Raw genomic sequence first — 115,343 nt, 5'->3', positions numbered from 1 at the left:
TCGCGGCCTTCAACTGGTCCGGCGATGGGTCGACCGTGACCGGCGCCCCCGACAGCGAGAGGTCCTCGAACGGGAGCGGCGCTCCGGCTGCAGGCGTGTCGACGAGCTCCGCGAGAGCGGACCCGAAGTCCGACGGAGCGACCGCCGTGAGTTCTGTGTCTCGACGTTCCAAGGACTGCGTAAACTCGTCGACCGCACTCATATTCAGCCACAAGGAGACCACACGTATAAATTTTGTATGTCGTCGTCCGATAGATCGCTCGACTGACCGGATGTCCTGCCGCGGTGCCGTGCCGCAGGTTCGATCGTACGAACGGACGAGCTCGTGCCGAAGCGGGCGGGTCGACGGGGCTGGTACGGGCCGTTCGACCCGCGACGACTCCGACGGGGCCCGGTACAGTCCGGACGGCGCGGAAGCACCCGCCGGATCGGGCCGCCGGGCGGCATGTCTGGGGTGTCGCAACCCGGTCGACAGGCGGTTGTCGACTGCTGACAGTGGATCCGCAGGGGTTCGGTGGCGGTTGGTTCTCGTACTGTACTCGGCCGTCCCAATGCAGGTTGGGACAGGCTAACGTGTGTTATCGACACACATAAAATTTTCCGGTGCGGTGAAAACGGTCCACGGTCGAGTGCGGAACGCCGACTGACAGTCCAACGCGGCAGTCCGGGAGTCACGTCGCGCTCGGTGGGACCGTGATCCGGCCCGGCGGCCGCCCCACCGCCACGCGAACGGCCGCAGAAATTATCTGGGTTCGCTCGAGTGGTACAGACGGGATGTACGAGGTACTCCTGTCGATCGACCAGGAAGAGCAGCGAGCGCAGCGCCAGGCCGAGGCGATCCGGGACCTGCCGGTCTCGCCGGACGACGTCCGGATCACCGTGCTGTACGTGTTCGACGAGCTGGAGACGGACGTGGGCGGGACGGTCCCGATGAGTCGCTTCGAGGACCCGCCGGAGACCGAGGCGACCGTCGCGGAAACGCTCGACGGATACGAGGTCGAGACGGTCTTCAGGGAGGGCGACCCGGCGACGGAAGTCGTCGAGCACGCGACGGGGTCCGAGACGGACCTCGTCGTCGTGGCGTCGCGCAATCGGTCGCCCGCCGGGAAGGCTATCTTCGGCAGCAAAACCCAGTCGGTTCTGCTCGATGCGGACGTGCCGGTTCTGGTCGTCTGACGGTCGCCGGCGACCGTAGGGTCGGCGGCGACCGTAGACGGCTTCGGAGATTCTACGGGCGCTCGAGGATACTGTCGGAGTACAGGTGTGGTGGGCGGTGGGACCCCGGAACGGTCAGACGAACAGCCTCGGGAGCCACATCACCGCTTTCGGGAACAGGACGATGACGAGCAGACTCAGGAACAGCGGGACGTAGAACGGCCCCATCGCCCTGACGATCCGCTCGACGCTCACGTCCGTGATCCGTTCGAGCACGAACAGGATAACCCCGAAGGGGGGCGTGAGCAGTCCGATCATCAGGGTCAGGACCATAACGATCCCGAAGTAGACGGGGTCGATCTGGACGGCCTCGATGACGGGCATCAGGACCGGCACGAACACGGTCAGCGCGGCGATCGTCTCGAGCATGGTCCCGATGACGAGCAGCAGGCCTACCAGCAGTAGCGTCACCACGAGCGGGTCGGTGCTGATCCCGAGGACCGTCGTCACCAGTGCCTGCGGGATCCCCGCGATAACGAGCAGGTAGCCGTAGAAGTTGGCGATCCCGACGATGAGGATCAGCGCCGCCGTGTCGACGAACGTGGACCTGAAGATGTAGTAGGTTCGTTCGAGCGTCAGCCCCTCGTACCAGAAGAGGCCGATCGCCAGCGCGTAGACCGACGCAACGACGGCGGACTCCGTCGGGGTGAACACGCCGACCATGATCCCGCCGATGATGATCACGGGCGTCAGCAGTGCGGGGAACGACTCGCGGAACGTCGCGGCGATACGCGAGAGGCTCCGCGGCTGTCCACCGGGGTAGCTTCGACGGTGGGCCATCACCGTGACGATGAGCATCAGGCTGATCCCGATGATGATCCCGGGAACGATGCCCGCGATGAACAGCTGGCCGATCGAGACCCCGGCAAGGATCCCGTAGAGGATCAGCGGGAGACTCGGGGGGATGATCGGGCCGATGATCGACGACGAGCCGGTGATCGCGACGCTGAAACCGTCGTCGTACCCCTCGGATTTCATCGCTTTGTACTCGATGGTCCCGAGGCCCGCAGCGTCGGCGACGGCGACGCCGGTCATCCCGGAGAAGATCATGCTCGCGACGATGTTGACGTGGCCGGTCGCGGCCCGCACGTCACCGACCAGCGCCCGCGCGAAGTCGAACAGCGGTTCCGTCGCCCCGCCCTCGTTCATCAGTCGTCCCGCGAGCATGAAGAAGGGGATCGCCAGCAGCACGAAGCTGTTCATCCCCTGGAAGATCCGCGAGCCGGCGATCGTGTAGTTGATGTCCATCCCGATCGGGAGGAGCATGATCGTCAGCGACGCCAGTCCGATGGCGTACGCGACGGGGACTCCCAGCAGGAAGTACGCGAACAGCGCGAGCACGAACGCCGCGATGAGCACCGCGTCAACCATCGGATCCACCTCCGATGCCGAACTGTCCCACTAGTCGCCGCAGTTCGTACAGTGTCATCACGGCGAACCCGACGACGAGCGCGGCGTACACGACCTCGAGCGTGATCACCGGGACGGCCCCCGGGGTGACGCCGACGTTGTCTAGCATCGTGAGGTACGCTCCGTTGGTCGCGAACAGCAGGAACCCGACCGAGAGCACACCGATCAGGACTCTGATAACCGTCTCGGCCCGCCCGGCGAACTGGTTGAGCAGCAGCTCCACGCGGATGTGGTCGTCGTCGCGAGCCGCGATGATCGACCCGACCATCGTCATGTAGACGAGCACGAATTGCGCGGCCTCGCCGGTCCAGGCCACGTTCCAGCCGAGGTACGGGGCCGTGACGAACCTGATGATCACCTGTGCCAGCGCCAGACCCAACAGGAGCACGAACAGCCCGACCCCGATCCGGTCGGTGTACCTGGCGAGCCGCGACGAGGGACGCTCAGAGACGAACGTCATCGACTCGCTTGGGTCGTCGGCGCTCTCCGGTTCAGGTGTGTCGTCCATCGTTTCTCTCGCTCGGTTTACGCGGCATCCTGGATGTCTTCCCACGAGGCAGCGTACTGGTTCTCGAAGAGGTCTCGCACCGCCGGCATACCGGCTTCTCGGAACGCCGCCGCGTCCGTGTCCCGGACGATCGTCATCCCCTGTTCGCCGAGTTCCTCGATAAGCGCCTCCTCCTCGGAGATGGCCGTCTCGCTGGCCCAGGTGGTCGCCTCGTCGCCGATCGTCTCGATCAGCTCCCGGTCGGTCTCGTCGAGTTCGGACATGAAGCTGTCGTTCATGTAGAACCCGCCGGTCTGGACCATGTGGGACGTGAGGCTGTAGTGGCTCTGGACCTCGTAGAGGCTGAAGCTACTGACCTGCTGGGCCGGCCCCTCCGAGGCGTCGGCGACGCCCTGCTGGAGGGCCGAGTACAGCTCGTCGAGGGCGACCGGGGTGGGGTTGACACCGATCTCCTCCCAGATCGCGACCCAGTCGTCGAGCTGGGGCAACCGGAGCTTCATCCCCTGAACGTCCTCGGGCGTCCTGACCGGTTTGTTGGCCGTGTAGTGGCGGATCCCGCGGTAGATGATCCCGAGGTTGCGCTGGTTGCCCTCCTCGCGGATGGCGTCCAGCGCCGGCTGGAACGCGTCGCTCTCCCAGACGCTCTGGAAGTGCTCCCAGTCCTCCATGATGAACGGCGTGTCGACGAAGTAGTAATCGGGCGCGTACATGGAGACTGGGACGCCCCCGCCGATCTGGGCCTCGATCGACCCGCTCTGGACCGCCTGGATGACCGCCTCCTCCGACCCCAGCGCGCCGCCGGGGATGACTTCGACGGTGATCCGGCCGCCCGACTCGTCCTCGATCCGCTCTTTGAACCGTTCGGCGCAGCGAACCAGAATGTGACCCGGTTCGTACGTACTCCCGATTGTGATGTTGAAATTGTCTCCGACGCTCGCCGCGTCCGTTTCGCCGGTGACCGTCCCCGTAGTGCCACCGCCGCTGTCGCCGCCGCTGTCGTCGGTGTTGTCGCCACCGCCGCCGTCGCCGCCGAGACACCCTGATAAGCCGGTGATCCCCGCAGCTCCGAGCGCCGAGATGACGGACCGTCGCGTCGTCGAACGGCTGGTTTCGATGCTGTAACTGTCACTCGCAGATTCACCATTCCGCGTCATACATTCACCCACCCGAACCTACAGGCATAAATAATTATGGTTCCATAGATATCATGAACGGTCGCTCAGAGTAACTCGTCGCCACACCGGGTCGGTGTGGACCGGCTCGTATCGACTGCGTGACGGAAATCATCACGAACGATGATCGCCTTCCGTTCAACAGTGTTAGACAGGTAGCGTGCCGCCCCGCTCCACCATGGAGCGCGGTCGACCACTGCGGACGACCAGTCTCCGCGGGCGAACTCTTCACGATAACGGTGCATCGACGAGGTCGGCACCGGTCTAGATGGGTCCGGCTGCCGGAACCTGCCGATCTGGGGAGGGAGGATCCGGCCGGTGAGCCGTGCTGGGAACCAGCGAAAGTCTATTCATCGCTCCGTGAGTGTTTCCGATATGGCGACCGAGCCCACCGGCGCGGAAGAAAACCGGATCCACGCGGTCGACACGGCCGCGGAGATATTCGAAGCATTGCGCGGTTCCGGATGGACCGGGGTCACAGAACTCGCGCGGACGCTCGATCTCCCGAAAAGCACCGTGCACGTCTACCTCGCGACGCTGCACGACAACGGACTCCTGGCGAAACGTGACGGAAAGTACCGGCTCGGCCTTCGGTTCCTGGAACTGGGTGGCGAACTGCGACACGGTATCGACATCTTCCGTGCCTCCCGGAGCAAAGTTGACAACCTCTCGGACAAGACCGGAGAGGTCGCCAACATCGGCGTCGAAGAAGACGGCAAGCGCGTGTTGCTCTACTCCTCGAAACCGCCGGAGGGGCTGTTCGACAACGCGCCGACGGGGCAGTTCAGGAAAATGCACCTCACCGCGCTCGGAAAGGCGCTTCTCGCACAGTTCTCCGACGAACGGATCCACGAAATCGTCGACCGGGAGGGGCTCCCGGCGGCGACCGAGCAGACCATCACCGACCGGGAGGAACTGATGAGCGAGGTCGAGCGCATTCGCGACCAGGGATACTCCATCGAGGACGAGGAACACCACCAGAGCATCAAGGCCATCGGGGTCCCCGTCCACGGGATCGACGACCCCCCAGTCTCGGCGGCCGTCTCCATCTCCGGACCCAAGAGCCGCATCGGGACGGGCGAACCGATGATGGAACTCGTCCGCGACGTCCAGAGCACGGTCGAGGCCATCGAGCTCGAATACGAGTACTACTGACACGTCCAATCATATTGTACAGCTTGCGAACTCGGTCGACCGATCGCCGCTTCCCCTTCCCGAGATCCCCCATCGTACACTGCGGGTTACCGCTCTCGTCGCCGTCTCTCACCGCGCAACTTCACCCCCGGACGGGTAGTGAGTACACCTTCCCGAACGTGTTAGACACTCCCCGGCCGGTCATCGTCCCTCTCGTTCAAGATAGTTAGACGTATCAGCCCCGCAAATTGAGAGGTCGCCTCTCAGGAATCGACCAGTGGGTGCGTGATCGTCAGCCCTGACGGCAGCCGGCCCTTCGCTTCGATGCTGCGACGGGCACTGTTGGTCGACAGCATCCAATTACATTGGTATGAGTGTAATTTCAGATCCGCTCCGCAGACAGTTGGCTCCACCCATCGACGAGCGGTCGCCGCAACATGATTACAGTAGTAATGATGTCAGGGCCCAGTCCCGGGGAAGCCGTTTCCGAACAACCACTCCAGGGGTTCGTAATTACTGAATGCTAGTTTTATACGTTTCGATCGAGTATTTTGGCCTAAGACCAGTCAAAATTCCGGTTTAGGGGATATTAGACTGATCGAGGTTTGGGATCCAAGTTGATACTATCTGAACAAATGTTATTTCATAATGAACGGGCTGTCGAGTGCATTTCGCTGATCCGGAATTTCCGGGCCTCGTATCGGATCCGCCCCCGGTTGAATAACACGTATGTTCGTTCTTCCTGAACGTCTGTTTTGGAGAAAATTGAGTCGAAAATACCCGGCGCGGCCGGGACGCGGTCCAACGACAGAGGAGTGGGAGCGGTCTACGTGTTGAGGTAGACCGTCTTGATCTCGGTGAAGAAGTCGAGACCGGCGTCGCCCTGCTCGCGGTAGGTGTTGGTCGAGGAGTCCTTCTTGCCGCCGAAGGGCACGTGGAGTTCGAGGCCGGTCGTCTTCTCGTTGACCTTCGCGACACCGGCTTCGGTGCGCTCGACGAACTCGTGGGCCTCGTTCAGGTCGTCGGTGACGACCGACGAGGAGAGACCGTACTGGCTGTCGTTGGCGGCCTCGATAGCGTCGTCGAAGTCGTCGACCTCGGTGACGGCGAGGACCGGGCCGAAGACCTCCTCCTGGAAGATGCGCATATCGCGCTCGACGTCGGTGAAGACGGCGGGGCTCACGTAGTAGCCGTCGTCGTACTCGTCGCCTTCGAGGCGCTCGCCGCCGGTCTCGTGGGTCGCGCCCTCGTTGGCGGCCACGTCGACGTACTCGAGCGTCGACTCCAGCTCGCTCTGGGTGACGTGCGGACCCATGCCGGGGTCCTCGATGCCGGGGCCGATGTCGATGGACTCGGCGTACTCGACGATGCCCTCGACGAACTCGTCGTAGACGTCCGTGTGGACGATGGCGCGGGAACAGGCGGTACAGGCCTGACCGGTCACGCCGAACGCGCCGGCGCCGACGATGTCGACCGCCTCGTCGACGTCCGCGCTGTCGGTGATGATGGCCGGGTTCTTGCCGCCCATCTCGGCCTGCGCGCGGGCCATGTTGTCGGTGGCCGCGTCGTAGACGTGGTGGCCGACCTCGGAGCTACCGGTGAACGAGACGGCGTCGATGCCGTCGTTCGAGGTCAGCTCGGCGCCCACGTCGCTGCCGGAGCCGGGGACGAAGTTGATGACGCCGTCCGGGAGACCGGCCTCCTCGAGGGCCTGCACGATGCTGCCGGCCGGGCCGGGCGCGGCCGACGCCGGCTTGAGGACGACCGCGTTGCCGGTCGCCAGCGCCGGGGCGATCTTCCAGGCCGGGATGGCGATCGGGTAGTTCCACGGCGTGACGAGGCCGGCGACGCCGAGCGGCTCGCGCTTCGTGTAGACCGAGGTTCGGCCGCTGCTGGCGCCCTTCCGGCTGCCATCGTTGTCGAAGGCTTTCTCCGCGTAGTAGTAGAAGATGTCGATGGCTCGCTGGACCTCGGGGCTGGCCTCGGAGAGGGTTTTGCCCTCCTCGCGGGTGAGCTGCTCGACAAGGTCCTCCTTCTGGTCGTCCAGAATCTTCGCGGTCTCGCGGAGGATCGTCCCGCGGTCCGGGGCGGGCATCGCCTCCCAGTCGCCCTGGGCCTCGTTGGCGGCGTCGATGGCCTTCTGGGCGTCCTCGGTACCGCCCTTCGCGTACTCTGCGACCGTCTCCGTCGTGTCGGCCGGGTTGTCGACCGCGAAGGTGTCCCCGCTCTCGGCCGGGACCCACTCGCCGTCGATGTACAGGTTTGTTGTCTCTGTCATGCACCTAAACGGTCGGATGGCGGCCACTTACGAGTTTCCATACGGGACACGCCATGCCCGTATCTCGATCGCCGGGACCCGATCGGGCCGGCCGACGCGGCTCCGAGCGGATGTGGGAAACTTTAAGCGAGTTACGTATGGACCTATACTCGTCATGGTCGACTTCGACAAGATCAGCGATCCGAACGCTGAATATACGATGCGGGACCTCTCGGCGGAGACGATGGGTGTCTCCAAGGAGCGCGGCGGCACACGCGACGCCGAGATCACGGACGTACAGACGACGATGGTCGACGGGAACTACCCGTGGATCCTCGTGCGCGTCTACACCGACGCGGGCCCGGTCGGCAACGGCGAGTGTTACTGGGGCGGCGGCGACACCGCCATCATCGAGCGGATGAAGCCGTTCCTCATCGGCGAGAACCCGCTGGACATCGACCGACTCTACGAGCACCTCATCCAGAAGATGTCCGGCGAGGGATCGATCTCCGGGAAGGTCATCTCGGCCATCTCCGGCATCGAGATCGCCCTCCACGACGTGGCGGGCAAGCTCACCGACCTGCCGGCCTACCAGCTGCTCGGCGGCAAGTACCGCGACGAGGCCCGCATCTACTGCGACCTCCACACCGAGGACGAGGCCGACCCCCAGGCCTGCGCCGAGGAGGCCGACCGCGTCGTCTCCGAGCTAGGCTACGACGCAATCAAGTTCGACCTCGACGTGCCCTCCGGCCACGAACGGGACCGCGCCAACCGCCACCTCCGCGGCCCGGAGATCGAGCACAAGGCCGAGATCGTCGAAGCGACCACCGAGGCCGTCGGCGACCGCGCCGACGTGGCCTTCGACTGCCACTGGTCGTACGCCACCGGCAGCGCCAAGCGCCTGGCCAAGCGCCTCGAGGAGTACGACGTGTGGTGGCTCGAGGACGTCGTCCCGCCGGAGAACCACGACGCCCAGCGCGAGGTCACGCAGTCGACCGCCACGCCGACCGCGACCGGCGAGAACGTCTACCGCACCCACGGCAACCGCGACCTCATCGAGAACGAGGCCATCGACATCATCGCCCCCGACATCCCGCGCGTCGGCGGCATGCGCGAGGGCCGCAAGATCGCCGCCATGGCCGACATGTACTACATCCCCGTCGCCATGCACAACGTCTCCTCGCCCATCGGCACGATGGCCTCCGCGCAGCTCGCGGCCGCCATCCCGAACTCCCTCGCCGTCGAGTACCACTCCTACGAGCTCGGCTGGTGGGAGGACCTGGTCGAAGAGAACGACCTCATCGAGGACGGCTACATGGAGATCCCCGAGGAGCCCGGCCTCGGCCTGACCCTCGATCTGGACACCATCGAGGAGAACATGGTCGAAGGCGAGACGCTGTTCGACGAGGCGTAGCCGAAGTCAAGCCCGAAAATCTTCGATTTTCGGTGTTCGACCCCGCGTAGCGGGGTCGAGCTCGCCGGAGCTTGCGCCGGCGGTGTTCGATCCGGCTCCGTAAGCCGGTCCGGACTCGCCGACCGACGCTCGGCGTCCGTCGAACGCCCCGGACTCACTTCGTTTCGCCCGCTGTTCGGACTTCCCGGGAGTCCCGTCGCCGAACGCGTTTCTCCTTCTGGAACGACGACATCGCGGTCTGAGCACGTTTTCCGAGACCGAACCGTGGTTCTTGGAATACAGAACGGAGTTCAGCCGAACAGAACAGGTAAGTACGGGGACGCGAACCGTGAGGTATGGACGAACCGAAACACCCGGTCACGACGGTCGACCGGACGCTGCAGATCGTCGAGATCATCCAGGAGCTCGACGGGGCCGGCGTCTCGGAGATCGCCAAGCGGGTCGACGTGGGCAAGAGCGCGGTCCACAACCACCTCAACACGCTCGCCAACCGCGAGTACGTCGTCACGGAGGGCGACGAGTACCACATCGGCCTCGCCTTCCTCGGGCTGGGCGCCTACGCGCGCAAGCGCAACGAGATCTACGACGCCGCCCACGCAGAGGTCGACAAGCTCGCCGACGAGACGGGCGAACTCGTCAACCTCCTCGTCGAGAAGGGTGGCCAGGGCATCTACCTCTACCAGGCCCGGGGCGACAACGCCGTCGAACTCGACACCTACGAGGGGAAACGCGTCAACCTCCACTGCACCGGCCTCGGCAAGGCCATCCTCGGCTTCCGCCCCGAGGAGGAGGTCGAGGCGATCGTCGACGACCACGGCATGCCCGCCGAGACCGAACACACCATCACCGACCCCGACGCCTTCTTCGAGGAACTCGCCGAGATCCGCGAGCAGGGCTACGCCATCGACGAGGAGGAACGGCTCAACGGCCTCCGGTGTGTCGCCGCGCCCATCACCGACGACGACGACCGCGCCATCGCCGCCGTCAGCGTCTCCTGCCCCGTCCACCGCGTCGACGACGAGCGCTTCTACGAGGAGCTCCGCCAGGCCGTCCTCGGCGCCGCGAACGTCGTGGAACTGGAGCACAACTACTCCTAACCACCTTTTTCGCGGAGGGGTGGGCAAACCGCGCCCACCCCTCCGCCAAAAACGTGGGCGAAAAAGGCCGAACTCGCGCTCCGCGCGAGTTCGGTGAACCGGCGCCGAAGGCGCCGGATGCTGGAGCCGCAACACGCGACGCCGGATTGGGGCCGAAGCTCCGAGAATGCTCGTGATATAGCGAACGACGGGAAATAGTGAGAGAACGTCCCGCGCCGCAGGCGCGCGGTTCTCCGTCAGAGTCAAGCTCTGACGAGCCTCGCGTCGTTGCCCCTCCGCGAGACACCGGACGCGAGCGAACGCAGTGAGCGAGTCGTCCGGCCTTTTTCCCCACGTTTTTGCGGCGGAGGATCCCCGCAGCGGCCCTACGGGCCGCGAGGAGCTCTCCGCCGGAAAAAGTGGGTGCGAAAGTGGACAGAAAAGTGGGATAAAAGCCGGTTTTTACATCATGCCGCCCATGCCGCCGCCCATACCGCCCATGCCGCCGCCGGGGGCGCCGCCCGGACCGCCTTCGTCCTCGTCCTCGCCGCCGACCGAGAGGTCGCCGGCGGAGATCACGTCGTCGATGCGGAGGATCATCGTCGCGGCGTCGACGGCGGAGTTGACGGCCGTCGTCTTGACGCGCAGCGGCTCGACGACGCCGTCGTCGAACATCTCGACGAGTTCGCCGGTGTCGGCGTCGATGCCGACGTTCACGTCGCCCGCGTCGTGGCGGGCGGTCATGTCGACCAGCGCGTCGATGGCGTCGTGACCGGCGTTCTCGGCGAGGGTGCGCGGGCCGTCCTCGAAGGCCTCGGCGAACGCCTCGACGGCGAGCTGCTCGCGGCCCTCGACGGAGTCGGCCTCCTCGCGGAGCGCGAGCGACGCCTCGATCTCCGGGGCGCCGCCGCCCGGGAGAACGTAGCCGTCTTCGAGGGCGGCCGAGACGACGCCGACGCTGTCGACGACGGCGCGCTCGACCTCGTCGAGGACGTGCTCGGTACCGCCGCGGAGGAGGATCGTCCCCACGTCGGCGTCCGGCAGGTCACTGAAGACGATGGTCGACTCGTGGTCGGCCTGTCGGCGGACGGTGCGGTCGCGGATGACCCGCTCGGAGACGCGGCCGGCGTGGCCGAGGTGGTCGGCCGTCAGCAGCTCCAGGTCGCCGACGCGCTCGGCGCCGGTGGCGGCCGCGACGCGCTTGCGCTTGTCGTCGTCGACCCGGCGGAAGGCGGTGATGCCGTTCTCGACGAGCAGCTCGGCGGCGTACTCGTCGATGCCGCCGTCGGCGAGCACCACGTCGGCCCCCGCTTCGACGATCTTGTCGACCTTGTCGGCGAGCTCAGACTGTTCGAGTTCGACGAACCCCTGGAGGTCGTCCATGTCGCCGACCGACGCCTCGGCGCCGATCTCCGTCTCGGAGACCTCGATGTCGCCCTCGTAGACGAGGACATCGGCGTCGGAGAGCTCACTGCTCATGTTCTGGTGGACCGGCTCGATGTCGAAGAGGACGCCCTCGACGAACTCGGAGTCCTCGATGGAGGCGCCGTAGAACTGGCGCACGTCGACGGCGTTCTGGTCGACGGTGCCGTCCTCGCGGACGGCCGCGCGGACGGCGGAGACGACCATCGACGAGAGGAGGTCCTTGGCGGTCTCGGCGCCCTTGCCGGTCATCGCGGTGCCGGCGACCTGTTCGAGCACCTCGGTGTCGTCGGGGTCGACCTCGGTCGCGATGTCCTCGAACACCTCGGTGACCGCCTCGGCGGCGTGGCGGTAGCCCGAGACGATGGAGGTGGGGTGGATGTCCTGTTCGAGGAGTTCCTCGGCGTTCGAGAGGAGCGCGCCGGCGAGGACGACTGCGGAGGTGGTGCCGTCGCCGACCTCCTCCTCCTGTGTGGTCGCCACGTCGACGACCATGTCGGCGGCGGGATGGTCGACGTCCATCTCCTCCAGCAGCGTCACGCCGTCGTTCGTGACGACGACGTTGCCGCCCTGGTCGACGAGCATCTTGTCCATCCCTCGCGGGCCGAGGGTCGTCCGGATCGTCTCCGCGACTGCGCGCCCCGCTTCGAGATTCATCGACCGGGCGTCCTCGCCCGACGTGCGCTGGCTCTCGTCGGAGAGGACCACCATCGGTCCGTCGGCCATCTGTTGTGCCATGTGTGCTCACAACCGCGTCTGGCGGAAATAAGATTTGCTTTCCGGGCGAGCGCAGAAGCTATATGGGAGGGCGCGACCGGAACGAAACGCGTCCGCGGCCGGCTCAGTCGCCGAAGCTCGCCGACTCCTGGGCGTCGTACTCGTCCTCGTCGGCGTCGACCAGTTCCGCGCTGTTCCAGTACTCGTGGGTCTCCAGCGCCCGGAAGCAGGCGGCGTCGCTCTCGCCGGCGGTGTCGAACAGCTCGGGCTCCTCCTGCGTGCAGACCTCGCGGGCCTCCGGGCAGCGCGTGTGGAACTTGCAGCCCGAGGGCGGGTCCTCGGGGTCCGGCACGTCGACCTTGCGGACCGGCGGGTCCTCCTGGATGCGCTGTTTCGCTAGGTCCGGGTCGACGGTCGGCGTCGACCACTTCAGGACCTTCGTGTACGGGTGCGTTGGGTTCTGGAGGATCTCCTCGGGCGGCCCGATCTCGACGATCTCCCCGAGGTACATGATGGCGATGCGGCCGCCCGCGCGCTTGGCGAGGTAGCGGGCGTTCGCCAGGTCGTGACTGATGAAGATATAGGACGTGTCGAAGGTGTCCTGCAGGTCGAGGATCAGGTCCATCATCCCGACACGGAGGCTCACGTCCAGCGCCGAGATGGCCTCGTCGGCGAGGATCACGTCCGGGTTCATCAGCAGCGCCCGCCCCAGAGCGACCCGCTGTTTCTCCCCGCCGGACAGCTGGTGGGGGTAGCGCTCGGCGTAGTCCTCCGGCGGCATCATGTCCACGTACTCCAGGAAGCGATAGATCGTGTCCTCCCGCTCCTTGGGCCCCAGCTCGGTCCGGTACTTCTTGAGCGGGTCCGAGAGGATCGCCTTGACCCGCCGCGAGGAGTTCAGGGCGTTCGCGGGGTCCTGGTGGATGATCTGCATCGCGCGGCGGATCTCGGTGAACTCGATGTCCGCGTCACGCGGGTTGGACTTGGCGTCCCAGATGTCCTGGCCGCGGTAGGAGACCGTCCCGCTGGTGGGCTGTTCGAGGCCGATCGCGGTCTTGCCGAGCGTGGTCTTGCCACAGCCCGACTCGCCGACCAGCACGACGATGTCGTTGTCGTAGAGGTCGAAACTGACGCCGTCGACCGCGCGGACCTTCTTGTCGGTCAGCGCCCGCTTGACGATCCCGCCGGGCGTGTAGTGGACGTTCACGTCCTCGACCGACAGGATCGGTTCGTCGCTCGATTCCTCGTCGACGGCCGCGTCGTCGGCCGTCACGTCGTCGGCCGTGGGTTCGTCTGTGCTCATCTGTCGTCCTCCGTGGTCCCGTGGTCGAGGTTGTAGGACAGCTCGTTGCGGGCCTGGTCCGAATAGAAACACGCCGCCTCGTGGTCCTCGTCGACCGTCACGAGGTCGGGGTCCTCGATCTCACAGCGGTCGTCGGCGATCGGACACCGCGGGTGGAACGAACACCCCGTCGGGATGTTCACCGGGTCCGGGCGCGCGCCCTCGATGGGCTCCATCGCGTCGATGTCCGACTCGATGCTCGGAACCGAGCGCAACAGCGCCCGGGTGTAGGGGTGGGCCGCGTCCTTCAGCAGCGAACGCGTGTCGCCCACCTCGATGAACTCGAAGGAGTACATCACGCCGATGCGGTCCGACAGGCCCGCGACCAGCGGCAGGTCGTGCGTGATGAAGACGATGGTCAGCTCGAACTCGTCGCGCAGCTCCCGGAGCATCGAGATGATCGACCGCTGCATCAAAAGATCCAGCGCCGCGGTCGGCTCGTCCATCACGAGCACCTCCGGTTCGAGCACCAGCGCGAGCGCGATGAGCGCGCGCTGTTTCATCCCGCCCGACAGCTCGTGGGGGTAGGAGTTCATCACGCGGTCGGGGTCCAGGTGCAGCGCCTCGAACAGATCCCGGACGTGGTCCATCCGCTCGTCGAGGACGGCGTTGTGGGCCTGGATGGTCTCGTGGAAGTGGCCCTTGATCTTCATCGTGGGATTGAACGAGTTCATCGCCCCCTGGAAGACCATCGAGACCTCCTCCCAGCGGAAGTTCTTCAGCTCGCCCTCGCTCATCCCGAGCACGTCGATCGAGTCGTCGCCGACGGCGTCGTAGGAGCCGATCTGGTCGGCGCTCGGGGTGTCAGTACCCTCGTCCTCACGGGGGTAGTAGGTCACGTCGCCCGAGAGGTGGCCGGGGTCCTCGACGGCGTCCATCAGCGCGGCGGCGAACATCGACTTGCCCGAGCCGGACTCGCCGACGACGGCGAGGATCTCCTCGCGGCGGATGTCCAGGCTCACGTCGTTGAGCACCCAGGCCTGCCCCCGGGACATCCCGAACTGCACGCGGGCGTCCTCGACGCTCATGACGATGTCCTCGTCGGGTTCGTCGGTCTCCGTCGTCTCCTCCTCGCTCGATTGGTCCGGTTGTCCGATTGCCATGTCAGTTCACCTCCGGTCGTCGGGTCGGTTCGCGAGCGGGCATCACAGGTCACCCGCCCCGTCCTGTTCGTCCTCCGGGACAGTCTCGGAGTGGCGCGCCAGCAGGCGCGGGTTGAACACCCGGTCGAGCCCCTGCGAGAAGAGGATCAGCGAGAAGCTCACGCCCGAGATGGCCAGCAGCGGGAACAGCATCCAGTGGCCCGCGCGGCCCGGCGCCGAGATCGCGTTGCCCTGCTCGTAGGCCAGCTGCATCATCACGCCCCAGTTGAACGAGCTAAAGGGGAGCACGCCGATGAAGTACAGCGCGACCGACTGGAAGATGACCGCGACCGCGGCGCCCGCCGCGGAGACGAGCACGAACGGCGCGACCTTCGGGACGAGCTCCTGGCCGACGATCGTCGGCGTCGAGAGCCCGATCGACCGGGCCGCCTCGACGAAGTCCTCCTCGCGCAAGGACAGCACCTGCGAGCGCAACATCCTGGCCAGTCCCGGCCACTGGTCGATGGCGATGATGGTCCCGACGATGAAGGGGTCCTCCGGCGAGAAGATCGCCGCGAGGACGATGATCAGCGGCAGGCCCGGCAGCGTGATGAACACGTCGGCGATCGTCATCAGGACCGTGTCGATGACGCCGCCCTTGTAGCCCGCGATCATCCCGACGAGCACCGCGACGCCGACCGAGAAGACGATCCCGGCCAGCGCCATCTTCATCATCGCCGGCGTCGAGTGGACGAGCGTCTTGAAGACGCCGCGCCCGAGGTTGTCGGTGCCCAGCGGCATCGACCAGTCGACGAACGGCTGGAGGTAGTACGGCCCCTCGTTGATCTGTGGCGGCGGCACCAGCCAGACGCCGACAGTGCCCATCAGCAGGTAAAACAGGACGCCGACGCCGCCGATGCGAGTTCGCCAGTCCGACCACGCGACGCGGAACGGCGTCGCGATGTAGAAGTCGAACGCGCGGCGGGCGCGCTCGGCCGGCGGCGTCCGGCGCCGTTCGACCTCCTCGTCGCTCCCGAAGATGCTTTCCTGCGTGACGCCTCCGTCGCTCTGTGGGTTTTTCTCGGACATCGTTAGAAGCTCTCCCTCGACGCGCCGGTCCCGGCCCGCGGGTCGATGAGCCCGTAGGTGAGGTCGGCGATCAGGATCGCCGTCACGGTGATGCCCGAGAAGAACACGAACGCGGCCATCACGAGCGGGTAGTCCTGGTTGACCGCCGCCTCGAGCATGAACCAGCCGACGCCGTGGTACTGGAAGATCTGTTCCGTGATGACGTTCGAGCTGAACATCCCCGCGATGCCGAGCATGAACCCGGTGTAGATCGGGAGGATGGAGTTGCGGGTCAGGTACCGCGTCAGGATGCGGTTCGTGCCGAGGCCGCGCAGCCGCGCCGACCGGAGATAGTCACCGCCGATGACGCGGACGGTCAGCGCCCGCATCCCGATGGCCCCGCCGGCGAAGCCGACGATGAAGTTCGAGAGGATGGGCAACGCGGCGTGTCTGGCGATCCCCACCATGTACTCGATGTTGAAGCCGGGCGTCGCCGCCGGCGGCGCGCGACCGCCGGTCGGGAACAGGCCCCACTGGAACGCCAGTACCGACAGCATCACGATCGCGGCCACGTAGTAGGGGATCGACCGCATCACGAGCACGAACACCGTCAGCCCGGAGTCGATCTTGGTCCCCTCGTGCCAGGCCATGAACACGCCCACCGCGATGGTGGCGGTAAAGCCCAGCAGGAGGCCGTAGACGCTCAGGAAGATCGACCACGGCATCCCGCGGAACAGGATGTCGAAGACGGGGTCCTGGAACAGGATCGACTCCCCGAAGTCCTGGTAGAGGATGATGTCCCGGATCCACTCGTAGAAGGCGATCGGGATCGGCGTGTCGGGGTTGATCCCCGTCAGTTGTTCGGCCATGTCGGCGACCTCCTGCGTGTCGACCGGCTGGCCGCGCTGTTGCATCTGCTGGACCCGGTCGGCGATGATCGCCTGGACCGGCCCACCCGGTACGAGTCGGTACAGCGCGAACGTGATGAACATCCCCACGAGGAACGTCACGATCGCTTGCCCGAATCGCCGTATGTAATAGTTCATAGTGTGTGTTGGTGTATCACAACTTCTTAATTCTTCCGTCAGAGCGCGGTGACGACGCTGTACGCGATGTACAGCACGTACCCACCCGTCGGGACGGCGGCGACCTTGTACGCCTCGCTCGTCGTCAGGTCGCGCACGTCCTTGATCGCGTAGGCGCCGATGTATCCGGTCCACAGCGCGAAGACGATCCCGACGGCGGTCGCGGCGAGTACGACCGTCTCACCGCTGGCCTGCGACCAGACGAACGACGACACCTCGTCGGCGATGCTCGTCGTGATCGTGATGTCGTCCTCGGTGACCTCCAGTGTCGTCGAGGCGTAGGCCATCGCCGCGGTGTGGATGATGTTCCCGATCAGGACCGGGAACAGGGCCCACGCCGTCCGCTTCATCGTCACGTAGGTCGTCCCGATCGTCGTGTACAGCCAGGCGACGTAGTACATGCCGATCCCGAACCAGATCCACAGCAGGAACGCCCCCAGCAGCGGTTCGATGACCCGTTGCTGGAGCTGGAACCGGACCTGCTGGTTGATGACGACCGACTGGAACCCCTCGAACTGGAAGATCAACTCCTGGAGCATCAGGTAGTTGCCCACGAGACCGACCAGACCGGTGACCAGCACCAGCGCGAACTCCGATTTGACCCGCCGGGTCCCGATGTACTCGTCGTAGAATCGCTCCGGGTCCGTCAGCAGCGCCCTGTACAGACCCAGCGTCCTGCTGATGTACGAGCCCGGGTTTCGAACGGCGTTTGAAACACCCATGATGTGTCCTCCTGTTGTGTCGTTACGCCGGCGCCTCGATGGTCGGGACGGGGATCTCTTCGAGCACGTCGTCGACGATCTCCGACTTGTCCACGTCGTTGACCTGCGACTCGGCGGTCAGGCCCAGGCGGTGGGCGATGACCGGCTGGGAGACCGTCTTGACGTCGTCGGGCGTGACGTAGTTGCGCCCCTCGATGACGGCCTGGGCGCGTGCGGTCTCGTAGAGTCGCTGGGTCCCGCGCGGGCTCATGCCCGTCTCGACGCGGTGGTCGTCGCGGGTGGCCCGCGAGACGGCCGCGATGTACTCCAGCATGTCCTCGGTAACCGTCACGGTGTCCGGGACCGCCTGCAGGTCCATGACCGACTGGTGGTCGAGCACCTGGCCGACCGACGGGGTCGTCGACGTGCGGTCGTTCCGGCGCCGGAGCAGCTCGACTTCCCCGTCCACGTCGGGGTAGCCGATGGAACTCTTGACGTTGAAGCGGTCGATCTGCGCCTCGGGCAGCGGGAAGGTCCCCTCCTGCTCGACGGGGTTCTGCGTCGCGATGACGAAGAACGGCTCGGGCAGCTGGCGGGTGTCACCTTCCGTGGTGACCTGGCCCTCGCCCATCGCCTCCAGCAGCGCCGCCTGGGTCTTCGGCGGCGCGCGGTTGATCTCGTCCGCGAGGACGATGTTGGCGAAGATGGGACCCTTGTTGAACTCGAACTCGCCCTCCTGCTCGTTGTAGATGTAGGTCCCGGTCACGTCGTTGGGGAGCAGGTCCGGTGTGAACTGGATACGGGAGAAGGAGAGCCCGAGCGCCGTCGCGAAGCTGTTCGCGGTCAGCGTCTTGCCCGTCCCCGGTACGTCCTCCAGCAGGACGTGGCCCTTCGAGAGCAGTCCCACGAGCACCGTCTCGAGGAACTCCTCCTCGATGATGACCGACGACTGGATCTCGTCGACCACTGCGTCCAACTGGTCACTGGCCTCCTGTATGGAAAGGTCGCTCTGTGCCATGGTAAGATAGCCCGTGCTATACCTCTTAACCCTGACGGTGTAAGACGGTTTTCCGTGATGGAATACTGACTGACACGCCAGTCAGCGAGCGGATATCGACGGGTCCGTGCCGGGCCACAGCGGGATCCGAGAACGGTGGTCGAACGGGTCAGCACCGCGTCGGGCGCGGCGGGAAAACCGGGCCGCCACACGGAAGCGACCGGCGGCTACTGCCGGATCGACCAGATGAAAAACAGGGCCGACAGCAGCAGCAGCGTCAGCGCCGGCACGGTCAGCGAGCCCCACGGCACGATGTAGAGGCCGTAGGAGAGGCCGGCGGCCACGACGCCCACGAAGACGGTCGCGGCGACGTGGACGGCCTCGCCGCGCTGAGTGTCGGTCTGGTCGCTCATCTGTCGACCGACGCTGAAGGCGTTCGACCCGAGGTCGAACGAGATGATCGTCGCCAGCGCCGCGAACAGCAGGAACTCCGGCACGTCGCCGAAGAAGCCGGCGACGACGACGCCGATGAAGACGATCCCCGTCCCGGCGGCCGTCAGCCGCTCGGATTCGAAGACGAACAGGCCGGCGGCGACGCCGGCGAGCCCGAACAGTCCGACCGGTGCCGACAGCGGCGCGACCAGCGCCGTCGTCACGACCGCCAGCAGCGCCGCGGCGACCGCGATGATACCACTGAACCGTGCGGGCGAGTGCGTGACCTCGACCGCGCTGAACTCCTCGTCCTGTGTGTCGTAGCTCATTATGCCCACCTCGTCTGTGCTTTCTCGACCTCGAGCGAGAGCCGCTCGTCGGGGTCCCAGTCCATGACGCGGATCCCCCGTTCGCGGAGGTACCGGACCCGCGCGGTCCGTTCGATGCGCGTGAGCCGCTGGCCGACCGTCTCGTCGACGGTCACGTCGGGACTGATGACGGTGACCAGGTGGCCCTCGGAGTCGAGCCGCCGTGCGACCTCGGCCGCGTAGTCGTCCGCAAGCGGCGAGAACAGGAACACCTGCGACGTGCTCGGCAGCCGCCGGCGCACGTGGGTCATCGGGTCGATGTACTGGCTCTCGTGGTCCTGGCGCTCCGGCGGCCGGGGCGACAGCGCCGGGTGCTGGGCGAACAGGACGCGGGCGTTCTCCAGGTGTTCGCTGCCGGCGCCGGGCGCGTACCAGCACGGCACCGTGTCGAAGGCGGCGATGCCCACGAGGTTCCCCTGGTCGTACAGCGCGCCGAACATGTCGCTGGCCGCGTGGACCGAGTGGTCCACCGCGTGGGGTTCGTCGGGGCCCGCCGAGATGTACGCGCTCTGGCGGGTGTCGAACAGGATGGTGACCGTCGCGGCCTTCTCCTGGCGGAAGTCGATCGTCGCCAGCTCGCCCGTGCTTGCGACCTGCTTCCAGTTGATGCGGTTCATCGGGTCGCCGGGGCGGTAGTCGCGGACGGAGTGGAACTCCAGGCCGGCGCCGCCCTGCTTTGTGTCGACGTCGCCGGCGTACTGCGTGGTCTGGGCGCGCACCGGCACGTCGTTGGTGACCCGCAGCGGCGGGGTGACCCGCATCCCCGCGTCGGGCGTGACCAGCGACGTGCGCTCGACGCCGCCGCTGAAGTCCCGCGCGACCACGAGCAGCGGCCACTGGTACTCGCCGCGCTCGACGCGGACGGTGTACTCCAGCTGGGCCTGCGCGCCCGACTGCAGGGCCGTGTGCAGGCGCGGGACGCCGTCGGTGACGACGAACGAGTCGGGGACGACGTCGACCATCCGCAGGTCGGGCAGCATCGACCCGCTCTCGTTGCGCACCGTCAGCGTCACCTCGACGAGGTCGCCCGGCTCGGCGTCGTCGACGTCGAACTCCCGCTCGACGACCAGCCCCTCCGTCCGGGGTACGGCCGAGACGCGCGCGTAGATGGTGTAGGCGATGCCGACCGTCCCGGCGAGCATCAGCCCGGGGGTGAACGTGACGACGCCGGCGCCGACCGCGACCAGCGCGAACGCCGTCACGCCCAGCCAGCGGTTCGTGTGCTGCAGGCTCACGTCGTCGAACGGCTCGCTCGTGTCGAACGACGGCACCGAGGAGTTCGACTCGTTCCAGTTGGACTCGACTGCGTCGTCGTCGTCCTCACCGCCCGACCGCCCGAGCAGGCGGTCGAAGAACGAGCGGTCGTCGGTCTCTTCGACGTCGACGTCGTGGCTCACGTCCACGTCGCCGACCTCGATGAGCTCCTCGACGGTGACGCGGAAGCGGTTCTCGAAGGCGGCCACGTCGTCGGTGCCCGACAGCAGCGACTCCGACAGGCCGGCCTCCTCGGCGGCCGTCCGCTCGCTCTGGAAGAACTCGGCGGCCGTCTCGTTGTCCGTCCACTCGCCGGCCTCGAGGATGCGGCGGGCCTCCTCGACCGAGCAGTCCTCGCGGTTGCGGATCACGGCGACCGCGAGGTTCTCCAGGCGCTCCTCGAGGTGGTCGCGGTTCTCGCTGACCCCCTGGCGCAGGTGGGTCATCTCGTAGAGCATCCGGTCGACGTCCTCGCCGGGCATCGGGTTGCCGGCGGGCCGCTCGGGGTTCGGCGTGACCGTCTCCTCGACCTCGCCGCGGAGGCGCCGGCGGACGATGCCCAGTCCGGTCACCACGGCGATGATCCCGACCAGGAAGACTCCCTGCGTCGCCGAGGGGAGCGCCCCCGCGAGGCTCGGGACGGCGATCATCGCGGCGGCCGCCGCGAACAGGACCGCCCCGATGGCGATCAGGACGCGGTTGAGGAGCGTCTCAATATCCATCGTCACCCTCCGCGCCGACCGACGAGTCGGTCGTCCCGCCGTACTCCTGCTCGATGTTGCGGAACACGTCGATGGCCAGGTCCTCGCGGCTCTCGGCGTCGCGCTTGCCGTAGCGGACCTCCTCGAACAGCCGCGTCAGTTCCTGGACGTCGTCCTCGCCCAGCCCCACGTCGACGGCGGCCTCGGCGAACTCGCCGGGCGTCGCGCTGTCGGGGTTGGGCACGTCGAGCATGCTGGTCATCTCCCACCACGCGCGGTAGACCTCGTTGTCCACGTCGGCGTTGTGCTCTTCGAGTCGGTCCGCTGCGCGGCCGGCCGCCTGGGCGAGGTCCATCACGTCGGTACCCTCGCCCTCGTCGACCGCCTCTTCCTCCATGGTGGTGATCCCCTGGTCGCTCGACGCGCGGAACAGGACCGCGGCCGTCGCGACGAGCACGACCCCGAACACGCCGAGGACGGCCGCGGGCGGCACGTCCATCGACGCGACCGGCGACGAGGAGGCGTTGGTGCCGGCGTTGACCGTCCTGTCACCCAGGCCGGGGCCGCCGACGGTCGCGCAGTCGGTCCCGAGGAAGTACGCCAGGAGCACGGGCGGCGCGAGCGCGTACAGCCCGAGGAACGCGGCGCCGAACGAGTAGCGCCGCTTGATCAGGAAGACGAGCATCGCGGCGGCGCCGAAGTACACCAGTCCGCCGTACCAGGTCGTCAGCGGCTCGACACAGGTGGTGTACTGGACCACGTCACCGTCGGCACCACCCCCGCTGCGGTTGAGCCCGTCACCCCCGCCCGGGCCCTCTCCGCTGCTACCACCCTGGTTTCGTCCTTGCTCGTTCGGATCCTGTGCCGGGTCCTCCCCGGCACCGGTCGCCGCCCCGGTGTCGACGGTCGCCGTGATCGTCGCGGCGCCCACGGCGACGGCGGCCATCGCCACGAGCCCGATCACGACGAACCGCAGGGCTTCCTGTGACACATAATCATCCATACTACGACTTGTACGATCGACCCTATATGTCTTTTCCGCTTGCCGGAGGCCGGCGGGTCGCGATCCGCTGGATACAGCGAACCTGCCACCGCCTGGCCGGCGAGGGAGAGAACCCTTCGCACCCGGGGCTTCCGGGCCTCCGTGGGATCGAAACCGACCGGGCGGGATCTCTCACGGGCGACCGCCCCGGAGGTGGCGCAGATGGTTCGATCGCCGCGGAGGCGCAACAGACGACCCGACCGTCCCGGAGGCACCGCAGGCGCCGGCCCCTCCGAGGTTCGCCCCCGGAGGTCTTAAGGCGGGTCGTCCATAACCTCGCGGCGATGGAACCTGGTTCCGAAGGGCGGGCGGGCGACGGGCCGGCCGGCGGGCTGACCCGGCGGGCGTACCTCGCCGCGCTCGGCGCGGGGGCGGCCGGGTCGCTGGCCGGCTGCACCGAGCCGAACGAGATCGTCGACTCGCCGCGGGTGTTCGGCTTCCAGTTCCCCTACGTCCCCGAGACCGTCCACGTCGGCCCGTGGTCGACCTCGGACCCCGCGGCCTTCTACTCGATCCTCTTCGAGGCGGAGTCGTACACCACGCCCGGCGGCGACCGCCGGCTCGGCGACGTGGTCGAGTCGGTGGATATCGACGGCGACACCGCGACGGTCACGTACGCCGACGGCTACACCTGGTGGTCGGGCGACCCCGTCACCGCCCGCGACGCCTGGGTCGAGGAGCGCATCGGGTCGTTCGTCGGCGGCGACGGCGGCTACGACGTCGACCTCCGCGACGAGCGGACCCTCCGCTACCGCTTCGAGCGGCCGCTGGACCGCCCCCTCGCGCTCGCGGCGGCCACCGGCGGCGCCGTCCGGACCCGGGCCGACCGCTACGAGCCGTGGCTCGACCGGCTCCGCGAGGCCGGGACCGACGAGCGCCGCGCGGAGGTCGTCGCGGAACTCCGCACGGACAGCCCCGGACTGGAGACGGTCGCCGACGAGGGGCTGGGCTGTGGCCCCTACGAACTGGTCGAGGTGTCGATCAACCGGCTGATGCTGGAGCGCTACGACGACCACCCCCGCGCCGACGAGGTCGCGGTCCCGCGGCTGTGGTTCCCCGTCGTCCAGTCGATGTCCGTCGAGAACCTGATCGACAAGGGGTGGCTCGACGGCGGCAACGGGCTGCTCGCCGACCAGCGGGGCTCCCCGCCGGCGAACCTCGAACAGCTCGCGCGGTACCCGACCGACTCCGGGACGAAGCTCGTGCTCGACTGGCGTGACCCGCACCTGGGACGCCGGTCCGTCCGGCGGGCCGTCCTCTCGGTCGTCCCCGTCGACCAGATCGTCGACGTGGCCGACTGGGGCGACCCGATCGAACTGCAGACCGGGCTCTCCGCGCCCGCCGCGCGCCGGTGGCTCCCCGACGAGGTCCGCGAGCGACTCCACCGCTACCCCGTCGAGGCCGACGAGGCGACCGCCGCCGAGTACATGCGCGCGGGCGGCTACAGCCGCGACCGGAACGGCGACTGGCGCGGGCCCGACGGCGAGCGCCCCGCGATCCGGATCGCGACGCCGGTGTGGTCCGACTACGTGTCGGCGACCGAGGTCGTCGCGTCGAGCCTCTCGCGGTTCGGCTTCGACGTGGAAACCGACCGGCTCACCAACAGCAACGTCTACAGCGCCGTCTCGAACCACACCCACGACATCGTCGTCTGGAGCTTCGACGGCGACCCCTACAGCGTCTACGACGTGACCGGCGACGGCGCGACCGCGATCGGCTACGGCGTCGACGACCCCGACGCCGAGGCGGGCAGTCGGGGCAAACCCGTCGAGGCGTCCGTCCCGCGGACGCCGGGCGCCGTCGACGCCCCCGACGGCGAGCGCCGGACGGTCAACCTCGTCGACGCCTGGCGGACGATCGAGGCCCCGAACGACCGCGAGACGACCGTCGATGCGATCGCGACGTTCGCGACGTGGTGGAACGACGCACTCCCGGACATCTACCTGGGCAACACCGTCGACGGCCTCTGGGGCAACACCCGCGACTTCGAGTGGCCCGCCTACGACGACGACCGCGAGTACGGGACCGCCGGCCCCGGCGACCAGCCGGTGTTCCACATGCTGAAACACGGTGCGATCCGGCCGGCCACCGAGGACTGACGCCGCAACGGGCGGGAGCGGTCCGCGAGTGCTGACGGGACGGAGCGAGGGCTGGTGACAAGTTCTCACGCGGGACGGCGACGGACGAAGAGAAACGTCGGCCCGGACGACCGGGTGGTCAGGTGTCGATACGGGGAGTCAGCCGCTCACTCCGGCGGCTCGAACTCCGTGTCGGTGCTGGCCTGGGTGATGCCGCCGAGCACGAGCACGTCCTCGATACCGAACGACCGCTCGTAGTCGAACGCGCGGGCCGACGGGTCCGGCCAGTCGAAGTCGCGCACGTCGCCGTACGAGCCCATCAGGTACTGGTGGAAGACGAAGTGCGGGACGTAGAAGTTGTAGTACTTCGCGCAGGTGCGGTAGAGCTCCTGCTGGGCCTCCTCGGAGTTGCCCGGCTGACGGATCGCGTTGACCGTCTCGACGAGGTTGACCTCCGTGGCGTCGTCCAGGTCGGGCGACTTGCCGGCCTCGTCGGGGGCCTCGAAGGCGCCCGGCTCGTTGGGCACGTCCTGCACGATCGGCTTGCCCTGGGTGTCGACCTCGTCCTCGGGGTCGGCACTGTAGGGGTTGCCGGTCGGACTGCCGGCCACCAGCGCCTCGTCCCACCACGCGCCGCGGTCGTGGTAGTACTGGAAGACGTACGGGTCGCCGTGCCAGAACATCGTGGAGTCGTAGTTGAGCCCGTTGTTCGGGTCGATGGTGTTCGACCACGTGTTCCACCCCATCGTGGTGAAGTTCACGCCGAAGCCCCAGTTGGCGAGGTTGGCGCGGATGGTCTGGGCGCCCTGCACGTTGGCGGGGCTGCCCGACCGCGACGAGAGGTCGATCGACGCTTGGTTGCCGTTGGGGTCGACCCACTGGCCGCCCTGCTTGCTGTAGCCCGCCCGCCGCATGTACTCGTTGGCCTTCTCGACGTTCGAGGAGCGCGAGTAGTGGTGCAGCTGGTCGAGGAAGTCCTCGGAGAACGTGCTCTCGGACTGGGCGTCCAGCAGGAACGTGTCGTGCTGGGTCACCTGCGAGGCGTCCTCGCCCCAGCCGTTGGCCGAGACGGCGTTCCAGTCGATGGCCTCGACGAGCGCGCGGCGCACCCAGAGGTTCTGGAGGTGCGGGTTCTGCCAGTTGAGCTTCCAGACGTCGCCGCCCGTGGCGCGCAGCCACCGGGTGAACTCCTGGATGTGGTCCGGCAGCGACTCGCGGGTGGTCGCCCCGCTGTCGGTGACGGCGCCGGAGTCGACGTCGAGCACGCCCTCGTTGACGAGCGTCTGGCGCCGGGAGCCTTCGGCCCAGTAGAGCCCGAGCTTCTCGACGTTGGTGTTCTCGGCGTTGGGGTGGTCGGGGTTGAGCCGGAGGATCATCCGCTCGGACCCCACGTCGTCCATCGACTCCAGGCGGTACGGACCCGTACCGGCGAGCATCTCGTCGGTGCCGCCCTCCATGGCCATGCGGTCGAGGCTGATCCGGTCGCTGACGAGCTCGTCGGTGATCGAGCTGACCTCGTCCGAGTTGCCCGCGTCCCGGTAGCGTTCGAGGTACGGCTCCGTGAAGTCGGGGTGGATCGGCGGGTTGCCGTCGACGGGACCGGCCTGCGAGCGGAGCACGACCCGCGCGGTCGGGTTGGGGTCCTGCTCGGGGACCGACCCCTTGTTCTCCCACAGGTGGAGCGTCCACTGGTCTTCGGCACGCTGGTTGAAGGTGGTGCCCTCGGTGAACTTGTTGCCGTCCTGGAACCAGCCGACGTGGTTGTGTTTCTCGCGGGCGACCGCGTCGTGGGGGTCGCCGTTCCAGTAGGCCGACCGGTCGTCGTGGTGGTCGTACCAGTCGTACGGCGGCTCGATCTCCCTGCCCGAGATCCACGTCATGATCTCGATCTCCTCGTGGTCGGGCTTGTGCGGGGTCGGCACCGTCGTTCCGGAGTACGACAGGTTCGTCGTGTGGACGTTCCGCAGCCCGTGGAGGTCTGACATCCACAGGTCGCCGATGGTGTTGTCCTGGGGCGTCCACGGGTTCCAGTTGAACACGTCCGGCGTGTTCGCCACCGCGTAGTTGACCTGCCGCGTCACCGGTTCCGCGTCGGTCGCGGTCGCGCTGTCGGTCTCACCGCCGTCGCCGCCGTCGCCGCCGTCCCCGCTGGGCGTCGGCGTCGGCGTGTCCTCCGAACCGGGTGTGGCGGTGGACCCGCCGTCGCTCCCACAGCCGGCCACACCAGCGGCTCCCATTCCAGCCAGTATCTGCGCGTACCGGCGTCGCGATAACTCCTTGTCACGGATGCTGTCAGGCTTCCGCATACCTCTACCTTCTGCCAGCTCTATATAAAACTTCCTGATTATTTCATACCGAGCGGGAACTGATCTTGTTCGACAGGCCGAGCGGGCCGCTCCCGCAAGCGCAACCTTCAAATAGGTGTGTGAAACACTCTATCGCAATGAGACAGGAAATCGATCGTGCCCGTCAGGAGGCGGACGGCGTCCGGGCGTACGCGCTGGCGCTGTACTACTTCATGGTCGGGAACATCTCGCTGATGGTCATCCTCATGGGCGTGGGCTGTATCGTCCTGGGCGCGACCTTCGTCAACGGGACCCCCGCTATCGTCATCGGCGGCGAGGCCGGCCCGATCTCGCTGATGAACGGGATTCCCGAGCAGTACCAGACGTTCGGCCAGGTCGAGGGGATCGTCCTCGCTCACAAGGTCTTCGCCGCGATGCTGGGTATCTTCGGGACCACCCTCATCCTCCTCGGCGCGACCGCGTACGGCTTCCTGCTGGCGAACAAGCTGTACGCCCGCGCCACGTCGTCGGCCTGAGGACCCCGGAACGTCTCGCCGCCGGTCGCATCACCCTCGAAACTTCTCGCTGTCGGCCACCTTCCGAGCTACGGGACCCAAACGACTGCGTACTGCGGGCCGGCCGCGCCCCGTCGGCCGACGACTCACATCGCCCGCTGGCGACAGAACCAGAGCGCGCCGCCGCTGAGGAGGGCGAACGCCCCGCTCCCGACGACGTTCAACACCGCCACGACGAACAGCGACGAGTCCGTGTCGGTGACGACCAGGTACGGGAGCTGGAGGAGCAGGAACACGACGGCGATCGTGAACACGCCGAGGACCTTCCTGTTCTGTTCGCACAGGGCCTCGGCGGCCGCCTCCCTGCCCGTCTGCTCGTCGCCCTGCTCGCTCACAACCGGACCCCTCCGTCGACGACCGACGCCCGAACCATGCTCCCCGGTTGTCGGGCGGTCCCGAAAAGGGTTGCCACAGCGGCGAGGGCGCCGCCCGTCCGCGTTCACCCGCCACCGGGACCCGGCACGGCGATATCACCCGTGAGAACCCATCCCGTGGGCCCGGACGGCGTAGACGAATACAGCGACCTTTGTGTATCACAACGCGCGTGCGCGCGGGGCGGGCGAGTCGTCGGTCGCCGTGCACATCTGTCACATTCGATAATGGCGGTGTCGGCGGGCGAGCGATGGCGTGTTGAACGCGACGGGGACAGAAGCGGCGCGGAGCGAGACGGCGACCGGGTCGACCGGTCAGGCCTGGTCGAGGCTCGTCTCGGTGAAGTAGCGGCGGCCCGTTCGCGGGACCTGTTTCGTGTCGGTCACCGACAGGCGGGCGGTCTCGGCGATCTCCTCGGCGGAGTGGCCGACCCGCAGCTCGTAGTCGCCGGCCTCGACCGCGAGGTTCGCGTTGCGGTCGTGGTAGGCCAGCTGGCTCGCGGCCAGCTCGAAGGTGACCCGGGTCGACTCGCCGGCGTCGAGCTCGACGCGCTCGAAGCCGACGAGCTCCTGGACCGGCCGCGCCAGGTCGGGGTTCTCGGCGGAGACGTACAGCTGGACCACGTCGCTGCCGGCGCGGTCGGCCGTGTTCTGGACGGTGACGCTCGCGGTGAAGGTTCCGGAGGGATCCACGTCCACGTCGGACAGGTCGAGGTCGGAGAACTCGAACTCGGCGTAGCTGAGCCCGTGGCCGAACGGGTAGACCGGCTGCGCGTCGTCGTAGACGTAGTCCTCGGAGTAGGTGTTGGGCTTGCGGCTGTAGTGGACCGGGAGCTGCCCGACGGACTTGGGCAGCGAGACGGGGAGGTGGCCCCCCGAGTCGTGGCCCTCGAAGACCACGTCGACGATGGCGTTACCGGCCTCCTCGCCGGGGAGCCACGCCTGGACGACCGCGTCGGCGCCCGCGTCGATCTCCGGGATCGCGTGGGGCTTGCCGCTGACGAGGACGACCACCACGGGGGTGTCGGTCTCCTCGACCTGCGCGACGAGCTGCTCCTGGACGCCGGGCAGGCCCAGGTCGGTCACGTCACAGCCCTCGCCGCTGGTCGGCACCATCGGCTGCTCGGCCTTGACGCCGTCGGCGTCGGAGAAGTCGACGGCCGAGCGCGCGCCGACGAACGCCAGCGCCACGTCGGCGCCCTCGGCGGCCTCGACGGCGCGGCCGATCTTGTCGGTCTGGTTGCCCGTCGCGGTACAGCCCTGGGCATACGACACGTCGGCGTCGACGCGGTTCTCGATGGCCGCCAGGGGCGTGTCGGCCTCGAACTCGTACTCCTCCTCGGGGTAGTGGGCGGCGTAGGCGTAGTCGCCGAGCATCCCCTTCTTGTCGTCGGCCTTCGGCCCGACCACGGCGACGGAGTCGGCGTCGTCCAGCGGCAGCAGGTCCGACTCGTTCTTCAGGACGACCAGCGAGTCGCGGGCGGCCTCGCGGGCCAGCCCGGCCGCGGCCTCGTCCTCGTAGGGGTCGGTCGCGGCGTCGACGTCGACGGTCGGGTCCTCGAACAGCCCCTTCTCGAACTTCGCACGGAGCACGCGGCGGACCGACTCGTCGAGCGTCTCCTCGGCGAGGTCGCCGTCGCGGACGGCCTCGGCGAGGTACTCGTAGCAGTCCGTGTTGGGCAGCTCCACGTCGATGCCGGCCTCGACGGCCGAGACGGCGGCCTCCTGCTGGGTGGCCGCGACGCCGTGTTCCTCCTTGAGGAAGTCGACGCTGAAGTAGTCGGAGACGACGTGGCCGTCGAAGCCCCACTCGCCCCGGAGCACGTCCGTCAGCAGCCACTCGTCTTTCGCGCAGGGGACGCCGTCGATGTCGTGGTAGGCGTTCATCACGGCCTCGGCGTCGCCCTCCTGGACGGCCGCCTCGAACGGGAACATGTGGACCTCCCGCAGGGTGCGCTCGCTCACGTCGACCGACGAGCGGTTCTTCCCGCCGGCGCCGACGCCGTGGCCGACGAAGTGCTTGAGGGTTGCGGAGATGCCGTCGGCCGGCGAGTCGCCCTGCAGCCCGGAGACGTAGGCGGTCGCCATCTCGGCGACGAGGTACGGGTCCTCGCCGAAGGTCTCCTCGACGCGGCCCCAGCGCAGATCCCGCGCCACGTCCAGCACCGGCGAGAGCGCGTGGGCGGTGCCGATGGCCTCGAGCTGGTCGCCGATGGTGTCGGTGACCGCCTGCATGAGCTCGGGGTCCCAGGTACTCGCCATCCCGATCCCCTGCGGGAAGGTGGTGCCCTCGGGGCCCATGTAGCCGCTGAGACACTCCTCGTGGGGGATCGCGGGGACGCCGAGCCGGGTCTCCTCGGCGAGGTACTCCTGGATCTCGTTGGTGACGGCGGCGGCCTGTTCGGGCGGGAGGCTCCCCTCGCCGCCGACCCGGGTGAGGTGGCCGATCCCCTCGTCGAGCAGTTCCTCGGCGACCTCGCGGTTGAGCTGGCCGTCCTCGACGAGCTCCTGGCCCTCGTCGACCTCGCCGGCGTTGTCGGCGACGCCCCGGCTCGGGCTGACCGACCCGAGCTGGGCGGCCTTCTCCTCGACCGTCATTCGTGAGAGCAGATCCTCGATACGCCGCGATGTCGGTACCGTCGGGTCGCGATAGGCTGCGTCGGAGTCGGCTGTCATTACGGCTATTCGGTCGGGGACGCGGATATTAATGGTTCCGACGACAGTCTCAGGGACGGTAATCGGCCGAGAACCCGCGGTCCGGAGACCGCGGCGAACCACCAGGGCTGTGCAGGAACCGTGAAGCGGCGGCGATCGATCGAGTGCGACGAAACGGGGACGGTGAAGCGAGGACGGTGGAGCGTGGGACGAACCCCGCGGAGGAGGGCGAACTACGTCTGACAGTGTCGGGCGGTGAGCGGGCGGGTCAGCTGTCGTCCTCGTCGTCGCCGGCGAGGTATTTCGCGACGCTGGCGAGCCCGCCGAGGGTCGCGACCGTCGAGACGATGCCCATCCCCGGGCCGTCGCCGGCGGTCGTCCCCTCCGGTTCGGGCGTCGACGGGTCCGTGGCGGTGGGCGTGGCCGTCCGGGACGGCGTCGCCGTCGGGGTTTCCGTCGGCGTGTCGGTCGGTGTCGCCGTCGGCGTATCGGTCGGCGTCGCGGTCGACGTGTCGGTGGGTGTCGCCGTCGGCGTGTCGGTCGGCGTCGCCGTCGGCGTCGCAGTGGGCGTCTCCGTCGGGGTGGCAGTCGGCGTCGCCGTCGGCGTCGCCGTCTCCGTCGGCGTCGCAGTGGGCGTCGGTGTGTCGGCCGGTTCGACGACCACGTCGACGGTGTCCTGGACGGTGTTGCCCTTCGAGTCGGTGACCGCCAGGCGGAAGTCCAGCGCCCGGGTCTCCTCGACCTCCGGCGCGGTGAACGACGCGCTCGCCGTCTCCTTCCCGGTGAGCGACACCGCCGGGTCGGCCGTCGTCGACTCGTACATCTGGAACCACTCGTAGGAGAGGTCTTTGCCGCTCGACCCGCCGCCGTTCAGCGTGACCTCCTCGCCGGGCCGGACGCGCTGCTCGGACCCGGCGTCGGCGGTCGGGCCACTGTAGTCGCCGTCGTCGCTCTCCCCGTCGCTCTCCTCGGCGTAGTCGCCGTCGAGGGAGACCTCGAGGGTCGTCCCGCCGTCCGAGAGCGTGGTCGTCGCCGACACCGACGCGTCCTCGTAGCTCACGTCGACGGCGTACTCGCCCTTGAAGCCCTGCAGCGAGTAGGCGCCGGAGGCGTCGGTGGTGCCGGACTCCTCGGTCCACCACTGGTCGAAGACGAGCTCGCGGTAGCGGTCGAGGGCGGGCTTCTCCTCCCAGCCGGCCGCGTAGAACGGCGCGTCGTCGCGCCAGTGGAGCGTGTCGATCAGGCCCCAGACGACGAACTGTTCGACGGACGGGTGGCTGAAGACCGTCTTCAGGAACTGGTAGAAGAACTCGGCCTTCTCCGATTCCGGCCAGTTCTCGTCGGACATGTCGAACTCCGTGATGCGGATCGGGACGTCGTACTCGGCGTAGCTGTCGAGCGCGGCCATCGTCTGGGACGGCAGCAGCGAGGAGCTCTCGCTGAAGTGGCTCTGCAGCCCGACGAAGTCCAGCCCCGCTTCGGTGCCCTGTACCGTCTCGATCTGGGTCATGTACCGGTCCCGGCGTCCGCTGTAGGGGCCTTCGATGGTGTTGTAGTCGTTGATGCCCAGCGGCTGGCCCTCCGGGCCGGCCGCCTGGGCGGTCTGGAACCACTCGTCGAGGATCGGCGCCTCCTCCGGGGTGACGTCGGCCCCGTGGATCGACCGGACGAAGCCGGGCTCGGGGATGAGCTCGTTGACGACTTCCCACTCGTCGACGCGGTCGCCGTAGTAGCTGATGATGTCCTCGACGTGGGCGATGGTCTCCTGGCGGACGTAGTCGGAGTCGGCCTCGCTGGGCGTGGCCGCGTCCGCGTCGCTGTCCCAGGCCATCGCCTCGACCACGTCGTCGGGGACGGCGGCCGAGTCGACGCTGGCCCACAGCGCGACGTGCCCGCGGATGTACCAGTCCTGGGCCTCCATCCACTCGACGGCCGCGTCGGCCGTGTCCTGGCCGCCCTCCCAGAAGTCCCACTTGTGGTAGTTCTCGAGGACGCCCGTGTTGAACAGCTCCTTGCGGTTCTCGCGGTAGGGGTCGCCCTCCTCCGTGCTCTCGATCTGGGGGGCGTTGGTCATGACCCCGAAGTTGAACTCGTGTTCGAGCATCGAGACCGACACGTCGGCCCCCTCCACGGGGTCGCCGTCCTCGTCGACGACGTCGACCTGCATCTCGGCGGTGCGGTGGTCCTGGATGCGCTGGTCGGCCGCGTCCTCCCAGCCGGGGTCGGCCGAGCGCTCCCACTCGGGCAGCGCCTCGACGGAGTTGTTCCCCTCGAAGTTGAACAGGGCGAGACCGCCGATGTCGACCGTCTGGGCCTGTGCGCCGACCCAGATCTCCGTCCACCAGTTGCCGGCGTCGTAGCTGCTGTCGAACGCGACCGGGAAGAAGTACCGCTGCCACTCGCCGGTGACCGGCGGCCGCGGGTTCGTGACGTAGTTGCCGAAGGTGCTGTTCTCGCTGACCTTGAACGTCACCTGCGCGTTCTCCTCGTCCGGCGTGCGGAAGTACGCGACACCGAGCAACACGTCGCCGCTGGAGACGCCCTCGTCGTTGACGAAGCCTTTGAAGTTGACGCTGTAGGCGTTGGTGCCCGCCTCCGAGACGTCGATCCGCGTCGCCTCCGAGAACGGCTGGTCGTCGCCGACCTCCAGCGCGGAGCGTTCGCCCTTGTCCGCTTCGCTCCCGGCGAGCTCGAAGGTGTCGAAGGTATCGGCCTCGTTGTTCGCGTAGACGAACCGGCCGGGGTCGAGGTTGCGCTCCTCGAGGTAGTCGATCAACCCGGAGTAGTACGGGTCGTCGGTCTGGGGCCACTCCTCGGGGCCGTCGCCCCCGGTGTCGATCTGGCTCGCTGCGCCGGCGGGAAGGTCGTCGACCGCCACGTCCGTGTCGGAGTAATCGAGCAGTGCGAGGCCACCGACGTCGACGGTCTGTTCGTTGTACGCCAGCCAGAACTCCGTCCACCAGTTGCCGGCGTCGGCGCCGGCACCGTACTGGATGGGGAAGTAGAACCGCTCCCACTCCGAGCCGATCGACGGATCGGTGAGTTCCGCCCAGTTGTTGTACCCCGAGCTGGCGTTTTCCTGTGCGGAGTAGGTGACCTGCGCGTCGCCGTCGGGAGCGCGCAGGTACGCCACGCCGAGGAACACGTCGCCCTGTTCGACGGCCATCCCGCTCACGTCGCCCCGGAGGTTCGCGTTGTAGCCGTTGCTCTGCGTGCCGTTGATCGACACGCGTGACGCCTGCGAGAAGGGGACCGAATCGTCGCTCACGTCCAGGCTCTCGGTGGTCCCGTAGTCCCCGACACCGAACTGGTAGGTGTCCCAGGTGCCGGCCTCGGTGTTGTCGTAGACGAACCCGGGCTCGGGGAGGTCAAGCCCCGCCAGGTCGCTGGTCAGCGTCCGGTAGTACGGACCGACGGTGCTCGCGACGCCCGAGGGGAGGTTCCCCACGTCGGCGTTCCCGTTGAAGTCCAGCAGCGCGAACCCGCCCACGTCGACGGTCTGCTGTTTGAACCCGAGCTGGAGCTGGACGTAGCGGTTCTGGTCGCCCGAGGAGTCCGACTGGAACTGGATCGGGAAGTAGTGGCGCTCCCACTCGCTCGCGACCGTCGGCGACTGGTGGTCGGTCGTCCGGTTGGCGTACGAGGAGTCGTCGACCGCCTGGAAGGACACCTCCGGGCTGTCCGAGGACGACCGCAGGTACAACACCCCGAGCATCACGTCGCCGGAGGATATCGACTCGGAGATGTTCGCCTTGAACTGGACGCTGAAGTCCTCCGACGGCTCCGAGGTGATGTCGAACCGCGTCGCCTCCGAGAAGGGGACCGAGTCGCCGCTCACGTCCAGGGAGTCCGCCGACCCGGACGGGTTCCGGGCGAACACGTTCGACGACGAGCGGACGCCGGCCTCGGTCGTGCCGATCCGGAACTCCGGTTCGGGCAGTCCCATGCCGGTCACGTCGCTCCGCAGCGTCGAGTAGTACGACCCCAGCGAGGGGCTGGTGACGCCCGACGGCAACTCCCCGAAGTCCGCGTTGGTCCCGAAGTCCAGCAGCGCGAACCCGCCGAAATCGACCGTCTGTGACCCGGTCGGACTGAACCGCAACTGGAAGTACGTCTCACCTGCGGCGGCGTCACTGTCGATCTCGACCGGGAAGTAGTGTCGCTCCCACTCGCTCCCGACCGTCGGCGACGTGTTCCCGGCCGTGCCACCGGAGACGTAGAGTCCCACTTCCGGCGACTCCGAAGACGACCGGAGGTAGCCGACGGCGAGCATCACGTCACCCGCCGAGACCGACTCGTCGATGTCCGCCCTGAACTGCGCCGAATAGGGGTTCGACGGGTCGGACCCGACGTCGAACCGCCTCGCCACCGAGAACGGCACGTCGTCGTCGCTCACGTCCAGTGACTCGGCCGATCCCGCGGAGTTCACGGCGAATACCCGCTCCTTGCTCCACGTCCCCGACTCCGTGTTGTCGAGGACGAAGTCGGCTGCGGGCAGTCCGCGCCCGTCCCGCAGGTCGGTGACGAGCGACGAGTAGTACGCGTCGCCGCCCGAACCCCACGAATCCGGCGTGTCCGCCCGGCCTTCGTCCGCTGTCACGCTGGCGATGCCACCCGCGGCGCCGGCCGCCCCGATCGACTGCAGGAACGGTCGGCGCCCCACCCGCAGACGGTCGTCCCCACGACCGTCACTGTCAGAGTCTCGCATTTGCGACCGGAAGTCATCTATTTATGACCCATAAATATTTCCAAAACATACTGATAATTGGGGATAGTTCCGGGCCCGTTGTCAGGATTCGCGGAGACGGTTGCCGGTTCCACGCGATCCCGGCGGTTCGACCGGTCGCCGGACCCCGCTGGGAGAGCCCGAGCGACGGGCCGAACCCGCTGTGTGCCGCTCGGGCGCGGTCGACGCGGTCGCCCGGGAATGGAACAGCGGTGGTCGGACGAACCCCGGCGCCTACGCGTCGGGCGAGAGTTCGACGGTGGTCCCGCCGCCGGAGAGGGTCACCGTCTCGGTGAGTTCCTCACCGTCGACGGTCGCCGTGACCTGGTACTCGCCGTGGAACCCCGTCGTTGAGAAGGTCCCCTCGTCGTCGGTGTCGCCGGCCGTTTCGGTCCACCACTCGTCGAAGACGAGCGACCGGTACTCTTCGAGCGGGGGTTTCTCGGCCCAGCTCGCGGTGAAGAAGGGGGCGTCGCCCTGCCAGTGGTTGGCGTCGTTGATCCCCCAGACGAGGAACTCCTCGACGTCCGGGTGGCTGAAGACGGTCTTGAGGAACCGCCGGAAGAACCTCCCCTTGTCCGACTCGTTCCAGGCGTCGTCGGCCATGTCGAACTCCGTGACCCGCAGGGACACGTCGTACTGGGCGTAGCGGTCCAGGGTGTCCATGATCTCCCGCGAGCTGATCGTCTCGTCCTGGTCGAAGTGACACTCCATGCCGACGGCGTCCAGCCCGGCCTCCGACTCCGCGAGGAACTGGATCTGGCGCTCGTAGCGGGCTCGCTCGGCCTCGTAGGAGCCGGCGAGGACGTTGAAGTCGTTGATCGCCAGGGGCATCCCCTCGGGGGCGGCCTCGCGAGCGGCCGCGAACCACTCCGCAAGGATCGGCGCCTCGACGGGGTCGAGGTCTTCGAGCGAGGCGTCCTCGGTCGCCGCGACGCCGTTGATCGCCTGAACGAACCCGGGCGAGTGCATGAGCTCGTTGACGACCTCCCACTCGAGGATGTCCTCGCCGTAGTACTCGACGATGTCCTCGACGTGCGAGAGCGTCTGTTCGCGGACGTAGTCGGGGTCGAGTTCGGCCTCGGTGACGCCGCCCTCCTCCCAGGTCCGGCCCATCGCCTCGACCACGTCCGGCGGGACCGAGAACGACGACACGTCGGCGTAGAGACAGACGTGCCCGCGCACGTCGAGGCCCTCGCCGAGCAGCCACTGGGTCACGCCGTCGGAGATGTGCTTCTCCTCCTCCCAGAAGCGCCACTTGTGGTGGTTGGTCAGCGTCGCCACGTTGAACAGCTCCGAGACGTGCTCGCGGTAGGGGTCGCCCCGGCTGGTCTCCTCGAGGAGGTACGCCCCGTCGACCCCGGCGCCGAAGCCGAACTCGTGTTCCTGCATGGCCACGTCGACGGACGCCGCCTCGACCGGCTCGCCGTCGGCGTCGGTCACCTCGACGGTCAGTTCGCTCGTCCGGTGTTCGGCGATGCGCTCGTCGGCCGCGGCCTCCCAGTCGCTGTCGTCGGGAGTCGGCTGGCTGGCCGGCCCGCTGGGGAGGTTGCCGACGGAGATGTTCTGGTCGAAGTCGATCAGCGCGACGCCGCCGACGTCGACGGTCTGCGGGCCGAACCCGAGGAACAGCTCCGTCCACCAGGTGCCGGCCTCGGCGTCGTAGTCGAACTGGATCGGGACGTAGTAGCGGACCCACTCGCCGACGGGTTCGGCCTGCTGGACCCCCCGGACCATGTTCGTGCTCGGGTTGGCCTCGTCCTTCGCGACGAACTGGGCGGTCGGGTCGGACTCGCTGTCCTCGGGGCCGCGCAGGTGGAACACGGCGAGAAGCACGTCGCCCTCCGAGACGGCGCGGTCCTCGACGGTCCCCTTCAGCGTCACGTTCCAGGGGTTCTCCGTCGACTCCTCGACGGTCACCCGGCGGGCCGACGAGAACGGCTGGTCGTCGCCGACCGACAGCGGCTCCGCCGTCCCGACGCTCGACTGCACCGAGAACGCCGACATCGCCTCCGCCTCGGTGGTGCCGTAGCAGAACGCGCCGCCCGGCAGCCCCTGACTCGCGAGCGTCGACGCGAGCTGTCCGTAGTAGGGGTCCCGCACCGTCGGCCACCCCGGCGGCACGTCCGCCGGCGTCCCGTCCGGGTGCGGCGTGGCCGTCGGCGTCGGCTCCGGCGTCTCCGTGTCCGTCGGCGTCGAGCTACCGCCCGTGAACGACTGACATCCCGCCACACCCGCCGCCGCGAGCGTCCCCAGCAGCGACCGCCGCGCGATCGACCCGTCGTCACCGTCCGCTCCGTCGTCAGGCCCGTCGTTGGTTTCTGGCATGTATCTGGCTCATACGAGACCGATTCCTGTTGAAAAACGTTTGTTTTCGGACCAGGTATTGCGAAAAGTTACCAACGATCACGACAGATTGTGACGGATGCAAACGTACCTCACGAATCGGGCGGTCGGAGAGGCGAATGGGTCCTGTCGCGGACTGCAGATGGGGGAGGGTGTGGAATATGGGCGGGTCACGTCGCGGAATCGGACGGCGCGAGGGTTGATTGTCGGTCCCGTCGTGCCGCTACGCGTCGGTCGAGAGTTCGACGGTGGTCCCGCCGTCGGAGAGGGTCGCCGTCTCGGTGACTGCCTCACCGTCGACCGTGGCGGTGATTTCGTACTCGCCGTGGAACCCCGTCGTCGAGAAGGTCCCCTCGTCGTCGGTGGCCCCCGAGGCCTCGGTCCACCACTCGTCGAAGACGAGGTCCCGGTACTCGGCGAGCGGGGGCTTTTCCTCCCAGCCCTCGGCGAAGAAGGGGGCGTCGTCCCGCCAGTGGTTGGGGCTGTAGATACCCCAGACGAGGAAGTCGTCGACCGCCGGGTGGCTGAACGCGACCTTGAGGACCTGCCGGAAGAAGACCGCCTTGTCCGCCTCCGCCCAGTTCTCGTCGGCCATATCGAACTCCGTGATCCGCAGGCGCACGCCCGTCTCGGCGTAGCGGTCCAGCGCCGATTTCACCTCCCCTGGCGACAGCGACGACGCCTCGTTGAAGTGGCTCTGCAACCCTGCGAACTCCAGTCCCGCCTCGGAGTCGACGAGGAACTCGATCTGCCGTTCGTAGGCGTCGCGCGTCGATTCGTAGGGGCCGGCCAGCGTGTTGTAGTCGTTGACGCCGAGCGGCATCCCCTCGGGGGCGGCGTCCCGGGCGGTCGCGTACCACTCCGCGAGGATCGGGGCTTCGACCGGGTCCACGTCCTCGAGGGAGGCGTCGTCGGTCGCCGGGACCCCGTTGACCGCCTCGATCAACCCCGGCTTGTGGACGATCTCGTTCGCGACCTCCCACTCGGTGATCCGGTCGCCGTAGTACTCGATGATCGCCTCGACGTGCTCCAGCGTTCGCTCGCGGACGTGCTCGGGGTCGAGTTCTGGGTCGGTGACGCCGTTGGCCTCCCACTCGACCCCCATCGCCCGCACCACGTCGGGCGGGACGGACCACGCGGACACGTCGGACCACAGGCAGACGTGCCCGCGCAGGTCCAGCCCCTGCTCGAGGACCCAGTCGGTCGCGGCGTCGGACAGCTCCCTGTTTTCCTCCCAGAAGCGCCACTTGTGGTGGTTGCCCAGCACCGCGAGGTTGAACAGGTCGGCGACGTGCTCGCGGTAGGTGTCGGCCTCGTTGGACTCCTCGGTCAGGAAGTCCGCGCTGACCGCGGTGCCGAAGCCGAACTCGTGGGCCTGCATCGCGACCTCGACCCCGGCGTCGGTCACCGCGTTTCCGCCCCCGTCGGTCACCTCGACGGTCAGTTCGCTCGTCCGGTGTTCGGCGATGCGTTCGTCGGCCGCGGCCTCCCAGTCGCCGCCCGCCTCGCCGTCCCCGCTCTCGCCACCGGCCTCGTCGGCCGGTCCGCTGGGGAGGTCGTCGACGGCGACTCGCTGGTCGAAGTCGACCAGCGCGATCCCGCCGATATCGACCGTCTGGGGGCCGAACCCGAGGAACAGTTCCGTCCGCCAGGTGCCCGCCTCGGCGTCGTAGTCGAACTGCATCGGGACGTAGTAGCGGGTCCACTCCGCGGGGGGCTGGACCTGCGGGGTCGACCGCACCATGTTCGTGCTGAGGTTGTCCCGGTCCTTCGAGACGAACTGGACTGTCGGCTCGGACTCGCTCGACTCGGGGCCGCGCAGGTACGCGACGCCGAGCAGCACGTCCCCGCTCTCGACCGCGGTGTCGGTCGCCGTCCCGATCATCGTCACGTCCCAGGTGTTCTCCGTCTCCTCGGTGACCTCGACGCGGACGGCCGAGGAGAACGGCTGGTCGTCGCCCACTTCGATCTCGGACCGTTCGGCCACGTCGGCGCCGACGTCGAAGGCGGCAATCGTCCCCGCCTCGTAGTTCGCGTAGACGAACTCCCCCGCGGGCAGCCCCATCTCCCCGCCGAGCGTGTTCGCGAGCGCCCCGTAGTACGGGTCCCGCGTCTCCGGCCAGCCGTCGGGGACGGCCACCGGCGTCCCGGAGGGTGTCTCGGGGGCGCCACCGCCCCCTCCCCCACCACCGCCGCCGTCCGGTGCGTCCGTGTTCCCGCCGTCGCTCGGGCACCCCGCCAGCCCGGTCGCGGCGAGCGCGCCTAGCAGCGTTCGCCGACCGAGGGCCGGGTCTACCCCACCGTCCGAACCGCGAGTGTGATCGTCTGACATCGACGTGGCTCCTACCAGCGGGAGTTCCGGTAAAAAAGATTTACATTCGGAGTGATACTGACCGCGAGAACTGACAGGTGAGTTAGTTAACGGGCCGGTACCGACGGGCTAGGCGTCCGGGGAGAGTTCGACGGTGGCACCGTCGTCGGAGAGGGTGACCGTCTCGGTGACCTCGGTCCCGTCGACGGTCGCGGTGACCTCGTACTCGCCCTTGAAGCCGTCCGTCGAGAACGCGCCGTCACCGTCGGTGGCCCCCGACGCCTCGGTCCACCACTCGTCGTAGACGAGGCCGGTCCACACGTCGTAGGCCGGCTTCTCCTCCCAGTCCTCGTAGAACAGCGGCGCCTCCGACTGCCAGTGGCGGCCGTCCCAGAAGCCCCACATCAGGAAGTCCTCCACGTCGGGGTGGGAGAACGCGCCCCGGAGGTAGTTCTCCAGTACCTGTGCCCGCTCCTCGTCGGAGTTCCAGGCGTTGCCGGCGTAGGTGTCGAACTCGGTGATCTTGACGGCCGCGCCGTAGTCGGCCCACTTGTCGATCTCCTCGGCGACCCGGCTCGCGCTGACCCGCTCGTCCGGGTTGGAGTTGGTGTTGAACTCGCCGGTGCGGGCGCCGACGTGGGCCTGCAGGCCGACGGTGTCCAGCTGGACGGCGTTGTCGTTGATGTGTTCGATCTGGTCCTGGTAGCGCCCGTCGGTGTAGCTGTAGCCGAACTGGTTGAAGTCGTTGACCGCGAGCCCGATGTCCAGGTCGTTGTCCTGTCGGACGGCGTCGGCCTTGCTATACCACTCGGCCAGCAGCGGGGAGGTCCACGGGACGACCTCGCCGGTCCAGGGTTCGGCCTGGTCGATGTCGTCGCCGTAGACGCCCAGCTGGAGCTGGTAGGCGTGCATCGCCTCGTTGACGACCTCCCACTCGGTCACGTCCTCCCCGAAGTGCTCGATGATGTCCTCGATGTGTTGCATCGACCGCTCGCGGATCGTCTCGGCGTCGCGCTCCTCGATCGCGGTCAGGATGTCCGCGGGGATGGCGCCCACGTCCTCCCGGCCCCAGATGCAGACGTGGCCCCGCACGTCGAGGCCCCGGTCGAGCAGCCACTCGACCGCCGCGTCCGCCAGGTCGGGGTCCGACTCCCAGAAGCGCCACTTCATCTGGTTCTCGATGACCGCCTTGTTGAACAGCTCCGGGATGTACTCCCGGTAGTTGTCCCCCTCGCTCGACTCCTCGATCAGCGTTCCCGCGTTGACCGCGGTGCCGAAGCCGAACTCGTGGGCCTGCATCGCGACCTCGACCTCGGCGTCGGCGATCGCGTTCCCGCTCCCGTCGGTCACCTCGACGGTCAGTTCGCTCGTCCGGTGTTCGCGGATCCGGCGCTGTACTTCGGGATCCGGTTCGCTCGGCGCGTCCGTGCTCCCCTCCGGTGTCTCGTCGGCGCCGTCGTCGGGCGTCGACGAGTCCTCGGGCTGGCCGTCCCCGCTCCCCTCGGTCGCCGTGCCGTCGCCGCCGTCGCTCGGACAGCCCGCGAGCCCCGCGGCCGCGAGCGCCCCCAGCAGCGGTCGCCGACCGACCCGTCGGTCCACCGTCCCGTCTCCACCCGGCCCGGATGTGTCCTCGTCTGACATGCGCGTGGCTCGTTCAAGGGGAATCGCTGACAAAAACTTTCGGTGTCCGTCCGGACCGTGCCCGGACCCGGTCCGCCCCCGCCGCTCACTCGTCGGCGGCGACCGGGCCGCTGGGGAGGTCCTCGATCTTCGCCGCCCGGTCGAAGTCGACGAGCGCGATCCCGCCCACGTCGGTCGTCTGCACGCCGAAGCCGTGGAACAGCTCCCACCACCAGGTCCCGGCCTCGGAGTCGTAGCTCCACTGCATCGGGACGTAGTAGCGGGTCCACTCGGTCGGCGGCGTGACACGCTGTCGGGTCGCGACCATGTTCGTCCGGGGGTTGTCGTCGTCCTTCGCGACGAACTGGATCGTCGAGTCCGTCGGGCTCGAGATGGGCACCCTGAGGTGGACGACCCCGAGCAACACGTCGCCCTCCGTCACCGACCGGTTGTTGACCTGGCCGTTCATCGTCACGTCCCACGGGTTGTCCGGTTCCTCGGTCACCTCGACCCGGCGGGCGGCCGAGAACGGCCGGTCGTCGGCCACCGAGAGCGACGAGGTCTCGGCGATGTCCGTCCAGATCTGGAACGCGTCCAGCGTGTCCGCCTCGTTGTCGGCGTAGACGAACTCGCCGGGCGGTACGTCCATCGCCGCGAGGTCGTCCTGCAGCGCGCTGTAGTAGGGATCGTCGACCGACGGCCACTCGTCGCCTGCCGAGTCGGTCCCTGCGGGTGTCGTCGTCGTCGGCGTCGCCGTCGGCGTCTCGGTCGGCTGGTCGGGAGGGGGAGCCGTCCGACCGGACTCCGGCGTCCCGTCCGGGTCCGGCGTGGGCGTCGGCTCGGGCCCGCCCTCCGGGCCGACCGTTCTGAAACCGCCACCGTCCGGCTCGTCGTCCCCGCTGTCGCCCCCGAAACCGAGACAGCCCGAGACCCCGGTGGCCCCCGAGATCGCCAGCGCCCCGAGCAGCGACCGACGGGTCGTCACCCGCCGGTCCGGTTCGTCCCCCGGACCGCGCTCGCGTCCCGGGCCGCCCGTTGTCGGTGTTTCCATATACCTCGGTATCGGCGGATCCGCGTCAAAAGCGTTGGTACTCGTTTCTCAGCGATGAGAACGGACCGCGGCGCCACCGCCGACCGACTCCGGTCCGACAGCGTCTCCGCCGACTGAGGGACAGCCGTCGGAGCTCGACGTACTCCCGGGCGGGGATGTCACGGTTCCGGCCACCGGCGGCGGGCGCGCGTCGTCATCGTTTTGGTGGGTCCCGCGGATCGGAGTAGCGTATGCAAGAGTACGACGACTGCTGGCTCCGGTACGAGGAGGTCCCCGAGGGCGACCTCCGCGAGTCCTACCGCCGGCTCTGTTCGCACGCGTACGTCGCCGAGGAGTCCCGCGAACTCGGCGCGGTGCGCGAGGAACTGCGGCGCGGTCTCGGCGGGCTGCTCGGGCGTGACCCCCACCTCTGGCAGCACCCGCCCCGGACCGTCGACGGCTTCCTCGCCGTCGGGACGCCCGGCGACATGGACGTGGTGGCACAGGCCGTCGACGAGGACCGGGTCGCCGACCTCGACGAAGGGGGGTACGTGATCACGACCGGCGAGTGGGAGGGGATCGACACGCTCGTCGTCAGTGCCTCCTCCGACCGCGGGCTGGTCTACGGCACGTTCCACCTGCTGCGACTGATGGCCACCCACGAGTCTATCGCGGACGTGGACATCGTCGAGGAACCGGCCTCGCCGGACCGGCTGATCAACCACTGGGACAATCCGTTCCGCGGGTCGATGGAGCGTGGCTACGCCGGCCAGTCGATCTTCGACTTCGAGCGGCTGCCGGACCTGCGCGAACGGTACCGCGACTACGCGCGCTTGCTCGCCTCCGTCGGGATCAACGGCATCGTCCTCAACAACGTCAACACCCAGATCCCCGGCCGCGAGTCCGCCAGCGACGCGATGGAGGAGCTGGAGGGGTGGCGACTGCTGGAGTCACGACACCTCGAAAACCTCACCGGACTCGCGTCGCTGTTCCGGCGGTACGGCATTCGGACCTACCTCTCGGTCAACTTCGGCGCGCCGGAGAAGGTCGGCGACCTCGACACCTCCGACCCCAACGACCCAGAGGTCGCCGAGTGGTGGGCCGAGAAAGCGGACGAGGTGTACGACCTGATCCCCGACTTCGGCGGGTTCCTCGTGAAGGCCGACTCCGAGGGCCAGCCCGGCCCCTACAACTACGACGCCGACCACGTCGACGGCGCGAACGTCCTCGCCGAGGCGCTGGAACCGCACGGCGGCCGCGTCTGGTGGCGGGCGTTCGTCTACGGGAGCCACAAGGACCGCGCCGTCCAGCAGTACGACACTTTCGAACCGCTCGACGGCGAGTTCCACGACAACGTCACGATCCAGGTCAAGAACGGTCCCATCGACTTCCAGCCCCGGGAACCGGTCTCGCCGGTCTTCGGCCAGATGCCGGAGACGGACCTGGGACTCGAACTCCAGATCACCGGCGAGTACACCGGCCAGCACGTCCACGCCTGCTACCACGTCCCGATGTGGAAGGAGGTCCTGGAGTTCGACACCGACCCCGAGGGTCACGGCAAGCAGGTCAAGGACCTGTTCACCGACCCCGGGACCGGAATGGCCGGCGTCGGCGGGCCCGGCGAGGACAGAAGCTGGACCGGGCACTACCTCGCGCAGGCGAACCTCTACGGCTACGGCCGCCTGGCGTGGGACCCGGACCTGAGTACCGAGGAGATCACCGACGAGTGGGTCAAACAGACGTTCGGCACCGACCCCGACGTGGTCGAGACCGTCACGGAGATCATGCACGGCACGTGGCCGGCGGTCATCGACTACTCGACCGGCGGCATCGGGCTCATGCACATGATGTACAACGGCAGCGCCTACCTCGAGAACCACTACGACCCCGGTCCCGAGGAGTGGCCGGGCTACACCGGCATCACCGAGGACGGCATCGGCAAGGACCGGAACTCGAAGGGCAACGGCTACGCCCAGCAGTACCCCGACGCGCTCGCCGACATGTACGACGACCCCGAGAGCTGCCCGGAGGAACTGCTCCTGTTCTTCCATCACCTCCCCTGGGACCACGAACTGGCGGACGGGCGCACCGTGATCCAGACGCTGTACGACAACCTCTTCGCCGGCGTCGAGGAGGTCCAGCGGCTGCGCGACGAGTGGCGGACCCTGGAGGGCGAGGTCGACGAGGAGCGGTTCCGTCACGTCGCCGAGCGCTTCGACGAGCAGGTCGAACACGCCGGGGTCTGGCGCGACCGGCTCGCCGAGCACTTCTACGAGTACGCGGCGATCCCGGACGAGCAGGGCCGGGTCCCTCGCGAGGACTGAGCGGCCTCCCGGCTGCCGGTCCGCCTCGGGAGAAAGGGCACAGAGCGCGGTTCGACCCGGGAGGGTCGGTCGATGCGGTCCGGGCGACCGATTACGACACGTCGACCGTGACGGTGTCGGTCGTGGTCGTCCCCTCGTTGTTGGTCGCGTCGAGTTCGACGGTGTAGGAGCCCGCCGAGTCGTAGGTGGTGTCGGCGTACCAGCCGGAGCCGGTCTCGCCGTTGCCCAGGCTCCACGACAGCGAGTCGATCCAGTTGCCCGAGTCGGTGGTGTCGGTCACGCGGAAGCTGACGCGGTCGCCGACCGACGCCGAGGTGGTGCTCGGGTCGATCTCCGCGACGAGGTCGCCGCTCGTTCCGCCGCCGTCACCGCCGCTGTCGCCGCCGTCGTCGCCACCGTCGCCGTCGTCGCCACCGTCGCCGTCGTCGCCACCGCCGCCGGAGCCGTCGAGCGAGAAGTCGAGGTAGTTCAGGTCCCACCACGACTCGTCCATCGAGACGCGGAGGACCTGCTCGCCGGCGTCGAGCGAGACGCCGGAGGTCGAGACGGTCTCCCAGGAGTCCCAGCCGCCGGTGGCGCCGAAGCTGACGGTCCCGGAGACGTCCTGTCCGTCGACCTCGACGTGGAACGCGCCGCCGCCGGAGTCCGAGGCGACGAGCGCGTCCATCGTGTAGTCGCCGGCCTGCTCGACGTCGACGGTGTACTCGACCCACTCGCCGGACTCGATGTAGCCGATCGAGTAGCCCGAGCCGGCCGAGTTCGAGGAGATGTCGACCCCCTCGTCGGTGCGGAACGCGCCGCCCTCGTTCTCCGACGTGTTGTCGCTGTAGGCGACCCCCGGGCCCCCCTCGTCGTACTCCTCGGCCTGGATCCGGCCGGGGATCGCGTGTGGCGTCCCGCTGTACGGCTGCTGGGTCCCGCTGCCGCCGTCGCCGCCGGACCCGTCGTCACCGGACCCCCCGTCGTCGCCGCCACCGTCGCCCCCGCCGGCGGTGCCGACGTAGACGTCGGAACTGCCCGTGGACTGGTAGGCCTCCGTGGCCATGATCTGGTAGTCGTGGCTGCCCATGTCCATGCCGTTGTCGGCCCACGCGTCGAAGTGGTTGCCGGTCGTGATGGTCCCGCTGGTCCGTCCCGACTGGCGGATGCTCCAGTACTGCGGGAACGTCGCCGTCCCCTCGATCGAGGGGGCGTTGGTCCGCTGGGAGGTGTAGATGTCGTAGGTCCCGCCGTCGGTGTCGACCGTGCCCTGGAACGAGTCCCCCGGCTGGTAGGGGCCGTGGTCCTCGATGATGTAGTACTCCACGAGCGGGTCGGTCGTCCACCCGTACAGGCACAGGTAGCCGTTGCTACCCGGATCGAACGTCGCGTCGTACTCGACGTTCCGGCGTGCCCCGGTCTCCCAGCCCAGGCCACAGACCGTGCTGTTCGTGTCGTTCCACTCCAGTTCGTAGTTGCCCGCCGTCCCGAGCGTCATCGTCACCGTCCCCTCGGCGTTGGTCCAGAACGAGTAGAAGTACCCGTCGTGGGTCCCGGTCTGGTTCGACGTGATCGTCTCGTCGTGGGCGGCGGCCGCTCCCGCCGACCCCCCGAGTCCGAGCCCCGTCGCCGCGGCGGCCCCCACCGCCTTCACGTAGTCGCGCCGGTCCATGTCCAGGATGTCGTTCGATGTCGATTCACCACTGCCGTTACCACCAGTGTCGTGTGCCATCGTATTGCACAACCGCGTCCACACCCTCTCCCCCTGCCGGGATAAAAATTGTCGATTACAACGAACGTTAAAATGATTGTTCGCGTGATAGATGTAGACTATGTAACTATTCGGCGCGGCGGACGAAACGGAAGCCGGAGGGGAGAACCGACCGTCGGGGCGGTCAGAGCGGGCCTCAGACCGACTCGAACGTCCAGAGCTGGTTGCCGTTGCCGGACCAGCTGTACTGCTGGACGTTGGCGCCGTCGCTGCCCGACGAGCCCTCGACCTCGACGGCCTTCTCGCTGTGGACGGGCTGGATGTGGTACTGGCCGCCGCCCTGGTCGTGGATGTGGAACCGCTGGTTGTCGTTGCCGTAGTCGGTGTACTGCTGGACGTTGGCCCCGTCGTCGGTCGAGGCGCCGGACACGTCCAGTACCTTGCCGCTGTTGACGTTCTCGATCTTGTACCCGTTGCCGGTGTCGGTGACGTTCCACTGCTGGTTGGAGCCGCCCCAGTAGCTGTACTGCTGGACGTTGGCGCCGTCCTCGGTCGACTGACCGGTCACGTCCATCGCCTTGCCGCTGTTGACGTTCTGGATGCTGTAGGTACCGCTCTGGAGCGAGCCGGTCGAGCCGCTCCCGCCGTCGTCGCCGCCGGAACCGCCGCCGCCACCGCCGCCACCGCCGCCTCCGCCGTCAGCGCCGACCCAGACCTCGGAGGAGCCGCTGGACTGGTAGCCCTCGGTGGCCACGATCTGGTAGTCGTGGCTGCCCATGTTCATGCCGTTGCTCTCCCAGGCGTCGAAGTGATTGCTCGTCGTGATCGTCCCGCTCGACCGGGTGTTCTGTCGGACGCTCCAGTACTGCGGGAACGTCGCCTCCCCCTCGATAGAGGGTTTGTTCTCCCGCAGCGACTCGTAGATGTCGTACGTGCCGCCGTCGGTGTTGACGGTCCCCTTGTAGTCGTGTTCGGGACGGTAGCTGCCGTGGTTCTCGATGATGTAGTACTCGACGAGGGGGTCGGTCGTCCACCCGTACAGACACAGGTAGGAGTTGCCCGAAGGGCTGTAGTTGGCCGTGTAGTCGACGGTCCGGGCCGCGCCGGTCTCCCAGCCCTTGCCGCAGACGAAGTTACCCGTGTCCGACCAGTCGACGCTGTAGTTGCCGCCGTCCCCGAGGTTCATCGTCACCGTCCCCTCGGCGTTGGTCCAGAACGAGTAGAAGTATCCGCCGTCGTTGCCCGTCTGGTTCGACGTGATGTCGGCGGCGGCCGGGCTCGCCGTCGCGCCCACGCCGAGCCCTGTCGCCGCGGCGGCGCCCGCCGCCTTCATGAAGGCCCGCCGGTCGAAGTTCGCCGATCCGTCGGATGCCGATTCGCCACTGCCGCTGTCGCCAGTATCGCGTACCATGTTACCACTGCCGCACCCGCTCCGACACCCGGGAAGTAAATAAACATTAGCAATTATAACTAACATTAAAACACTATATAACTAGTTTACATGTTTTAGAACTAACTACTATCGCCACGGGCCGTCGACCGTGAGAGCCGGCCGGGTTCCGGAGGCGAAGTGGGAATGCGCCACGGCTCTCAAACCGCGGGACTGTGTCGATCGGAGTGTTTCCCGCTGTGGTCAACCGGAGTGTGTGTTGCCACCTCGTGCCACAGTTCCACCCTCGCACTTCCGACGTGTGGTGTGGTGGAGTTAAATTTTATTTCAACGTATTATGTTCTTCAATCATCTGTCCAGTATTGTACCAACGGGCGACTGGTTCAATGTCGCAGAGCCGGTGACCGGATCGAACGGAGAACGAGGCGGAGCGAGCGGAGAACGACGTGCGACGGACGGACGCCCGGGAGGAACAGGTCGAGCGTCCAGTGCCGTGGGGCGAACGGACGACTCGAAGCGGCCACTCGACTGGAGAACGAAATTCCCGAATAGAGAACGATTTACCCCACAGAACGAACAACATGTTGTGATAGAGAACACTGCGCGGCGATCGGACAACTATGATGATGAAAGACCCGTGGTCGGACCCGGAGGACGTGGGGACAGTCCAGCGTCGGATACGGCTGGACGCGCCGCTCAGGCGTCGAACGTGTCGGCCTTCGCGAGCACGTCGGAGTCGTCGACGTTCCAGTCGTCGAGGAACTCGATCTCGGCGGCGAACAGTTCGCCGAACAGCTCGCGTGACTCGTCGGGCGTGAGCGTCTGGACCTGGTTGTCGACCGAGAAGCCCTGGAAGGCCATGTCCACGTCGCCCGTGCGGGCGGCCTCGATGACCGTCTCGATGGTGTCGACGTGGCCCTGGACCATGCTGCGGACGGGCCGCGGGAACCCGCCGGCGTTGACCGGCTTGACCTGGTTGTCCCGGACGACCGCGTTCGTCTCGACGACCGGGCCCTGCTCGATGTCCGACACCTGCCCCGTGTTGGGCAGGTTGACGTTGGTCACGTAGGGGCCGTCGCCGGTCAGCCCCTCGAGGATGTCGAGGAACTCCTCGCCTGACGATTCGAGTTCGAACTCGCGTTCGCCCTCCATCCAGCCCTCGACGTTGGTGGTCTGCTTGGACTCGGCGGGCGTCCAGTGTTTCGCGCGGTAGTCGGCGTCGGTGCGGCGGACGCCCCAGTGGTTGAGCGAGTCCTGCCCGTCGGCGATGAACGAGGTGGCGTACTCGATCAGGTGGCGGTCGCCCGCGGCCGGGAGGACGCCGAACCGGCGGAACAGCTCCCAGGTGACCTGCCAGTTGTCGGTGAAGACGCTCTCCTCGGCCAGGTCGTCGTAGGTGAACCGCTTGCTCCCACGCTCGCCGTCCTTTAGCTCCTCCAGCAGCGGCCACAGGTCGACGCCGTTGCAGCGGGCCTCGTCGACCCACGTGAAGTGGTTGATCCCCTTGACGTTGACCTCGATGTCGGCGCGCTCGGCGCCCATGCCCAGTTCCTCCTCGGCGAGCATCGCGAGGTGCCAGCGCGTGCCCAGCACCTCGTGACAGAGACCGAGGGCGTTGATATCGGGGTACTCGTCGTACAGCGCGCGGGTGACGAAGTGGACGGGGTTGGTGTAGTTGAACACCCAGGCGTCGGGGCAGTGTTCGCGGATCGCGGCGGCGAACCGGCGGAACACGGGGATGGTGCGCATCGCCCGGAAGATGCCGCCCGGGCCGATGGTGGCGGCGACCGCCCCGTAGATGCCGTACTCTTTGGGGATCCGCAGGTCGTGGACGAACGTCTCGCGGGGGTCGTACTGCGTCGAGAGGATCACCGCGTCGGCGCCCGCGAGCGCGTCCTCCAGCGAGCCGACGGCTTCGTAGGACCACTCGGCGGTGGCGTCGGGGTCGTCCTGGACCCAGTTGCCGAACTCTGCGTTGGTCTCGGCGGCCTCCTGGTTGGTGTCGTAGAGGCGCACGTGGCCGTCGAACTCCGAGAGGGCCAGGTCCTGGATGAGGTTCGGCGCCCACTGGCGGCTCCCGCCGCCGATGTAGGCGATATCGAGGTCACTCCGGTCTATCGGCTGCTCGGCGTGTGTCGCGTCTGGTGCCATCGACTGAGGGTTCTCACGCCCACGGTTAAGAACTTGGGTCGCGGAGAGCGGAACCGCGTCGCCTAGCGGCGCGTGCGCCCGGGGGATCGGTGTTCGCTATCCGTCGACCCGCCGCGTCAGCCGCTGTCGACCACGAGACCGTACGACTCGGCGGCCGACACGCTGAACTCGACGATATCGTTCTCCCCCGAGCGGGCGGTCCCTTCCACTCGGGAGAGTTCGACTGATTCGCCGTCGGCGGTCTCGACCGCCTCGATACGGTCGGACGCCGCGATCCGGCAGGTCCCGTCGCGCCCGGCGCGGACCGTGGCCGCGTCGAGCGTCCCGTCGCTCCAGGCCACGTCGACCTCGAACCCCCCGCGAGCGCGAAGTCCCGAGACGGACCCCTCGTCCCACGTCTCGGGGAGCGCGGGGAGCAAGCGGATCGTCCCGCCGTGGCTCTGGACGAGCGCCTCCGCGATCCCCGCGGTCCCGCCGAAGTTGCCGTCGATCTGGAAGGGCGGGTGGGCGTCCAGCAGCGAGTCGTACGTCGAGTCGGCGAGGAGTTTCCGGACGTGCTCGCCGACGGCCTCGCCGTCGCCGAGGCGGGCGAACAGCGCGATCGTCCACGCGCAGGACCAGCCCGTGTGGCCGCCGCCGTGGTCGAGCCGCCGCTCCAGCGACGCCCGGACCGCCTCGTCGAACTCCTCGGGATCGAGTGCGAGGTCGGCCGCATCCGGACGGCCGTCGGTGGTAACCCCACCATCGCCGTCGTGCAGCACGTCCGCCGGGTAGTAGCCGAAGAGGTGCGAGACGTGGCGGTGGCCCGGATTGACCTCCTCGCAGTCTTCGAGCCACTCCCGCAGTCCGCTGTGCTCGGTGACTCCCATCGGCGGGAGCCGGTCGAGGGCCTCGGCCAGCTCGGCGGCGAACTCCGCGTCCCGGTCGAGCGCGTCGGCGGCCTCTATGCAGTGGCCGAACAGGTCCCGGGTGAGCTGGATATCCATCGTCGGCATCACGCAGGTGGTCGCCTCCTGGCCGTCCGCGGTCCGGAACTGGTTCTCCGGCGAGGCCGACGGCGCCGTGACGAGCCAGTCCTCCTCGGGATGCTCGACCAGGTAGTCCAGCAGGAACTCGGCGGCCTCGCGGAGGACCGGGTAGATCCGCTCGAGGTCGGCGCGGTCGCCGGAGAAGGTGTAGTGCTCCCAGAGATTTTGACAGAGCCAGGCGGCGCCCATCGGCCAGTGGCCCCAGTGGGCGTCGGCGGTCTGGCTCGTCGTGTGCCAGCGGTCGCTGTGGAGGTGGGCGCAAAAGCCCTCGCAGCCGTAGCGCTCGCTGGCCGTCTCGCGGCCGGGTTTGCGAAGGTCGTCGACGTATTCGACCAGCGGGTCGGCGCACTCGGCGAGGTTGGCTACCTCGGCGTGCCAGTAGTTCATCTCCAGGTTCACGTCCAGGGTGAAATCGGAGTCCCACGGCGGGTGGTGCTCCTCGTTCCAGATCCCCTGGAGGTTGGCCGGCAGCGTCCCCGGTCGCGAGGACCCGAGCAGGAGATACCGGCCGTACTGGAAGTACAGCTGTGCGAGGTGCGTGTCGCGCTCGCCGTCGCGCACCCGGTCGAGCCGTTCGTCGGTCGGCGCGTCGACCGGCGCGCCCAGGTCGAGGTCGACCCGGTCCATCCGTTCGCGGTGGTCGGCGACGTGGCGCTCGCGGAGCGCGGCGTAGTCGTCGCCCGCGACCGCGGCGAGCGTCTCCCGACACTCGTCGCGGGGGTCCCCGTCGGAGGGCGCGACGGCGGCCGCGACGACGACCGTCACCGCGTCGGCGCCCGCGACGACTATCCCGTCGTCCTCGTCCGGGTCGGACTCCGAACGGCCATCGCCAGCGCCGATCGACGGCGCCTCCTCGTCGGCGGCCGCCGCGACGGCGCCGCCCTCGGCGTGGACCCGTGCCCGGCCCTCGAACCTCTGGCCCCAGCCGCCGGGTTCGACCGACTCGTCGTCGCCCGGGGGGTCGATCACCTGTCCCCGGAGGACGACGGTGTCGTCGACGACCGTCGCGCGGGCCGAGCGGTCGCGGTCCAGCCGGACCCGCGCGTCGACCGCACCGGGTTCGTCGGCCTCGATCCGAACCGCGAACACGCCGTCGGGCGCGCTCGCGAAGCACTCGCGCTCGAAGCGCGTTCCATCGACGGTGTATTCGACCCGCGAGACCCCCTCACGGAGGTCCAGACTCCGCCGGTACTCGGCGGGGTCGTCGTGGCCCGGACAGTCGAGCAGGAGGTCGCCCAGCGGCTGGTACGGTTGAACACCGGTGGTGTCGGTGACGAAGAACTCGTTGCACAGTCGCTGGGCGCGCTCGAACTCGCCGTCCCACAGGCACTCGCGCACGGCGTCGAGGTCGTCGGGCCCCCCCGAAGGCGTCCGGTCGGCGTGGTGACCGGCCCACAGCCGGTCGTCGTTGAGCGCCACGCGCTCGCGCGCCGGGCGCCCGTGGACCATCCCGCCGAGGCGGCCGTTGCCGACCGGGAGCGCCTCGACCCACTCGGCCGCCGGCGCGTCGTACCACAGCCGGTCGTCGTGGTCCGATCCCGGGTCCGGGTTCGAGTCCAGGTCGGAATCCGGATTCGAGTCCGAGTCGAAGTCCGGGGCGGATCCCTGTCCCGGCATCGGTCAGTCCAGCTCCAGCGTCCCGCGGATCCCCTCGGCCAGGCTCGTCCCCTCGCTGGTCGCGAAGAACTCCATGCCGACGTAGCCCTCGTAGCCCGCCTCGTCGAGCGCGTCGAAGACGTTGCCGTAGGCCATCTCGCCGCTCCCCGGCTCGGTGCGCCCCGGGTTGTCGGCGACGTGGACGTGCCCGACCTGGTCGATGTTCTCCCGAAGGTTACGGATCACGTCGCCCTCGGTGATCTGCTGGTGGTAGGCGTCGAAGAGGACCTGCACCCGGTCGCTGCCCACCGAGCGAGTGATGTCGAACGCCTCCCGGGAGGATTCGAGGAAGTAGCCGGGATGGTCGACGACGGTGTTGAGCGGCTCGATCACGACCGTGACGCCGGCGTCCTCGGCGGCGGGCGCCGCGTCGGCGAGGACGCGTTCGAGCGCCCGCCGCTGGGTGTCGTGGCCGAACCCTCCCTGGTCGGGACCGACTGTGACGATCAGGCAGTCGGCGCCGACCTCGGCGGCGGCGTCGAGCGACCGCTCGATGTCGCCCACCGCGGTCTCGCGGTCGTAGGGGTTGACCGCCGCGGGCGCGTCGCGGTCGTCGATGTTCGACCCGGCGCCGGCGGCGAGGATCCCGGCGATCTCGACGCCGTGTTCGTCCGCGGCGGCGCGGACGGCGTCGAGGTCGGCGCCCTCCCAGTCGAAGAACTCGACGGCGTCGACGCCGAGGGCGCCGGCCCGTTCGACCCCGTCGGCGACCGTCTCGCCGTCGTCGGCGACGATCCCGGCGTTGGCGGCGAACTCGACCATCAGACGGTCACCTCCCGTGTGGTGACGGCCGTCGGAGCCGCCGGAACTCCTCGGCGGGCGGCGGTCGAACGGGCGAGCGGGCGGGCGCGGCGCGCGGCGATGCGTGGCATGGGCCGAGCAAGCGCCGGGTGGCTCTTGAATCCACGCCTCGCGGCGGTCCGGACCGGGACTCGGGTAACGAGATTTATAACGCCGCCTCCGGTACGGGGCGTATGGCGACCGACAGCGACGAGCCGAGTTCGTTCGAGGACTTGCCGATGCGGGTCGGCGCGGGCCAGTTCATGGACCCGGCACCCGAGCGGCTGCGATACATCAAGCAACTCGGTGCCGACGACATCCTGCTGAACATGTACCAGGTCGACGAGCCGGACTACGAACACATGCCCGACGACGAACGGGTGCCGCTGATCGGCGACGGCGAGTGGTCCGCGGAGAACCTCCGCGAACTCCGCGAGCGGGTCGAAGCGGAGGGCGTGCGGCTCAACGCCATCGAGAACGTCCCCGTCTCCTTCTACGAGGACATCATGCTCGACGGGCCGAAACGCGACGAACAGATGGAGAAGATGAAGCGGACGATCCGCAACATGGGCGAGGCGGGTATCCCCATCTTCGGCTACCACTGGGCGCCCGCGGGCGTCTGGCGCACCGGCTGGACGACCACCCGTGGCGGCGCCGAGGTCTCGGTCTTCGACGCCGACGAGGCCGACATCGACGAACTCACCCACGACCGGGAGTACACGGAGGAGGAGCTGTGGGACAACTACGAGTACTTCCTCGACGAGATCCTGCCCGTGGCGGAGGAGGCCGGTGTCAAGCTGTGTCTCCACCCGAGCGACCCGCCGATGGAGAAGCTGGGCGGGATCCCCCAGCTGTTCCGCAACTTCGAGAACTTCAAGCGGGCGATGAACTACCGCGACACCGACCACCACGGGCTGGAACTCTGTCTCGGCTGCTGGTCGGAGATGGGCGAGCCGCTGGACGAGGTGATCCGCTACTTCGGCGAGCGCGACGAGATCTTCTACGTCCACTTCCGCGACGTGTCGGGGACCGTCCCGAACTTCTCCGAGGACTTCATCGACGAGGGCAACTACGACGAGTACGAGCTCCTCAGGCTCCTCGACGATGTCGGCTTCTCGGGCATGATGATCCCCGACCACACCCCCCACCTGGAGGGCGACACCGACTGGGAGCACCGCGGTCGCGCCTACACCGTCGGCTACCTCCGCGGGATGCTGAAAGCGATGCGCGCCGAACAGGCGGCACGCGACGCCGGCGCCGGCATCGTCGCCCAGGACTGACTCGGTGCGTCTGGTGCCCCCGTCCGACCCTCGGTAACCGCCTGACTGTGACGGGTTCTGGCCATCGAAACAGGAATCGGCCGTCTGACCGCGGCACGTTCATGAAATCTGAACAGAAATTTACTTTCTGAGCGTGATCCGTTCCGTCTGTCGGAACGGAAGCCGACCGTCTGCGCCTGTCACGGACCGGTCGTTCGGAATCATCGTGACTCGCTCACACAGTAGTTCCACTGATGATGGAACAGTAGCGGCACCAATAATGATTATAAACAACCCCGCTACAGGCGGCTGACAGTTCCCGTAGATGTGCATCCGTGAGGGTTGGTAACGCGCTATAGGGGTAGATTCGAAACACAGGTATAGAACTGTAATTTGGCGCAGCGTTTCCAACATCAGTAGATTTTATCACCGGCGAATCTGTACAGACTGTATGGGAATCACCGAACCGGGTGCGAACGACGACGCGATCGGGGCCGTCGAGCGGGCCTTCGCGGTCGTCGAGGTCATGCGCGAGCAGGGAACCGTTCGGATCGACGACGTGGCGACGGCGCTGTCGATCCCGACGAGTACCGCCCACTCGCACCTGCAGACGCTGCAGTCGGTGGGGTACGTCGTCCAGGGGAGCGACGGCTACCGGCTGAGCTGTCGGTTCCTCCGGGACGGCGTCGCGGTACGCCAGCGCCGGAACGTCTACCGCGCGACGAAGTCCGAGATCGACGCGCTCGCCGACTCCACGGGCGAGGTTGCGAACCTCGGGATCGAGGAGAACGGTCAGCGGGTCATCCTCTACCAGGCCGAAGGGACCGAGGCCGTCTACGACAACGCGCCGATCGGTGAACACACCGAGATGCACTGGACCGCCCTCGGCAAGGCTATCCTCGCACACCTCCCCGCCGACTACGTCGACGATATCGTCGACACCTACGGGCTGCCGGAAGCCACCCGGCACACGATCACCGACCGCGACCGGCTAGACCGCGAACTCGCGCGCATCGCGAACCGCGGCTACTCGATCGAGGACGAGGAGCGCCGTGAGGGGATCCGGTCGGTCGCCAGCCCGGTCCTCGTCGAGGACGACGTGGTCGGGTCGATCTCCGTCTCCGGTCCCAAGGAACGCCTCGACGACGACCGCATCGAGGACGAGATCCTGCCGGAGATCCGAAACACCGTCAACGTCGTCGAAGTGAAGTACGCCTACGACTGAGAGCGGACGCATGACCGCTCACCGCGGCGCGCGAACGCCCCCGGTACGCTCCCCTTACTCCCCGCGGAAGTGCGGGATGATGGTCTCCTCGTAGTGGGTCAGGGTCTCCTCGTAGTCGCCGACCGGGATGAGGACGACGTTGTCCAGCCCGGCCTCGACCCAGCGTTCCAGGTCGGCGATGGCCTCCTCGGGCGTCCCGGAGACGGTCACCGCGTCGACCGCCTCGTCGGGGACCTTCTCGGCCGCGTTCAGGAGTCGTTCCTCCTGCTCCTCGTCGAAGGCCATCTCGAACATGATCGGCGTCTCGTCGGCGATGTCCTCGTAGCCCATCTTCGCGAGCAGCGGCGGCCGCAGCGCCAGGCTCGTCCGGTTGCGCTCGATGGCCGCCTCGCGGGCCGCATCGCCGTCCTCGGAGACCGTCGTCGGGATCATGACCGCCCGGTCGATGTCGTCGGGGTCGCGCCCGCGGTCCTCGGCCACGTCGAGGACACGCTGGAGGTCTTCCTCGTACTGTTCGGGCGCGTGGATCCACGGGAACCAGCCGTCCCCGAGCGCACCGGTGAACCCGCGCATGCTCTTGCCGTACCCGCCGACCCACATCGGCGGCCGGGGCTCCTGCACGGGCTTGAGTCCCATGTGTGCGGCCTCCAGCTGGTAGAACTCCCCGTCGAAGTCGACGGGCTCGTCGGCCGTCGAGTCCCACAGCCGGTCGATCACCTTGAACGCCTCCGAGAACCGGCCGAACGGGTCCGACCAGTCGATGTCCTCGATGGGCGTGAAGTTGAACGCCTCGCCGGCGCCGATCCCCAGGCCGAACCGCCCGTCGGTCATCTGGTCCAGCGTCACGCCGATGTGGGCGAGTTCGGTCGGGTGGCGCCGCACCGAGTCGGTGACCCCGGGCATCAGCATCGCCTCGTCGGTGTGCTGGGCGATGGCACCGAGGACGGTAAAGGCCTCCCACGGCGGGTCCACGAGGAACTCCTCGGAGCCCGTGGGGTGAAAGAGGTGGTCCGGGACGGTGATGATGTCGAAGCCCGCCTCCTCCGCGCGGACCGCGTCCTCGACCGTTCCCTGCACGTCGCCGTACGTCACGACCTGGCACCCGAAGTTCAGATCCTCGGGCTCTCTGTCGCTCATGGTCGTACCGTCGCCCGATCGCAGTAAATAGTTGCCCCTTTCGCGAACGGTGTTCGGGCTCCGTCGCCGCGCGACCGCACGGGAACGCGACCGGAGCCGACTGGTGAAATCGACCGGGGACAGCTACCTTTATGAGCGAATCGCCGGTTGGTTCGAACGACATGAGCTTCCTCGACGACGAAACCTATCTGCTCGAAACGGACGCGGCCAGAGAGCTGTACGCCGAGATCGAGGACCGACCGATCCTCGACCCGCACAACCACGCCGACATCGTGGAGATCGTCGAGAACGACGGCTGGGCGGACATCTGGGAGGTCCAGGGCGCGACCGACCACTACGTCTGGTCGATGATGCGCAAGCGCGGCGTCGACGAGGAGCTGATCACCGGCGACGCCTCCAACCGCGAGAAGTGGACCGCCTTCGCCGAGGTGGTCCCGGAGATGGCGGGCAACCCCGTCTACGAGTGGCTCCACCTCGACCTGAAGCGCCGGTTCGGCATCGACCAGCCCGTCTCCGCTGACACGGCCGACGAGATCTGGGCGGAGACGAAGGCCCAGCTCGAAGCCGACGACATGCGCCCGCAGGAACTCCTGCGGGAGATGAACGTCGAGGTCCTGGCGACGACGGACAACCCCACATCGCAACTCGAATACCACGAGCGGGCCGTCGACGAGGTCGAGGGCGTCGACATCCGTCCCACCTGGCGCGCGGACCCCGCCGTCAACATCCAGAAGTCCGGCTTCGTCGACTTCGCCGACGACCTCGCGGACGCCACCGAGTACGACACCGACGACTTCGCGGGGTATCTCGACGCGCTGGAAGCCACTCACGAGTACTTCGACGAGCACGGCTGCGCGGCCAGCGACCTGGGCATCCTCGAACCCGTCTCGCGGCCGGTCAGCGAGGAACGCGCCGCGGAGATCTACGCCAGGCGCCGCGCCGGGGAGTCGCTGTCCGAGCGGGCGATCGAGGACTTCCAGGCGTACCTCCTGGAGTTCATCGGTGAGCTGAACGCCGAGACCGACTGGGTCACGCAACTGCACATCGGCGCGCTACGGGACTACCGCGAACAGTTGTACGACGAACTCGGCGCTGCATCGGGCGGCGACGTGTCCACGGGCGATATCGAGATCGCGGAGGGACTGGACTACTACCTCGACCGCTTCGACGGGGAGGGGGAGATCATCCTCTACTGCGTCGACCCGAGCCACTACCCGACGCTGACGACGCTCGCGCGGGCCTACTCGAACGTCAGCGTCGGTCCGGCCTGGTGGTTCAACGACAGCCCGTTCGGGATGGACCACCAGCTCGACTACGTCGGCAGCGTCGACCTGCTGGCCAACCACGCCGGGATGGTCAGCGACTCGCGGAAACTGCTATCTTTCGACTCGCGGTTCGAGATGTTCCGCCGCACCCTCGCAAACGTCGTCGGCAGGAAGGTCGAGCGCGGGCAGATGCCACTCGACGTGGCCGCGGACCTGGTCGACCACGTCGCCTACGAGCGCCCGAAGGAACTGTACGGCTTCTGAGCGGCGGGGCCGCACCGCCCGGGCGATTCCGACCCTCCCTTCCGGGACCGACCCCCTTTTTATCGGTGGATACAGTGTGTCGTCGTATGGACATCGACGTTCCGAGTTCGTTCGACGAACGCGACTGGAGTCGCCCGGTCGACGGTGGGCCCGTCCGGTTCGCCGTCCTCGGGCTGGGCTGGTTCGCCCCGGACGTGGCGATCCCGGCCATTGAGGAATCCGAGTTCTGCGAGACGACCGTCGTCGTCAGCGGCGACCGGGAGAAGGCCGAGCGCGTCGCCGACGAGACGGGCGTCGCCCACGCGCTAACCTACGACGACTACGCCGACGGCGAGGCGAGCGAGGCGTACGACGCCGTCTACGTCTGCACGCCGAACGCGCTCCATCTCCCGCACGTCGAGACGGCCGCGGAACTCGGCAAGGACGTGCTCTGCGAGAAACCGCTGGAGGCGAACGGCGAGCGCGCCCGCAAGTGCGTCGAAGCCTGCGAGGCGGGCGGCGTCGAACTGATGACCGCCTACCGGATGCACACGACTCGCTCGATCCGGTGGCTCCGCGACGTGGTCCAGGACGGCGCTATCGGTGACCCCGTCCACACCCGCGGCGCGTTCTCCTACAACCTGGTCGCCGCCGGCGAGGACATGGACCAGTGGCGGCTGAACCCCGACCTCGCGGGCGGCGGCCCGCTCATGGACCTGGGCGTCTACCCGCTGAACACGTCCAGATTTGTCCTCGGTGCCGACCCGGAGGCCGTCCACGCCACCACCGTCGAAGGTCCCGAGGGCTTCGACGGCCTGGAGAAGTACTGCGCGTTCACGATGGAGTTCCCCGACGGTGCGGTCGCCGAGTGCGACACCGGCTACCAGGTCGCCGGCGACAACTACTTCGAGGTCGGCGGCACCCACGGCCGTATCCGGGTCGACGTGCCGTTCAACGTCGACGCCGACCGGACGATCACCGTCCGGAAGGGCGGCGAGGAGCAGGTCGTCGAGGTCGCGGAACCCTCCGAGATGGTCGAGGAGTTCGACTACTTCGCGACGGGGGTCCTGACCGACATGGAACTGGGCCCCGGCGGCGAACACGGCTACGAGGACATGCGGATCGTCGACGCCATCTACGAGTCCGGCGAGTCGGGCGGGCGTATCGAGCTGTAGCCACCACCGTTTCGCCGCCCGATTTTCTCCGCGCTCCTCCCGCACCGGATGCTCAGTGCAGGTGATGGACTTAGCATGCGAGCATCCGTCGAGCGAACGCAGTGAGCGAGGCGGTTCACCGGACGCAAGCGAGCGAAGCGAGCGCGTCGTCCGGTCTTTTTTCCCCAAGTTTTTGCGACGGAGGATCCCCGCAGCGAGGCCGAAGGCCGAGCGAGGAGCTCTCCGTCGCAAAAAGTGGGTTTGCAGAACGAACTGAACGGTAGTTTCGGACCGAGAATCGTCGAAGACAACGTCGAAAGACCCGCTACCGCGCCCTCGTTACGCCTCGTAGTTCGCGAGCGTCTCCTTGATGGCGTGGTAGGCCGGTTTGGGGTCGTTGCCGGAGTCAAAGAGTAGGGGATCGCCGGTGAGGTTCTCGAACCAGTTGGGGATCCACGAGTCGGAGTCGCGGACGCCCCAGACGATCATCGTGTCGACGCCCTCGTCGAGACAGACCTCGGTGATGTCGCGGTAGAAGTCGGCCTGTTTCTCCCAGCGGGCTTCCTGGTCGCCGGGGTCGTCGTCGGGCAGGTAGGCCACGTCGAACTCGGTGATCTCAACGTCCAGTCCGAGGTCCTTGAACCGGCGGATGTTCTCGGCGACCGACTCGATCCCGGGCTTCTCGTGGAGCGCGTGCATCTGGAGGCCGACGCCGTCGATGGGGACGCCCCGGTCCAGCATCCTGGAGACGAGGTCGTAGATGGCGTCGGATTTGACGTTGACGCCGTCGGCGCCGTAGTCGTTGTAGTACAGGTCGGTGTCGGGGGCGACCTCGTTGGCCCAGCGGAAGGCGTCGTCGAGGTACTCCTCGCCGAACGCCTCGTACCAGAGGTTCTCGCGCATCGTCCCGTCGTCGGCGACGGCCTCGTTGACCACGTCCCAGGTGTCGACCGTGTCGCGGTACCGGCCCGCGGTGGTGTGGACGTGTTCGCGCGTGAACTCCTCCAGTTGCTCGGTCGTGTAGTCCCACTCCTGGAACCACTCGGGCGTCTGGTTGTGCCAGACGAGGGTGTGGGCGCGGACCGACTGGTCGTGTTCGCGGGCGTAGTCGACGACTGCGTCCGCGTCCGAAAAGTCGTAGACGCCGGGATCGGGCCGGAGCGGCCCCATCTTCAGGGCGTTCTCGGCGGTGACGTAGTTGAACTCGTTGCGAAGGATCTTCTTGTAGGCGGCGTCGGTCCGCAGCGGCTGGGCCGCCACCGCGGCGCCGATCTGGAAGTCCCGATCCTCGGCCACGTCGCGCAGTCTGTCGTCGTCTGCCATACCCCGAACAGGTGAGCACTCCCCGATAAAGATACCGGGGACGTTCTCGCAGATGATTCCGGAGTCCGCGCAGCTGCGCCGCGGATCCGCACTAAAACGTCCGGGGGATCCCGGCGCGGCCCGCCGTGAGGGGAACCCTCAAGACCGGTCCGACTGAGGATGGGCGCATGCACGTGACGGCCCTCCGACGGGACGCCGACGGCCCGCTGTTCGACGCGGGCGACCAGCGCCTCAAACTGCAGGTCCTCGCCGACGACATCGTCCGGCTCGTCTACACCGCCGGCGAGTCGATCCCCGACCCCGAGAGCCCGATGGTCGTCGCACAGGACCCCGACGGCGAGTGGGACCTCCTCGAGCGCGAGTCCACCTACGAACTGGTCACCGACGCCCTGCGGGTCGAACTCGACCGCGAGACGGGCGCACTCACGTGGCGCGACGCCGAGGGGGACTTGCTGGTCCGCGAGCCGGCGGACGGCGGGAGGTCGCTCGTCCCGGTCTCCCCGGACGACCTGACCGTCGGCGACCACGAGGTCGCCACACCGCGCGAGAGCCTCGACCGGGAGGCGTACTCGACACGTCTCGGTCTCGAATTCAACGACGACGAGGCTATCCTCGGGCTCGGCCAGCACGAGGGCGGCGTCGCCGACTACAGCGGGGAGGCCCAGACCCTCTACCAGGGCAACACCAAGGTCGCGATGCCCGCCATCCTGTCGACCGGCGGCTACGGGATGCTGTGGAACACGGGGTCGCTGACGACGTTCCACGACGACCAGCACGGCTCGTACGTCTGGACCGAGTGCGACGACGCGCTCGACGTGTTCGTCGTCGCCGGCGACCCCGACGAAGTGATCGCGGGCTTCCGCGAACTCACGGGCGAGGCGACGATGCTCCCGAAGTGGTCCTACGGCTACGTCCAGTCCAAGGAGCGCTACGAGACGGGCGAGGAACTCGTGGAGGTGGTCGAGGCGTACCGCGACCGCGAGGTACCCATCGACTGTATCGTCCAGGACTGGCAGTACTGGCCCGACACGGAGGACCATCACCCCAATTTCGAGGAGTGGGGCGGTCCCCAGGGTGACTGGGGCCAGTGGGGTCAGAAGTCGTTCCACCCCGGACGCTACCCCGACCCGTCGGCGACGATGGACGCGCTCCACGAGCGCAACGTCCGACTGATGGTCTCCATCTGGCCGAACATGCTGGCCGGGGAGAACTACGACGAGATGAGCGACGCCGGGCACATCCTCGACGACGCGGACGTGCCCGCACCGGGCAACGAGCAACGGTATTACGATGCTTTCTCCGGGGAGGCGCGGGACATCTACTGGAACCAGGCGAAGAAGGGGCTCTTCGACCACGGCGTCGACGCGTGGTGGTGCGACTCCACCGAGCCGTACGACCCGACCTGGACGCTCCCGACGGCGCCCGACCCGTTCGCGCTCGCGAAGCACACGACGGACGCGTTCAAGCGCGTGCTCGATCCGGGCTACATCAACACCTACTCGCTCCACCAGGCGAAGGGGATGTACGAGGGCCAGCGCGCGGCCACGGAGGACAAACGGGTCATCAACCTCACCCGGTCGGGGTACCCGGGCCAGCAGCGCTACGGCGCGATCACGTGGTCGGGCGACATCGAGGCGACGTGGGAGCGCTACCGCAAGCAGATCGCCGACGGACTGCAGTTCACCGCCGCGGGCAACCCCAAGTGGACGCTCGACGTGGGCGCCTTCTTCGTCGGCGACGGGCCCTCGTGGATCACCGACGGCGACTTCGACGACGGCGTCGACGACCTGGGCTACCGCGAACTCTACGTCCGCTGGTTCCAGTACGGCGCCTTCCTGCCGATGTTCCGGTCGCACGGCACCGACACCCCCCGGGAGATGTGGCGCTTCGGCGAACCCGGCGACCGCACCTACGACACGCTCGTGAAGTTCGACCGCCTGCGGTATCGCCTCCTGCCATACCTGTACTCGCTGGCGGGCTGGGAGACCCACCGCGACTACACGATGTACCGCCACCTCGCCGTCGAGTTCCCGGAGGACGAGGACGCCCACGACGTGGCCGACCAGTTCATGTTCGGCCCCTCCCTGCTGGTCTGTCCGGTCACCGAGCCGATGTACTACGGGCCCGACTCCGAGGAACTGGACGGGAAAGCCGAGGCGCGGGCGGTGTACCTCCCAGAGGGGACCGACTGGTACGACTTCTGGACGGGCGAGCGCTACGACGGCGGACAGACGATTCTCGCCGACGCGCCCCTGGAGAAACTGCCGCTGTTCGTCAAGGCCGGCAGCGTCGTCCCGATGGGGCCCCAGATCCAGCACACCGGCGAGAAACCGGACGCGCCGTGGGAACTGCGCGTCTATCCGGGTCGAGATGGCGAGTTCGACGCCTACGAGGACGCCGGCGACGGCTACGACTACGAGGACGGCGAGTACGCCTTCACCCCGATCCGCTGGGACGACACCGCCGACGAACTGACCGTCGAAGACCGGGAGGGCTCGTTCCCGGAACTCGTGGAAGAACGCGACTTCGAGGTGGCCGTCGTCGACGAGGGCGATGGGACCGGCGTCGAACCCGCCGATCCCGACGCGACGCTGCAATACGACGGCAGCGCGGCCAGCGTCGAACTCGACCGATAAGCGGCCGGTTCGGCTCCGGCGTACTTGAGGGAAGGATTCGGTTGTGTGGTACTGTCAGCGGTGCGGTCGGCGCGTGCTGTCGTCTCGGAATCGCTTGCGATTCCGAGGGCCGTCAGAGCTTGCTCTGACGTTGGCGCGCTTTCATGCGCGCGACGTAGCCGCGCGAGGGATTCGCGACTCGCGTGTCGCGAATCGGCTGGGGAGGCTCGTGGCCGTCTGCGGTACTGTGCGGGGCGGTTGCCGTGGTGGTGCTGTGCGGTTCCTGGCGGACTGAAAGGGCGAGGCGCGCTCGCGTGCAGTTCAGTCGTCTGAGCGACCCCTATCCGCGCGGGCAGTGCGGAGAGCGCGGATATGTCGCTCAGCGACCGCGAGCGGGCCGAGGGCTTTCAGCACTCACCGTCAAGTGCGGTCGCGATTACCCCTAGCGAGCGGGCCGAGGGTTTTCACCGCTTGCTGTCCCCTCCGGTCGAGACGACTGTTTACGAGTGACCCGAGGGCTTTCAGCGCCCGCTATCGAGAACGCTCACCATCCTCCCCGCCGCTCCCACGACATCGACCCCCATACTCAAGTCGTTCGCACACACCCCTCCTGTATGCAATTCGACTGGATGGTCGGCTGCTACGCGGGCGCGGGGGTCCACAGGGACACCCCGCTCCTGGAGCACGTCGACCGGGAGACGGTGATGGCGGGCATCGACGCGGCCGTCGACGCGGGACTGGAAGGGCTGTGGGCGCCGGACCACTTCATGCTCGGGCCGCGCCACGAGGAGTTCGAGGTCTGGACGCTCCTGTCGGCCATCGCCGAGCGCACGCGCGGCACGGGCCTCGACATCGGTCCGCTCGTCGGGTCGATCACCTACCGCAACCCCGCGCTGCTGGCGAAGATGGTGACGACCGTCGACCACCTCTCCGGTGGTCGCGCTCGGCTCGGCCTCGGCTGCGGCTGGCACCGCGAGGAACACGAGGCCTACGGCTACGAGTTCCCGCCGGTCAACCAGCGCATCGACATGCTCGACGAGGGGATCCAGGTGGTGAAGGCGATGTTCACCGAGGCCGAACCCGACTTCTCGGGCGACCACTACGAGATCGAGGACGCGTTCAACGAGCCGAAACCAATCCAGGATCCCCATCCGCCGATCGTCGTCGGCGGCGCCGGCCCGCGGATGCTCAGGCTCGCCGCCCGCCACGCCGACGAGTGGAACGTCGAGATCTCGGGGCGAGCGCGGGGCAAGCCGATCGAGTTCAAAGCCCGAAAATTCGACGAGTACCTCGAAGCAGAAGGCCGCGACCCCGGGGATGTCGAACGGTCGTGGCTCGCCCACTGCATCGTCCGCGAGGACCCCGACGAACTCGACCGGCTGTGCGAGGAGATCTTCCCGCTGCCGTGGGGCGAGGAGGAGGACGTGGACGACCAGCTCAGTACCCCGGAAGAAGCCCGGGAGAAGGGCGACTTCCTGATCGGCACCCCGGCGGAGGTCGCCGAGCAGATCGAGCCGATCCGCGAGCTCGGCTTCGGGAAACTGCAGCTCATCTTCCCGGACTTCCCGAGCACGCGCGGGATGGAACTGTTCGGCGACGAGGTCGCGCCGCAGGTCCGGTAAGCCGGGGGCAACCCGGCTCGGGCGGGCCGGAGAGTGCTCCGGTCAGTCCGCCATCGTCCGGGCGTGACTGAGGAGGAGAAAGAGAGGCGCAGTGTAGTCGATGGCCCACTCGTTGGCCGAGTACGACGCCGTGGCGTCGACGTAGCACTTCGCGGGCGGGGCGTCGGTCTCCGCGATGTACTCGGCGAGACACTCGTCGTCGCCGTTACGGTTGGCGCCGCTGACGACCATCCCCGGCAGATAGGTTCCGGTCCCCTCCACCAGTCGGTCGTGGGGGTTGCGCGGCGGGTGGGTGCCCTGGCCGGTCACGTAGCTGTAACCGGTCGGCGTCCGCCCGAGCGCGTAGTGCAACTGGTCGAGCGCGCCCGCGACGTAGCGGTCGTCGGGTTCGATCGCGTCGGCGAGCAACAGCATCCCGCCCTTCGAGAGCGCCAGCTTGGTCGACGCCCAGTGGTAGTCCGCCGTGTCGAGCCCGCAGCGGTAGCCGTCGGCCTCGATGTCCGCGACGAGGTCGTCGGCGTACTCGAGAAAGGCGGATTCGAGCCGGTCGGCGCGGGCGTCGTCGGCGGCGTCGGCGGTCAGGTAGGCCCACTGGCCAAGCGAGAGCGTGTCGTCCCAGACCGGGGCCCGGGGAGCGGCGTCGAACAGGTCGACGAACCGGACCTCCAGGTGGTCGGCGTAGCGGGTGTCGCCCGTGGTCTTCAGTAGCTCGGCGGTCGCCCAGAACCGCTCCTCGCGGTCGGTGTCCTTGCGGTAGGGGCCGGACCCGTCGTCCTGCCCCGCGTCGAAGCGGAACTCGGGTTCGGGGTTCGACGCGAGGTAGTCGTGGGCCGCCCGGGCGTTCTCCAGGGCGCGCTCGGCGAACGTCGGGGCCCAGTTGGCGTACACCCGCGCGGCCATCGCCATCGCGGCCGCGTACTGTGCGGTCCCGAACGTCGACAGCCCGTAGACGTACCGCTCGCGGTCGTCGTCGGCCGGCGCCTCGTCGATGTCGGGCCACTCGCGGGCGGCGACCTTGTGATACACCGCCCCGTCCTCCCGCTGCATCCGTTCGAGCCACTCAAGCTCGAACTTCGCCTCGACGAGCAGGTCGGGGAGTTCGGGCTCAGCGTCGTCTGCCGACCCCTCTGCCGTCGGTCGCTCGCCTGCCGACCCCTCGGCTGCCGACCCCCCACCCGCCGACCGTTCGACCGGCAGGTCGCACTGGCCAGCCGCGAACGCGTCGGGATAGCGCTCGTAGGCCAGCAACATCTGCCCCACCGTCACCGCGCCCGGCGGGACGTACTTCCCGTAGTCGCCGGCGTCGTACCAGCCGCCGGAGACGTCCAGCCGGTCGCCTTCCTCGCGGAACGCGTCGCCGAAGTACAGACGCGCCTCGGCGTCCTGGGTGTGGCCAGCCGGCACGTCCAGCCCGGTGATGGGGTCCTCGACGGCGGTGTTCGAGCGCTTCAGCGTGTAGAGCCGGACGGTATCTGCGAGGGTTCCGTCGTACACGTCCGCACCGACGCGGAACGGGACCGACCGGTCGACGGTCTCCCGCAGGTCGCCGTCGGCTGTCTCGCCCCGGCCGACCGCGACGCGGTACTCCCCCGGCTCGGAAAGCGGCGAGAAGTCGGCGCGACGGACCGTCTCGCCCGCGTCGGGGTCGTCGACGGGGTCCGAGAGCCCACTCGCGAATGCGAGAGTCCCGTCCCCGATCTCCCGGACGGCGAACCGGTCGGCGTCGGCGGCGACGACGGCCTGCTTCGGCGCGGACGGGAGGTAGCCGACCTGGTCGACGTGTACCCGCTGTGTGGGTCGCTCGGATCCGGGTTCGAACTCGCTCATTCGTTGGCGGCCGTTGCCGACCGCCGACCAAAAGCGCGCGGTTGGTCGGGTAACTCTCCGGTACCGCCGGTTGCCCGCGCGGTTACGGCCGACCCTACCCGAAAAATCGACCGTCCCCGAACAGTCTCTCCGGAACCCGAACGGGCAAGCGTGCGGGCGGCGACCGATCGAGTATGCCCGACACGCGCGTCACGGTCTGGAACGAGTTCGTCCACGAGCAGGAGTCGGAGACGGTCGCCGACATCTATCCCGACGGGATCCACGGCGCCATCGCCGACGCCCTGGAGGAACGGGGTTTCGACACGGAGACGGCCACACTGCAGGACCCGGAACACGGCCTCACCGAGGACGTGCTCGACGCGACGGACGTGCTGACCTGGTGGGGCCACGCCGCCCACGACGAGGTCGACGACGAGATCGCCGAGCGGGTCGTCGAGGCCGTCCGCGACGGGATGGGCCTGATCGTCCTCCACTCGGCGCACTTCTCGAAGGTGTTCAAGCGGCTGATGGGGACGAGCTGTTCGCTGAAGTGGCGCGAGGCCGCCGAGCGCGAGCGGCTGTGGGTCATCGAGCCGAGCCACCCAATCGCCGACGGCGTCGACGACTGCATCGAACTCGACGAGGCGGAGATGTACGGCGAGCGCTTCGACGTGCCCCAGCCCGAGACGCTCGTCTTCAACTCCTGGTTCGAGGGCGGCGAGGTGTTCCGCTCGGGGTGTGCGTACCGACGCGGGAACGGCCGGATCTTCTACTTCCGTCCCGGCCACGAGACCTACCCGGTCTACCACAACGAGGAGATCCAGGACGTGCTCGCCAACGCCGCCGAGTGGGCGGCGCCCAGCGACGACCGCGCCACCTCCAGCGGCGGCAACACCGAACCCCGCGAGGACATCGACACCTCCGACGAGCGGACGGTCCACTGATCGGATCGAGGCAACAGACGGGAAGGTCGCCTACTCCTCGGCGGTCGGCGGCCGCGGCGTCTCCACGTCCTCCTCCTCTTCGTCCTCGTCGGGGCGGAACTGCGGTGCGATCTTCCACTTGAAGTAGGCGGTCCAGCCGAGCGACGTGAAGCCGAACAGGACGAACACCCAGACGTTCAGCGGCGGCGCCCCGGGCGTCGAGAGCCAGAGCGCGCTGAACATCACCCCGAAGGTGTAGATGAACACCGCCCCGTCGACCGGTTCGATTCCCATACGCGCCCTCCGGCGGCCGGGTGCAAAGAACTGGCGTTCGACTCGCTCCGGTACCTTCGGCGGCCGTAACCCGACTCAGCCGTCCGAACCCGCGGTCCGGCGGAGCGTCCCCGCCTGGACGTGGTAGTGGACGGGGGCCGTCGGCTCCGCGCGGCTCATCCCCAGCGAGCGGTCCTCCTCCGCCGCGACCGCGAACTCGCTCAGCTCCGCCCAGACCCCGACCCGGTCCCCGGCGAACACGAAGTTCGGGACCGCGTAGTTGTACCAGCGAGCGCAGCGCCGGGCCGCCTCGCGGAACCCCTCGTCGTCGGTATCGGCGTCGCGCAGCCGGTCGACCGCCTCGCAGAGGGCGACCGTCTCGCCGGCCTCGTGGTCGTAGCTCCCCCCGGCCTCGGCGTAGTCGACGCCGTCGACCGCGAGCGCGCCGGGCTCGCCCGGGAGCGTCACCGACGCCGGGACCGACGCCAGCGGCGGCTCCTCGCGACAGCTCCCCAGCGGGTTGCCCGCCGCGGCGATCGGCGGCATCGCCATCCAGCTCTCCCCGACGGAGACCCAGTCGCCGTAGTACGGCAGCACCGATCGGCCGGCCGGCACGTTCGAGACGAGGAGGTCGAACCCGCCCGCCTCGACGTTGCCCTCGTAGGAGATACCGCCGGCGAGCAGCTGTTCGACTTCGATGGCGACCCCGAACGACTCCAGGCCGGCGACGAGCGTCTGCACGTCGCCGACCTCCGACGAGAAGACCGAGAGCGTCAGCGACAGCCCCTCCCCGTCCGGCCCCGTCCACAGGCCGTCGACGCGCTCGTAGCCGGCCCGGCGCATCCACCGCGCCGCCAGGTCCGTGTCCGGGGCGAGCGGGTAGGTGTACAGCGACTCGACGAACGACTCGCCGAGCGCGCGCTCGGCGACCGACCCGAACGTCCCGGCGTCGGACGAGGGCGCCGTCGACCCGCGGCCGTACTGGTTGAACCGCATCCGTTCGAACGGCGCGGCGGCGACGATGGCGCGGCGCACCCACAGCCGCCGGAGGTGGTCGTTCGCCCAGTTGAACGTGAGCTGGCGGCCGCCCCCGGCGGGGTTGGGCCAGGTGGTCAGCTGCTCGATGTCGTCGGGGACCTGCTTCCGGAAGAGGTCGGCCTTCGACTCGGCGATCACGCCCCTGCCGAAGTCGATCTCGTCGCCGTTGACGAAGTCGCGCGGGTCGTACATCGAGCCCGACGGACGGCCCCCGCCCCCACCGCCACTGAGGCCCGCCATCCGCGGCGCGCTCGTCCCCGCCGCCCCGCAGACGATCCGGAGCGTCGGCCGGTCGGTCGGGCCGGGGTACTCCGACCTCGGTTCGGCGTAGACGACTTCGGTGTTCGTGCGCAGGGCGTGGGGGAGTTCGATCAGTTCGCTGGTCACGTCGTCGGCCGACCCGACCTCGTAGCGACCGGTTCCGTACCCCTCCTCGGCGAACGTCTCGGCACTCAGTTTACCCTGGCGGTAGTCGAGGTACCGCTGCCTGACCGCGTCCTCCGTCGTCGCGTCCTCGAACCGTTCGACCCAGGGCTCGCTGTAAGCGGGCGGCAGCGGCGGCATCCCCGGGTGAGCGTTCGCTCGCGCGGCCGCCGGATTCGTCGGACCGCCGAGCGGCGAACGGCGATAGAGGGTGTCGCTCTCCAGTTCGCCCCCGAACGGCTCCTCCCGGAACGCGCCGTTCGTCTCCAGCCACTCGATCCGGTCTTTCAGGTAGTACGCCCGGCCGTCGAGCGGTTCGCCCGACCAGTAGGTCAGCCGGTCGTCGAAGCGGTAGCGGACCGACCCGTCGTCGGTGACCTCGAAGGACTCGACGGCGCAGGGCACCGACAGCTCCGACCCGTCGACCGTCCAGGTGTGGCCGCTCGTGAGCGAACGACCGGACGGCGCGTGCGTGGGGAGGACGAGACTCTGGAGGAGCCCCTCGAAGTGCGGCCGGCCGGCGGGCGTGTTCATGTTCGGCCCCATGTCGAGCGTGCTGGGCTGTGCGCCGGTCATCACCGACACGACCGGCCCGTCCGCATCGGGTCGCCGACCGGCCGTGGTCGTGTCGGCGTCGTCGGACTCGTTCGAACAGCCCGCCAATGCCGTCGCGGCGGCCGCGCTAGCGAGCGAGATGAACCCTCGCCTGTCAACTCGCCCGGGATCCGCCCGTCTACCACCACCGGCCCTACCGTCGGCCCCGCCAGGGCCGCGCGCGTCGCCAGCCATCGATGGCGGGAAGTAGTGACAAACAGACTTAAAGTTTCGGCCGGACGGGTAGCAACGTTTATTCGCCGCCGGTGGCCGAGAGACGGGTATGCACCGGACGTTCGAGACGACGACGGAACGGCGCCAGCGCGCCCTCGACGGGCCGTGGGAGTTCGTCACGGACCCCGACGACGAGGGCCGCGAGGACGAGTACTACGAGTCGTTCCCGAGCGAGCGGGCCGACCGTATCTCCGTCCCGAGTTCGTGGAACGCCCACGCCGAGTACGCCGACTACGTCGGCCCGGCGTGGTATCGACGGACCGTCGACCTCCGGGAACCGGGGTCGCTGCTGTTCAGGTTCCTCGGCGTCGCCCGCGAGGCGATGGTCTGGCTGGACGGCGAGGAGGTTGCCAGCCACGAGGGCGCGTACACGCCGTTCACCGCGCTCGCCCGGGACCTCGACGCGGGCGAACACGAACTCGTCGTCCGCGCGGACAACACCCGCACGGATCGGACCCTGCCCCACGAGGACGCCGACTGGTTCCCCCACGGCGGGATCCACCGCGAAGTGGTCGTCGAGACCGTGCCGAGCGTGTACCTCCGCGACCTCGCGGTCGAGTACGACCTCTACGGCGACGAGGCCGCGGTCGAGGCCGAGGTGACGCTACACAACACCGGCGCCCGCCCGGCCGAACCCGAGCTGACCGTCTCGGTCGGCGACGCCTCGGTCACCGAGTCCGTCGAGGTCTACGGCATGGACGCCCGGACGACGACGCTCGCGTTCGACGTGCCCGATGTCGACCGCTGGGACCCCGAGGACCCGACGCTCTACGAGGTCGAAGCCCGGCTGAGCGGCGAACAGGCCGACGAGCGCGAGGACGAGGTGTTCGCCGACGACCTGCGCGACCGGATCGGCTTTCGGGCCGTCTCGACGAACGGCCGCGAGATCCTCGTCAACGGCGAACCAGTCGAGATCGCGGGCGTCAACCGCCACGAGGCCCATCCCGAGTGGGGGTCGGCCCAGCCGCTCCGCGTCCAGGAGCGTGACCTCGACATCGTCCGGCGGGCCGGCTGTAACGCCGTCAGGTGCTCGCACTACCCGAACCACCCGCGCTTTCTCGACCTCTGTGACGAGGCGGGCGTCCTGGTGATCGAGGAGATCCCGCTGTGGCAGGTCGACGAGGCCTCGATCGTCGCCTGCCAGGAGCGCGCCCAGCGCGTGCTGATGGAGATGGTCGAGCGGGACCGCCACCACCCCTCGATCTTCGCCTGGAGCCTCTCGAACGAGTGCGCCAACGAGGAGCCGACCGTCGCCGAGGTGACCCGCCAGCTGAAGTGGGCCGTCGACGGGGTCGACGGCTCCCGCCTCGTCACGGCCGCCTCCAACACCGACTGGGAGGGCGAGACCGACGAGGTCTTCGAGGTCTGTGACTTCCTCTCGGTCAACGCCTACTGGGGCTGGTACCGCGACGGCGACTGGGAGGAGTTCCTCGACGAGGTCGCCGAGAAGTACGGCGAGAAGCCCATCGTCGTCACCGAGTTCGGCGCGGGCGCCGTCCCCGGCGAGCGCACTCACGAGGGTCGCAAGTGGTCCGAGTCCTACCAGGCCGACCTGCTCGCCGACTGCGTCGACCTGTTCCGCGAGCACGACGACGTCGCCGGGTTCACCGTCTGGCAGTTCTGCGATACGCTCACCGACCCCGACCAGGCGATGACCAGGCCGCGGACGCACAACAACAAGGGCATCCTCGACGAGTACCGCCGGCCCAAGGAAGCCTACCGCGTCCTCCGCGAACGGCTGGCCGACGACGGCTGAACAGCCGGCTCGCACCGCCTCCCCCGTCACACTGTCGGTTCGAACGCTGTCCCCGTCGCACCGCCGGTTCGGGCCCTCTCGTCCGCCCGTTCCCTGTCGCCGCACTCGCTTCGGCCGGTCGGGGCCGAACGCCGCCCACTCCAAACGTTTACTCGATATCGAGTGAGAATTATTACACTCGTAATTCTGTAATCTCGTGTCATTCGATCGAAACAGTTCCGGAGAGTCCCGGGTGAGTTCTGTCGAGATAGACCACGCTGTCGGACGGATCGCCGCGCCTCTCACTCCGTCACTGCCGAACACGGTCGATCCATCGACGTACTGGGGCTGTGCAGGAGAGAACGGCTTTCGGACTCTGGAAAACGCCTGGGGTCTCGATCGGGAGTCGCGTTCGTCTACACGTCGACCCACTCGCCGGCGTCGTCGGACTCCTCGACGGCGGCGAGCAGTTCCTGGACGCGGTAGCCGTCCTCGAAGGAGGGCAAGTGGGCCTCGTCGGCCGCCGCGGCCGAGAGGAACTCGTAGTTCTCGTGGACGAACGTGTGCTCCCAGCCGATGACGTGGCCCGGGGGCCACCAGTGGTCGATGTACGGGTCGTCGGGATCCGTCACGTTGATCGTCTGGAAGCCCCGATCCCCCTCGGTGAGCAGTTCCAGCTCGTTCAGCCGTTCGAGCGAGAACGAGAGGCTGCCCTTCGAGCCCTCGATGGCGATCGTGTGGTCGTTCTTTCGGCCGTTGGCGAACCGCGAGGCCTCGAAGGTGGCCATCGCGCCGCTCTCGAACTCGGCCTGGGCCGTGTAGGCGTCGTCGACGGTCACTTCGCGAGTCTCGGTCGACCCGCCGCCCTCGCCCTCCAGCGAGCCCTCGTCGCCGCCGGGGACGGGCCGCTCGTCGACGAACGTCTGGAGGTGGCCCGACAGCCGCGCGATGTCGCCCGCGCGGTCGCCGACGAGGAATCGCGCCAGGTCGATGGTGTGGGCGCCCAGGTCACCCAGCGCGCCCGAGCCGGCGACCTCCTCGGAGTTGCGCCAGGACCACGGTGCTTCGGGATCGACCAGCCAGTCCTGCAGATACTGCCCGCGGACGTGGTGGATCTCGCCGAGTTCGCCCGCATCGATGAGGTTCTTCGCGTACTGGATGGCGGGGATGAACCGGTAGTTGAAGGCGATGCCCGCGGTGGCGTCCGAGTCGCGGGCGGCGTCACGCATCCGCTCGGCGTCTTCGAGGGTGTGCGCCAGCGGTTTCTCACAGAAGACGTGCGTGTCCGCTTCGAGCGCGGCGATGGAGGGGTCGGCGTGGACGTTGTTCGGCCCGAGGTTGTAGAACACGTCCACCTCCTCGACCACGTCTTCCCAGTCGGTCGCGTACCGCTCGAATCCCAGCTGGTCGGCCGCCTCGGCCAGCGCCTCCTCGTCGCGGCCGACGATCACGTCGCGCTCGACCTCGGGGGCCTCCGGAAAGAACATCGGGAGGCGCGCAAGCGCGTTGGCGTGGGCCTTGCCCATGAAGCGGTAGCCGAGCACGCCGACGGAGAGTGGTTCGTCACTCATGGTTTCAGGCCCAGTAGGCGTCGCCGGGGGTCGTCTCGAAGACGGAGCGCTGGAGCACGTCGATGGCCTTCTCCAGCCCCTCGTTGGGCGAGGTCAGCGAGTCCTCGTGCTCGATGGAGAGGGCGCCGTCGTAGTCGACCATCCGCAGCGTCGACACCACGTCCTTCCAGAACTCCTCGCCGTGACCGTAGCCGATAGAGCGGAAGAGCCACGAACGGTCCGGCTCCTCCGTGTAGGGTTCGGTGTCGAGGACGCCCTTGACGCGGGAGTTAGACTCGTAGACCTTCGTGTCCTTGGCGTGGAAGTGGTGGATGGCGTCCTCCTCGCCGAGGAAGCGGATGGCCTCGGTGATGTCGATGCCCTGCCAGAACAGGTGCGACGGGTCGAAGTTCGCGCCGATGTACTCGTTGGTGCGCTCGCGGAGTTCGAGCATGCCGGTCGGTTCGTAGACCAGCATGTTGGGGTGCATCTCGATGCCGACGTACACGTCGTGGGCTTTCGCGTGCTCGGCGATGTCCGACCAGTACTCCTCGGCGACCTCCCACTGGTACTCGTGGGCCTCGTGGTGCTCGTTGGGCCACGGCGCAGTAATCCAGTTGGGCACCTCGCCCGCGGGGCTGCCGGCGGGCAGTCCCGAAAAGGTCGTCACGGCGTCGACACCGAGCTGGTCGGCCAGCTCGATGGCCTCCCGGAGTTCCGTGTCGGCCCGCTCTGCCCGCTCGTCGTCGGGGTGCAGCGGGTTGTTGTGGGTCGCCAGCGCCGAGACGTACAGGTCGTGCTCGTCGAGCAGGTCCTGCAGTTCGGCCTGGGCGTCCTCGTCGTCGAGATACGCCTCGCGCGGGAGGTGGTCGTCGCCGACGAACCCGCCACAGCCCAGTTCCACCGCGTCGACGCCCTGGTCGGCCAGGTACGCGAACGCGTCGTCGATCGATTCGCCGCCGAGTGCCACGGTCAGCACACCTACGTCCATGTGTGTTCACCTCTCTCGAACGCTCAAAAACTCTTGCGATGGCGGTGCCCCTCGCCGCGGCCCCGGGCGGTCTTGCCGGGGTGATTCGGCCCGTTCGCGGAGTGTCGACGCTCGCCGGGACGCCTCGACGGTCGGAGTCGACGGGGCGGCGACCGGGGTCGTGGTGTCGCGATTCGCGCGGCCGGCCGTCGCCCGGCAAAACTAAATACTGGCTGGCCATCACAGTCAGTAGCATGAGATACTTTCGAGTGACGCGCGGGGACGACGAGCGGCTGGTAGTGTCCGACGGAGACGACGCATACGACCTGACGAGCGCGCCCGGCGGTCCGTCGACGGTCGTCGAACTGCTCGCGGCCGACGAGACGCGCCACGGCCTCGACGAGGCCGCCGAGGCCTACCTCGACGACGCCGAGGAGATCGAGATCGACGACGACGACCTCGTCCTGCCCGTCGAACCGCCCGAGGTGTGGGCCTCCGGCGTCACCTACCAGATCAGCGAGGAGGCCCGCCAGGAGGAGAGCGACAAACCCGACGTGTACATCGACGTCTACGAGAGCGAGCGCCCGGAGGTCTTCTTCAAGGCGACGCCCAGCCGGACGGTCGGCCCGGACGACCACGTCGGCATCCGCGGTGACTCGACCTGGGACACACCCGAGCCGGAACTCGCGGTCGTCCTCTACCAGGGCGAGATCGTCGGGTTCACCATCGGCAACGACATGTCCAGCCGCTCGATCGAGGGCGAGAACCCGCTGTACCTCCCCCAGGCGAAGGTCTACGAGCGCTGTGCCGCGCTCGGTCCCTGCGTGGCCTCGGCGAGCGAGGTCGACGACCCCCACGACCTGGAGATGACGATGCAGATCCACCGCGACGGCGAGGTCGTCTACGACGGCACGACCAACACCGGCGAGATGGTCCGCACCTGCGAGGAACTGACCTCCTATCTCACCCGCCACAACGTCGTCCCCGACCTGACCGTTCTGATGACCGGAACGGCCCTCGTTCCGGAGGGCGATTTCACCCTCCGCGAGGGCGACCTCGTCGAGATCGATATCGAGGACATCGGGACGCTGACGAACCCGGTCACGACGGTCTGACGGCTTCGAAGATTGGCTCGGTTCCGAGTGAACTTCTGAACGACCGTTTGCGATTGCAGAACGGTTATTACCGCCCAGTGTATTGGCTCCGGGTATGGCGCAGACCGCGCGGAACACGGTGAAATCGGTCGAACGCACCTTCCGGATCATCGGTGGGCTGCAGGAGCTCGGGGGCGCGGGCGTGACGGAGCTGTCGACGCACCTGGACCTGCCCAAGAGTACGGTCCACAACTACCTCAGCACGCTCGAACAGGAGGCCTACGTCGTCAAGGACGACGACGAGTACCGCATCGGCCTCCGCTTTCTCGAACACGGCGCGTACGCCCGCAACCAGTCGCAGATCTTCGAGATCGCCCGGCCGGAGCTCGACCGGCTGGCCGACGAGACCGGCGAGCTCTGTAACCTGCTCGTCGAGGAACACGGCAAGGGCACGTACCTCTACCGGACCCGCGGCGAGAACGCCGTCCGCGTGAAAGAACACGTCGGCAACCGGGTCTGTCTCCACAGCACCGCGCTGGGCAAGGCCATCCTCGCACACCTCTCGGAGGAGCGCGTCGACGAGATCATCGACCGCCACGGCCTTCCCGAGACGACCGAGCGCACCGTCACCGACCGCGACGAACTGTTCGAGAACCTCGCCGAGATCCGCGAGCGCGGCGTCGCGTTCGACGACGAGGAACGCCTCTCGGGCCTGCGCTGCGTCGCCGCGCCCGTCCTCAGCAACGACGACCGCGTCCTCGGCGCCATCTCCGTCTCCGGCCCCTCCCACCGCTTCGAGGACCACCGCTTCCGCGAGGAACTCCCCAAGCGCGTCCTCGAAACCGCCAACGTCCTCGAACTCAACGTCACTTACTCGTAACTCGGCTATCTATCCGTTCCCTGTCTACTTCTCGTACATGACGGTTCCAGCGCATTTCTCGGCGCCGTAATCACGATCGGACCCCGGTCGGCGTCGACCCCCGATACGGGGCGTTTCGACGGCGTCTCCGACACTCTACGATATCGCGGACCGAACCGTCGTGACACAGCCCCCTGGTGCTTTCCGAACCGATTTTCGGGCGCACTGTCGGCTCTAACCCGGAAACGTTCGACCTGGACCGGTACGAAGTCAGTCCGTCTCGATCCTGGCCTAAGACGGATCGATGAGTAGTATTTAGATTCGACAGTTTGGAGCCGGTGACGGCCGGTGCGGGCGCCGGCAGACGAAACCCCCTTGTCGCGGCGTCGCCAAGCGGTGAGCGTGACAGACGACCAGGGGAAGCCGTCGCTGGACCGGTTCCACGAGGCGGTCGAGGCGGCGGGCAACCCGGTGTTGACGACCGAGGAGGTCGCCCGCAACGTCGAGGAATCCCGCGAGACCGTCGAGTCGTGGCTCGCCGACCTCGAACGGGAGGGGTCGGTGGTGAGCCGGGACGTGTCCCAGGACCCGACGGTGTGGTACCCGGCGGAATGGACCGACTACGCCGACCGCGAGCGGTTCGTCGTCTTCCCGGACCGCCGCCAGATCGTCGTCGACCGACCCGCGCAGTTCACGCGCGCCCAGCTCTCGCAGTTCGCGCGGCTGGTCGACACCAACGGGGACCAGGGGTACGTCTACGAGATCGACGACTCCGACGTGTGGCAGGCCCCCTACGAGGACCTGAAGGGACTGCTCGGGACGGTCCGGGACGTGCTGCCCCAGCGGTATCCCGACCTGGAGGAGTGGATCGGCGACCAGTGGAAGCGTGCCCACCAGTTCACCCTGAAGACCCACGAGGACGGCTACGTCGTCCTCGAGGCGGCGACGGAGAACCTGATGGGCAACGTCGCCCGGCAGAAGCTCGGCGACGAGCACCTCCGGGCGCCGATCTCCGACACGGAGAGCTGGGTCGCCGAGGAGGCCACCGCCGAGGTCAAGCGGATCCTCTACGAGGCGGGCTACCCCGTCCAGGACGAGCGGGACCTGGAGTCGGGCGACCCGCTCGATCTCTCCCTCAACCTCGACCTGCGCGAGTACCAGCACGACTGGGTGAGTCGGTTCATGGAGACCAAGTCGGGCGTGCTCGTCGGACCGCCCGGGAGCGGCAAGACCGTCGCGGCGATGGGGATCGTCGAGCGCGTTGGCGGGGAGACCCTGATCCTGGTCCCCAGCCGCGAACTCGTCCGGCAGTGGCGCGACGAGCTGCTCGCGCATACGACGCTGGACGAGACCCAGGTCGGCGAGTACCACGGCGGGAAGAAGGACGTACGGCCCGTCACGGTCGCCACCTACCAGACCGCGGGGATGGACCGCCACCGGCACCTGTTCGACTCCCGGGAGTGGGGACTCATCGTCTACGACGAGGTCCAGCACGTCCCCAGCGACGTGTACCGCCGGAGCGCGAACCTCCAGACCCGCCACCGGCTCGGCCTCTCGGCGTCGCCCGTCCGCGAGGACGACCTGCAGGAGGAGATCTTCACGCTGATCGGGCCGCCCATCGGCACCGACTGGGACGCGCTGTTCGACGAGGGGTTCGTCGCCGAACCCACCGTCGAGATCCGCTACGTCCCGTGGACCGACGACGACCACCGCAACGAGTACGTGGGCAGCGAGGGCCACGAACGGCGCCAGATCGCCGCCTCGAACCCCGCGAAGGTCGAGGAGACGCGGCGGATCCTCCGGGAGCACCCCGAGCAGAAGGCGCTGGTGTTCGTCGACTACCTCGACCAGGGCCGCGAGCTGGCCGCGGCGCTGGACGCCCCGTTCATCAGCGGCGACACCCCCCACCACGAGCGCGCCCGGAAGTTCGAGCAGTTCCGCGAGGGGGCGCTGGACACGCTGGTCGTCTCGCGGGTCGGCGACGAGGGGATCGACCTCCCCGACGCCTCGCTGGCCATCGTCGCGTCGGGACTGGGCGGGTCCCGGCGGCAGGGCACCCAGCGCGCCGGCCGGACGATGCGCCCCGCGGGGCGGGCGCTGATGTACGTCCTGGCGACGCAGGGCGCCCGCGAGGAGGAGTTCGCCCGCCGACAGATGCGCTACCTCGCCGGCAAGGGCGTGCAGGTACGGGAGCGCACCGTCGACGCGCCCGACGACGGCGAAGACGACTCCGAAGACGCGGACGCGGACGGCGAGGCGGAACCGGAGGAACCGACCGATGGGGACGACGAATCGGCCGGGGAAGACGACGACACGAGTCTCGCCTGAGGACCGGCCCGGGACACGGGAACATGTTCGCCGACAGGGGTTCGCGTGAGCGACTCCTACGAAACGGTATGTCCGTCAGCCACGACGACGTGGAGCCGGTGACCGACCGCGTCCACGACAACTCCTGGTCCGCGAACCTGGAGAAACCCCACCACGCGGAGGACCGCGACCTCGTCGTCTCGCAGGCGCTCGACGCCGTCGAACACACGGCTCCCGGAAACCACGTCAACCTCGTGACCCACGGCGAACACGGCCACCCGGAGACGTATCTCTACGACGTGCTGGAGGAGTACTTCGGCGACGCTATCGACTACGAGTACGTCGAGCAGTGCGGCTGTGGCGGCCACGTCGTCCGCGCACACGTCGAACAGGCAGTTTAGAACAGCACGGCGGCGGGCGGGCCGTCCGGCCGCCAGTCCGGCGCTACTCCTCCGCGGCGAGTTCCTCGCGTTCGGCGCGCTTCTCCTTCACGTCGTCGATGAACGAGTCGACCGAGACCCGCTTCTCGCCGATCGTCGCGCCGACGATAGCGCCGAGGGCGCCGCCGGTGCTGGCGGCGTTGCGGCCGACGAGGCCGCCGATCCCGGCACCGACGGCGGCGCCGATGGCTGCGTAGCGAGCACGGCTCAGGACGCGTTTGATCCGTTTCTGCATACCGGTTACTTCGGCGATGACGGGGATAAATGTGACCCTCCCGAGAGGTCTCGCGTGTCAATGACTGCCATACCTGCAAAAAATTTAATATAAATCCGTGTAGACGTATCGGGTACGCTCCCAGACGAGCGGTGATCCCGACCATGACCGAACTCAGCGCGTATCCGGCGTCCGCAGGGGCCGACGGCTCGGCCTGCCCCGACGCCGGGTCCGCCGTGTCCGCCGATGCGCCGGTGGGCGACGGCAATCGGACTCCTGCGCGGGTTCGGTTCGACGGGGTCGACCGCATGCTCGAACCCATCGCCGCGTGAAGGTCCGCAGGCCGCCCGGGCTCCCAGTCCGGTGACGGCTGTCGGTTCGAGCCTCTCCGGGCTCTTCCTGTGACAACCGCGTCGTGGCCACGGGTCCGTCCCGCCTGACGCCAGACTCCGAAGTCTCGACGGTCCCGTCTCCACGACGCTGCAGTCACGATACGCTCAGCCCCCCTCAGACTCGCGCCCGTCCGGCCGGTCGCCGATCCGACGGTGACCTCGCGGGCCGGCCTCGCCGGCTCGCCGGTCGGGCGCGAGGGTGAACCAGCGCCAGCTGTGCCGGCCAGAGGCATCACTGCGCTTCGGACGCCCCTCGGAGGCAGCGGGCGGCGCGTTCGACTCGCGCCGGGCGTCGTATGGCAGTCCATGCCACAACCCAGGTGGAAGCGACGGCGGAGATCGACCTGTGGGTCCCCCGGGACACGATGGCGGACCTGGAGAGCGGCGTCCGGACGGTCGTCGCCGACGCGGCGGGCGTCGAGACGGCCGAGGTCACCGGCGTGACCGACGTGACGCCGCGCGCGACTGACATCCGCGTCACCGCCACGGTCTGGGTCGTCCTCCCCGACCACGAGGTCGACCCCGGCGCCGTTCGGGAGACCCTCGAAGACGGCTTCGGTATCATGGAAGCGAGCGTCCAGGTTGCCGAGGCGGCCGAGGCGTGAACGGCGGCAACTACCGACGGCGACCTCGCGGCGGGGTCGCCCCGGTCCTTCGCTCCCCGCAGTCACAGCGGAGTGACGCCGGCAGACGGCCGGAGCGGCGGGTTCGATCCCCGCCGGGGAGTCTGGTGAGAGCCATGTTGTGCATCATCGCGCCGGAGTACGCGTCGCGGGACGACGAGTCGCGACACCGCTCGGCGGACGGCGAGGCGATCGGCGAGAGCGAAGCCGACGAATCGGAGGACGGGACGCAGTCCGAGGACGACCCGTCGGACGGCGAACTACTGCCGACGACGGCGGTCTGAGAACGGCTCAGGGCGACCAGCGGGCGTCCGAGAGGGTCCGCTGGACGGCCTCTTCCCCTACGGCTTCGGCGAGCGTCTCGAAGCCCGCCCGCTCGCCCCGGTCGCCGGCGTTGGCGACCAGCCGGGAGACGATGAACTCCGGGGTCGAGCGACCGACCGTCTCGAAGCGGGGCTGGTAGTCGACCTCCAGGTCCAGGTCCGGGGTCAGCCCCTCCGCGAAGATGCCGTCGACGCGGGCCTCCGGCGGCAGCGGTTCCAGGTCGTCGGCGAGGTGGGTGACGAACACGCCCAGCGCGCCGCGGTCGACGCTCAGGCGGACGAGCCCGTGGAGCAGGTCCGCGGCGCTGCCCGGTTCGGTGATCGCCTCGAACTCGTCGACGAGCATCAGCGTCCGGCCCTCGTCGGTCAGCGGCGGCACGACCGAGCGCAGCGTCGACTCCAGGACGCCCGCGTTGAAGCTGGCGTGGCGGCGGTGGAAGACGACGGTATCGACCACGCCGACCTCGGCGCTGTCGGCGGGGACCGGCAGCCCCATCTGGGCGAGCAACTGGACCTGACAGAGCGTCTCCAGCAGGGTCGTCTTCCCGCCGCTGTTGGCCCCTGTCAGGACCGCGACGCGGTGGTCACGCGGCGGGGCCGACGCCGCCGCCACGTCGAGGTCGTGGTCGCCGACGGCGTAGGTGACCGGCTGGACCGAGGCCCCGCCCGCGACCAGCGAGAGGTTCCGAGCGTTCTCGACGGCGACCGTCTCGCGGTCGACGAACGTGGGCCGCTGGAGGTCGAACTCGTCGGCGAATCGCGCGAGCGAGACGTACAGCGCCACGTCGTCGACGGCGGTGACGGCGGCGTCGATCTCCTCGCGGGCCGATTCGAGCGTCTCCTCCAGCCGGTCGGCCACCTCGGCCTCCCGTTGCTCGACGGCGGTCCGCAGGTCGCCCGCGAGCGCCCGCAGCGTCTCGGCCACGAAGTCGCCGGCGTCGGTGGCCTCGCCGGGCATCGCCTCGCGGACCCTGGCCACGTCCACGTCCGTCTCGCTCGTCACGTGGCGTACGAGCGTCTCGCGGAAGTCGTCGGCGCCCCGCGCCCCGGACTGGACCTCCTCGGCGACGCCCTGGGGGGTGGCCGCCATGTCCTCGACGCTCGCGAGCGTCGCCCGCAGCGAGTCCAGCCGGTCGTCGGCCCCCTCGCCGATGCGGTCGTCGCCGCCCTGCAGCCCGGCGAGCGCGGCCGCGGCGTCGTCCAGCGTCTCGTCGTCCAGCTCGGCGATCGGTTCGAAGACGCCCTCGGAGACGCCGGCCGCCGAGAGCGCGAGCGCGGTCCGGACCGCAGCGAGTTCCCCGCCCTCGTCGCCCGCGGCGAAGGCGTCCTCGACGGCCTGGCGAGTCTCGTCGTCGAGTGCGGTCCAGGCCGCGCGGGCTTCGAGGACGCGGTCGATGCGCTCTGCCATCTCCTCGCGGGAGCCCAGCGGCGTGAGGATGCGGATCCGGCTGGCGGCGTCCTCGGTCAGCGCGTACTCGCCGGCGAGGTCGAGGATCTCCTTGTACACCTCGCGGGTGTCCCGCGTGGCGAGCACGTCCATCGCCTCGCCGCCCTGCGCCCGCCGGAGGATGCGCGTCGCCCGCCCCTGCGAGAGCCCGGCCGCGACCAGCGCGCGGGTGTCGGCCGTCTCGATGGCCTCGACCGCCCGCTCGACGCCCAGTTCGTCGGCCAGCAGGTCCCGGGTCTTCGGCCCGATACCCCAGTAGTCCTCCAGTCGCATGCCCGGTGGGTGGCTCCCCGCCGGTAAAGTCGTTTCTCGTCCGCTCCCCGGTAGGTGCGACTCGGTCGTGGCTCGGGCGACGGTGAACGGGATTCTTGACGGGCGAGCGCGTAGCCGACGCCATGACCGACCCAGGGGACCCCGACGGCGCGGGCGACGGCGTCGAGGACGCCGCTACGGGGGACGACCCGGAGGACCCCGCCGCGGACGCCGAGGACACCTCCACCGCGGACGGAGCCGGGGAGTTCCCCTGTCCGGAGTGTGGCGACCCGCTGCCGGCCGACGCGCGCTTCTGCCCCCGGTGTGCAACCCCGATCGGCGAGGACGGCGAGGCGGTCGCCCTCTCGGACCTGGACGACCGGTTCGACGGGGACCCCGCGGAACTCCTGTCCGTCGAGGGCGGCGAGCGCCGCGCGTCGGGACGGGTCATGGTCGTCGCGGGTCTGGCGGTCGCGCTCCCGCTCGCGCCGCTGGGGCTCTTCCTCGCGAACACGGTCCGCCCGCTGTCGATATGGAACGCGGCGCTCGTCTTCCTCGGGTGCTGGCTCCTGCCGGGCGCGTACCTCGCCCGCGCCCGCGTCCCGGCCGAGGCGTTCGCGCGGAGCTGCTACCTGATCGCCGCCGGGGCCGCGCTGATCCCGGTCGGCCTCCGGTTCGGCGGGAACGGCCTCGCCGCGGGCGAGCTCTCGGTGTCGGTCGCGACCGTCACGGCGGTCGCCCTGCTCGTCGCCGGTCTGGCCGCCCTGCTCGGGCGGTTCATGCACCGACAGGCAACCAGGCGGGTCAACGGCGATCTACGGGCGTTCGAGGACGCGCGACCTGACTCCGAGGAAACGGAGAAGAACTGACTAATCGAACATCCCGGTCGACATGTATCGCTCGCCGCTGTCCCAGTAGACGGTGACCACGAGGGGATCCACGACGCCTTCGTCGACCAGCCGCTCGGCCACGCGCCTGGCGACGAGGTTCGTCCCGCCGGAGGACTGGCCGACGAAGATGCCCTCCTCGCGGGCGAGACGGCGACACTCAGCCTCGGCGGCGTCGAGTTCGACCGTCTCCACGTCGTCGAGCAACTCGCGGTCGAGGTTGTCGCTGACGAAGCCGGGTCCCATCCCCTGGAAGTCGTCCTCGCCGGGTTCGCCGGTCGAGAGGACGGCGTTGCTCGCCGGCTCGACCGCGACGATCTCCAGGTCGGGGAACTCCTCGCGCAGGCGGCGGCCGATCCCGGAGATCGTCCCGCCGGTACCGACGCCGGCGACGAAGGCGTCGGGCTCGCGGCCGTCGAGCTGGTCGAGGATCTCGGGGCCGGTGGTCCGGTAGTGGGCCTCGGGGTTGGCGGGGTTGTCGAACTGTCGGAGCTGGACGTGGCCCGCCTCGCGTTCGAGTTCGTCGGCCCGGTCCTTGGCGTCGGAGATGTCGCCGTCGACGAGTTCGATCTCGGCGCCGTAGGCGCGCATGATCTCCCGGCGCTCGGGGGACTTCGAAGCGGGCATGACGAGCGTCACGTCGTAGCCCTTCGCCGCGCCCACCATGGCCAGCCCGATGCCGGTGTTGCCGCTGGTCGGCTCCACGATGGCGTCGCCCTCGGTGAGCGTCCCGTCGCGCTCGGCGGCCTCGACCATCCCCTTCGCGGGCCGGTCCTTGGCCGACCCGCCCGGGTTGAACGATTCGATCTTCGCCGCGACCGTCGCGCCATCGGGAGCGTCGACCGCGACCAGCGGCGACCCGATGGTGTCCAGGATGCTCTCTTTCACTGGCCCCGCGTACGACACGAGCGCTTAAATGGCCCGTGACAGCGGCAGGGAGTGCGGTCGTCGGTGACGGCCGGTAGCGATGGCGTTTCAGGGCCCGTATGCCGCGATTTTCCGGGTTTCCTATGCAGGCCGAACGGCCTTTCGCCGGCCACTCCAACGCTCGGGTGAGCCGCTCGACGGGGGAAACCGTCGACCGGTGACAGCACCGCGGTATCCGGATCCAGCATGTCTCACAACAATCCCAACAACCGACGACAGCAGAGCCAGCACAACCAGCAGCAGTTCGGCGGGCAACAGGGCCGCTCGATCGGCGGCCAGCATTCGGCCCACTCCCACCAGCGCGACCAGCAGGGGCAGTTCGCCGGCCACCAGGGCCAGCAACAGCACCAGCAGGGGCAGCAGCCCCAGCAGCCCCAGCAGCATCAGCCGACCCAGCAGCAGAGCCACCAGCAGCAGGGCCAGCGAGGACAGCAATACCAGCAGCCCCAGCAGCGTCAGCAAGGTCAGCAGCCACAGCAGAGCCACCAGCAGCAGGGCCAGCGAGGACAGCAGCAGGGTCAGATCCCTGCCAGCCAGCAGCCGGCCGGGCAGCAGGCCGGCTTCCCCGGCCAGCAGGGCCGCGGCGGCGACCAGGGCGCCCAGGACCAGCGCCACTCCCAGCAGTTCCGGCAGGAACACCGCCAGATCGCCCAGCAGCTGCCCCGTGACCAGTCCGGGCAGTTCACGTCGCCGTCGCAGGGCGGCCACCAGCAGCAGGGCCGTCAGCAGTACCAGCAGCAGGGCGGCCACCAGCAGCAGAGCCGTCAGCAGTACCAGCAGCAGGGCGGCCAGCAACAGGGTCGCCAGCAGGGCGGTCAGCAGTTCGGGGGCCAGCAAGGTCATCAGCACCAGGGTCGTCAGCAGCAAGGTCACCAGCAACAGGGTCGCCAGCAGCACCAGCAGCAGGGCCGCCATCAGCAGGGCGGCCAGCAATTCGGCGGCCAGCAGGGCCGCTCGATCGGCGGCCAGCAATTCGGCGGCCAGCAGGGCCGCTCGATCGGCGGCCAGCACTCCGCACACTCCCAGCAGCGAGACCAGCAGGGCCAGTTCGCCGGCCACCAGGGCCAGCAACAGCACCAGCAGCGACAGCAGCATCAGCAGAGTCGACAGCAGGGCCAGCAGAGCCACCAGCAACAGAGCCGCCAGCACCAGCAGAGCGGTGGGAGCAACGACGACCGGGCCAGCGGCCAGAGCGGCGGCCAGGGCAACACCCGGGGGCTGACACAGGAGGCCCGGCGCCGCGGCGGTAAACACTCCGCACAGGAGCAGGAGCGCGACGAGAGCGGACAGTTCACCGGCGACGATAGCTAACCGCTCCGCCCCGCGGCTCCGTGACCGCCCACACAGTACCGTCCCCCTGTCGACCCCGACCGGCGCAACTTTTTCCGCGGACTCCCCCGTACCGACGGGTGTGTCCGGAACCGTCGCGGAGACCTACGCGGCCGCGCTCCAGCACGACATCGCCGACCTGCCGGAGGGGGCGACACTCGTCGGCGTCGTCCGCCGGCCGACGGGGTGGTTCTCGGCCCTGGTCGACGAGAACCGGCCCGAACTCGGGCCGCCCGAGTCGCTGCTCTCGGAGACGAAGGAGCGCCAGGAGGACTTCCGGCGCCAGGGGCTGTGCGACGAGGAGGCCCACAACGCCGCCTGGGGCGAGGTCGACTTCGAGGCGCAGTACCGCGAGCACCTCGCGGGCGGGGCGGCCGACGAGGCGCTCTCGGGACTGGCCGCACGGGTCGCCGACGGGGAGTCAGTCGCGCTCGTCTGCTTCGAGGGCGACGACAAACGCTGTCACCGGCGGATCCTCGACGACGAACTCCGCGAGCGGGCGACCGAGTCGGCGGACTGACCGGCGGGTGGCGGCGCTGAGACGAGCGCACCGCGCGTGAACGGAGCGCTGTCGTTAAGCCACCCCGTGCGCAAGGGAGTGGTATGTCACTGGAGACCATGGACCCGAACCCGGTGTGGACCGAGGAGGCCTACGCCGAGACGGTGGACGTGCTCGCGGCGCTGGGCGACGAACTCACCTACAAGGTCTGGGGGGGCGACTGGTGTATCGACTGCCGCTCGCAGCTACCGGACTTCGGCGCGGCGCTCGACGCCGCGGGCGTCCCCGACGGCCGGATCGAGGAGTACGCCGTCGAGAAGGAGGACGACGGCACGAAGGTCGGCCCGAAGGTCGAGGAGTACGACATCGAGTACATCCCGACGGTCGTCGTGGAGCGGAACGGCGAAGAGGTCGCCCGCTTCGTCGAGGAGGAACCGGTCCCCATCGCCGTCTACCTCGCCCGGGAACTCGACCACCTGACCACCGCCTGAGCGCGGTCGGTCCACCGGTCCCGCCGGTTCTCCGCTCGCGCATCCTTCTCCCCGCCAGCCCTCGTTTTTCCCGGTCAGTCCTCGACCCGCCTCGTCAGTCCTCGAACCACGCGAGCGCCTCGTCGAGGTCGTGGGCCGGCGGCGAACAGGCCCGCGACCGGCAGGCGTACACCGTCGGTTCGCCGTCGCGCGCCTCGCGGCTCGCCCAGATCGGCGGTGCCTCCGCGAGGCCGAGCGCGTCGAGCCACCCGTCGAGCGCGTCATCGGTCGGCGGTCGCGGCGCGAGCACCCGCCGCGGGACGTAGGTGTCGGCGAGTGTCTCGCGCCACGACGCCGGCATCGACTCCGCGGCGAGCGTGAGTTCGTGGGCGCCCCGACGGTAGGTGTCGGCGGCGAGCGCGAGCGAGGGGTGCTGCTGGGGGTTCGACTCCACCCTGTTGCCGTGCGTGGCGAGCACGCCGCCGGCGACCGACTCGAAGCGGTCGTGGTCGACGAAGGCGTCCAGCGCGAGTAGCAACTCGGCGGCCACGCCCGCGCTGGAGGGGGTCGACTGGTCGGCCAGTTCCTGCGGGCGGGCGACCAGCGACTCGCCGCTCTGCGGGGTGAAATACAGCGTCCCCTCCGAGTCGTCCCAGAACTCCGCCTCGATACTCCGGGCCAGCTCCAGCGCGAACGCGAGGTGGTCGACCTCGCCGGTCACCTGGTAGGTGTCGAACGCGCCGCGCGCGAGGAACGCGTAGTCCTCCAGGTACCCCCGGATCGCCACGTCGCCGTCCTTGAACCGCCGGGAGAGCCGCCCCGAGTCGGCGTCCCACAGGTGTTCGCGGGCGAAATCGAGCGCGTCGGCGGCTGTCTCGGCCCACGCCTCGTCTCGCGGACGCCGTCCGCTCGACCCGTTCGAGGCGCTGCGCGCCTCGCCGTCGTCGACCAGCGCCGCCTCGGCGAACGCCGAGACCATCAGGCCGTTCCAGCCCGCCAGCACCTTCTCGTCGCGGGGCGGGCGCGGGCGCTCTTCCCGAGCGGCGAAGACGGCCGCCTTCGCCGAGTCGAGCAGTTCCTCGGCGTCGTCTGTCGAGAGCCCGTAGTCGTCCGCGAGCGACTCGACGGACTCGCTCCGGGTGAGGACCGTCCGCCCGTCCTCGAAGTTCCCGGTCGGGGTCACGCCGTAGCGCTCGCGGAAGATATCGGCCGCGAGGTCGGCCTGCTCGCCGGGGATCCCCTGGTCGGGGCCGTACTCGGCGATCGCGTCCTCGATCCCGTCGGGCGTCCAGACGTAGAAGGCGCCTTCTTCGCGCTCACCGCTCCCGTCTTCGCTCGTGTCGTGGCCGCTCCCGTCCGTCGGGGCCACGCTCTCGGCGTCGAGCGTGCTGTAGAAGCCGCCGTCGGGGTGGGTGAGTTCGCGCTCGACGAACTCGAGCGTCTCGCTGGCGGTCTCGCGGTAGCGCTCGCGGCCGGTGAACTGGTAGCCGGTCAGGAAGACGCGGGCGAGTTCGGCGTTGTCGTACAGCATCTTCTCGAAGTGGGGGACGACCCACTCGCGGTCGGTGGTGTAGCGGTGGAAGCCGCCGCCGACGTGGTCGTAGAGGCCGCCGTCGGCCATCGCGTCCAGCGTCTCCCCGACGACCTCGCGGTAGGCGTCCCGGTCGTCCGCGCGGTGGGCGCGCATCAGGGCGCGCAGGCGGCCGGGCTGGGGGAACTTCTGGCCCTGGCCCCAGCCGCCGAACTCCCGGTCGGCGCCCCGGAGCGCGGCGCTCGCGACCGTGTCGAGCACGCCCTCGTCGGGCGCCTCGCCGGGCTGGTCGGGCGTCGACTCAAGGTCGTCCTCGATGGCCTCGGTCCACTGGCGGGCCCGGCTCTCCATCTCCTCGCGGTCCTCGGGGTCGTTCCAGGACTCGGAGATGTCTTCGAGCAGTTGCCGGAAGCCCGGCGCGCCGCGCTTCGGCTCCGGCGGGAAGTACGTGCCGACGTAGAAGGGGTCGCCGTCGGGCGTGAGCCAGGCGTTGAGCGGCCAGCCGCCGCGGCCGCTGACCTGCTGGCAGATGCTCATGTACACCGAGTCGATGTCCGGCCGCTCCTCGCGGTCGACCTTGATCGGGACGAACTGCTCGTTGAGCAGTTCGGCGATTTGCTCGTCCTCGAAGCTCTCCTCCTCCATGACGTGACACCAGTGGCAGGCGGCGTAGCCGATGGAGAGGAAGATGGGTTTGTCCTGTTCCTCGGCGGCCGCCAGGGCCGCCTCGTCCCAGGGCTGCCAGTTGACGGGGTTGTCGGCGTGCTGGCGGAGGTACGGGCTCTCCTCCTCGTCGAGGCGGTTGCGGGCGGTGGGGTCGGCGTCGGTCATGGACGCCCGTACGCCGGGGACGCCGAAAAGGGACCGGGAACGGGACGGGCGGGACGACCCGGACGGGACGGCCGGGACGGCGCAACGCGGCGGCACCGAAACTCCCGTCGGGACAGAGACGCCGCGGGGACTACTCCACCCAGAGGGTCTTGCGGTTGACGAACTCCTTGATCCCCGCCTCGGAGAGTTCCCGGCCGTAGCCCGACTGTTTGACGCCGCCGAAGGGAACCCTGGGGTCGGACTTCGTGAGCTGGTTGACGTACGTGCAGCCGGCGTCGATCCGCCGGGCGACGCGCTCGCCGCGCTCGCGGTCCTCGGTCCAGATGCTCGCGCCGAGGCCGAACTCCGTGTCGTTGGCCTTCTCGACGGCCGCGGCCTCGGAGTCGACCTCGTAGACCGTCGCGACCGGCCCGAACAGCTCCTCGCAGTCGGCCGGACAGCCCTCGGGGACGTTCGTGAGCACCGTCGGGGGGTAGAACGCGCCGTCGCGGTCCATCGGCTCGCCGCCGGTGACGACCTCGGCGCCCGCGTCGACGCTCGCCTCGACCTGCTCGTGGAGTTCCGCCATGAGGTCCTCGCGGGCCTGCGGACCGACCTCGGTGTCCTCGTCCATCGGGTCGCCGACGGTCAGCGACTCGACCTCGTCGACGAACCGCTCTACGAACGGCTCGTACACGTCCGTGTGGACGACGAAGCGCTTGGCCGCGATACAGGACTGCCCGCTGTTGAGGTTGCGCGCCCACGCGCCTGTCTCGGCGGCGTCGTCGAGGTCCGCGTCGTCGAGGACGACGAACGGGTCGCTCCCGCCGAGTTCGAGCACCGTCTTCTTCAGTTGCTCGCCGGCCGACGACGCGACGGCCCGGCCCGCGGGGCCGCTCCCGGTGAGCGTCGCCGCGCGGACGCGGTCGTCGGCGATGATGTCGTCCACGCGGTCCGACGGCGCGAGCAGCGACTGGAAGACGGCCTCGGGGTAGCCCGCCTTCCGGAGGACGTCCTCGATGGCCTCGGCGCAGCCGGGGACGTTCGAGGCGTGTTTCAGCACGCCGACGTTGCCGGCGGTGATGTAGGGCGCGATGAAGCGGAAGACCTGCCAGAACGGGAAGTTCCAGGGCATCACCGCCAGGACGATCCCCATCGGTTCGTAGACGGTCTTGACCTCCGTGCCCGGCGGGCTCGGGTGGTGTTCGTCCTCGAGGTAGGTGTGGGCGTGTTCGGCGTAATGCTCGCAGACCCACGCGCACTTCTCGACCTCCGATTCGGCCTGGGAGACCGGCTTGCCCATCTCCCGGGTCATCAGCTCGGCGTACTCCCGTTTGTTCTCGCGGAGCACGTCGGCGGCCGACTCGATCAGCTCCTCGCGGTCGGCCAGCGGCCGCTCGCGCCACTCCGCGAAGGCCGCGTCGGCGTCCGTCAGCGTCCGTTCGACGGCCGCCCCGTCGGCTTCCTCGTAGGTGTCGATGCGCTCGCCGGTCGCGGGGTTGACGACCTCCATCGCTGGTCGGGTATCGGCCGCGACACACTTATTTGCGAGCCCCGTGGGCGGTCGGCCGCGCTGACGGCGGCGGCAGTCGCTCGGTCCGCGAGCCGGTTCGCCCGCGCGGATCGCGTCGTCCGAAAGGCAACCTTTAGGCACCCACCGCGCCGGATATCCGGGTATGACGAAGACAGTCCTGCTGGTGGGTGGCGGCGGCCGCGAACACGCGATCGCCCGCGCGCTCGCCGATTCGGGCGCGGACCTCTACGCCTGCGCGGGCAACCGCAACCCCGGCATCGCGCGGCTCGCCGACGGCTTCGAGTCGCTGGAGACAACGAACCCGTCGGCCGTGACCGCCTACGCCCGGGAGGTCGACGCCACGCTCGCGGTCGTCGGCCCGGAGGGCCCCCTCGCCGCGGGCGTCGCCGACGCGCTGGACGACGCCGGCGTCTACGCCTTCGGTCCCCAGGAGGCCGAGGCCCGCATCGAGACGGACAAGGCCTTCCAGCGCCGCTTCATGCGCGAGCACGACATTCCCGGCTGTCCGGTCTTCGAGACGTTCGAGGACATGGACGCCGCCTGCGAGTTCGTCGACGAGTTCGACGGCGACCTCGCGGTCAAGCCCGCCGGCCTCACCGGCGGCAAGGGCGTCCGCGTCACCGGCGACCAGATCTCCAAGGCGGAGGCCAAGGAGTACATCCGCGAGTCCGACTACGAGCGGATCGTCCTGGAGGAGCGGCTCGTCGGCGAGGAGTTCACCGTCCAGGCGCTGGTCGCCAACGGCGACGTGCGTGTCACCCCGGCGGTCCAGGACCACAAGCGCGCCTACGAGGGCGACGAGGGCCCCAACACCGGCGGGATGGGCTCGTATTCGGACGCGACGCTGGAGCTCCCGTTCATGGACGAGGACGACTACATGGAGGCCGTCGAGGTGCTGGAGGCGACCGTCGACGCGCTGGACGGCTACAAGGGCGTCCTCTACGGGCAGTTCATGCTCACCGCCGACGGCATCAAGGTCGTCGAGTTCAACGCCCGCTTCGGCGACCCCGAGGCGATGAACACGCTCCCGGTCCTCAACACGGACTTCCTCGAGGTGCTGACGGCGGCCCGCGACGGCGAGTCGCTCCCCCAGCTGTCTTTCGCCCCGCGGGCGACCGTCTGCAAGTACGCCGTCCCGGAAGGCTACCCGACCGACCCCGACAGCGGCGCGAAGGTCTCCGTCGACGAGGAGAGCGCCGCCGCCGCGGCCGAAGGGACCGACGGCGAGGCGCTGCTGTTCTACGCCTCGGTCGACGAGCGCGACGACGGCATCTACACGACCACCTCGCGGTCGTTCGCGGTCGTCGGCCTGGCGGACACGATCGAGGCCGCCGAGGAGATCGCCGGGGACGCGCTCGAAGCGGCGGGCGACGGCGTCCGCATCCGCCACGACATCGGCAAACCCGACCTCGTCCAGCAGCGCATCGACCACATGGCGGAACTGCGCGGCGAGTGAGCCAGTAGAAGAACCGCAGCTTCCGTCCCTACTCGACGGAGATACCGCCCTTCATCCCGGTCGTCTCGTGGGGTCCGCAGTAGTAGGCGTAGATGCCGGTCGTCTCCAGCGTGACCGAGTACGTCTCGCCCTCGGGAACCGTCTCCATCTCGCCGCCCTCGGTCCCGTCCAGGGAGCCGCCCTCGGGCTGGCTCTCGGGCTTGACGTTGTGGCTGGGGGACACGAACTCGAAGTTGATCGTCGTCCCGGAGTCGACGCGCAGGTACACCGGATCGAACGCGAGGCTCCCGTCCGGTCCGACCTCGACCGTGACCTCGCTCTGGCCGCGGGCGTCCTGGCTGGTGTCGCCCTGGGCGTCGTCGAGGTACGAAGGCCAGGAGGGTGTGCCTCCACCTCCGCCACCGTCGCCGCCATCGCCGCCATCACCGCCGTCCCCGCCGGATGTTTCCGTCGAGCACCCCGCGAGGACGCCCGCGGTCGCCATCGCTCCGATACCACCGAGCAGCCGTCGACGTCGGATTCCGTCGGTCATGTCGCAACCTGACACTTGGGAACCCACGGAAAAGAGGGTTTGCAATACAGACCGTGATAGACCGGCTCGGCGCAGTTACTCGCCCGAATTCGGCCGAACCGGCCGAACCGGTTCGGGCGTCGCGGGAAGGGCCGGCGTGTCGGCCTCAGCGGAGGAAGCCGAACAGCCGGTAGTCCTCGTCGGGTTCGTACCGGCGAAAGAGCAGGCTGTTGGTCAGCACGGAGACGCTGGAGACGGCCATCGCCGCCGCAGCCAGGACCGGCTGGAGCAGCCCCAGCGACGCCAGCGGGATCATCGCCGTGTTGTAGCCCAGCGCCCAGAAGAGGTTCTGCTTGATCTTCGAGAGGGTCCCCTCCGAGACGCGGACGGCCTTGACAACGTCCAGTGGGTCCGAGCGCATCAGCGTCACATCGGCGGCCTCGATGGCCACGTCGGTGCCGCTGCCGATGGCGCAGCCGACGAACGCCGTCGCGAGCGCCGGCGCGTCGTTGACGCCGTCCCCGACCATCATCGCGCGGCGGCCCTCGGACTGAATGTCGTCGACGGCGTCGGCCTTGTCCTCCGGGAGGACGCCGGCCATCACGTTGTCCGGATCGATGCCCACGCGTTCGGCGACGGCCTCGGCGGTCCGCTCGTTGTCGCCGGTGATCAGCCACACGTCCGTGCCGCGCTCGCGGAGCTCCGAGACCGCCGCCCCGGCCGACTCCTTGACGGTGTCCGCGTCGGCGACGACGCCGAGTAGCCGGTAGTCGCCGGCGGCCGCGTCGGTGTCTCCGCCGGCGCCCGCACCGTCCGCGAGCGCGACCAGCATCGCCGTCTTGCCCTCGCGTTCGAGGCGGTCCATGGCGTCCTCGGCCGGGGACACGTCGACGCCCGCCTCGCGCATGAGCTTCCGGTTGCCCACGAGGACACGCCCGTGGCTCGTCGTCGCCTTCACGCCGTGGCCGGGGACGTTCTCGAAGTCGTCTGGCTCGCCCACGTCGATGCCGCGCTCGCGGGCGCCCTCGACGATGGCCTCGGCGAGCGGGTGTTCGCTGCCGGACTCCGCGCTCGCGGCGACCTCGAGGACGAACTCCTCCGTCACTTCGGGCTCGGCGAGGGCGCCGCCGTCGGTGGCCGCGTCGCCGTCGCCGACCGCGTCTCCCTCCACGGCCCCGCCGTCGGTAGCGGGCAGCGCGACCACGTCAGTCAGCTCCATCTCTCCTTCCGTCAGGGTCCCGGTCTTGTCGAAGACGACGGTGTCCACGTCCCGGACCCGTTCGAGGATATCGCCGCCCTCGAAGAGGACGCCGTTGCGCGCGCCGATGGCGGTCCCGACCATCGTCGCCGCGGGCGTCGCCAGCCCGAGCGCGCAGGGACAGGCGATCAGCACCGCCGACGCGAAGACGACGACCGCGAACTCGAAGACGCCCACCGCGGCGGGACCGCCCGCGGCGAGGCCCCACACTGGCAAGCCGCTGACGAACCCGGCCAGCGCCTCGGGGAAAGCGTACCAGACGCCGCCCCAGAACAGGGCGTTCAGGATGACCGCGGGGACGAAGTAGGAGCTGATGCGGTCGGCGACGTTCTGGATCTCCGGCTGGCGGCTCTGGGCGTCCTTGACCCGGGAGACGATCTGCTGGATGGCCGTCTCCTCGCCGACCTTCGTGGCCTCGACGACGAGCACGCCATTTTGGTTGACGGTCGACCCGATCACCTCGTCGCCGGGCTCTTTCGAGACGGGCACCGACTCGCCGGTGACCATCGACTCGTCGACCGCGCTGTCGCCGTCCACGACCTCGGCGTCGGTCGGGATCTTCTCGCCTGGACGCACTTTGAGGCGGTCGCCGACCTCGACCTCCGAGAGCGGGACCTCCTCCTCGGTGCCGTCGTCGCGGACGAGCGTCGCCGTGTCGGCCTCCATCTCCAGCAGCGAGCGGATCGCCTCGGACGCCTGGCCCTTCGAGCGCGCCTCGAGGTAGTTGCCCAGCGTGATGAACACCAAGATTAGGGCCGCGGTGTCGAAGTACAGCCCCTCGCCCGGGAACCCCAGCAGTCGTGCCACCGAGTAGAGGTAGGCGGTCGACGACCCCAGGGCGATCAGCACGTCCATGTTCGCGGTCCGGTTCTTCACGACCGCCGTGTAGGAGTTCTCGTAGAACTCCCTCCCGAGCGCGTACTGGACGGGGGTCGCGAGCGCGAACGCGCCCCAGCCGACCGAGACGCCCGCGACCTCCTCCGGCAGGACGCCGAGCCCGAACACGTGGTCGACCAGCATCACGAGCAGCGGCAGCGACAGGGCCGCGCCGAAGACCGTCAGGTTCCGCTGGCGGCGGATCTCCTCGTCGCGCGCGGCCTGCTGGCGGTCCCGGGACGACTCGGCCGTGTCTCCGGCCTCGCCTTCGCCCTCCGCCCCGTCGTCCTCCCGGACGGGCGTGTAACCGGCCGATTCGATGGCGTCGTAGATGTCCGCGAGCGACGCCTCGGCGGGGTTGTAGGTGACCGTCCCCTCGTCGGTCGCGTAGTTCACGTCGGCGTCGACGACGCCGGGCATGTCCAGCAGCGCCGACTCGCTGGTCTCCGCGCAGTTCGCGCAGGACATGTCCGTGATCCCCACGGAGACCGTCTCGCTCGCCGCCTCGTAGCCTGCATCCTCGATAGCGTCGTATATCTCACGCAGACTCGTCTCCCCGGGGTCGTACGTGACGCTCCCCTCGTCGGTCGCGTAGTTGGCGTCGACCGCCGAGACGCCCGCCAGCGAGCTCACCCGCTCCTCGATAGTCTGCGAGCAGTTCGCGCAGCTCATCCCGTGGAGTTCCAGCCTGGTCGTGCGCTCGCTCATGTTGGTTGTATATATGGGCTACCCGTTCATGCGGTTTGCCCCTGTGTTTCGAAGGTCAGTCTGCCGGTGATTTTTCGATCCTAATCGAATTCGGCGTCCGGTTGGCGGTTCGAACGTCAGTCGACCCGTCGAGCGTAGGTCACCTGTTTGGGTTCGAAACCGTTGTCCCGGTAGAACCGGCGGGCGCCGTCGTTGCCCCACTCGCAGGAGACTTCGACGTAGTCGGCGCCCCGCTCGCGGGCGATCCGCTCGACCGCGTCGAGGGCGTCGCTGCCGTGGCCGCTGTCTCTGTGTTCGGGCGCGACGTACAGGTCGACGACCTCGACGTACTCCGAGTGGGTCCGCGACGGGTGCTCGCCCGAGCGGAGGACGAGGTAGCCGGCGTCGTCCCCGTCGACGGTGAGTAGATAGACAGTCGTGTCCTCGTCGGCCAGTAGCCCCTCGAATCCCGCCTCGGCGGGTTCGGGCCCGTCGTAGGCGACCTCGTTGAGTTCGTCGTACTGCTCCATCGCCGAGGCGAGGTCGTACCAGTACTCGGCGAGGGTCGACACGTCCTCGCGGGTCGCTTCGAGGAGGTCCATACGCGCCGGTCAGTCGGAGCCCGCATACGTGTTGTCCCGGTGCGGGCCGCGGTCCCACGCGTGAACGGCCCCCACGGCACGGAAACGAATTTGTAGGGCGGCCGAATACCGACAGGTAGGATGGACAAGGGCCCGAGGTCGGGCCGCGCCCGCCGACTCGCGTAGGCCGCCGACGGCAGCGGCGACCGCGCGGGCGGGGCGGGTTCGACCGGCTCGCCGGCTGTGGGCCGTGCGGACGCGCGTCCGAGTCGCTGTCGGACGCGTCCCCCCTCCGCTCGGCCGCGCTTTCGGCACCCGGCGCCGCGCTTCGCGGACAGCGGCGGCTCTCTCCTCGACGGCGTCCCCGTTGCGATACTCCCGAGGCGCGGCTCTGATACGGATTATTGCAAGTCATTCCGGGATCGACCGCACGCAGTCGTGCGGTCGACCCGGTAAACGCTTGCAATAATCCGTATGAGTCGGTCGACGACCGCCAGCCCTGCCGACCATCCGAATGCCACGCCACGCACGCCCGCGACCGCACAGCCTCGACGACCGCCCGACCGCCCGCCGTTCGACCGCCTGCCGTTCGACTGCCTACCGATCGACCGCCTGCCGTTCGACCGCACACCGTCCGAGACCACTCCGCTCGCACACTTGCGACCGCGGCGCCGCCCGGGGAGGTCGCAGATGACCGCCGACCGGGAGCCGCTCGTCCTCGGGTCGAGAACGGACGCCGGCCCGGACCGGTTCGAGTTCCACACCGCCGACGGTGTCGCGGCGGCGGACACGTTCTGTCCCGGCGAACTGCTCGCGCTCGAACACCTGTGGGACCGGGATATCGGTCACCTGCGAACGGTCGGCGCCCGCTACGGCGTCGTCGGCGTCGTCCTCGCCGAGCGAGCGACGAGCGTCCGGACGACGACGGCGAGCGCCCGTGCGGCCGCGCTCTGCGAGCGCAACGCGGCCGGAAACGGCGCCGACGCGGCCGTCGAACGCGCGACCGGCCTCGCCTCGATCGACGGACCGGCCGACGAACCCGCCGACACCGCCGTCTTCGTTCCCAGAGCGTACACCCCGATAGCAATCGGGACCCGCCGTCTCCGCTCGGCGCTCGACTCGCTGGCCGACGGCGGGGAACTCTTCCTCGCCGCGAAGCCCGAGACGGGACTCGTCCGATACGAGGATGCACTGGCCGACGCCGCGACGACCGTCGAGACGGTCGCCGAGCGCGACGGCTGGTCGCTCCTGCGCGCCACGGGACCGGCGGCCGCCGACGGTGGCCGCTCCGACTCCGACCCACCCTTCGACCGGATCGACGCAACGGTAGCTGGGATCGACCTCGAACTGGTGACAGCACCCGGGTTGTTCGCCGCCGGCGCCCTCGACGACGGAACGCGCCTGCTCGCCGAGACGGCAACAATCGAGGACGGCGACGCGGTGCTAGACCTCTGTTGCGGGTACGGTCCGCTCGCGGCCTACGCCGGCCTGTCGGCCGACTGCGACGTGTGGGCCACCGACGACGACGCGCTCGCGGCGGCCGCCGCCGAGCGGACACTGGCCGCCAACGGCGTCGAGGGGCGCGTCCTCACCGCGGATTGCACGGCCGGCGTCGCCAGCGAGTCGTTCGACACGGTCCTCTGCAATCCGCCGACCCACGCGGGGAGCGGCGTGCTCGCGGACCTCCTTCGCGGGGCCGCCGACGTGCTCGCTCCCGGGGGTCGCTGCTGGGTGGTCCACCATCGGGCGCTCGACCTCGACGAATACTTCGCGCCGTTCGACCGCGTGGAGACGGTCGCGACCGGCGCCGAACACGTCGTCCGGCTGGCGAGTGACTGAGTTCGTCGGCCGGGCGTTCCGGCGTTAGCCCTCGGCGCCCTCCCGCAACTCCTCGTACATCTCGACGAAGGAGGCCTCGCAGGACTCGCAGCAGAAGTGGTAGGTCTCGCCGTCGAACTCGCGGGTCTCGCCCTCGGCGGTAACGGTGTTGCCGCACTCGTCGCAGGTCAGCGCGAGTTCGGCCTCGGCGACGGAGGGGTTCCACGAGCGGTCGGCGAGCAGCGACACCTCGTAGTCGCGCACGTCCTCCATGGCGACCGCCGATTCGAGCACGGAGAGCACGTCGCCCTCCGGGACGGTCGCGGTGAAGACGACGCGCTCCTCGGCGGTCGTAAAGACGTGTTCGACGGCGTCGGCGTCGGCCAGCGCCTCGGCGACCGCCGAGGCCGCTCGCGGCGCCACGTTCACGGTCACGAGCACGGGCGCGCCCTCGCGGAGCTTCGATCGGTCCACGTCGACGGTGAACCCGCGGATGACGCCGATGTCTTCGAGGCGCTCGACGCGGTCGGCGACGGCCGGCGGCGACAGGTCGACGGCGTCGGCGATATCCCGCCACGAGCGGCGGGCGTCGTCGAGCAGCAGTCCGAGGATCGTCCGGTCGGTGTCGTCGAGGTCGCGCATACGGGAGACGAGCGGTCCCCGGGGGAAACTGGTTTCGGCCGTTCGACGCGCGCGGCGCGGACCGTTCGGTCCGCGATGAGCGTGACGGGCGGCCGGGAAGCGGCTCAGGCCGCCCCGCTGGCGCTCTCGGCGGGTTCTTCGAGCGCGTCCACGAATATCGTCCCTGCGACGCCCTCGGGAAGCGAGACGGTTTCGTCGGCGTCGACGAGCCGAACGGTGAGCATCCCGATGGGCGCGACCTCCGCGACGACGAGTTCGGTGTCCGGCGTAATGCCGGCGTCGTCGAGGTAGGCCAGCTCCTCCGGGTCGCGGTCGCTCACGCGCCGGACGACGACAGTCTCGCCCTCCGCGCACTCGTCGAGGGTGTCGCCGGCCGTCTCGTCGACCGGGTCCAGCGCGTCGGTCGGGATCGGGTCGCCGTGGGGGTCGACGGTCGGGTCGTCGAGCCGTTCGGCGACCCGGCGCTCGAACTCCTCGCTGATGTGGTGTTCCAGCCGGTCGGCCTCGTCGTGGACCTCCGCCCAGTCGTAGCCCAGCTCCTCGGTGAGGTAGGTCTCCAGCAGCCGGTGGTGACGGACCACTTCCAGCGCCACGGTCTCCCCCTCGGGCGTCAGCCGGACGCCCTTGTACTTCTCGCGCTCCACGAGCTCCCGCTCCTCCAGCTTCTCCATCATGCTGGTCGCCGTCGGCGCCGTCACGTCCAGCAACTCGGCGATGCGCGAGGTCGCCACCGGCTCCTCGCCCTCCCGCTGGAGCTCGTAGATCGCCTTCAGGTAATCCTCCATCTTGGCGCTGAGCATCACCCCGGATTAGACCCATCTAATCCTTAAGGGTGTTGCACCGATCGGCCGCGCTATCGATCGGTTCGACGACGACAGTCGCGACCGAACGCCTTCACCGCCCAAGCTCGTAGAACTCGTCGTTGGGCCGCATGTCCGCGAGGTGGGCCATCCGGTTCGAGAGGTTGAAGAAGGCCGCGACGCTCCCGATGTCCCAGATCGCCCGCTGCGAGAAGCCGTGCTCGCGCAGCCGCTCGAAGTCGTCCTCGTCGATATCGGCCGCGTTCTCGGTCAGCTTCACGGCAAAGTCGAGCATCGCCCGATGGGTCTCGGAGACGTTCGCTGTGCGGTGGTTGCTCATCAACTGCTCGGCGATCTGTGGGTCGTCGGCGTAGATGCGGGCGAGCGCGCCGTGGGCGACGTTGCAGTAGAGGCAGTCGTTGGCGCCGCTGACGGCGACGACTATCATCTCGACCTCCGCGCGGGCGAGTTCGGTGTGCTCGACCAGGGCGTCGTAGTACTGGAAGAACGCGCGGAAGTGCGACGGCCGGTAGGCCAGCGCGCGGAAGACGTTCGGGACGAAGCCGGCGTCGTCCGCCTCTTCGGCGATGCGCTCCTGGAGGTCGTCGGGCAGTTTGTCCACGTCCGGGACCGGGAACCGCGTCATCGCTGGCTCGCTCATACCGGATCGAGCGCCCGGCACGGCCTTCAGTGCTCGGGCGGCGAACCCGCCGGCCGACCCCGAGGCGTAAATACGGTGACGACCACACCTACGAACGGCGATGTACAGGACCGGTCACTACGGGGCCGCGCTTCTGGTCTACGCGCCGGTCGGCGGCGCCCTGCTGGCCGCCGGGTTCGAAGCGGCGGCGCTGGTCGGCGGTGCGGTCGTCGTCGGGCTCTCGGGGCTCCCGGACGTGGACCAGCGGATCCCGTTCGTCGAACACCGCGGCCCCACGCACACGGTCGGCTTCCTCGTCCTCGTCGGCCTCGCCATCGGTGCCGCGGCCGTCGCGGTGAGCCAGGCGACTTCGGTCGGACGGACGGCTGTGCTGGGCGCGTTCGGCTTCCTCGTCGGCGGGCTCGCGGTCGGCTCGCACCTGCTGGCCGACGCCCTGACGCCGATGGGGATCACGCCGTTCCGGCCGGTCTCGGACACTCACTACACGGTGTCGCTGACCCGAGCGGACAACGCGGTGGCGAACTACTTCCTGCTCGGCGCGGGGGTACTGGCGACGGTCGCGACGGCGCTGGTGGCCGGCGGCTAGAGAAGGTCCTGCTCGTCGAGCTGTTCCATGATGTCGTCGACGAACGCGTCGACGCTGTCGTACGGGAAGTTGCCGCTGCCGAGCTTGGTGTTGAGCTCCATCGCGGTCATCGAGAAGTCGCCTGACTCGAACTTCGTCCCCGGCCCGTTCGGCAGCGCCGGCACCAGGTCCATCGGGCTGGAGATAGGGTAGTCCGCGCCCTCGAACGCCTCGGTGAACTGCTCGCGGAGGTCTTGCCTGTCAACCATACGCGTATCATGTCCGCATGTCCGTAAAAAAGGTTCGAGATTCACATCTTCAAACGAGTTGCTCGTTTATCGCCTCGTCGGTCCGCCGGCCGTCGCCAGCACCTCCTCCACCCGAACCCAAGATACCTATCACTGGAGCGCAAAGTCGGCCCATGACCGACGACAGACTGACGCGCCGGCGAGCGCTCGCGGTGAGCGGGCTGGCGCTGACCGGGGGTCTCGCGGGGTGCGGGACTGACTCGGACCGTGTGGGAACAGGGGGCGACCCGTCGAGTCCTGACGACACAGCGACCGAGGAACCGGACGACGACACCGCCGGCGACACGGACGGCTCGATGGACACCGACGGATCAGAGACGGACAGCGACGGCTCGACAGGGACGGCGGCCTTCGGGGACCTGACGGTCGGGGCCGAGCGCGTCGCTTCCGGATTCACTTCGCCGCTGGCGCTCGCTATCCCCGAGCCGGGTCGGCGATTCGTCGTCGACCAGACCGGTCAGGTCTACCTGCAGGAGGACGGAAGTCTCCGCGAGGAGCCGTTCCTGGACGTGTCCGACCGGATGGTCGACGTGAGCGGCTACACCGAACAGGGGCTGCTCGGCGTCGCTTTCCACCCCGACTTCTCGGACAACGGGCGGTTTTTCGTCCGCTACAGCGCGCCGCCCCGCGAGTGGGTCCCCGACGACTACTCCCACACGTTCGTCCTCTCGGAGTTCCGCGCGGAGCCGGGCGCGGCGACCGCCGACCCCGACTCCGAGCGGGTCGTCATGGAGATCGCCGAACCGCAGTGGAACCACAACGCCGGCGCAATCGCGTTCGGGCCGGACGGCTCCCTCTACGTCGCGACGGGCGACGGCGGGCGGGCCAACGACCAGGGCGTCGGCCACGTCGACGACTGGTACGACGCCGTCGGCGGCGGCAACGGCCAGGACGTGACCGAGAACCTGCTGGGGAGCATGCTGCGGATCGACGTGGACGGCGAGGGGTCGACGGCGGGAACGCCGACGGGCGGCGGCGGTGGAGACGGAGGAGCCGACCCGGACGGCCCCGTCCGCAATTACGCGGTCCCGGAGGACAACCCGCTCGTGGGGAGCGAGGGGCTCGACGAGCACTACGCCTGGGGGTTCCGGAACCCCTGGCGGTTCTCCTTCGGTCCGGACGGTCGCCTGTTCGTCGGCGACGTGGGACAGGGCGCCTGGGAGGAGGTATCGGTCGTCGAACGGGGCGGCAACTACGGCTGGAACGTCAGGGAGGCGACCCACTGCTTCCAGGCCGACGACTGCCCGTCGGAGAGCCCGCGCGGCCGACCGCTACGCGATCCGGTGATCGAGTACCCCCATGGGGGCGCGGACGTGAGCGGCATCGCCGTCATCGGCGGGTACCGCTACGACGGCGACGCGATGCCCGACCTCCGGGGGCACTACCTATTCGCCGACTGGCGGGCCGGCGGACGGCTGTTCGCCGCCCGCGAGACCGACGAGGGACTGTGGCCGACGACGACCGTCTCCGTCGAGTCGGACGAACAGTTCGGCCCGATGGTCCTCTCGTTCGGGCGCAACCCGGACGGCGAACTGTTCGTCTGCACGACTGCCAGCGGGCAGGTGTCCGGCGAGAGCGGAGCGGTGTTCCGGCTGACGGGAGCGTAGCGGTCGAAAAAAGGACAACCGACGAAACCGCGGTCAGTCCGCGGTGACGGGCTCGCCGTGCTGGATATCGGTGCCGAGCACGTCGAGGAACGCGGCGATCCACTCGGGGTGGTCGGGCCAGGCCTGCGCGGTGACGAGGTTGCCGTCGGTGACGACACCTTCGGCCCACTCCCCGCCGCTCGCGCGCACGTCGGCCTCCAGCGCCGGGTACGCCGTGCAGGTCCGCCCCTCGACGGCGTCGGCGGCGACGAGAATCTGCATCGCGTGGCAGATGGCCGCGACCGGTTTGTCCTCGTCGAAGAAGTGCTCGACGGCGTCGATGACGGCGTCGTAGTTGCGGATGTACTCCGGCGCTCGGCCGCCCGGGAGGACGAGCCCGTCGTAGTCGGCGGGGTCGACCGCCGACAGGGTCGCCGTCAGCTCGAAGTCGTGACCGCGCTCCTCCAGGTAGGTCTGGTCGCCGCGGAAGTCGTGGACCGCGGTCTTGACCGTCTCGCCCGCTTCCCTGTCCGGGCAGACGGCGTCGACCTCGTGGCCGACCGCCTGCAGCGCCTGGAACGGTACCATTACCTCGTAGTCCTCCCCGAAGTCGCCGGTGATGAGCAGTAGCTTCGCCATGGTGGTAGACCCCTCGGAGTCCGCGTAGTGGTTAGTCTCCCGACAGCATAAGCGTATCTCGACCTGTCGGAATCCGGACCCGAGCGCCGCCTATTCGGCATCGAAGGGGATTCTCGCGGTCAGTCGAGTAGCGCCGGCAGGTCGGCCAGCGAGTCGAGGACGGCGTCGGGGTCGACCGCCCTGTCGGCGGCGTCGGCCTGCGTCGAGACGCCGGTGAGCACCAGGGCGGTCGCCATCCCGTGGTCGGCCCCCATCCGGAGATCCGTGTCGAGGCGGTCGCCGACGACCAGGCAGCGCTCGGCGGGCACACCCAGGCGGGAGAGGGCGTCCTCGGCGGTCTCTGGGGAGGGTTTGCCGAGCACTCGATCCGGTTCCCGCCCCACCGTGCGGGCGACGGCGCCGATGACCGCACCCGACCCCGGGACGAACCCGTCTTCGGCGGGGATCGTCCGGTCGGGGTCGGTCCCGAGGAAGGCGGTGTCGTCGTCGATCCCGGCGAGCGCCGCGCGCATGTCGCCGTAGTCGAACCGCTCGTCCCACGAGGCGACGAACACAGAGGCATCACGCGGGTCGTCGACGAGGTGCTGATCGGACGCCCGGAGATATTCGGCGAGCGAGTCCGCTCCGAGGAGGTACGTCGGTTCTTCCGGGTGGTGGTCCCGGAGGTAGTCCCGCGTGACAGTCGAGGCGGGAAGTATCTCCGACTCGTCGGCCTCGATCCCCATCCCTGCGAGGCGGTCGACGTACTCGGCGGGCGTCTTCGTCGGGTTGTTCGAGCAGAAGCAGACCGAGATCCCGCGCTCGCGCAGGGTCGCGACAGCCTCGGCCGCGCCGGGGATGGCCCCCTCGCCGCGGTAGACCGTCCCGTCGAGGTCGAGGACGACGCCGCGCACGTCGTCGAAGGTGTCGGAGTCGGACGTGGTGGACATTCGGTGGCTCGGCCGGCGGTTAGGGCCGTCGCGGCAAAAGGGGGCCGGTCGGAGACTGGCACCGTGCGACGACCGGCGGTCAGCGGTCTGTACCGCCGCGTCACCGCAGTTTCCGCCCCCAGCGCGGCCCCGCGCGCTCCGAGAGGGCGACGCCGACGGCGGCGGCGACGGCCGAGACACCCACAGAGACGCCGACGGCGACGGTCGGCGCCTCGGTGTAGGCGAGCGCGGCGACGACCAGCGGGACGGCGACCGCCGCCAGCGCCGCGCCGAAGGCGACGAACAGCGGCGTGTCGAAGAGCAGTTCGTTCGGCGAGAATCCGGTCACGTAGGCCGTCACCCCGAAGACGTACACCGCGACGAGCGGGAAGACGACCGCGCCGACCGCGACCTGGACCGGGGAGAGCCAGACCAGCGAGCCGAGGAGATAGACCAGCCCCGCCGGAACCGAGAGGACGAGGAACGCGGTCCGCTTGCCGGCGAACGCGGCCGACAGCGAGAGCGGCAGGCGCAGGTACTCCTCGGCGGAGTCGAACTGCGTGACCCAGCTGTAGGTCGTGAACGCGCCCAGTCCGAGCAGGGTTCCGACGGCGATGCCGTAGGACGGTGAAAGGGTCGTCGCCCTCGCGACCTCCCGGACGAGCAGGACGGTGACGCCGAACAGCACGCCCATCGAGAAGAGGACCTTCCACACCGACCCCGACGAGCGGGCGACCTCCAGCAGCGTCCGCGTGGCGACCCCGTCGCCGTCGCGGATCGCCGACCGGACCCGCTCGTACCGCTGGGGCGCCGACCGCGCGCCGCCGCTCTCGACCGGCTCGAACGCGAGCGGCCCGGCGACCGCCAGCGCGAGCGCGGGCCCGAACCCGGTGACCGCCGACCGGAGGGACGGGTCGAGGTAGAACCCGTACGGTGAGAGCGCGACCGCGTCGAGTCGACCCGTCAGGAGGCCGGCGGCGACCGCGAGGACGAGCGCGAGCACGGCGGCCCTGCTCCGGGTCCCGACGCCGGTGAGCGTCAGACTCGTGCCCACGCCGAGGGCGAACGCGCCGGTCGTGGTCAGCCACAGCAGCGCGACGCGGGCGGCCGGCTCGCCCGCCGAGAGCGCGACGGCGGCGTAGCCGACCGAGAGCGGCGCGAGGAACAGCGCCGAGTAGTACAGCAGGTCCTTGACGACGAAGACCGCCAGCAACCGCCGCCAGGTGACCGGGAGCGTTCGCGCCGAGAACACGAGCAGCGTCATGTCGCCCAGCACGTCCCGCAGCGCGTCCCGCCCGACGAGGCCGATGGTCCCAGTCTGGAGCCCGAAGAAGAAGACCAGGCCGTGCAGCCCCGCCGCGACCGCGTCGATGGAGGTGCCTGCCACCGTCAGCAACCAGACCCCCAGGCCGCCGAAGACGGCGATCACGAACGGGAACGCGGCGAAGCGGTCGCCGAACAGCTCCGCCTGCAGCCGCCACTCCTCGCGGATCATCCGGACGAGCAGCCGCGTCGAGAGGCCGCCGCGGCGGTTCGGTTCCGGTGAGTCCGTCGTCCCCGGGTCCGCTGTCGTCGCGTCCGCGCCGCTCATGGCTCGGACTCGCCGGAGGGTCCCCCGGCCGAAGTCGCCGCCGGTCCGGCGGCGGCACCGCTCCCGGTCGCTGTCCCACCCACCTCGGGCTCGACCTCCCTGCGGAAGTAGTCGAGCAGTTGCTCCCCGCCGTCGAGGTCGCGAGGGTCGCGCTCGGCGACGAGTTCGCCGTCGCGGACGATGCCCACGGAGCTACACAGCTCCTCGGCGACTTCGAGGAAGTGCGTCGAGAGAAAGAGGGTGTTGCCCCGCTCGCAGTAGTCGCGCATGTGGTCTTTGACCTCGGCCTGCATGATCGGGTCGAGGTTGACCAGCGGCTCGTCGATGAACACGAGGTCGGGCTCGTGGATGAACGTCTGGGCGAGCATCACGCGCTGGCGCTCGCCCTCCGACAGGTCCGTCGAGATGGTGTCGAGCGTGTCGGCAAAGCCCAGCCGGTCGGCCCACTCGGCGATGCGGTCGTCGACGGCCGGCAGGTCGCGCACGTCGCCGACGAACTGGAGGTACTCACGGGGCGTGAGGAAGCTCGGGGGGTCCTCGCGCTCGGGGAGGATGCCGACCGCCTCGCGGACGGCCAGCGGGTCGTCGACGGGGTCGTGGCCCAGCACGCTCGCGGTCCCGCCGGTGGGGTCGAGCTGGCCGGTGAGTATCTCGATGGTCGTCGTCTTGCCCGAGCCGTTGGGGCCGAGCAGGCCGAACAGTTCGCCCTCCGGCACGGCGAGTGAGAGCGACGACAGCGCCGTCACGTCCCCGTACCGCTTCGTCAGGTCCTCGGTCTCGATAGCAGGCATGTGTGTCTCCGTCGGGCCCGCAGCGCCCGATAGCTGTCCGATATCGACCGCCGGCCCGTATAGTGATTTGGACTTTCGGAACGACTGTCAGAAGCGGGGGTGCCGCTACTCGTCGGTCGAGTCGCCGTCCGCGGCGTCGATGTCGGTCGCTTCGTCCTCGTCGTCTCCGTCGTCGCCGATCACGTCGACGCCGTCCACGTCTGGAGTCTCGCCGTCGGGCGAGTCCCCGGCGTCGGTGTCGATCCGGTCGATCCCGTCGAAGTCACTTCCGACCGACTCCTCATCTGCGGCGACCTCCGCCCTGCTTTCGAGGAGGAGCGCGGTGGCGCCGGCCGCGAGCATGCCGACGCCGGTCGCCCGGACCGCGCGGACGTACCAGTCGGTCGGCTCCAGCTCGCCGGTGTTCTCGAAGCCAGGGAGCGACATCGTCGCCGCGACGCGGGCGCTCAGGCGGGGCGCGACCGTCGCGAACAGTCCTTTGAGGGCGATCGACGCGTAGGCTACCTTCCGGAGTCCTGCGGGGATCATCCGTCGATCGTTCGGGTCGGCGGTCCGTCAATGCACGAGAAGCGGCAATCCCCGTCGGCCGACGGACGGCCGGCCCGGACCGGCCCGGTCTCGCCACCGCGACGGCGGGTCAGTCGCCTGGGGAGCCGCTCTCGTCGCCGGGAAAGCCCGGCCCGGCGGTGTCGGAGACGCCGACGCCGGTGGGGCCCGAGCGCTCGCGCCCCTGGCGCCGACGCCGTGCGAGCGCCCCGTAGAGCTCGTCGGACACCTCCTCGCGGATCCGCTCGGCGGTCCCGGCGTCGATGTCGACGGCCTTCGCGTCCTGGCCGATGAGGCTCTGGGAGCCGGCGGTGTCGACGGTGACCGTCGCGAGGTCGCGCCGCCGCTGGAAGACGGTCTGGGAGCTGAAGACCGTCTGGACGCGGTGGTAGGGGACCACCTTCTGCCGGCGGACCCAGAAGCCGTTGCGGGTGATCACGTGCTCGTCGCCGAGCGCGTAGCCGCGGTTCTTCCACTTGTAGTGGGCCGCGACGGGCACGAGCGGGAGGGTGACCAGCGGGACGTACCAGTACAGCCGGAAGTCGGTGAACGCCGTGCCGGCGTACAGCAGGGCGACGACGACGGCGAGCCCGATGGCGTAGCGGAAGCCGTATCGAAGTCGAGCGCGCTTGGGCGGGCGTTCGAGCCCGGAGTCGTCGAACGGTTCGAGCGACCGCGCCAGCGAGACGACGCGGTCGCGCTCGGCGACGGGGACCGCCGACTGGGAGCCGTTCGACTCGCCGCTCGTCGGCGTGTACCCGGCCGTCTCGATGGTGAGCGCGGCGTAGCCAAGCGCCCGCGCGAGGACGTTCTCCTCCAGCGTCAGCGTCTGGACCTTCGAGAGGGGGATCGTCCCGCGGTACTTCTGGAGGAGCCCGCGCTCGTAGCGCAGTTCCTCCTCGCCCCGGTCCAGCCGGAACCCGTAGTAGCGGGCGGCGTTGAGCACGCCCGAGGCGAGCGCGAGCACGACGACGGCCGCCAGCGCCGCCAGCGGCCCCAGGAACGCGCCGACGAGGCTGTCGAGGCCGAACCCGTACTCCCACCAGTTGTCCGGCTGGGCCATCGAGACCGCCGACGGCGCGAAGATGGAGGCCCCGAAGAAGAGGAGGGAGGCGAGCCGGAGGTCGACGGAGATCAGCGCGAGGATCCCGAGTTCGCGGTCGGTGATCGAGAACACCGTCTCGAAGCGCTCCTCGTCGGTCGCGGTCGTCTCGCCGTCTTCGGCCTTCGCCGCCCGGCTCAGGCGGCTGATCTCAGACTGGAGCCGTTCGGCGTCGTCGACGCCGACGTACTGCAGTTGCGCTTCCGTCCCGCCGCCGCCGGCGGTCTCCAGGCCGACCTCGGCGATCCCGAGCACGCGCTGGACGACGTTCTGGCTGATGTCGACGTTCTGGATGCGCCGCAGCGGGATCTCCCGCTTGCGCCGCGAGAGCACGCCCGAGCGGATGTCGAACGTGTCAGCGGTGAGTTCGTACTCGAAGCGGCGGTAGCGGGCGACGAAGTAGCCGACGAACGCCGCGATCCCGAGGACGACGGCGACGACCGCGCCGATCGCCAGCAGGCTCCGGCCCGACCCGAACAGCGCCGACACGCCACCCCCACCGAAGATGAAGATGGCGACGACGATGCTGATCCCCTGCTGGGCGATCTGGTAGGGGATCGTCAGCGCGTTCAGCTTCTGTGGCCCCTCGATGCGGGGCGTCACCGCCGAGGGACCGGCGCTCTCGGCCTCCTCGGCGGCGGCCTCGCCGACCGTCTCGCGGTCCGCGTCCGCCGGCCGGGCGTCGTCGGCCGCCGGGCCGTCGCCCGGCGGGATGTCGGCTGGCGAGTCGTCGGTCGGGCGGTCGTCGCTCATACTGCGTCTTCGTCCTCGGAGGCGATCGCGAGCCGTTCGAGCCGGGACTGCAGGTCCTCGGCTGTGTCGGGCGTGAGTCCGGGGATCGTCACGTCGGCGCCGCGGGAGCCGGCGGTGTAGACGACCAGCGTCGAGAGACCGAGCACCCGCTCGAACGCCGAGCGGCGGGTGTCGATGTGCTGGACGCGCACGTAGGGCACCACGGTCTGAACCTTGGTGAGGACACCCCGGGTGAGGTACAGCGACTCCTCGCGGACGACGTAGCGCCACGACCGGTAGAGGAAGACGGCGCGGACGGCGCCGTACACCGCGAACAGGAGGAACAGCCCCGCTCCGACCGCGACGGCGCTTCTCGTCCGGTCGTAGGGGAGGTACTCGGCCGCGACCGCCCAGGTGATGAACCCGGCGACCGCCGCAGTCAGGAGGGCGCCGACGAGCGGGCCGACGATCCACTCGATCCGGACCTTCGGGTGCAGCGTCCGGGATTCCCCCGGCGTCTCGACGGACTCGGCGACCGGCCGGTCCGTCTCCCCGGATGCCGGGCCGTCGTCGCTCTCCCTGGGCTCGTGGTCGGCCGGCGACCGATTCGACGTTGTCGCCGTGTCGCCGGGCGCTTCCGTGTCGGCGTCGCCCTCGACGGACTCGGCGTCCGCGGAGACGCTCTCGGCGGGCGGCGCGGCGCCGTCGGGGGGCGGGTCCGCCTCGTCGCCGTCGTCGCGGGGATCTGTCATCGCCTCAGTCGTGGGCCGGGCGCGGTTTAGTGGTATCGGCCCCGTACGCGGACCGCTCCGGGCCGTCGGTCCGCAGTCCTCACTCGTGCCCCGACACCCGGACCGGCTCGTACGGCTCCTCCAGATACTCGGTGTCGGACTCCGACAGCGAGATGTCGAGCGCCTCGACGGCCTGTTCGAGGTGTTCGATACTCGTCGTGCCGACGATGGGCGCGTCGACGGGCTCCTTGTCGAGCAACCACGCCAGCCCGATCTGGGCCATCGTCGCGCCGTACTCGTCGGCCAGTTCCTCGACGCGCTCGTTGATCTCCCTCCCGCCGCCCTCGAAGTAGGGGTGTTCGCGGGCGTAGTCGTCCGTCTCGCCTCGCGTCGTCGCGTCGTACTCCTCGTGCGGGCGGGTGAGGTAGCCCCGCGCCAGGGGACTCCAGGGGATGACGCCCACGTTCTCCTGCTGGCAGTAGGGCAGCATCTCCCGCTCCTCCTCCCTGTAGAGGAGGTTGTAGTGGTTCTGCATCGTCCCGAACCGTTCGAGGCCCAGCCGCTCGCTCGTGTGCAGCGCGTCGGCGAACTGGCGGGTCCACATCGACGAGGCGCCGACGTACCGGACCTTCTCCCGGCGAACGGCGTCGTCGAGCGCCCGCAGCGTCTCCTCGATCGGCGTGTCGTAGTCCCAGCGGTGGATCTGGTAGAGGTCGACGGTGTCCATCCCCAGCCGGTCGAGGGAGTTGTCGAGTTCCTGCTCGATGGCCTTCCGCGAGAGGCCGCCCGAGTTGGGGTCGTCGTCGTCCATCTGGAAGAACCCCTTCGTCGCGACGACGCTCTCCTCGCGGTGTCCCTCCAGCGCCTTCCCGAGGACGCGCTCTGACTCGCCCCGGGAGTACATGTTGGCGGTGTCGAAGAAGTTGATGCCCAGGTCGCGGGCCCGTTCGACGAGTTCGATCCCTTCCTCCTCGTCGAGGACCCACTCGCGCCAGTCCGACGAGCCGAAGCTCATGCACCCGAGACAGATGCGGCTGACCTCGACGCCGGTCGATCCCAGTGTGGTGTACTCCATACGCCAGGGAGGGCGTCGCGGCGCAAAAAGGTGGGTTCCCCGGGTGCTGTCGCCGGCTCTCCGGCTGTGACCGGGGGTCGGCCGCTCCGACGGCTCAGAGCCCCTCGGGGTCGGTCCGGGCGACGAGCCGGCGGGCGCCGACGAACAGGACGACCGCGGCGACGGCGTAGGCGGCGACGTGCAGCGTCGTCGTCGCCGTCGAGCTGTCGACCGCGAGTTTCGCGACGGTCGTCGCCGGGTGTTCGGGGGCGAACGTCAGCAGGCCGAACCCGAAGATCACCAGCACCGAGTACAGTAGCTGCGCCTGCCGGCGCTTGGCGGTGAGCACGCCCAGCGAGAGCCCGAGCGTCACAACGAGCGTCGTCAGCGCGGTCACGACGAGCAGGATCTGGGGAACGTTCGAGACGGCGATGCCGTTGAACCCGAGCAGGCCGATCCACAGCGCGGCCTGTGCGGGCGCGATGAGGACCATCGCCAGGGCCTTCCCGTCGACGATGTCGACCAGCGACAGCGGCGCGACCCGCAGGAGTTCGAGCGTGCCCCGTTCGATCTCCTCGGTCAGCGCGTCGACGGCGACGGAGCCGCTGATAAAGGGCGGAAGGAACAGGAGCAGCGGGACCAGCACCGTGTAGGTGAACCCGAAGTAGGGGCTGGCGTCCACGTCCTCCGGCAGCGGGACCGGCGAGTTGTCGAGGTGGTCGGCGCGGGCGATCCGCTCGGTGCGCTCGACCGATTCGAGCAGCGTGCGCACCTGGTCGACGATCAGCGTCGTCTCGATGCTCTCCTGTGGGGCGATCACCGCCACGTCGATCCGGTCGCCCGAGTCCGTCGCCAGCAGCGTCGCGTGGACGCTCCCGTCGTGGTAGGCGTCGCGGGCGGCGTCGGGGTTCGGATAGACGATCGCGCGGACGCCCTCCTGGTCGTTGGCCGCGCGGACCAGCGCGTCGTCGTGCTCGCCGGCGACGCCGAGGACGACCTCCCCGGCCGAGACGGACCCGGGGCTGTACAGCGACGTGAGCCCGACGACGAGGAACGACGAGAACGCGGCGACGAACAGCTGGATCAACAGCGCGAGGACGATCGTCTTCTCGCGGCTGAGCGAGGCGAGGTCGCGCTTCGCGATGGTGAGTCGCGGGTCGGCGAGCAGCGACCGCACTGCGGAGTCGTCGCCGCCGCTCGGTTCCCCGTCGCTCGGCGCGCCGATACTCGGCCCGTCGCCGGACTCGGCAGCCGCCGACCCCGGCTGCGGGGCGGGCGCGTCCTCACCGGACAAGGGTACTCACCACCGTCAGGTTGTAGGCGACGTGAACGACGACCGCGACGGCGAGGGCGACCGCGTACGAGCGCGGCCCCCGGCGAGCGCCGAGTGCCGATATCGACGCCGTGACGACGTGCAGCGCCAGCGGCGCCAGCAACAGCGCCCCGACGAGCAACGGGAGCGAGACGCCGGTCGCCACGAGCGCCTGCTCGCCCATCGCGGCCTGGCCGACGGGGAGCGTCTGCAGGTCGGCGAGTCGGACGATCAGCGTCAGCTTCTCCGCGAGGAAGAACCCGAGGCCGCTGAAGGCGCCGACGACCAGCGCCGTCCGCAGCCGGTCGTCGAACAGCGCGTGGGCGTAGCCGGCGTAGACGTGGAGGCTCTTGGCGAGTTCCTCGACGACCGCGATGCCGGCGAGCAGCGCGACGACGATGATCCCGACCGGGAGCTCCGCCTGCCAGAGCGGGTACGCGAACGCGACGACGACCAGTTCGGCGACGAGGACGAACGGCAGCAGGACCGCGGTCACGAGCGCGACGCTGCGGCGCCGTTTGATCGGCCCGGCCAGCGCGTCGAGTACCTTGTAGGGGATCGGCCGCTGGGTGAACATGTCCTCCTCGCGGTAGAGGCCGGCGCCCAGTCCGAAACAGACCAGCGCCGTCAGCGTCGGCGGTAGCGTCGAGAAGACGAACTGCCCGAGGCCGATGGCCTGGCCCTGCAGGTCCCGGACGACGAGCGTCAGCGGCGAGATGAGCGCGATGGGCGTCACGTCCGTGAAGATCGCCGGCACGAACGCGTAGGAGGTGAGCGTGACGGTGATCGTCACCGTGACGAAGGTCAGCTCCTTGAACGACCGCGCGAACATCGCGCCGAGGAAGGTCGCCGCGAGAAAGAGGAGCGCGAGCGGGACGATGGCGAGTACGGAGACGACCGAGCCGGCGAGCCCGAGGCCGGCCTGGAGCGCGACGGTGATCGCCGCCGCGACGCCGATAGCGGCCGCGAAGTACGGCAGCGTCTTCCCGACGATGATGTCCCCGCGGGAGACGGGCGCGACCAGCAGGAGTTCGCCCCGGCGGTTGATCCGCTCGCTGAGGATCGTCGACCCGTAGGCCTGGATCACGAAGTTCAGCGGGAGGACGAACACGAACGCGAGCACGAGCGACCGGAAGGGGAAGGGGGGCGTGATGTCCGACGGCGCACCGGTGGAACTCCCGCCGGTCAGCCGCGCGCCGATGCTCGACCCGGCGACGTTCGAACCCTCGCCCGGCCGCGTGACGCCGTCGGAGCCGTCGCCGCCGCTCCCGCCGTCGCCGGAGTCACCGCCCGCCGATCCGTCGGTCTCGTCGGCGGCGCCGTCCGCGGATTCACCGCCGGTTCCGTCCCCGCCGTCGCCCCCCTCACCGGCCGAGCCGTCGCCGTCCCCGGCCTCGTCGTTCTCGTCGGTCTGAATCGGGATCGTCTGCGTCTGTGAGGCAGTGACGCGAGCGGAATCGCGGTCCACGTAGGTCAGGTTCACGACGACTGGGAACGCCGCCGACTGGTTGTCCTCGGTGTCCATGATCCCGTCGTTGTACCGCTTGACGGTCGACCGCAACTCCGAGACTGCGGCCCGCCCCTTCGTCGAGTCGGCGTACTCGCGGACCTGGGGGCCGACGATCATGATCTCCTGATACCCCGCCTCGACGGCCGCCGAACTCGGGTCCTGTACCCGGAACGTCGGGTCGAGGTAGACGGGGTCGTAGAGGGGGTCCTCCTGGACGACGCCGACCCGGTAGATCCCCTGGTCGAGCGCGACGCCCTGGCTCACCGCGACCGGCGCCATCGCGCCCAGTCCCAGGACCGCCAGCAGCGCGATGGCGGCGGTCCGCCGGTCGACACCGCCCGCGTTCTTCGTCACCTCCCAGCGGGCGATCCGGGCGACGTTCTCGACGCGCGTACGCAGCCAGCGGGCGAGTCGGCGACTGTGGGACGAACCGCCCTCGGACGGGGCGTCGTCGCCGTCGACCGGCGGCGCGCCGCTCACGGCCGCGGCCCCGAGGTCCGCTCGGCCTCGGGGTCGGACTCGGCGACGTTGAGGAACACCTCTTCGAGACTGGACTCCTCGGTCCGGATGTCGACGACCTCGCCCCCGGCCTCGCGGGCCGCCTCGCGGGTCTCGTCGACGGCATCCATGCTCTCGACGACGCGCCGGTAGTGGCCGTTCTCGCGGGCGCTATCCGGTACTTCGACGGTCGTGTAGACGTGGTACTCCGTCCGGCCGTACTCGGCCTGGAGTTCGTCCAGGTCGCCCTTGGCGACGATGCGGCCCTCGTTCATGATGGCGACGCGGTCGCAGATGCTCTCGACGTGGTAGAGATTGTGAGCGCTGAAGACGATGGTCTTGCCCTGCTCGCCCAGCTCGCGCGTGAAGTCGATGATGTAGTTGGTCGTCAGCGGGTCGAGGCCGCTGCCGGGTTCGTCGTAGATCAGCACGTCGGGGTCGTTGATGAGCGACCGCGCGATGGCGACCTTCCGCTTCATCCCCTTGGACATGTCGCCCAGCGGGCGGTCGCGGTGGTCGAGTTCCAGCCGTTCGAGCGTGTCGTGGATCCGCCGGTCGGCGACGCCGTCGGGCACGTCGTAGAGGTCCGCGAAGAAGTGCAGGTACGAGACGGGCGTCATCTCCTCGTACAGCGGCGACTCCTCGGGGAGAAAGCCCAGCCGCTTGCGCATCTCGGTCTCGTCGGCGTCGTAGCCGGCGACGGAGACCTCGCCGTCGGTCGGTTCGACGAGCCCCGCCAGCATCTTCAGCGTCGTCGTCTTCCCGGCCCCGTTCGGGCCGATGATGCCGAAGACCTCTCCTTCCTCGACCGTGAACGTGCTCCCCTCCACCGCGACGAAGCCGCCGTACTCCTTGCGCAGGTCGCGGGCCGTGATCATTCGACCGACCCTTGCGGGTGGGGGATTGTATAGGTTCGTCCCCCGTTATCGGATCTGGGGATGGCACGAACGACCAACTGTGGGGCTTTCGGTGCCCGTGACGGACGGTCGCGGTGCGGTCGGCGCGCGCTGGAGCGCGCTTTCATGCGCGCGACCGTAGCCGCGCGAGGGATTCGCGACTCGCGTGTCGCGAATCGGCTGGGGAGGCTCGTGGCCGTCTGCGGTGCGGTTGCGGTGCTGTCCTGGCGGACTGAAAGGGCGAGGCGCGCTCGCGTCCACTTCAGTCGCCTGAGCGGGCCCTATCCGCGCGGGCGGTGCGGAGAGCGCGGATATCCCGCTCAGCGACCGCGAGCGCGCCGAGGGCTTTCAACACTCGCTGTCGAGTGCGGTCGAGTCGACTGCTAGCGAGCGCGTCGAGGGCTTTCAGCACTCACCGTCGAATGCGGTCGAGTCGACTGCTAGCGAGCGCGTCGAGGGCTTTCAGCACTCACCGTCGAATGCGGTCGAGTCGACTGCTAGCGAGCGCGTCGAGGGCTTTCAGCACTCACCGTCGAATGCGGTC

The 115,343-nt window shown here is 69.0% G+C and carries 88 protein-coding genes (1 of these 88 running past the window's edge); 29 read left to right on the top strand and 59 right to left on the bottom strand.

What is annotated here, in order from left to right; all coding sequences use genetic code 11:
* Positions 1–202, bottom strand: partial view of an LUD domain-containing protein gene (locus ACMGFG_RS03630; RefSeq protein WP_436928995.1) — the beginning only. 305 nt of this gene lie to the left of the window's left edge; only the first 202 of its 507 coding nucleotides appear in the window; it begins with the start codon at positions 200–202; its stop codon lies off the left edge, out of view.
* Between the two features lie 572 nt (positions 203–774).
* Between ACMGFG_RS03630 and ACMGFG_RS03625 the strand changes: the two genes are divergently transcribed.
* Positions 775–1,176 carry a universal stress protein gene (locus ACMGFG_RS03625; protein WP_436928994.1) on the top strand — a complete coding sequence of 134 codons (402 nt, stop codon included), beginning with the start codon at positions 775–777 and terminating at the stop codon, positions 1,174–1,176.
* Positions 1,177–1,290: 114 nt separating this feature from the next.
* Here ACMGFG_RS03625 and ACMGFG_RS03620 read toward each other — a convergent pair whose 3' ends face one another.
* The 3 genes from ACMGFG_RS03620 to ACMGFG_RS03610 are packed head-to-tail and all read right to left on the bottom strand — an operon-like array spanning position 1,291 to position 4,287.
* Positions 1,291–2,586: a TRAP transporter large permease gene (locus ACMGFG_RS03620; RefSeq protein ID WP_436928993.1), complete on the bottom strand. Its 1,296-nt coding sequence runs from the start codon at positions 2,584–2,586 to the stop codon at positions 1,291–1,293.
* Complete coding sequence (locus ACMGFG_RS03615) at positions 2,579–3,133, bottom strand: TRAP transporter small permease (protein ID WP_436928992.1); 555 nt, start codon at positions 3,131–3,133, stop codon at positions 2,579–2,581. The genes ACMGFG_RS03620 and ACMGFG_RS03615 overlap by 8 nt, the downstream gene beginning before the upstream one ends.
* Before the next feature lie 17 nt (positions 3,134–3,150).
* Positions 3,151–4,287 (bottom strand): TRAP transporter substrate-binding protein, encoded by a 1,137-nt coding sequence (locus tag ACMGFG_RS03610; RefSeq protein WP_436928991.1) that lies wholly within the window; start codon positions 4,285–4,287, stop codon positions 3,151–3,153.
* Between the two features lie 393 nt (positions 4,288–4,680).
* Here ACMGFG_RS03610 and ACMGFG_RS03605 point away from each other — a divergent pair, with 393 nt between their 5' ends.
* Positions 4,681–5,460: an IclR family transcriptional regulator gene (locus ACMGFG_RS03605; protein ID WP_436928990.1), complete on the top strand. Its 780-nt coding sequence runs from the start codon at positions 4,681–4,683 to the stop codon at positions 5,458–5,460.
* A gap of 805 nt (positions 5,461–6,265) precedes the next feature.
* Here ACMGFG_RS03605 and xacF read toward each other — a convergent pair.
* On the bottom strand, positions 6,266–7,717 hold the full coding sequence (gene xacF / locus ACMGFG_RS03600; protein ID WP_436928989.1) for a 2,5-dioxovalerate dehydrogenase: 1,452 nt from the start codon (positions 7,715–7,717) through the stop codon (positions 6,266–6,268).
* Positions 7,718–7,871: 154 nt separating this feature from the next.
* Between xacF and ACMGFG_RS03595 the strand changes: the two genes are divergently transcribed.
* Together ACMGFG_RS03595 and ACMGFG_RS03590 are read left to right on the top strand one after the other, a co-directional pair.
* The gene (locus ACMGFG_RS03595) at positions 7,872–9,110 is read left to right on the top strand and encodes a mandelate racemase/muconate lactonizing enzyme family protein (protein ID WP_436928988.1); all 1,239 of its coding nucleotides are present in this window, start codon (positions 7,872–7,874) and stop codon (positions 9,108–9,110) included.
* A gap of 335 nt (positions 9,111–9,445) precedes the next feature.
* Entirely contained in the window at positions 9,446–10,207 is a 762-nt protein-coding gene (locus tag ACMGFG_RS03590) for an IclR family transcriptional regulator (RefSeq protein WP_436928987.1), read from the top strand.
* A 441-nt stretch (positions 10,208–10,648) separates the two neighbouring features.
* On the opposite strand, the gene thsA is transcribed toward ACMGFG_RS03590, so the two are convergent.
* The 10 genes from thsA to ACMGFG_RS03540 form a co-directional block, all read right to left on the bottom strand.
* Positions 10,649–12,334, bottom strand: coding sequence for a thermosome subunit alpha (gene thsA, locus ACMGFG_RS03585; protein ID WP_436929206.1), 1,686 nt, complete (start codon positions 12,332–12,334; stop codon positions 10,649–10,651).
* Positions 12,335–12,449: 115 nt separating this feature from the next.
* Positions 12,450–13,628 (bottom strand): oligopeptide/dipeptide ABC transporter ATP-binding protein, encoded by a 1,179-nt coding sequence (locus tag ACMGFG_RS03580; RefSeq protein WP_436928986.1) that lies wholly within the window; start codon positions 13,626–13,628, stop codon positions 12,450–12,452.
* Positions 13,625–14,770, bottom strand: coding sequence for an ABC transporter ATP-binding protein (locus ACMGFG_RS03575; RefSeq protein ID WP_436928985.1), 1,146 nt, complete (start codon positions 14,768–14,770; stop codon positions 13,625–13,627). The genes ACMGFG_RS03580 and ACMGFG_RS03575 overlap by 4 nt, the downstream gene beginning before the upstream one ends.
* Before the next feature lie 42 nt (positions 14,771–14,812).
* Positions 14,813–15,838, bottom strand: a complete 1,026-nt coding sequence (locus ACMGFG_RS03570) for an ABC transporter permease (protein ID WP_436928984.1) — start codon at positions 15,836–15,838, stop codon at positions 14,813–14,815.
* 2 nt (positions 15,839–15,840) lie between these two features.
* Positions 15,841–16,863 carry an ABC transporter permease gene (locus ACMGFG_RS03565; protein WP_436928983.1) on the bottom strand — a complete coding sequence of 341 codons (1,023 nt, stop codon included), beginning with the start codon at positions 16,861–16,863 and terminating at the stop codon, positions 15,841–15,843.
* Between the two features lie 38 nt (positions 16,864–16,901).
* Positions 16,902–17,624 (bottom strand): YIP1 family protein, encoded by a 723-nt coding sequence (locus ACMGFG_RS03560; protein ID WP_436928982.1) that lies wholly within the window; start codon positions 17,622–17,624, stop codon positions 16,902–16,904.
* A gap of 22 nt (positions 17,625–17,646) precedes the next feature.
* Positions 17,647–18,621, bottom strand: coding sequence for an AAA family ATPase (locus ACMGFG_RS03555; protein WP_436928981.1), 975 nt, complete (start codon positions 18,619–18,621; stop codon positions 17,647–17,649).
* A gap of 206 nt (positions 18,622–18,827) precedes the next feature.
* On the bottom strand, positions 18,828–19,361 hold the full coding sequence (locus ACMGFG_RS03550) for a DUF7519 family protein (protein ID WP_436928980.1): 534 nt from the start codon (positions 19,359–19,361) through the stop codon (positions 18,828–18,830).
* Positions 19,361–21,376, bottom strand: coding sequence for a DUF58 domain-containing protein (locus ACMGFG_RS03545; protein WP_436928979.1), 2,016 nt, complete (start codon positions 21,374–21,376; stop codon positions 19,361–19,363). Before ACMGFG_RS03545 ends, ACMGFG_RS03550 begins: the two co-directional genes overlap by 1 nt.
* Positions 21,366–22,358, bottom strand: coding sequence for a DUF4129 domain-containing protein (locus tag ACMGFG_RS03540; protein WP_436928978.1), 993 nt, complete (start codon positions 22,356–22,358; stop codon positions 21,366–21,368). The genes ACMGFG_RS03545 and ACMGFG_RS03540 overlap by 11 nt, the downstream gene beginning before the upstream one ends.
* A 323-nt stretch (positions 22,359–22,681) precedes the next feature.
* Between ACMGFG_RS03540 and ACMGFG_RS03535 the strand changes: the two genes are divergently transcribed.
* Positions 22,682–24,496, top strand: a complete 1,815-nt coding sequence (locus ACMGFG_RS03535) for an ABC transporter substrate-binding protein (RefSeq protein ID WP_436928977.1) — start codon at positions 22,682–22,684, stop codon at positions 24,494–24,496.
* A gap of 146 nt (positions 24,497–24,642) precedes the next feature.
* On the opposite strand, the gene ACMGFG_RS03530 is transcribed toward ACMGFG_RS03535, so the two are convergent.
* The gene (locus ACMGFG_RS03530; RefSeq protein ID WP_436928976.1) at positions 24,643–26,781 is read right to left on the bottom strand and encodes an ABC transporter substrate-binding protein; all 2,139 of its coding nucleotides are present in this window, start codon (positions 26,779–26,781) and stop codon (positions 24,643–24,645) included.
* 137 nt (positions 26,782–26,918) lie between these two features.
* Here ACMGFG_RS03530 and ACMGFG_RS03525 point away from each other — a divergent pair, with 137 nt between their 5' ends.
* Positions 26,919–27,296 carry a hypothetical protein gene (locus ACMGFG_RS03525; RefSeq protein WP_436928975.1) on the top strand — a complete coding sequence of 126 codons (378 nt, stop codon included), beginning with the start codon at positions 26,919–26,921 and terminating at the stop codon, positions 27,294–27,296.
* A gap of 125 nt (positions 27,297–27,421) precedes the next feature.
* Here the strand turns inward: ACMGFG_RS03525 and ACMGFG_RS03520 are convergent, their stop codons facing one another.
* The 7 genes from ACMGFG_RS03520 to ACMGFG_RS03490 form a co-directional block, all read right to left on the bottom strand.
* Positions 27,422–27,670 (bottom strand): hypothetical protein, encoded by a 249-nt coding sequence (locus ACMGFG_RS03520; RefSeq protein WP_436928974.1) that lies wholly within the window; start codon positions 27,668–27,670, stop codon positions 27,422–27,424.
* 351 nt (positions 27,671–28,021) lie between these two features.
* The gene (locus tag ACMGFG_RS03515) at positions 28,022–30,382 is read right to left on the bottom strand and encodes a glycoside hydrolase family 3 N-terminal domain-containing protein (RefSeq protein WP_436928973.1); all 2,361 of its coding nucleotides are present in this window, start codon (positions 30,380–30,382) and stop codon (positions 28,022–28,024) included.
* Positions 30,383–30,629: 247 nt separating this feature from the next.
* Entirely contained in the window at positions 30,630–35,069 is a 4,440-nt protein-coding gene (locus ACMGFG_RS03510; RefSeq protein ID WP_436928972.1) for an endo-1,4-beta-xylanase, read from the bottom strand.
* A gap of 252 nt (positions 35,070–35,321) precedes the next feature.
* Positions 35,322–37,415 carry an endo-1,4-beta-xylanase gene (locus ACMGFG_RS03505; protein WP_436928971.1) on the bottom strand — a complete coding sequence of 698 codons (2,094 nt, stop codon included), beginning with the start codon at positions 37,413–37,415 and terminating at the stop codon, positions 35,322–35,324.
* A gap of 241 nt (positions 37,416–37,656) precedes the next feature.
* A complete protein-coding gene (locus ACMGFG_RS03500) occupies positions 37,657–39,765 on the bottom strand; it encodes an endo-1,4-beta-xylanase (protein WP_436928970.1) in 2,109 nt (702 codons plus the stop codon).
* A 108-nt stretch (positions 39,766–39,873) separates the two neighbouring features.
* On the bottom strand, positions 39,874–41,385 hold the full coding sequence (locus tag ACMGFG_RS03495; protein ID WP_436928969.1) for an endo-1,4-beta-xylanase: 1,512 nt from the start codon (positions 41,383–41,385) through the stop codon (positions 39,874–39,876).
* Between the two features lie 85 nt (positions 41,386–41,470).
* Entirely contained in the window at positions 41,471–42,415 is a 945-nt protein-coding gene (locus tag ACMGFG_RS03490) for a hypothetical protein (RefSeq protein ID WP_436928968.1), read from the bottom strand.
* Positions 42,416–42,645: 230 nt separating this feature from the next.
* Between ACMGFG_RS03490 and ACMGFG_RS03485 the strand changes: the two genes are divergently transcribed.
* Positions 42,646–44,718, top strand: coding sequence for an alpha-glucuronidase family glycosyl hydrolase (locus tag ACMGFG_RS03485; protein WP_436928967.1), 2,073 nt, complete (start codon positions 42,646–42,648; stop codon positions 44,716–44,718).
* A gap of 91 nt (positions 44,719–44,809) precedes the next feature.
* On the opposite strand, the gene ACMGFG_RS03480 is transcribed toward ACMGFG_RS03485, so the two are convergent.
* The 5 genes from ACMGFG_RS03480 to ACMGFG_RS03460 form a co-directional block, all read right to left on the bottom strand.
* On the bottom strand, positions 44,810–46,429 hold the full coding sequence (locus ACMGFG_RS03480; protein ID WP_436928966.1) for a glycoside hydrolase family 11 protein: 1,620 nt from the start codon (positions 46,427–46,429) through the stop codon (positions 44,810–44,812).
* Positions 46,430–46,604: 175 nt separating this feature from the next.
* Positions 46,605–47,819, bottom strand: coding sequence for a glycoside hydrolase family 11 protein (locus ACMGFG_RS03475; protein WP_436928965.1), 1,215 nt, complete (start codon positions 47,817–47,819; stop codon positions 46,605–46,607).
* Between the two features lie 675 nt (positions 47,820–48,494).
* Positions 48,495–49,949 carry a family 4 glycosyl hydrolase gene (locus ACMGFG_RS03470; protein WP_436928964.1) on the bottom strand — a complete coding sequence of 485 codons (1,455 nt, stop codon included), beginning with the start codon at positions 49,947–49,949 and terminating at the stop codon, positions 48,495–48,497.
* A 116-nt stretch (positions 49,950–50,065) separates the two neighbouring features.
* Entirely contained in the window at positions 50,066–52,594 is a 2,529-nt protein-coding gene (locus ACMGFG_RS03465; RefSeq protein WP_436928963.1) for a glycoside hydrolase family 95 protein, read from the bottom strand.
* A 3-nt stretch (positions 52,595–52,597) separates the two neighbouring features.
* The gene (locus tag ACMGFG_RS03460) at positions 52,598–53,395 is read right to left on the bottom strand and encodes a TIM barrel protein (RefSeq protein ID WP_436928962.1); all 798 of its coding nucleotides are present in this window, start codon (positions 53,393–53,395) and stop codon (positions 52,598–52,600) included.
* Positions 53,396–53,607: 212 nt separating this feature from the next.
* On the opposite strand from ACMGFG_RS03460, the gene ACMGFG_RS03455 reads away from it, so the two are divergent.
* Together ACMGFG_RS03455 and ACMGFG_RS03450 are read left to right on the top strand one after the other, a co-directional pair.
* Positions 53,608–54,693: a mannonate dehydratase gene (locus ACMGFG_RS03455; protein WP_436928961.1), complete on the top strand. Its 1,086-nt coding sequence runs from the start codon at positions 53,608–53,610 to the stop codon at positions 54,691–54,693.
* A 430-nt stretch (positions 54,694–55,123) separates the two neighbouring features.
* Entirely contained in the window at positions 55,124–55,897 is a 774-nt protein-coding gene (locus tag ACMGFG_RS03450; RefSeq protein WP_436928960.1) for an IclR family transcriptional regulator, read from the top strand.
* Positions 55,898–55,951: 54 nt separating this feature from the next.
* Here the strand turns inward: ACMGFG_RS03450 and ACMGFG_RS03445 are convergent, their stop codons facing one another.
* Complete coding sequence (locus ACMGFG_RS03445; protein WP_436928959.1) at positions 55,952–57,034, bottom strand: LLM class flavin-dependent oxidoreductase; 1,083 nt, start codon at positions 57,032–57,034, stop codon at positions 55,952–55,954.
* 161 nt (positions 57,035–57,195) lie between these two features.
* Between ACMGFG_RS03445 and uxaC the strand changes: the two genes are divergently transcribed.
* Both uxaC and gfo6 read left to right on the top strand, forming a co-directional pair.
* Positions 57,196–58,563 (top strand): glucuronate isomerase, encoded by a 1,368-nt coding sequence (uxaC, locus tag ACMGFG_RS03440; RefSeq protein WP_436928958.1) that lies wholly within the window; start codon positions 57,196–57,198, stop codon positions 58,561–58,563.
* An 86-nt stretch (positions 58,564–58,649) separates the two neighbouring features.
* Positions 58,650–59,717 (top strand): D-xylose 1-dehydrogenase Gfo6, encoded by a 1,068-nt coding sequence (gene gfo6 / locus ACMGFG_RS03435; protein ID WP_436928957.1) that lies wholly within the window; start codon positions 58,650–58,652, stop codon positions 59,715–59,717.
* 318 nt (positions 59,718–60,035) lie between these two features.
* On the opposite strand, the gene ACMGFG_RS03430 is transcribed toward gfo6, so the two are convergent.
* Positions 60,036–61,019 (bottom strand): endo-1,4-beta-xylanase, encoded by a 984-nt coding sequence (locus ACMGFG_RS03430; protein ID WP_436928956.1) that lies wholly within the window; start codon positions 61,017–61,019, stop codon positions 60,036–60,038.
* A 167-nt stretch (positions 61,020–61,186) separates the two neighbouring features.
* Here ACMGFG_RS03430 and ACMGFG_RS03425 point away from each other — a divergent pair, with 167 nt between their 5' ends.
* Together ACMGFG_RS03425 and ACMGFG_RS03420 are read left to right on the top strand one after the other, a co-directional pair.
* A complete protein-coding gene (locus tag ACMGFG_RS03425) occupies positions 61,187–63,655 on the top strand; it encodes a glycoside hydrolase family 31 protein (protein ID WP_436928955.1) in 2,469 nt (822 codons plus the stop codon).
* Between the two features lie 593 nt (positions 63,656–64,248).
* The gene (locus ACMGFG_RS03420) at positions 64,249–65,256 is read left to right on the top strand and encodes an LLM class flavin-dependent oxidoreductase (RefSeq protein WP_436928954.1); all 1,008 of its coding nucleotides are present in this window, start codon (positions 64,249–64,251) and stop codon (positions 65,254–65,256) included.
* Positions 65,257–65,298: 42 nt separating this feature from the next.
* On the opposite strand, the gene ACMGFG_RS03415 is transcribed toward ACMGFG_RS03420, so the two are convergent.
* Positions 65,299–67,083 (bottom strand): glycoside hydrolase family 9 protein, encoded by a 1,785-nt coding sequence (locus ACMGFG_RS03415; protein WP_436928953.1) that lies wholly within the window; start codon positions 67,081–67,083, stop codon positions 65,299–65,301.
* Between the two features lie 173 nt (positions 67,084–67,256).
* On the opposite strand from ACMGFG_RS03415, the gene ACMGFG_RS03410 reads away from it, so the two are divergent.
* Complete coding sequence (locus ACMGFG_RS03410) at positions 67,257–68,006, top strand: ThuA domain-containing protein (RefSeq protein WP_436928952.1); 750 nt, start codon at positions 67,257–67,259, stop codon at positions 68,004–68,006.
* A 30-nt stretch (positions 68,007–68,036) separates the two neighbouring features.
* Here ACMGFG_RS03410 and ACMGFG_RS03405 read toward each other — a convergent pair whose 3' ends face one another.
* On the bottom strand, positions 68,037–68,279 hold the full coding sequence (locus tag ACMGFG_RS03405) for a DUF8074 family membrane protein (RefSeq protein ID WP_436928951.1): 243 nt from the start codon (positions 68,277–68,279) through the stop codon (positions 68,037–68,039).
* 75 nt (positions 68,280–68,354) lie between these two features.
* Positions 68,355–70,508, bottom strand: coding sequence for a periplasmic substrate-binding domain-containing protein (locus tag ACMGFG_RS03400; RefSeq protein ID WP_436928950.1), 2,154 nt, complete (start codon positions 70,506–70,508; stop codon positions 68,355–68,357).
* An 88-nt stretch (positions 70,509–70,596) separates the two neighbouring features.
* Between ACMGFG_RS03400 and ACMGFG_RS03395 the strand changes: the two genes are divergently transcribed.
* Positions 70,597–72,303 carry a glycoside hydrolase family 2 TIM barrel-domain containing protein gene (locus tag ACMGFG_RS03395; protein WP_436928949.1) on the top strand — a complete coding sequence of 569 codons (1,707 nt, stop codon included), beginning with the start codon at positions 70,597–70,599 and terminating at the stop codon, positions 72,301–72,303.
* A gap of 395 nt (positions 72,304–72,698) precedes the next feature.
* Here the strand turns inward: ACMGFG_RS03395 and ACMGFG_RS03390 are convergent, their stop codons facing one another.
* Positions 72,699–73,853: a Gfo/Idh/MocA family protein gene (locus tag ACMGFG_RS03390; RefSeq protein ID WP_436928948.1), complete on the bottom strand. Its 1,155-nt coding sequence runs from the start codon at positions 73,851–73,853 to the stop codon at positions 72,699–72,701.
* A gap of 4 nt (positions 73,854–73,857) precedes the next feature.
* The gene (locus ACMGFG_RS03385) at positions 73,858–74,823 is read right to left on the bottom strand and encodes a sugar phosphate isomerase/epimerase family protein (protein WP_436928947.1); all 966 of its coding nucleotides are present in this window, start codon (positions 74,821–74,823) and stop codon (positions 73,858–73,860) included.
* 233 nt (positions 74,824–75,056) lie between these two features.
* On the opposite strand from ACMGFG_RS03385, the gene ACMGFG_RS03380 reads away from it, so the two are divergent.
* The 4 genes from ACMGFG_RS03380 to ACMGFG_RS03365 all read left to right on the top strand — a co-directional run bounded on the left by ACMGFG_RS03380 (position 75,057) and on the right by ACMGFG_RS03365 (position 79,463).
* Positions 75,057–75,917: a fumarylacetoacetate hydrolase family protein gene (locus tag ACMGFG_RS03380; RefSeq protein WP_436928946.1), complete on the top strand. Its 861-nt coding sequence runs from the start codon at positions 75,057–75,059 to the stop codon at positions 75,915–75,917.
* A gap of 94 nt (positions 75,918–76,011) precedes the next feature.
* On the top strand, positions 76,012–76,776 hold the full coding sequence (locus ACMGFG_RS03375; RefSeq protein WP_436928945.1) for an IclR family transcriptional regulator: 765 nt from the start codon (positions 76,012–76,014) through the stop codon (positions 76,774–76,776).
* A gap of 354 nt (positions 76,777–77,130) precedes the next feature.
* Positions 77,131–79,083: a DEAD/DEAH box helicase gene (locus ACMGFG_RS03370; protein WP_436928944.1), complete on the top strand. Its 1,953-nt coding sequence runs from the start codon at positions 77,131–77,133 to the stop codon at positions 79,081–79,083.
* Positions 79,084–79,151: 68 nt separating this feature from the next.
* Positions 79,152–79,463, top strand: coding sequence for a CGCGG family putative rSAM-modified RiPP protein (locus tag ACMGFG_RS03365; RefSeq protein ID WP_436928943.1), 312 nt, complete (start codon positions 79,152–79,154; stop codon positions 79,461–79,463).
* Positions 79,464–79,506: 43 nt separating this feature from the next.
* Here ACMGFG_RS03365 and ACMGFG_RS03360 read toward each other — a convergent pair whose 3' ends face one another.
* Positions 79,507–79,737, bottom strand: coding sequence for a hypothetical protein (locus ACMGFG_RS03360; protein WP_436928942.1), 231 nt, complete (start codon positions 79,735–79,737; stop codon positions 79,507–79,509).
* Between the two features lie 143 nt (positions 79,738–79,880).
* Between ACMGFG_RS03360 and ACMGFG_RS03355 the strand changes: the two genes are divergently transcribed.
* The 3 genes from ACMGFG_RS03355 to ACMGFG_RS03345 all read left to right on the top strand — a co-directional run bounded on the left by ACMGFG_RS03355 (position 79,881) and on the right by ACMGFG_RS03345 (position 81,015).
* Complete coding sequence (locus ACMGFG_RS03355) at positions 79,881–80,048, top strand: hypothetical protein (RefSeq protein WP_436928941.1); 168 nt, start codon at positions 79,881–79,883, stop codon at positions 80,046–80,048.
* A gap of 356 nt (positions 80,049–80,404) precedes the next feature.
* The gene (locus ACMGFG_RS03350; protein ID WP_436928940.1) at positions 80,405–80,713 is read left to right on the top strand and encodes a hypothetical protein; all 309 of its coding nucleotides are present in this window, start codon (positions 80,405–80,407) and stop codon (positions 80,711–80,713) included.
* Between the two features lie 134 nt (positions 80,714–80,847).
* Positions 80,848–81,015 carry a hypothetical protein gene (locus ACMGFG_RS03345; RefSeq protein ID WP_436928939.1) on the top strand — a complete coding sequence of 56 codons (168 nt, stop codon included), beginning with the start codon at positions 80,848–80,850 and terminating at the stop codon, positions 81,013–81,015.
* Positions 81,016–81,022: 7 nt separating this feature from the next.
* Here the strand turns inward: ACMGFG_RS03345 and ACMGFG_RS03340 are convergent, their stop codons facing one another.
* Positions 81,023–82,774: a MutS-related protein gene (locus tag ACMGFG_RS03340; protein WP_436928938.1), complete on the bottom strand. Its 1,752-nt coding sequence runs from the start codon at positions 82,772–82,774 to the stop codon at positions 81,023–81,025.
* Positions 82,775–82,896: 122 nt separating this feature from the next.
* Here ACMGFG_RS03340 and ACMGFG_RS03335 point away from each other — a divergent pair, with 122 nt between their 5' ends.
* Positions 82,897–83,622, top strand: coding sequence for a zinc ribbon domain-containing protein (locus ACMGFG_RS03335; RefSeq protein WP_436928937.1), 726 nt, complete (start codon positions 82,897–82,899; stop codon positions 83,620–83,622).
* On the opposite strand, the gene ACMGFG_RS03330 is transcribed toward ACMGFG_RS03335, so the two are convergent.
* Both ACMGFG_RS03330 and ACMGFG_RS03325 read right to left on the bottom strand, forming a co-directional pair.
* Entirely contained in the window at positions 83,623–84,528 is a 906-nt protein-coding gene (locus ACMGFG_RS03330; protein WP_436928936.1) for a PLP-dependent cysteine synthase family protein, read from the bottom strand. It lies immediately after the preceding gene.
* 120 nt (positions 84,529–84,648) lie between these two features.
* Entirely contained in the window at positions 84,649–85,821 is a 1,173-nt protein-coding gene (locus tag ACMGFG_RS03325; RefSeq protein WP_436928935.1) for a hypothetical protein, read from the bottom strand.
* 157 nt (positions 85,822–85,978) lie between these two features.
* Here ACMGFG_RS03325 and ACMGFG_RS03320 point away from each other — a divergent pair, with 157 nt between their 5' ends.
* A complete protein-coding gene (locus ACMGFG_RS03320; RefSeq protein ID WP_436928934.1) occupies positions 85,979–86,416 on the top strand; it encodes a DUF488 family protein, N3 subclade in 438 nt (145 codons plus the stop codon).
* Between the two features lie 83 nt (positions 86,417–86,499).
* Positions 86,500–86,886 (top strand): thioredoxin family protein, encoded by a 387-nt coding sequence (locus tag ACMGFG_RS03315; RefSeq protein ID WP_436928933.1) that lies wholly within the window; start codon positions 86,500–86,502, stop codon positions 86,884–86,886.
* 94 nt (positions 86,887–86,980) lie between these two features.
* Here ACMGFG_RS03315 and ACMGFG_RS03310 read toward each other — a convergent pair whose 3' ends face one another.
* Together ACMGFG_RS03310 and ACMGFG_RS03305 are read right to left on the bottom strand one after the other, a co-directional pair.
* Positions 86,981–89,227, bottom strand: a complete 2,247-nt coding sequence (locus tag ACMGFG_RS03310) for a thioredoxin domain-containing protein (protein WP_436928932.1) — start codon at positions 89,225–89,227, stop codon at positions 86,981–86,983.
* 130 nt (positions 89,228–89,357) lie between these two features.
* Positions 89,358–90,860, bottom strand: a complete 1,503-nt coding sequence (locus tag ACMGFG_RS03305) for an NAD-dependent succinate-semialdehyde dehydrogenase (RefSeq protein WP_436928931.1) — start codon at positions 90,858–90,860, stop codon at positions 89,358–89,360.
* Positions 90,861–90,882: 22 nt separating this feature from the next.
* On the opposite strand from ACMGFG_RS03305, the gene purD reads away from it, so the two are divergent.
* Positions 90,883–92,196, top strand: a complete 1,314-nt coding sequence (gene purD / locus ACMGFG_RS03300; RefSeq protein WP_436928930.1) for a phosphoribosylamine--glycine ligase — start codon at positions 90,883–90,885, stop codon at positions 92,194–92,196.
* Positions 92,197–92,224: 28 nt separating this feature from the next.
* Here purD and ACMGFG_RS03295 read toward each other — a convergent pair whose 3' ends face one another.
* The 3 genes from ACMGFG_RS03295 to ACMGFG_RS03285 all read right to left on the bottom strand — a co-directional run bounded on the left by ACMGFG_RS03295 (position 92,225) and on the right by ACMGFG_RS03285 (position 96,130).
* Positions 92,225–92,728, bottom strand: a complete 504-nt coding sequence (locus tag ACMGFG_RS03295) for a plastocyanin/azurin family copper-binding protein (protein WP_436928929.1) — start codon at positions 92,726–92,728, stop codon at positions 92,225–92,227.
* 145 nt (positions 92,729–92,873) lie between these two features.
* Positions 92,874–95,549 carry a heavy metal translocating P-type ATPase gene (locus ACMGFG_RS03290; RefSeq protein WP_436928928.1) on the bottom strand — a complete coding sequence of 892 codons (2,676 nt, stop codon included), beginning with the start codon at positions 95,547–95,549 and terminating at the stop codon, positions 92,874–92,876.
* Between the two features lie 116 nt (positions 95,550–95,665).
* Entirely contained in the window at positions 95,666–96,130 is a 465-nt protein-coding gene (locus ACMGFG_RS03285; protein ID WP_436928927.1) for a GNAT family N-acetyltransferase, read from the bottom strand.
* Between the two features lie 669 nt (positions 96,131–96,799).
* On the opposite strand from ACMGFG_RS03285, the gene ACMGFG_RS03280 reads away from it, so the two are divergent.
* Positions 96,800–97,948, top strand: a complete 1,149-nt coding sequence (locus ACMGFG_RS03280) for a methyltransferase (RefSeq protein ID WP_436928926.1) — start codon at positions 96,800–96,802, stop codon at positions 97,946–97,948.
* Between the two features lie 24 nt (positions 97,949–97,972).
* Here ACMGFG_RS03280 and ACMGFG_RS03275 read toward each other — a convergent pair whose 3' ends face one another.
* The 3 genes from ACMGFG_RS03275 to ACMGFG_RS03265 all read right to left on the bottom strand — a co-directional run bounded on the left by ACMGFG_RS03275 (position 97,973) and on the right by ACMGFG_RS03265 (position 100,030).
* The gene (locus ACMGFG_RS03275; protein WP_436928925.1) at positions 97,973–98,569 is read right to left on the bottom strand and encodes a winged helix-turn-helix transcriptional regulator; all 597 of its coding nucleotides are present in this window, start codon (positions 98,567–98,569) and stop codon (positions 97,973–97,975) included.
* 104 nt (positions 98,570–98,673) lie between these two features.
* Positions 98,674–99,369, bottom strand: a complete 696-nt coding sequence (locus ACMGFG_RS03270) for a metal-dependent transcriptional regulator (protein ID WP_436928924.1) — start codon at positions 99,367–99,369, stop codon at positions 98,674–98,676.
* Between the two features lie 94 nt (positions 99,370–99,463).
* Positions 99,464–100,030, bottom strand: coding sequence for a peroxidase-related enzyme (locus ACMGFG_RS03265; protein WP_436928923.1), 567 nt, complete (start codon positions 100,028–100,030; stop codon positions 99,464–99,466).
* Positions 100,031–100,130: 100 nt separating this feature from the next.
* On the opposite strand from ACMGFG_RS03265, the gene ACMGFG_RS03260 reads away from it, so the two are divergent.
* On the top strand, positions 100,131–100,616 hold the full coding sequence (locus ACMGFG_RS03260) for a metal-dependent hydrolase (RefSeq protein WP_436928922.1): 486 nt from the start codon (positions 100,131–100,133) through the stop codon (positions 100,614–100,616).
* Here the strand turns inward: ACMGFG_RS03260 and ACMGFG_RS03255 are convergent.
* Positions 100,613–100,864 carry an MTH865 family protein gene (locus ACMGFG_RS03255; protein ID WP_436928921.1) on the bottom strand — a complete coding sequence of 84 codons (252 nt, stop codon included), beginning with the start codon at positions 100,862–100,864 and terminating at the stop codon, positions 100,613–100,615. The two genes, ACMGFG_RS03260 and ACMGFG_RS03255, sit on opposite strands and share 4 nt — an antisense overlap.
* Before the next feature lie 152 nt (positions 100,865–101,016).
* Between ACMGFG_RS03255 and ACMGFG_RS03250 the strand changes: the two genes are divergently transcribed.
* A complete protein-coding gene (locus tag ACMGFG_RS03250) occupies positions 101,017–102,510 on the top strand; it encodes a PQQ-dependent sugar dehydrogenase (RefSeq protein ID WP_436928920.1) in 1,494 nt (497 codons plus the stop codon).
* A gap of 33 nt (positions 102,511–102,543) precedes the next feature.
* Here the strand turns inward: ACMGFG_RS03250 and ACMGFG_RS03245 are convergent, their stop codons facing one another.
* From ACMGFG_RS03245 to ACMGFG_RS03195, 11 genes are all read right to left on the bottom strand, one after another.
* Complete coding sequence (locus ACMGFG_RS03245) at positions 102,544–103,128, bottom strand: DJ-1/PfpI family protein (protein ID WP_436928919.1); 585 nt, start codon at positions 103,126–103,128, stop codon at positions 102,544–102,546.
* Positions 103,129–103,247: 119 nt separating this feature from the next.
* Complete coding sequence (locus ACMGFG_RS03240) at positions 103,248–104,057, bottom strand: HAD-IIA family hydrolase (protein WP_436928918.1); 810 nt, start codon at positions 104,055–104,057, stop codon at positions 103,248–103,250.
* 100 nt (positions 104,058–104,157) lie between these two features.
* Positions 104,158–105,627, bottom strand: coding sequence for a hypothetical protein (locus ACMGFG_RS03235; protein WP_436928917.1), 1,470 nt, complete (start codon positions 105,625–105,627; stop codon positions 104,158–104,160).
* Positions 105,624–106,418 (bottom strand): ABC transporter ATP-binding protein, encoded by a 795-nt coding sequence (locus tag ACMGFG_RS03230; RefSeq protein ID WP_436928916.1) that lies wholly within the window; start codon positions 106,416–106,418, stop codon positions 105,624–105,626. The genes ACMGFG_RS03235 and ACMGFG_RS03230 overlap by 4 nt, the downstream gene beginning before the upstream one ends.
* Positions 106,419–106,523: 105 nt before the next feature.
* Entirely contained in the window at positions 106,524–106,946 is a 423-nt protein-coding gene (locus ACMGFG_RS03225; RefSeq protein WP_436928915.1) for a DUF6199 family natural product biosynthesis protein, read from the bottom strand.
* A 109-nt stretch (positions 106,947–107,055) separates the two neighbouring features.
* Positions 107,056–108,819, bottom strand: a complete 1,764-nt coding sequence (locus ACMGFG_RS03220) for a PH domain-containing protein (RefSeq protein ID WP_436928914.1) — start codon at positions 108,817–108,819, stop codon at positions 107,056–107,058.
* Complete coding sequence (locus tag ACMGFG_RS03215) at positions 108,816–109,550, bottom strand: PH domain-containing protein (protein ID WP_436928913.1); 735 nt, start codon at positions 109,548–109,550, stop codon at positions 108,816–108,818. The genes ACMGFG_RS03220 and ACMGFG_RS03215 overlap by 4 nt, the downstream gene beginning before the upstream one ends.
* A gap of 79 nt (positions 109,551–109,629) precedes the next feature.
* Positions 109,630–110,604 carry an aldo/keto reductase gene (locus ACMGFG_RS03210; RefSeq protein ID WP_436928912.1) on the bottom strand — a complete coding sequence of 325 codons (975 nt, stop codon included), beginning with the start codon at positions 110,602–110,604 and terminating at the stop codon, positions 109,630–109,632.
* A 94-nt stretch (positions 110,605–110,698) separates the two neighbouring features.
* Positions 110,699–111,760: an ABC transporter permease gene (locus ACMGFG_RS03205; protein ID WP_436929205.1), complete on the bottom strand. Its 1,062-nt coding sequence runs from the start codon at positions 111,758–111,760 to the stop codon at positions 110,699–110,701.
* 106 nt (positions 111,761–111,866) lie between these two features.
* Positions 111,867–113,885, bottom strand: a complete 2,019-nt coding sequence (locus ACMGFG_RS03200; RefSeq protein WP_436928911.1) for an ABC transporter permease subunit — start codon at positions 113,883–113,885, stop codon at positions 111,867–111,869.
* Complete coding sequence (locus tag ACMGFG_RS03195; RefSeq protein ID WP_436928910.1) at positions 113,882–114,781, bottom strand: ABC transporter ATP-binding protein; 900 nt, start codon at positions 114,779–114,781, stop codon at positions 113,882–113,884. Before ACMGFG_RS03195 ends, ACMGFG_RS03200 begins: the two co-directional genes overlap by 4 nt.
* Positions 114,782–115,343 lie beyond the last annotated feature (562 nt).

The sequence above is a fragment of the Halosimplex halobium genome (assembly GCF_051414055.1).
Classification (GTDB): domain Archaea; phylum Halobacteriota; class Halobacteria; order Halobacteriales; family Haloarculaceae; genus Halosimplex; species Halosimplex halobium.
Note: the sequence above shows the minus strand (reverse complement) of the source record. Positions and strands in the feature narration are given on the sequence as shown.

Bases quoted from the DNA above. Each gene is read 5' to 3' on its own strand.
- ACMGFG_RS03625 (WP_436928994.1), top strand. From the start codon at position 775: ATGTACGAGGTACTCCTGTCGATCGACCAGGAAGAGCAGCGAGCGCAG.
- ACMGFG_RS03620 (WP_436928993.1), bottom strand. From the start codon at position 2,586: ATGGTTGACGCGGTGCTCATCGCGGCGTTCGTGCTCGCGCTGTTCGCG.
- ACMGFG_RS03615 (WP_436928992.1), bottom strand. From the start codon at position 3,133: ATGGACGACACACCTGAACCGGAGAGCGCCGACGACCCAAGCGAGTCG.
- ACMGFG_RS03610 (WP_436928991.1), bottom strand. From the start codon at position 4,287: ATGACGCGGAATGGTGAATCTGCGAGTGACAGTTACAGCATCGAAACC.
- ACMGFG_RS03605 (WP_436928990.1), top strand. From the start codon at position 4,681: ATGGCGACCGAGCCCACCGGCGCGGAAGAAAACCGGATCCACGCGGTC.
- xacF (WP_436928989.1), bottom strand. From the start codon at position 7,717: ATGACAGAGACAACAAACCTGTACATCGACGGCGAGTGGGTCCCGGCC.
- ACMGFG_RS03595 (WP_436928988.1), top strand. From the start codon at position 7,872: ATGGTCGACTTCGACAAGATCAGCGATCCGAACGCTGAATATACGATG.
- ACMGFG_RS03590 (WP_436928987.1), top strand. From the start codon at position 9,446: ATGGACGAACCGAAACACCCGGTCACGACGGTCGACCGGACGCTGCAG.
- thsA (WP_436929206.1), bottom strand. From the start codon at position 12,334: ATGGCCGACGGACCGATGGTGGTCCTCTCCGACGAGAGCCAGCGCACG.
- ACMGFG_RS03580 (WP_436928986.1), bottom strand. From the start codon at position 13,628: ATGAGCACAGACGAACCCACGGCCGACGACGTGACGGCCGACGACGCG.
- ACMGFG_RS03575 (WP_436928985.1), bottom strand. From the start codon at position 14,770: ATGGCAATCGGACAACCGGACCAATCGAGCGAGGAGGAGACGACGGAG.
- ACMGFG_RS03570 (WP_436928984.1), bottom strand. From the start codon at position 15,838: ATGTCCGAGAAAAACCCACAGAGCGACGGAGGCGTCACGCAGGAAAGC.
- ACMGFG_RS03565 (WP_436928983.1), bottom strand. From the start codon at position 16,863: ATGAACTATTACATACGGCGATTCGGGCAAGCGATCGTGACGTTCCTC.
- ACMGFG_RS03560 (WP_436928982.1), bottom strand. From the start codon at position 17,624: ATGGGTGTTTCAAACGCCGTTCGAAACCCGGGCTCGTACATCAGCAGG.
- ACMGFG_RS03555 (WP_436928981.1), bottom strand. From the start codon at position 18,621: ATGGCACAGAGCGACCTTTCCATACAGGAGGCCAGTGACCAGTTGGAC.
- ACMGFG_RS03550 (WP_436928980.1), bottom strand. From the start codon at position 19,361: ATGAGCTACGACACACAGGACGAGGAGTTCAGCGCGGTCGAGGTCACG.
- ACMGFG_RS03545 (WP_436928979.1), bottom strand. From the start codon at position 21,376: ATGGATATTGAGACGCTCCTCAACCGCGTCCTGATCGCCATCGGGGCG.
- ACMGFG_RS03540 (WP_436928978.1), bottom strand. From the start codon at position 22,358: ATGGATGATTATGTGTCACAGGAAGCCCTGCGGTTCGTCGTGATCGGG.
- ACMGFG_RS03535 (WP_436928977.1), top strand. From the start codon at position 22,682: ATGGAACCTGGTTCCGAAGGGCGGGCGGGCGACGGGCCGGCCGGCGGG.
- ACMGFG_RS03530 (WP_436928976.1), bottom strand. From the start codon at position 26,781: ATGCGGAAGCCTGACAGCATCCGTGACAAGGAGTTATCGCGACGCCGG.
- ACMGFG_RS03525 (WP_436928975.1), top strand. From the start codon at position 26,919: ATGAGACAGGAAATCGATCGTGCCCGTCAGGAGGCGGACGGCGTCCGG.
- ACMGFG_RS03515 (WP_436928973.1), bottom strand. From the start codon at position 30,382: ATGACAGCCGACTCCGACGCAGCCTATCGCGACCCGACGGTACCGACA.
- ACMGFG_RS03510 (WP_436928972.1), bottom strand. From the start codon at position 35,069: ATGCGAGACTCTGACAGTGACGGTCGTGGGGACGACCGTCTGCGGGTG.
- ACMGFG_RS03505 (WP_436928971.1), bottom strand. From the start codon at position 37,415: ATGCCAGAAACCAACGACGGGCCTGACGACGGAGCGGACGGTGACGAC.
- ACMGFG_RS03500 (WP_436928970.1), bottom strand. From the start codon at position 39,765: ATGTCAGACGATCACACTCGCGGTTCGGACGGTGGGGTAGACCCGGCC.
- ACMGFG_RS03495 (WP_436928969.1), bottom strand. From the start codon at position 41,385: ATGTCAGACGAGGACACATCCGGGCCGGGTGGAGACGGGACGGTGGAC.
- ACMGFG_RS03490 (WP_436928968.1), bottom strand. From the start codon at position 42,415: ATGGAAACACCGACAACGGGCGGCCCGGGACGCGAGCGCGGTCCGGGG.
- ACMGFG_RS03485 (WP_436928967.1), top strand. From the start codon at position 42,646: ATGCAAGAGTACGACGACTGCTGGCTCCGGTACGAGGAGGTCCCCGAG.
- ACMGFG_RS03480 (WP_436928966.1), bottom strand. From the start codon at position 46,429: ATGGCACACGACACTGGTGGTAACGGCAGTGGTGAATCGACATCGAAC.
- ACMGFG_RS03475 (WP_436928965.1), bottom strand. From the start codon at position 47,819: ATGGTACGCGATACTGGCGACAGCGGCAGTGGCGAATCGGCATCCGAC.
- ACMGFG_RS03470 (WP_436928964.1), bottom strand. From the start codon at position 49,949: ATGGCACCAGACGCGACACACGCCGAGCAGCCGATAGACCGGAGTGAC.
- ACMGFG_RS03465 (WP_436928963.1), bottom strand. From the start codon at position 52,594: ATGCCGGGACAGGGATCCGCCCCGGACTTCGACTCGGACTCGAATCCG.
- ACMGFG_RS03460 (WP_436928962.1), bottom strand. From the start codon at position 53,395: ATGGTCGAGTTCGCCGCCAACGCCGGGATCGTCGCCGACGACGGCGAG.
- ACMGFG_RS03455 (WP_436928961.1), top strand. From the start codon at position 53,608: ATGGCGACCGACAGCGACGAGCCGAGTTCGTTCGAGGACTTGCCGATG.
- ACMGFG_RS03450 (WP_436928960.1), top strand. From the start codon at position 55,124: ATGGGAATCACCGAACCGGGTGCGAACGACGACGCGATCGGGGCCGTC.
- ACMGFG_RS03445 (WP_436928959.1), bottom strand. From the start codon at position 57,034: ATGAGCGACAGAGAGCCCGAGGATCTGAACTTCGGGTGCCAGGTCGTG.
- uxaC (WP_436928958.1), top strand. From the start codon at position 57,196: ATGAGCTTCCTCGACGACGAAACCTATCTGCTCGAAACGGACGCGGCC.
- gfo6 (WP_436928957.1), top strand. From the start codon at position 58,650: ATGGACATCGACGTTCCGAGTTCGTTCGACGAACGCGACTGGAGTCGC.
- ACMGFG_RS03430 (WP_436928956.1), bottom strand. From the start codon at position 61,019: ATGGCAGACGACGACAGACTGCGCGACGTGGCCGAGGATCGGGACTTC.
- ACMGFG_RS03425 (WP_436928955.1), top strand. From the start codon at position 61,187: ATGCACGTGACGGCCCTCCGACGGGACGCCGACGGCCCGCTGTTCGAC.
- ACMGFG_RS03420 (WP_436928954.1), top strand. From the start codon at position 64,249: ATGCAATTCGACTGGATGGTCGGCTGCTACGCGGGCGCGGGGGTCCAC.
- ACMGFG_RS03415 (WP_436928953.1), bottom strand. From the start codon at position 67,083: ATGAGCGAGTTCGAACCCGGATCCGAGCGACCCACACAGCGGGTACAC.
- ACMGFG_RS03410 (WP_436928952.1), top strand. From the start codon at position 67,257: ATGCCCGACACGCGCGTCACGGTCTGGAACGAGTTCGTCCACGAGCAG.
- ACMGFG_RS03405 (WP_436928951.1), bottom strand. From the start codon at position 68,279: ATGGGAATCGAACCGGTCGACGGGGCGGTGTTCATCTACACCTTCGGG.
- ACMGFG_RS03400 (WP_436928950.1), bottom strand. From the start codon at position 70,508: ATGGCTGGCGACGCGCGCGGCCCTGGCGGGGCCGACGGTAGGGCCGGT.
- ACMGFG_RS03395 (WP_436928949.1), top strand. From the start codon at position 70,597: ATGCACCGGACGTTCGAGACGACGACGGAACGGCGCCAGCGCGCCCTC.
- ACMGFG_RS03390 (WP_436928948.1), bottom strand. From the start codon at position 73,853: ATGAGTGACGAACCACTCTCCGTCGGCGTGCTCGGCTACCGCTTCATG.
- ACMGFG_RS03385 (WP_436928947.1), bottom strand. From the start codon at position 74,823: ATGGACGTAGGTGTGCTGACCGTGGCACTCGGCGGCGAATCGATCGAC.
- ACMGFG_RS03380 (WP_436928946.1), top strand. From the start codon at position 75,057: ATGAGATACTTTCGAGTGACGCGCGGGGACGACGAGCGGCTGGTAGTG.
- ACMGFG_RS03375 (WP_436928945.1), top strand. From the start codon at position 76,012: ATGGCGCAGACCGCGCGGAACACGGTGAAATCGGTCGAACGCACCTTC.
- ACMGFG_RS03365 (WP_436928943.1), top strand. From the start codon at position 79,152: ATGTCCGTCAGCCACGACGACGTGGAGCCGGTGACCGACCGCGTCCAC.
- ACMGFG_RS03360 (WP_436928942.1), bottom strand. From the start codon at position 79,737: ATGCAGAAACGGATCAAACGCGTCCTGAGCCGTGCTCGCTACGCAGCC.
- ACMGFG_RS03355 (WP_436928941.1), top strand. From the start codon at position 79,881: ATGACCGAACTCAGCGCGTATCCGGCGTCCGCAGGGGCCGACGGCTCG.
- ACMGFG_RS03350 (WP_436928940.1), top strand. From the start codon at position 80,405: ATGGCAGTCCATGCCACAACCCAGGTGGAAGCGACGGCGGAGATCGAC.
- ACMGFG_RS03345 (WP_436928939.1), top strand. From the start codon at position 80,848: ATGTTGTGCATCATCGCGCCGGAGTACGCGTCGCGGGACGACGAGTCG.
- ACMGFG_RS03340 (WP_436928938.1), bottom strand. From the start codon at position 82,774: ATGCGACTGGAGGACTACTGGGGTATCGGGCCGAAGACCCGGGACCTG.
- ACMGFG_RS03335 (WP_436928937.1), top strand. From the start codon at position 82,897: ATGACCGACCCAGGGGACCCCGACGGCGCGGGCGACGGCGTCGAGGAC.
- ACMGFG_RS03315 (WP_436928933.1), top strand. From the start codon at position 86,500: ATGTCACTGGAGACCATGGACCCGAACCCGGTGTGGACCGAGGAGGCC.
- ACMGFG_RS03310 (WP_436928932.1), bottom strand. From the start codon at position 89,227: ATGACCGACGCCGACCCCACCGCCCGCAACCGCCTCGACGAGGAGGAG.
- purD (WP_436928930.1), top strand. From the start codon at position 90,883: ATGACGAAGACAGTCCTGCTGGTGGGTGGCGGCGGCCGCGAACACGCG.
- ACMGFG_RS03295 (WP_436928929.1), bottom strand. From the start codon at position 92,728: ATGACCGACGGAATCCGACGTCGACGGCTGCTCGGTGGTATCGGAGCG.
- ACMGFG_RS03290 (WP_436928928.1), bottom strand. From the start codon at position 95,549: ATGAGCGAGCGCACGACCAGGCTGGAACTCCACGGGATGAGCTGCGCG.
- ACMGFG_RS03285 (WP_436928927.1), bottom strand. From the start codon at position 96,130: ATGGACCTCCTCGAAGCGACCCGCGAGGACGTGTCGACCCTCGCCGAG.
- ACMGFG_RS03280 (WP_436928926.1), top strand. From the start codon at position 96,800: ATGACCGCCGACCGGGAGCCGCTCGTCCTCGGGTCGAGAACGGACGCC.
- ACMGFG_RS03275 (WP_436928925.1), bottom strand. From the start codon at position 98,569: ATGCGCGACCTCGACGACACCGACCGGACGATCCTCGGACTGCTGCTC.
- ACMGFG_RS03270 (WP_436928924.1), bottom strand. From the start codon at position 99,369: ATGCTCAGCGCCAAGATGGAGGATTACCTGAAGGCGATCTACGAGCTC.
- ACMGFG_RS03265 (WP_436928923.1), bottom strand. From the start codon at position 100,030: ATGAGCGAGCCAGCGATGACGCGGTTCCCGGTCCCGGACGTGGACAAA.
- ACMGFG_RS03260 (WP_436928922.1), top strand. From the start codon at position 100,131: ATGTACAGGACCGGTCACTACGGGGCCGCGCTTCTGGTCTACGCGCCG.
- ACMGFG_RS03255 (WP_436928921.1), bottom strand. From the start codon at position 100,864: ATGGTTGACAGGCAAGACCTCCGCGAGCAGTTCACCGAGGCGTTCGAG.
- ACMGFG_RS03250 (WP_436928920.1), top strand. From the start codon at position 101,017: ATGACCGACGACAGACTGACGCGCCGGCGAGCGCTCGCGGTGAGCGGG.
- ACMGFG_RS03245 (WP_436928919.1), bottom strand. From the start codon at position 103,128: ATGGCGAAGCTACTGCTCATCACCGGCGACTTCGGGGAGGACTACGAG.
- ACMGFG_RS03240 (WP_436928918.1), bottom strand. From the start codon at position 104,057: ATGTCCACCACGTCCGACTCCGACACCTTCGACGACGTGCGCGGCGTC.
- ACMGFG_RS03235 (WP_436928917.1), bottom strand. From the start codon at position 105,627: ATGAGCGGCGCGGACGCGACGACAGCGGACCCGGGGACGACGGACTCA.
- ACMGFG_RS03230 (WP_436928916.1), bottom strand. From the start codon at position 106,418: ATGCCTGCTATCGAGACCGAGGACCTGACGAAGCGGTACGGGGACGTG.
- ACMGFG_RS03225 (WP_436928915.1), bottom strand. From the start codon at position 106,946: ATGATCCCCGCAGGACTCCGGAAGGTAGCCTACGCGTCGATCGCCCTC.
- ACMGFG_RS03220 (WP_436928914.1), bottom strand. From the start codon at position 108,819: ATGAGCGACGACCGCCCGACCGACGACTCGCCAGCCGACATCCCGCCG.
- ACMGFG_RS03215 (WP_436928913.1), bottom strand. From the start codon at position 109,550: ATGACAGATCCCCGCGACGACGGCGACGAGGCGGACCCGCCCCCCGAC.
- ACMGFG_RS03210 (WP_436928912.1), bottom strand. From the start codon at position 110,604: ATGGAGTACACCACACTGGGATCGACCGGCGTCGAGGTCAGCCGCATC.
- ACMGFG_RS03195 (WP_436928910.1), bottom strand. From the start codon at position 114,781: ATGATCACGGCCCGCGACCTGCGCAAGGAGTACGGCGGCTTCGTCGCG.